The organism is Flavobacterium piscisymbiosum (assembly GCF_020905295.1).
Taxonomy (GTDB): domain Bacteria; phylum Bacteroidota; class Bacteroidia; order Flavobacteriales; family Flavobacteriaceae; genus Flavobacterium; species Flavobacterium piscisymbiosum.
This window is the reverse complement of sequence record NZ_JAJJMM010000001.1, coordinates 2,882,969-2,998,311: the sequence shown is the minus strand read 5'-3', so window position 1 is coordinate 2,998,311 and position 115,343 is coordinate 2,882,969. Positions and strand designations below refer to the sequence as shown.

102 protein-coding genes and 1 pseudogene (2 of these 103 running past the window's edge) are annotated in these 115,343 nt (G+C 33.7%); 58 read left to right on the top strand and 45 right to left on the bottom strand.

All coding sequences use genetic code 11. The features are described 5' to 3' along the window. The 4 genes from LNP81_RS13075 to LNP81_RS13060 all read right to left on the bottom strand — a co-directional run. Nucleotides 1-2,030 carry the 5' portion of an OmpA family protein gene (locus LNP81_RS13075; protein WP_230036460.1) on the bottom strand. The gene continues 142 nt to the left of window position 1, outside the view, so 2,030 of the gene's 2,172 nt are visible here — the first part of the coding sequence; the start codon lies at nucleotides 2,028-2,030; its stop codon lies off the left edge, out of view. A 10-nt stretch (nucleotides 2,031-2,040) separates the two neighbouring features. Beyond that, complete coding sequence (locus LNP81_RS13070) at nucleotides 2,041-2,970, bottom strand: PorP/SprF family type IX secretion system membrane protein (RefSeq protein ID WP_230036458.1); 930 nt, start codon at nucleotides 2,968-2,970, stop codon at nucleotides 2,041-2,043. Between the two features lie 32 nt (nucleotides 2,971-3,002). After that, the gene (locus LNP81_RS13065; RefSeq protein WP_230036456.1) at nucleotides 3,003-5,651 is read right to left on the bottom strand and encodes a T9SS type B sorting domain-containing protein; all 2,649 of its coding nucleotides are present in this window, start codon (nucleotides 5,649-5,651) and stop codon (nucleotides 3,003-3,005) included. 159 nt (nucleotides 5,652-5,810) lie between these two features. Then, nucleotides 5,811-7,136 carry a PDZ domain-containing protein gene (locus LNP81_RS13060; RefSeq protein WP_230036454.1) on the bottom strand — a complete coding sequence of 442 codons (1,326 nt, stop codon included), beginning with the start codon at nucleotides 7,134-7,136 and terminating at the stop codon, nucleotides 5,811-5,813. 122 nt (nucleotides 7,137-7,258) lie between these two features. On the opposite strand from LNP81_RS13060, the gene LNP81_RS13055 reads away from it, so the two are divergent. From LNP81_RS13055 to lgt, 6 genes are all read left to right on the top strand, one after another. After that, complete coding sequence (locus LNP81_RS13055) at nucleotides 7,259-8,455, top strand: pyridoxal phosphate-dependent aminotransferase (protein ID WP_230036452.1); 1,197 nt, start codon at nucleotides 7,259-7,261, stop codon at nucleotides 8,453-8,455. 202 nt (nucleotides 8,456-8,657) lie between these two features. Continuing rightward, a complete protein-coding gene (gene folE, locus LNP81_RS13050; protein ID WP_065448260.1) occupies nucleotides 8,658-9,329 on the top strand; it encodes a GTP cyclohydrolase I FolE in 672 nt (223 codons plus the stop codon). 34 nt (nucleotides 9,330-9,363) lie between these two features. Then, entirely contained in the window at nucleotides 9,364-9,753 is a 390-nt protein-coding gene (locus LNP81_RS13045) for a four helix bundle protein (RefSeq protein WP_230036450.1), read from the top strand. Between the two features lie 59 nt (nucleotides 9,754-9,812). Then, complete coding sequence (gene cysS, locus LNP81_RS13040) at nucleotides 9,813-11,291, top strand: cysteine--tRNA ligase (RefSeq protein WP_230036448.1); 1,479 nt, start codon at nucleotides 9,813-9,815, stop codon at nucleotides 11,289-11,291. Nucleotides 11,292-11,313: 22 nt separating this feature from the next. Next, nucleotides 11,314-11,553, top strand: coding sequence for a membrane protein insertion efficiency factor YidD (gene yidD, locus LNP81_RS13035; protein WP_230036446.1), 240 nt, complete (start codon nucleotides 11,314-11,316; stop codon nucleotides 11,551-11,553). 63 nt (nucleotides 11,554-11,616) lie between these two features. Further along, nucleotides 11,617-12,549 carry a prolipoprotein diacylglyceryl transferase gene (gene lgt, locus LNP81_RS13030; protein ID WP_230036443.1) on the top strand — a complete coding sequence of 311 codons (933 nt, stop codon included), beginning with the start codon at nucleotides 11,617-11,619 and terminating at the stop codon, nucleotides 12,547-12,549. Nucleotides 12,550-12,603: 54 nt separating this feature from the next. Here the strand turns inward: lgt and LNP81_RS13025 are convergent, their stop codons facing one another. The 12 genes from LNP81_RS13025 to LNP81_RS12970 all read right to left on the bottom strand — a co-directional run bounded on the left by LNP81_RS13025 (nucleotide 12,604) and on the right by LNP81_RS12970 (nucleotide 34,249). Beyond that, nucleotides 12,604-13,218, bottom strand: coding sequence for an acyloxyacyl hydrolase (locus tag LNP81_RS13025; protein WP_230036441.1), 615 nt, complete (start codon nucleotides 13,216-13,218; stop codon nucleotides 12,604-12,606). Nucleotides 13,219-13,301: 83 nt separating this feature from the next. Then, a complete protein-coding gene (gene secDF / locus LNP81_RS13020) occupies nucleotides 13,302-16,292 on the bottom strand; it encodes a protein translocase subunit SecDF (RefSeq protein ID WP_230036439.1) in 2,991 nt (996 codons plus the stop codon). A gap of 228 nt (nucleotides 16,293-16,520) precedes the next feature. Further along, entirely contained in the window at nucleotides 16,521-17,456 is a 936-nt protein-coding gene (mdh, locus tag LNP81_RS13015) for a malate dehydrogenase (RefSeq protein WP_194616482.1), read from the bottom strand. Between the two features lie 109 nt (nucleotides 17,457-17,565). Next, nucleotides 17,566-19,506 carry a DNA topoisomerase (ATP-hydrolyzing) subunit B gene (gene gyrB, locus LNP81_RS13010; protein WP_230036437.1) on the bottom strand — a complete coding sequence of 647 codons (1,941 nt, stop codon included), beginning with the start codon at nucleotides 19,504-19,506 and terminating at the stop codon, nucleotides 17,566-17,568. 355 nt (nucleotides 19,507-19,861) lie between these two features. Continuing rightward, nucleotides 19,862-22,600: a M16 family metallopeptidase gene (locus LNP81_RS13005; RefSeq protein ID WP_230036435.1), complete on the bottom strand. Its 2,739-nt coding sequence runs from the start codon at nucleotides 22,598-22,600 to the stop codon at nucleotides 19,862-19,864. 296 nt (nucleotides 22,601-22,896) lie between these two features. Continuing rightward, nucleotides 22,897-24,513, bottom strand: coding sequence for an asparagine synthase B (gene asnB, locus LNP81_RS13000; protein ID WP_230036433.1), 1,617 nt, complete (start codon nucleotides 24,511-24,513; stop codon nucleotides 22,897-22,899). Nucleotides 24,514-24,838: 325 nt separating this feature from the next. After that, a complete protein-coding gene (gene asnB / locus LNP81_RS12995; protein WP_055098428.1) occupies nucleotides 24,839-26,515 on the bottom strand; it encodes an asparagine synthase B in 1,677 nt (558 codons plus the stop codon). 577 nt (nucleotides 26,516-27,092) lie between these two features. Then, entirely contained in the window at nucleotides 27,093-27,542 is a 450-nt protein-coding gene (locus LNP81_RS12990; RefSeq protein WP_230036431.1) for a GreA/GreB family elongation factor, read from the bottom strand. Between the two features lie 64 nt (nucleotides 27,543-27,606). Beyond that, on the bottom strand, nucleotides 27,607-28,137 hold the full coding sequence (locus LNP81_RS12985; protein WP_230036429.1) for a GNAT family N-acetyltransferase: 531 nt from the start codon (nucleotides 28,135-28,137) through the stop codon (nucleotides 27,607-27,609). Nucleotides 28,138-28,386: 249 nt separating this feature from the next. Beyond that, the gene (locus tag LNP81_RS12980) at nucleotides 28,387-30,141 is read right to left on the bottom strand and encodes a TonB-dependent receptor (protein ID WP_230036427.1); all 1,755 of its coding nucleotides are present in this window, start codon (nucleotides 30,139-30,141) and stop codon (nucleotides 28,387-28,389) included. 133 nt (nucleotides 30,142-30,274) lie between these two features. After that, nucleotides 30,275-31,138, bottom strand: coding sequence for a PhzF family phenazine biosynthesis protein (locus LNP81_RS12975; protein WP_230036425.1), 864 nt, complete (start codon nucleotides 31,136-31,138; stop codon nucleotides 30,275-30,277). A gap of 96 nt (nucleotides 31,139-31,234) precedes the next feature. Next, the gene (locus LNP81_RS12970) at nucleotides 31,235-34,249 is read right to left on the bottom strand and encodes a tetratricopeptide repeat protein (protein WP_230036423.1); all 3,015 of its coding nucleotides are present in this window, start codon (nucleotides 34,247-34,249) and stop codon (nucleotides 31,235-31,237) included. 340 nt (nucleotides 34,250-34,589) lie between these two features. On the opposite strand from LNP81_RS12970, the gene LNP81_RS12965 reads away from it, so the two are divergent. From LNP81_RS12965 to LNP81_RS12955, 3 genes are read left to right on the top strand one after another with little or no spacing between them, the layout of a single operon-like run. Continuing rightward, on the top strand, nucleotides 34,590-35,273 hold the full coding sequence (locus tag LNP81_RS12965) for a cell division ATP-binding protein FtsE (protein ID WP_230036421.1): 684 nt from the start codon (nucleotides 34,590-34,592) through the stop codon (nucleotides 35,271-35,273). Beyond that, a complete protein-coding gene (locus tag LNP81_RS12960) occupies nucleotides 35,273-36,160 on the top strand; it encodes a glycosyltransferase family 2 protein (protein WP_230036419.1) in 888 nt (295 codons plus the stop codon). Before LNP81_RS12965 ends, LNP81_RS12960 begins: the two co-directional genes overlap by 1 nt. A 6-nt stretch (nucleotides 36,161-36,166) precedes the next feature. After that, nucleotides 36,167-37,102 (top strand): glycosyltransferase family 2 protein, encoded by a 936-nt coding sequence (locus LNP81_RS12955; RefSeq protein WP_230036417.1) that lies wholly within the window; start codon nucleotides 36,167-36,169, stop codon nucleotides 37,100-37,102. Here LNP81_RS12955 and LNP81_RS12950 read toward each other — a convergent pair. Beyond that, nucleotides 37,080-37,502, bottom strand: a complete 423-nt coding sequence (locus LNP81_RS12950; protein WP_230036415.1) for a sugar 3,4-ketoisomerase — start codon at nucleotides 37,500-37,502, stop codon at nucleotides 37,080-37,082. The genes LNP81_RS12955 and LNP81_RS12950 overlap by 23 nt on opposite strands. Beyond that, nucleotides 37,486-38,334 (bottom strand): glycosyltransferase family 2 protein, encoded by an 849-nt coding sequence (locus LNP81_RS12945; RefSeq protein ID WP_230036413.1) that lies wholly within the window; start codon nucleotides 38,332-38,334, stop codon nucleotides 37,486-37,488. Before LNP81_RS12945 ends, LNP81_RS12950 begins: the two co-directional genes overlap by 17 nt. A 152-nt stretch (nucleotides 38,335-38,486) precedes the next feature. On the opposite strand from LNP81_RS12945, the gene LNP81_RS12940 reads away from it, so the two are divergent. Then, nucleotides 38,487-39,371, top strand: coding sequence for a glycosyltransferase family 2 protein (locus LNP81_RS12940; protein ID WP_230036411.1), 885 nt, complete (start codon nucleotides 38,487-38,489; stop codon nucleotides 39,369-39,371). Between the two features lie 11 nt (nucleotides 39,372-39,382). Here LNP81_RS12940 and LNP81_RS12935 read toward each other — a convergent pair whose 3' ends face one another. The 7 genes from LNP81_RS12935 to LNP81_RS12905 all read right to left on the bottom strand — a co-directional run bounded on the left by LNP81_RS12935 (nucleotide 39,383) and on the right by LNP81_RS12905 (nucleotide 45,731). Beyond that, the gene (locus tag LNP81_RS12935) at nucleotides 39,383-40,657 is read right to left on the bottom strand and encodes an O-antigen translocase (RefSeq protein ID WP_230036409.1); all 1,275 of its coding nucleotides are present in this window, start codon (nucleotides 40,655-40,657) and stop codon (nucleotides 39,383-39,385) included. A gap of 1 nt (nucleotide 40,658) precedes the next feature. Next, nucleotides 40,659-41,810, bottom strand: coding sequence for a DegT/DnrJ/EryC1/StrS family aminotransferase (locus LNP81_RS12930; protein WP_230036407.1), 1,152 nt, complete (start codon nucleotides 41,808-41,810; stop codon nucleotides 40,659-40,661). Then, entirely contained in the window at nucleotides 41,807-42,757 is a 951-nt protein-coding gene (locus LNP81_RS12925) for a GNAT family N-acetyltransferase (protein WP_230036405.1), read from the bottom strand. The genes LNP81_RS12930 and LNP81_RS12925 overlap by 4 nt, the downstream gene beginning before the upstream one ends. Nucleotides 42,758-42,896: 139 nt before the next feature. Then, nucleotides 42,897-43,499: a trimeric intracellular cation channel family protein gene (locus LNP81_RS12920; RefSeq protein WP_230036403.1), complete on the bottom strand. Its 603-nt coding sequence runs from the start codon at nucleotides 43,497-43,499 to the stop codon at nucleotides 42,897-42,899. 72 nt (nucleotides 43,500-43,571) lie between these two features. After that, nucleotides 43,572-43,994, bottom strand: coding sequence for a PH domain-containing protein (locus LNP81_RS12915; RefSeq protein WP_230036401.1), 423 nt, complete (start codon nucleotides 43,992-43,994; stop codon nucleotides 43,572-43,574). Between the two features lie 7 nt (nucleotides 43,995-44,001). After that, the gene (locus LNP81_RS12910; RefSeq protein ID WP_230036399.1) at nucleotides 44,002-44,853 is read right to left on the bottom strand and encodes a hypothetical protein; all 852 of its coding nucleotides are present in this window, start codon (nucleotides 44,851-44,853) and stop codon (nucleotides 44,002-44,004) included. Nucleotides 44,854-44,987: 134 nt separating this feature from the next. Further along, nucleotides 44,988-45,731, bottom strand: coding sequence for an RDD family protein (locus tag LNP81_RS12905; RefSeq protein ID WP_230036397.1), 744 nt, complete (start codon nucleotides 45,729-45,731; stop codon nucleotides 44,988-44,990). 20 nt (nucleotides 45,732-45,751) lie between these two features. On the opposite strand from LNP81_RS12905, the gene LNP81_RS12900 reads away from it, so the two are divergent. From LNP81_RS12900 to LNP81_RS12805, 20 genes are all read left to right on the top strand, one after another. Continuing rightward, on the top strand, nucleotides 45,752-46,717 hold the full coding sequence (locus LNP81_RS12900; protein ID WP_230036395.1) for a stage II sporulation protein M: 966 nt from the start codon (nucleotides 45,752-45,754) through the stop codon (nucleotides 46,715-46,717). Continuing rightward, on the top strand, nucleotides 46,717-47,664 hold the full coding sequence (locus tag LNP81_RS12895) for a hypothetical protein (protein WP_230036393.1): 948 nt from the start codon (nucleotides 46,717-46,719) through the stop codon (nucleotides 47,662-47,664). Before LNP81_RS12900 ends, LNP81_RS12895 begins: the two co-directional genes overlap by 1 nt. After that, on the top strand, nucleotides 47,657-48,430 hold the full coding sequence (locus LNP81_RS12890) for a DUF4129 domain-containing protein (protein WP_230036391.1): 774 nt from the start codon (nucleotides 47,657-47,659) through the stop codon (nucleotides 48,428-48,430). Before LNP81_RS12895 ends, LNP81_RS12890 begins: the two co-directional genes overlap by 8 nt. Beyond that, entirely contained in the window at nucleotides 48,423-49,625 is a 1,203-nt protein-coding gene (locus LNP81_RS12885; RefSeq protein WP_230036389.1) for a DUF4350 domain-containing protein, read from the top strand. Before LNP81_RS12890 ends, LNP81_RS12885 begins: the two co-directional genes overlap by 8 nt. Nucleotides 49,626-49,850: 225 nt before the next feature. Then, on the top strand, nucleotides 49,851-50,864 hold the full coding sequence (locus LNP81_RS12880; protein WP_230036387.1) for an AAA family ATPase: 1,014 nt from the start codon (nucleotides 49,851-49,853) through the stop codon (nucleotides 50,862-50,864). A gap of 62 nt (nucleotides 50,865-50,926) precedes the next feature. Beyond that, nucleotides 50,927-51,541, top strand: a complete 615-nt coding sequence (locus LNP81_RS12875) for a hypothetical protein (protein WP_230036385.1) — start codon at nucleotides 50,927-50,929, stop codon at nucleotides 51,539-51,541. A 77-nt stretch (nucleotides 51,542-51,618) separates the two neighbouring features. Further along, a complete protein-coding gene (locus tag LNP81_RS12870) occupies nucleotides 51,619-52,905 on the top strand; it encodes a DUF58 domain-containing protein (RefSeq protein WP_230040912.1) in 1,287 nt (428 codons plus the stop codon). A 134-nt stretch (nucleotides 52,906-53,039) separates the two neighbouring features. After that, nucleotides 53,040-54,125, top strand: coding sequence for a phosphoglyceromutase (locus LNP81_RS12865; protein ID WP_230036383.1), 1,086 nt, complete (start codon nucleotides 53,040-53,042; stop codon nucleotides 54,123-54,125). Nucleotides 54,126-54,170: 45 nt separating this feature from the next. Further along, nucleotides 54,171-55,094: a DUF2167 domain-containing protein gene (locus LNP81_RS12860; RefSeq protein WP_230036381.1), complete on the top strand. Its 924-nt coding sequence runs from the start codon at nucleotides 54,171-54,173 to the stop codon at nucleotides 55,092-55,094. 222 nt (nucleotides 55,095-55,316) lie between these two features. Next, entirely contained in the window at nucleotides 55,317-56,108 is a 792-nt protein-coding gene (locus LNP81_RS12855; RefSeq protein ID WP_230036379.1) for a TrmH family RNA methyltransferase, read from the top strand. A 16-nt stretch (nucleotides 56,109-56,124) separates the two neighbouring features. Beyond that, nucleotides 56,125-57,663: a serine hydrolase gene (locus tag LNP81_RS12850; protein WP_230036377.1), complete on the top strand. Its 1,539-nt coding sequence runs from the start codon at nucleotides 56,125-56,127 to the stop codon at nucleotides 57,661-57,663. A 566-nt stretch (nucleotides 57,664-58,229) separates the two neighbouring features. Next, nucleotides 58,230-60,452, top strand: coding sequence for a RelA/SpoT family protein (locus LNP81_RS12845; RefSeq protein ID WP_230036375.1), 2,223 nt, complete (start codon nucleotides 58,230-58,232; stop codon nucleotides 60,450-60,452). A gap of 89 nt (nucleotides 60,453-60,541) precedes the next feature. Next, on the top strand, nucleotides 60,542-61,000 hold the full coding sequence (locus LNP81_RS12840; RefSeq protein WP_026981862.1) for a Fur family transcriptional regulator: 459 nt from the start codon (nucleotides 60,542-60,544) through the stop codon (nucleotides 60,998-61,000). A 94-nt stretch (nucleotides 61,001-61,094) separates the two neighbouring features. Further along, the gene (locus tag LNP81_RS12835; RefSeq protein ID WP_078008344.1) at nucleotides 61,095-62,366 is read left to right on the top strand and encodes an adenylosuccinate synthase; all 1,272 of its coding nucleotides are present in this window, start codon (nucleotides 61,095-61,097) and stop codon (nucleotides 62,364-62,366) included. A 55-nt stretch (nucleotides 62,367-62,421) separates the two neighbouring features. Next, nucleotides 62,422-63,003: an NUDIX domain-containing protein gene (locus LNP81_RS12830; protein WP_230036373.1), complete on the top strand. Its 582-nt coding sequence runs from the start codon at nucleotides 62,422-62,424 to the stop codon at nucleotides 63,001-63,003. A 40-nt stretch (nucleotides 63,004-63,043) separates the two neighbouring features. After that, nucleotides 63,044-64,537: a S41 family peptidase gene (locus LNP81_RS12825; RefSeq protein WP_230036371.1), complete on the top strand. Its 1,494-nt coding sequence runs from the start codon at nucleotides 63,044-63,046 to the stop codon at nucleotides 64,535-64,537. An 89-nt stretch (nucleotides 64,538-64,626) separates the two neighbouring features. Further along, entirely contained in the window at nucleotides 64,627-65,418 is a 792-nt protein-coding gene (locus LNP81_RS12820; protein ID WP_230036369.1) for a DUF4261 domain-containing protein, read from the top strand. A gap of 104 nt (nucleotides 65,419-65,522) precedes the next feature. Next, nucleotides 65,523-66,404, top strand: a complete 882-nt coding sequence (locus tag LNP81_RS12815) for a L,D-transpeptidase (protein WP_230036367.1) — start codon at nucleotides 65,523-65,525, stop codon at nucleotides 66,402-66,404. Nucleotides 66,405-66,697: 293 nt separating this feature from the next. After that, a complete protein-coding gene (locus LNP81_RS12810) occupies nucleotides 66,698-67,288 on the top strand; it encodes a TetR/AcrR family transcriptional regulator (RefSeq protein WP_230036365.1) in 591 nt (196 codons plus the stop codon). A gap of 186 nt (nucleotides 67,289-67,474) precedes the next feature. Next, a complete protein-coding gene (locus tag LNP81_RS12805) occupies nucleotides 67,475-68,620 on the top strand; it encodes an FAD-dependent oxidoreductase (protein WP_230036363.1) in 1,146 nt (381 codons plus the stop codon). 166 nt (nucleotides 68,621-68,786) lie between these two features. On the opposite strand, the gene LNP81_RS12800 is transcribed toward LNP81_RS12805, so the two are convergent. From LNP81_RS12800 to LNP81_RS12780, 5 genes are all read right to left on the bottom strand, one after another. Further along, nucleotides 68,787-69,179: a hypothetical protein gene (locus tag LNP81_RS12800; protein WP_230036361.1), complete on the bottom strand. Its 393-nt coding sequence runs from the start codon at nucleotides 69,177-69,179 to the stop codon at nucleotides 68,787-68,789. Nucleotides 69,180-69,185: 6 nt separating this feature from the next. Then, nucleotides 69,186-70,658, bottom strand: a complete 1,473-nt coding sequence (gene guaB, locus LNP81_RS12795; protein ID WP_065448215.1) for an IMP dehydrogenase — start codon at nucleotides 70,656-70,658, stop codon at nucleotides 69,186-69,188. A 700-nt stretch (nucleotides 70,659-71,358) separates the two neighbouring features. Beyond that, entirely contained in the window at nucleotides 71,359-72,759 is a 1,401-nt protein-coding gene (locus LNP81_RS12790; protein ID WP_230036359.1) for a DUF5723 family protein, read from the bottom strand. After that, entirely contained in the window at nucleotides 72,756-73,307 is a 552-nt protein-coding gene (locus LNP81_RS12785) for a hypothetical protein (protein WP_230036357.1), read from the bottom strand. Before LNP81_RS12785 ends, LNP81_RS12790 begins: the two co-directional genes overlap by 4 nt. An 81-nt stretch (nucleotides 73,308-73,388) precedes the next feature. Next, nucleotides 73,389-74,255: a hydroxymethylglutaryl-CoA lyase gene (locus LNP81_RS12780; RefSeq protein ID WP_230036355.1), complete on the bottom strand. Its 867-nt coding sequence runs from the start codon at nucleotides 74,253-74,255 to the stop codon at nucleotides 73,389-73,391. Nucleotides 74,256-74,516: 261 nt separating this feature from the next. Here LNP81_RS12780 and LNP81_RS12775 point away from each other — a divergent pair, with 261 nt between their 5' ends. Together LNP81_RS12775 and LNP81_RS12770 are read left to right on the top strand one after the other, a co-directional pair. Further along, complete coding sequence (locus LNP81_RS12775; protein ID WP_230036353.1) at nucleotides 74,517-75,131, top strand: SatD family protein; 615 nt, start codon at nucleotides 74,517-74,519, stop codon at nucleotides 75,129-75,131. Next, entirely contained in the window at nucleotides 75,128-75,844 is a 717-nt protein-coding gene (locus tag LNP81_RS12770; RefSeq protein WP_230036351.1) for a DUF3307 domain-containing protein, read from the top strand. Before LNP81_RS12775 ends, LNP81_RS12770 begins: the two co-directional genes overlap by 4 nt. On the opposite strand, the gene LNP81_RS12765 is transcribed toward LNP81_RS12770, so the two are convergent. Then, complete coding sequence (locus LNP81_RS12765; RefSeq protein WP_230036348.1) at nucleotides 75,830-76,864, bottom strand: quinone-dependent dihydroorotate dehydrogenase; 1,035 nt, start codon at nucleotides 76,862-76,864, stop codon at nucleotides 75,830-75,832. The two genes, LNP81_RS12770 and LNP81_RS12765, sit on opposite strands and share 15 nt — an antisense overlap. Nucleotides 76,865-77,196: 332 nt before the next feature. Between LNP81_RS12765 and LNP81_RS12760 the strand changes: the two genes are divergently transcribed. From LNP81_RS12760 to LNP81_RS12735, 6 genes are all read left to right on the top strand, one after another. Beyond that, a complete protein-coding gene (locus LNP81_RS12760) occupies nucleotides 77,197-77,790 on the top strand; it encodes a hypothetical protein (RefSeq protein WP_230036346.1) in 594 nt (197 codons plus the stop codon). Nucleotides 77,791-77,832: 42 nt separating this feature from the next. Further along, the gene (locus tag LNP81_RS12755; protein ID WP_230036344.1) at nucleotides 77,833-79,053 is read left to right on the top strand and encodes an OprO/OprP family phosphate-selective porin; all 1,221 of its coding nucleotides are present in this window, start codon (nucleotides 77,833-77,835) and stop codon (nucleotides 79,051-79,053) included. A 132-nt stretch (nucleotides 79,054-79,185) separates the two neighbouring features. After that, complete coding sequence (locus tag LNP81_RS12750; protein WP_230036342.1) at nucleotides 79,186-80,103, top strand: DUF6515 family protein; 918 nt, start codon at nucleotides 79,186-79,188, stop codon at nucleotides 80,101-80,103. A gap of 85 nt (nucleotides 80,104-80,188) precedes the next feature. Continuing rightward, a complete protein-coding gene (locus tag LNP81_RS12745) occupies nucleotides 80,189-81,322 on the top strand; it encodes a formylglycine-generating enzyme family protein (RefSeq protein WP_230036340.1) in 1,134 nt (377 codons plus the stop codon). A 257-nt stretch (nucleotides 81,323-81,579) separates the two neighbouring features. Continuing rightward, nucleotides 81,580-82,857, top strand: a complete 1,278-nt coding sequence (gene pepT, locus LNP81_RS12740; RefSeq protein WP_230036338.1) for a peptidase T — start codon at nucleotides 81,580-81,582, stop codon at nucleotides 82,855-82,857. Between the two features lie 2 nt (nucleotides 82,858-82,859). After that, nucleotides 82,860-83,447, top strand: a complete 588-nt coding sequence (locus LNP81_RS12735; protein ID WP_230036336.1) for a YdeI/OmpD-associated family protein — start codon at nucleotides 82,860-82,862, stop codon at nucleotides 83,445-83,447. A 240-nt stretch (nucleotides 83,448-83,687) separates the two neighbouring features. On the opposite strand, the gene yajC is transcribed toward LNP81_RS12735, so the two are convergent. The 3 genes from yajC to LNP81_RS12720 form a co-directional block, all read right to left on the bottom strand. After that, a complete protein-coding gene (yajC, locus tag LNP81_RS12730; protein WP_230036334.1) occupies nucleotides 83,688-83,960 on the bottom strand; it encodes a preprotein translocase subunit YajC in 273 nt (90 codons plus the stop codon). A 130-nt stretch (nucleotides 83,961-84,090) separates the two neighbouring features. Then, nucleotides 84,091-85,002, bottom strand: coding sequence for a transcription antitermination factor NusB (gene nusB / locus LNP81_RS12725; protein WP_056247300.1), 912 nt, complete (start codon nucleotides 85,000-85,002; stop codon nucleotides 84,091-84,093). A gap of 360 nt (nucleotides 85,003-85,362) precedes the next feature. Continuing rightward, nucleotides 85,363-86,472 carry a Glu/Leu/Phe/Val family dehydrogenase gene (locus LNP81_RS12720; protein ID WP_305070239.1) on the bottom strand — a complete coding sequence of 370 codons (1,110 nt, stop codon included), beginning with the start codon at nucleotides 86,470-86,472 and terminating at the stop codon, nucleotides 85,363-85,365. Between the two features lie 204 nt (nucleotides 86,473-86,676). Between LNP81_RS12720 and LNP81_RS12715 the strand changes: the two genes are divergently transcribed. From LNP81_RS12715 to LNP81_RS12700, 4 genes are all read left to right on the top strand, one after another. Beyond that, nucleotides 86,677-88,455, top strand: coding sequence for an ABC transporter ATP-binding protein (locus LNP81_RS12715; RefSeq protein WP_230036332.1), 1,779 nt, complete (start codon nucleotides 86,677-86,679; stop codon nucleotides 88,453-88,455). 68 nt (nucleotides 88,456-88,523) lie between these two features. After that, nucleotides 88,524-88,892: a PUR family DNA/RNA-binding protein gene (locus LNP81_RS12710; RefSeq protein ID WP_017495419.1), complete on the top strand. Its 369-nt coding sequence runs from the start codon at nucleotides 88,524-88,526 to the stop codon at nucleotides 88,890-88,892. 152 nt (nucleotides 88,893-89,044) lie between these two features. Continuing rightward, nucleotides 89,045-89,869: an alpha/beta hydrolase gene (locus tag LNP81_RS12705; protein WP_230036330.1), complete on the top strand. Its 825-nt coding sequence runs from the start codon at nucleotides 89,045-89,047 to the stop codon at nucleotides 89,867-89,869. Nucleotides 89,870-89,890: 21 nt separating this feature from the next. Further along, a complete protein-coding gene (locus tag LNP81_RS12700; protein ID WP_230036328.1) occupies nucleotides 89,891-90,436 on the top strand; it encodes an RBBP9/YdeN family alpha/beta hydrolase in 546 nt (181 codons plus the stop codon). An 84-nt stretch (nucleotides 90,437-90,520) separates the two neighbouring features. On the opposite strand, the gene LNP81_RS12695 is transcribed toward LNP81_RS12700, so the two are convergent. Next, nucleotides 90,521-90,856 carry a tRNA-binding protein gene (locus LNP81_RS12695; RefSeq protein WP_230036326.1) on the bottom strand — a complete coding sequence of 112 codons (336 nt, stop codon included), beginning with the start codon at nucleotides 90,854-90,856 and terminating at the stop codon, nucleotides 90,521-90,523. A gap of 136 nt (nucleotides 90,857-90,992) precedes the next feature. Between LNP81_RS12695 and LNP81_RS12690 the strand changes: the two genes are divergently transcribed. The 3 genes from LNP81_RS12690 (at nucleotide 90,993) to LNP81_RS12680 (ending at nucleotide 93,395) form a co-directional block, all read left to right on the top strand. Continuing rightward, nucleotides 90,993-91,886: an alpha/beta fold hydrolase gene (locus LNP81_RS12690; RefSeq protein ID WP_230036324.1), complete on the top strand. Its 894-nt coding sequence runs from the start codon at nucleotides 90,993-90,995 to the stop codon at nucleotides 91,884-91,886. Between the two features lie 127 nt (nucleotides 91,887-92,013). After that, nucleotides 92,014-92,568: a thioredoxin family protein gene (locus tag LNP81_RS12685; protein WP_230036322.1), complete on the top strand. Its 555-nt coding sequence runs from the start codon at nucleotides 92,014-92,016 to the stop codon at nucleotides 92,566-92,568. 431 nt (nucleotides 92,569-92,999) lie between these two features. After that, nucleotides 93,000-93,395 carry a GreA/GreB family elongation factor gene (locus LNP81_RS12680; protein ID WP_230036320.1) on the top strand — a complete coding sequence of 132 codons (396 nt, stop codon included), beginning with the start codon at nucleotides 93,000-93,002 and terminating at the stop codon, nucleotides 93,393-93,395. A 113-nt stretch (nucleotides 93,396-93,508) separates the two neighbouring features. On the opposite strand, the gene LNP81_RS12675 is transcribed toward LNP81_RS12680, so the two are convergent. The 10 genes and pseudogenes from LNP81_RS12675 to LNP81_RS12635 all read right to left on the bottom strand — a co-directional run bounded on the left by LNP81_RS12675 (nucleotide 93,509) and on the right by LNP81_RS12635 (nucleotide 100,321). After that, nucleotides 93,509-93,823, bottom strand: coding sequence for a cytochrome c (locus LNP81_RS12675; RefSeq protein WP_230036318.1), 315 nt, complete (start codon nucleotides 93,821-93,823; stop codon nucleotides 93,509-93,511). Between the two features lie 96 nt (nucleotides 93,824-93,919). Continuing rightward, nucleotides 93,920-94,852, bottom strand: coding sequence for a peptidylprolyl isomerase (locus tag LNP81_RS12670; protein ID WP_083694978.1), 933 nt, complete (start codon nucleotides 94,850-94,852; stop codon nucleotides 93,920-93,922). Nucleotides 94,853-94,911: 59 nt separating this feature from the next. Then, nucleotides 94,912-96,060: an MFS transporter gene (locus LNP81_RS12665; protein ID WP_230036316.1), complete on the bottom strand. Its 1,149-nt coding sequence runs from the start codon at nucleotides 96,058-96,060 to the stop codon at nucleotides 94,912-94,914. Between the two features lie 142 nt (nucleotides 96,061-96,202). Further along, nucleotides 96,203-96,553: a cupin domain-containing protein gene (locus tag LNP81_RS12660; RefSeq protein WP_230036314.1), complete on the bottom strand. Its 351-nt coding sequence runs from the start codon at nucleotides 96,551-96,553 to the stop codon at nucleotides 96,203-96,205. A gap of 49 nt (nucleotides 96,554-96,602) precedes the next feature. Continuing rightward, a complete protein-coding gene (locus LNP81_RS12655; RefSeq protein WP_230036312.1) occupies nucleotides 96,603-97,466 on the bottom strand; it encodes a sugar phosphate isomerase/epimerase family protein in 864 nt (287 codons plus the stop codon). 46 nt (nucleotides 97,467-97,512) lie between these two features. Next, nucleotides 97,513-98,049, bottom strand: coding sequence for an NADPH-dependent FMN reductase (locus tag LNP81_RS12650; RefSeq protein ID WP_230036310.1), 537 nt, complete (start codon nucleotides 98,047-98,049; stop codon nucleotides 97,513-97,515). Between the two features lie 6 nt (nucleotides 98,050-98,055). Continuing rightward, the gene (locus LNP81_RS12645) at nucleotides 98,056-98,973 is read right to left on the bottom strand and encodes an archaemetzincin (protein WP_230036308.1); all 918 of its coding nucleotides are present in this window, start codon (nucleotides 98,971-98,973) and stop codon (nucleotides 98,056-98,058) included. A 33-nt stretch (nucleotides 98,974-99,006) separates the two neighbouring features. Beyond that, nucleotides 99,007-99,194, bottom strand: a pseudogene (locus LNP81_RS27525) (IS200/IS605 family transposase); the annotation flags it as partial. Between the two features lie 227 nt (nucleotides 99,195-99,421). Beyond that, nucleotides 99,422-99,877, bottom strand: coding sequence for a nuclear transport factor 2 family protein (locus tag LNP81_RS12640; protein ID WP_230036306.1), 456 nt, complete (start codon nucleotides 99,875-99,877; stop codon nucleotides 99,422-99,424). Nucleotides 99,878-99,988: 111 nt separating this feature from the next. Further along, nucleotides 99,989-100,321 (bottom strand): hypothetical protein, encoded by a 333-nt coding sequence (locus tag LNP81_RS12635; protein ID WP_230036304.1) that lies wholly within the window; start codon nucleotides 100,319-100,321, stop codon nucleotides 99,989-99,991. A gap of 258 nt (nucleotides 100,322-100,579) precedes the next feature. Here LNP81_RS12635 and trmD point away from each other — a divergent pair, with 258 nt between their 5' ends. The 13 genes from trmD to uvrB form a co-directional block, all read left to right on the top strand. After that, complete coding sequence (trmD, locus tag LNP81_RS12630; protein WP_230036302.1) at nucleotides 100,580-101,257, top strand: tRNA (guanosine(37)-N1)-methyltransferase TrmD; 678 nt, start codon at nucleotides 100,580-100,582, stop codon at nucleotides 101,255-101,257. A gap of 223 nt (nucleotides 101,258-101,480) precedes the next feature. Continuing rightward, nucleotides 101,481-101,831 (top strand): 50S ribosomal protein L19, encoded by a 351-nt coding sequence (gene rplS, locus LNP81_RS12625; RefSeq protein WP_055098496.1) that lies wholly within the window; start codon nucleotides 101,481-101,483, stop codon nucleotides 101,829-101,831. An 852-nt stretch (nucleotides 101,832-102,683) separates the two neighbouring features. Beyond that, a complete protein-coding gene (locus LNP81_RS12620) occupies nucleotides 102,684-104,906 on the top strand; it encodes an NADP-dependent isocitrate dehydrogenase (RefSeq protein ID WP_230036300.1) in 2,223 nt (740 codons plus the stop codon). Nucleotides 104,907-105,191: 285 nt separating this feature from the next. Further along, on the top strand, nucleotides 105,192-107,573 hold the full coding sequence (locus LNP81_RS12615; protein ID WP_230036298.1) for a TonB-dependent receptor: 2,382 nt from the start codon (nucleotides 105,192-105,194) through the stop codon (nucleotides 107,571-107,573). 37 nt (nucleotides 107,574-107,610) lie between these two features. Beyond that, entirely contained in the window at nucleotides 107,611-108,432 is an 822-nt protein-coding gene (locus LNP81_RS12610; RefSeq protein ID WP_230036296.1) for a DUF4249 domain-containing protein, read from the top strand. Between the two features lie 8 nt (nucleotides 108,433-108,440). Then, nucleotides 108,441-108,923, top strand: coding sequence for a GyrI-like domain-containing protein (locus tag LNP81_RS12605; protein WP_230036294.1), 483 nt, complete (start codon nucleotides 108,441-108,443; stop codon nucleotides 108,921-108,923). A 147-nt stretch (nucleotides 108,924-109,070) separates the two neighbouring features. Then, entirely contained in the window at nucleotides 109,071-109,511 is a 441-nt protein-coding gene (locus LNP81_RS12600; RefSeq protein ID WP_230040908.1) for a DinB family protein, read from the top strand. Between the two features lie 186 nt (nucleotides 109,512-109,697). Continuing rightward, complete coding sequence (locus tag LNP81_RS12595) at nucleotides 109,698-110,156, top strand: RidA family protein (protein WP_230036292.1); 459 nt, start codon at nucleotides 109,698-109,700, stop codon at nucleotides 110,154-110,156. A gap of 651 nt (nucleotides 110,157-110,807) precedes the next feature. Next, entirely contained in the window at nucleotides 110,808-111,470 is a 663-nt protein-coding gene (locus tag LNP81_RS12590) for a thiamine diphosphokinase (RefSeq protein WP_230036290.1), read from the top strand. 383 nt (nucleotides 111,471-111,853) lie between these two features. Continuing rightward, nucleotides 111,854-112,810: a 23S rRNA (adenine(1618)-N(6))-methyltransferase RlmF gene (gene rlmF / locus LNP81_RS12585; RefSeq protein WP_230036288.1), complete on the top strand. Its 957-nt coding sequence runs from the start codon at nucleotides 111,854-111,856 to the stop codon at nucleotides 112,808-112,810. Between the two features lie 10 nt (nucleotides 112,811-112,820). After that, nucleotides 112,821-113,018: a hypothetical protein gene (locus LNP81_RS12580; RefSeq protein WP_230036285.1), complete on the top strand. Its 198-nt coding sequence runs from the start codon at nucleotides 112,821-112,823 to the stop codon at nucleotides 113,016-113,018. 82 nt (nucleotides 113,019-113,100) lie between these two features. After that, the gene (locus LNP81_RS12575; RefSeq protein ID WP_230036283.1) at nucleotides 113,101-114,039 is read left to right on the top strand and encodes an alpha/beta fold hydrolase; all 939 of its coding nucleotides are present in this window, start codon (nucleotides 113,101-113,103) and stop codon (nucleotides 114,037-114,039) included. Between the two features lie 276 nt (nucleotides 114,040-114,315). Further along, a protein-coding gene (gene uvrB, locus LNP81_RS12570) for an excinuclease ABC subunit UvrB (protein ID WP_230036281.1) crosses the window boundary here: on the top strand, nucleotides 114,316-115,343 show its 5' portion. The gene runs 964 nt beyond the window's last position; 1,028 of the gene's 1,992 nt are visible here — the first part of the coding sequence; it begins with the start codon at nucleotides 114,316-114,318; the stop codon falls past the right edge of the window.

The window sequence follows — 115,343 nt, the reverse complement described above, 5'->3', positions numbered from 1 at the left end:
TCTATGATAAAATCTCTTGTTGAATTGGCTCGTTTTTGAGATAAATTTTCATTGAACTTTTCATTTCCTCTTGAATCTGTATGAGATCCTATCTCGATAACCATGTCCGGATATTTCTTCATTAAAGCTACAACACGACTCAAAATAACTTTAGATTCTTTACGGATGTACCACAAATTATAGTCAAAATAAATAGGATCTGTTTTGATAATCAGCCTGTCTTTGTCTTTTACAACATCTTTTTCATCAATCAAAATCTGTTTTATTTTTTCCTTTTTCTTGATTTCCGTTGCTGCAATTTCCTCCGCTTTCTCTTTCTTCTTAATTTCTGCCGCTACAATTTGATCTGCTTTTGCTTTTTTCTGTGCTTCTTTTAAAGCAATAACTGCCAAAGCTTCTCTTTCTTTTTTACGGGCTGATTCGATTTCTTCTTCTTTCTTTTTCGTTTCGGCAATTTGCTGTTCTTCGAGTTTTATCGCTTCCAGAGATTTTAATGCCATCGAAGCGTCATGGCTTGCCTCTCTTGTTTTTCCGGAAGATAATGATCGTGATTCGCTGGTATATTTTTCTTTTGAAGCCAAAACCGTAAACGAACTTTCGCACGCCACCGTAAAACTGAATTTTCCGTCTGCTGCTGTAATAATCGTATTCAAAATCTTTTTATCAGAATCCTGCAAAATTACAATGGCATTTTCTAAAACCAGCTGGGTATCAATATCTGTAATGGTTCCGGCAATATACTGCTTGCAATCTTCTACAATTAGCTCTTTTGTTTCTTTAAACCAATAAATATCATCGCTTCCCTTACCGCCTTCTCTATTCGATGCAAAAAAACCTTCTTTGGTATTTGAATCTATAGTAAAGGAGAAATCATCCAGATTGGAGTTTAATGGCAAACCAACATTTACAGGTTTAGAATATTCGTTTCCGTTAATTTCTGAAACAAAAACGTCAAGAGATCCGTATCCTAAATGTCCGTCTGATGAAAAATAAAGTTTATTGTCTGATGAAACAAAAGGAAATTGCTCTCTTTTTTCAGTATTAATAACGGGTCCTAAATTTTTAGGCGTATCAAATGCTCCTTTATTAATGTTTACCGAATAAATATCAAAAGATCCTAATGTTCCCGGCATATCCGAAGCAAAATACAATACTTTTTCATCGGCACTCAACGCAGGATGTTCTACGGAATAATTGGGACTATTAAACGGAAGTGACGTTATGTTCTTCCATTTTCCATCGACCAGTTCCGCTTTAAAAATCTGAAGGTTCGAGATTTTTTTATCGTCGGTTTTTTTGCTTCCTTTTTTAGAATTATTTCTTGTAAAGTAAATTGTCTTGCCATCTTTTGTAAAAACAGCATTCGATTCATGCATTCCGGTTTTTAATTCTTTAGCAAAATAATGCGTGACAGAATCGGCCGAATTGATATTTTTTAGTGGAATTTCGACCAAATTCAAATAGGTTTCATTGTCCCATTTGAACTTTTTATCAAACAATCCCGGTTTTAATTTTACTCCGGCAAAAACTAGATTATCATTGTATTTTACCGCGCCAAATTCAGAATTTGGTGTATTTACTGCCAAGTTTTTAATCTCGAATCTTTTTCCAATTGCGGTAACATTTTCTAAGGTTTTGATCTCTTTTTCAAAATTGGCAATAGCATCTGCATTGTCAGATTTCGCATAATATTCTTTTAATGCAACATTAGCATCATCATTACTATTGCTCGCTTTTAAGGTTTGAGCGTATCTGAAATAATAATTTCGATCTAAATTATTACTGTAATTTTGAATTAGAAGTCTGTAATAACGTTGTGCTTTTATTAAATCATTGGTATAAAAATAAGAATCGGCCAAGTTTTTAATTACTTCCTGTGATGGTTTTTCCTGAGCTAATTTTTCATAGAGCACAATTGCTTCGCTGTAATAGGTTTTAGCAAAAAATCGTTTGGCTCTTGCCAATTCCAGATCCTGAGCGTTTATAAACTGTATTGAAAATACGAATACAATAACGAGTAGTTTTTTCATATTTTTCATTTTAGAAGAATCTTGGTGATTTATCATATCCTTTTCCTAATAAATCCAAATCAAACAGCAACATAATTTCGTGTGTACCGGAATTAAACTGTCCCATATTCGAAAGTGTATGATCATAAGCATAACCTACTCTAAGCGAAGGCGTAACATTAATATTCATTAAAGCACTCACGGCATCATTTACTCTGTAAGCCGCTCCAAGTTCAAATTTATTATTATACAAAACATTGGCAGTCAAGTCTACAGAAACTGGTGCTCCGGGAACAAACTTCGACATAAATGCCGGTTTTAGTTTGACCATATCATTGATCTGAAAAACATATCCTGCAGTTAAAAAAGTATGAATGGCCTCTGATCCGTAGGCATTAATTCCCGACTTTTCTTCGATATGTTTAGAACTCAGTAAATTTGGTGCTGATAAACCCACATAGAAATTATCTCTAAAATAATACGCTCCTACTCCAATGTTAGGTCTGGTGACATTTATATTTTCGGCGAAAGCCAAATCTGTTTGTGTATCAGTAAATTTGAATCCGTTAAAATTGGTTTGTAGTGAAGTAAAACCTGCTTTTAATCCTAACGAAAGTTTATTTTTTCCTCCAAGATTCAGGACATAAGCAAAATCAGCATAGAAGTTATTTTCTTTTTTCGCACCATCACCAATATCATCAGAAACTAACGAAAGACCCACTTCGACTTTATCTGTAACAGCAGTATGACCAAAAAAGGTAAATGTTTTTGGCGCTCCTACGGCTCCAACCCATTGTGTTCTGTATAATCCTCCAAGATTTAACATGGCAGGAACTCCTGTAGCATACGCAGGATTTACTACACTCATATTGTACATATAATGTGTGTATTCCGGATCTTGCTGGGCTGAGGCTGATGTTATGTAAAAGAGAAAAAGTATAAAAAGTGGTATTTTTTTCATTTGAAAATTATATTAAATAATATAAAAAGGAATTATCTATTGAGGTAAAGTCGGCCTTGCTGTGCTTTTCTACTGTCTTTATTAAAATTGACAATATAAAAATAGACTCCGTTTGGCGCTATTCCGTCTCCAAAACCTGCAGCTTCAGAATTTCTTCCGTCCCAATTGGGTTTATTTGCATTTCCTTTAAACATTACATTTCCATATCTATTGAAAATTTCAAGCGTATAATCCGGGTATAAATATTCAATATCAGGAATTCTGAACGTATCATTAACATTATCTCCATTTGGCGAAAATCCGTCAGGAATAAAAAAAGCATATTCTGCAGGATCACATTCGGTTAATGAAACGGTAACTTCTAAGACGCTATCCGAAATACAATCGGTCACGCTCGAAAGATCGTATCCGTAATAAGTAGCTTTATCAACAAGCAAAGTAGTCGAAGCCAATAAATTACCATTATTTTGAGCATCATACCACGAAACCGTCGAAGGTACATTTGTCGCCTTTGAAAGATCTGAAATTGCTGGATTTTTTAGTCCGCAAAAATTTTGTCCGTCAGGATTTAAAGTTGGTGCGGAAGTATCTTTTACTACTACCGAAATCATACTGGCTGGCGATGTACAATTTGCCGCAGAAGTTTCGGTAACATATAGGTCTTCAGATTTTAAAAGATAAGTATCTGCAAGCGGCGTGGTTAAAGCTGCAGAATTATACCATTTATATTGCGGCCCACGCGGTGTTAAATTCGCAATTGTTGCTCTGTCTACTTTGCAAAAATCAGGCGGATTAACTGCAACTGGCGCCAACGGAATAGGATTTACTAAAAAGCTATCTAATATATTGGTCAAAATACTGCCACAACCTGTAATATCATTCGTTAAATAAGTAGCCGAAATTACAGTAGAACCTGTATTTGCAAGTAAAGCTGACGGAATTACAAAACTGGCGTTCCCGTTTACAACAGTTAAATCGACAGTTTGTGCTGTCGAAGTGTTATTATCTAAAAGTACATAAGAAAGTTTCACTTTTGTTAAGGTTCCTAAGCCTGAAACACTAGCAGTAAAAACTCCGTTTAAACAATCATCATTAACCAGCACTTTTACATTTGTAACAACAGGCAAAGGATTAATTGTCAGGTTTCCTATAACATTTGCTGTATTACTACATTGCGGAGTTGGATTTGTAATATTGGTGATATTAGTAATTGTAATTACTGATAATCCACTTTTTGCGTTTAAGCTTCCCGGAATTTCAAAACTGGCTTTTCCTCCTACAGCTGTTATAGTGGCAGTTTGCGCTGTCGCTACATTATCGCCATTAATCTTGTAAACGATACGATACTTACCATCGGTTAATAAAGTGGCATTCGAAATTTGAATTGTTGCAATATCGTTCTGGCAAACTGCGCTGGCAGTTATTACAGCATTATCTAAACGCGGCAAAGGAGAAATATTTATATCATAAGAAAAAGGACTAAATATAGTGACACACTTTTTTGGGCCGACCGTTGGAATAATACTTGTTATGTTGACAGTAAACTTACCAACCTTTTGAAAATATGCAGATTTAATTGGAAAATTAACTACTCCGTTTAGGAAATTTACCGTTACCGTTTCTGATCCTCCTGTTGGACCTGCTACATTAAAAGTAATTTTATATTCTCCGTCAGGAATACCATCAGGACCTTCTGTAATTTTTGCCGAATAAGTAGCGGTAGCCATCTCACTTTCGCAAATATCTTTAAGCACAACAAGTGTTGTACCTGTAAAATCAATTCTTTTTTCGAGTGTAATGGTTACAAATGCAGTTCTGTCGGTACAGATATTTTGGTTAGGAACCGCAAGAACGGTGTACGTATAATTCAAATCACCCGCTCCATACTTATCAAACAATTCCTTAAGATTAATATTATGATCTGATCGTGAAATGATATCAGGCCCTTTCCAAACACCACCAGGATCTTCATCTTTAAGTGATTCAAACATATCATAATTGGTATAACTGTCCAAATCTGTAGTTCCGCATAATGTAAGTTCTTGTGGGTTTCCCTCTTCAGGCGTCCTTACAATGGTGACATATACAGTTGTAATTAGCGGCGTAGACGGGCAATCGGGCACGAGCGGCACCTCATACGTAAATTGACGTGTTTCTGTTGGGGTTGTAATATATCTAATATTAATGGAAGGTGACCCCAGAATCGCGCCTGCAGCATCTCGCCAGATTCCGTTTTCATGAGGTCCCATAACAGTACTATCAAATGCCGTAAAAAGATTAAAGCTGCCGGCAAGACTACATACCGTAGCTTTAGATCCAACTCCTACATAAGCACCAATAGTAAGTGTTATTGTTGCTGTATTATCTGTACATCCCGCAACATCAGGAGCAGTATAGGTGTAATGGTAAACACCACCTTCTTTAATAAGTTGTGCATTTAGATTTCCGGTGATAGAATCCAAACCTCTAAAATTATTATCGTCTGTCCATTTTCCGCCAGCAGTTGGAGAACCTCCCAGTAATGAAAATAAAGAAATATTTTGATTAGCTGAATTCTGAATGTCACAAATTATTTTTTGTGCATCATCTCCAGCACATTGTGCATAAATTTTTGAGGGTAAAACCGATAAAAAAACAAAAAACAATACAATTTGTAAGAAATTAGTGTAGTTTTTAACCATAAAGTGTTATTTTAGGATAAACATAATAAATTATTAACGTTCATTAAACAAAAAACACAATTTAATAGTTAATTTTTCACAAAACACAAACAAAACGTAAAATTAATAGCAATACTATTCAATTTTGTTTAGATTTTTAATTAATTGTTTTTTAGCTTTTTATAATTCATCTTCAAGCTTAAATCTAAATTTTAAAATAAGACTGTTTCTTTCTACTTCAAGATTAATCCAAATATCTTCTTCAGATTTTAATAGGTTATTTATTTGTTCAAGACTGTATTTATAAGGTAAATTTTTGTTTATACTTACAAGAATGTCACCTTTTTGCAATCCGCATTTTTCGGCAGCTGAGTTTTTACGGATATTGACAATTTCATAAACAGGTTTTAATGAAAATTTGTATCTAAAATTACCATCTTTTTTTTCATTACTTGTAACTTCATCTAATGTTGAAGCCACTTTTACCATCTCTAAATGAACCGTTTCCTGAACCCATTGAAGGCCGTTGTGCTGAATTGTGATTCCGCTTTTATTATAAGTAAAGGGTTCAGAAAATTTACTGTTTTTTTTAAGATACATTTTCTTATCTGCATAATCCAGAACTACGGTAAACCTTTTTAAAACTTCTCCGCCAACAGACCCTATTCGATCCGGAACCATTTTTACATTTTTAATAGAACTTGAATCGGGAAAAGAGACAATTGGTTTTTTAAAATTAAAATCATCAATAAAAAAATTATCAATTTTAGCCCTGTGTCCTTCAATATCGCCACTAAATCCTTTTCCTAAAAAGTCAGGAAAATTCTTTATGGGCAATTTAATTTTATTATTTTCAAAAATCCAAAAAGCATCACTGTTACCAATATCGATCAGTAATTTGGCCGGTACTTTGTTATCATCGACAATTGCCGTGGCATAAATATAAGGTTTGGATCTTTCTATAGTTATAGGAACTGTTTTGAATTTTTTATCTAGTTTTTGTTTGGTTTGTTCGTTGTTTAAATGCACAACTATCCTCTTTTTTTGATAATTGATTTCTACAATATTATTTTTAAAAAATTTATATCCTATGATACCGTTTACCGCAATCCCTATATGTGAAGACAAATTAAAACTCTGGTCTAAAATAATATAAACCAAATGATTACTAGATTTTAAACCATGGGATTCTAAAACATTATTTGTCGATTTCAGACCCTCTATTTCGGCTTCACTTCCTAAACCGCGTAGTTTTATTTTCTGAATATTATTAAAACTCACTTCCTGCCTTTCTTCCATACTAAACAAGATCGTTTCTTCGACACCGGAATCGAGCAGGAAATTTAATTCAATACCATTTACTTTTATTGGAATAAAAATAAGGTTATTAATCAGTTTGAAGGGAATAGTAACCTTGCTACTGTGCTTATCAATCAAAAAATCACCTTGTGCCATAAGTGACAAAGATGTCAAAAGCCCAAAAAACAACATGAAATATTTTTTCATTGATAATATTTTATGATAAAATTACTAAAAATATTGATAATTGTTACATTTTAATAAGTACCTGTAATGTTTACGTTAAATTCGAAAAAAAAATGCAAATTTGCACTTCAATAATAAAACTCATGCCAACAATTTCACACAAAGGCAGAAACATGCCCGAATCACCGATACGTAAACTTGCTCCTTTTGCAGATCTTGCAAAACAAAAAGAAAAAAAAGTGTATCACTTAAACATTGGTCAACCGGATATCAAGACACCCGAAGTGGCCATCGAGGCGGTAAAAAATATTGATTTAACTCTTATAGAATACAGTCCGTCTGCCGGATATGAAAGTTATAGAAAAAAATTAGCTCAATTTTACCAACGTCAAAACGTAAATGTTAACTCAGAAGACATCATTGTTACTACTGGTGGCTCTGAAGCCTTATTGTTTGCATTGGCCACAATTACAGATCCGGGAGATGAAATTATTATTCCGGAACCTTTTTATGCTAATTATCATGCGTTTGCATCGTCTACAAGTGCAACTGTAATTCCTGTTATTTCTACGATCGAAACTGGATTTGCATTGCCAAGTATTGAAGATGTTGAAAAATTGATTACACCAAAAACCAAAGCGATTTTAATTTGTAATCCTGGTAATCCAACGGGTTATTTATATTCTGAAGCCGAGATAAAACAATTAGCCGGCTTAATAAAAAAACACGATTTGTATTTAATTGCTGACGAGGTTTATCGTGAGTTTTTATACGATGGCGATGATGTTCATTATTCTGTGATGAATCTTGAGGATGTTCAGCAAAATGTAATCATGGTCGATTCTGTATCAAAACGTTACAGTATGTGCGGAGCAAGAATTGGATGTTTGATTACTAAAAATAAAGATGTTTTAGCCACCGTAATGAAATTTGCACAGGCGCGTTTAAGTCCGCCAACAATTGAGCAAATTGCCTGCGAAGCTGCGATAGATACGCCACAAAGTTATTTTGATGAAGTAATATCAGAATATAAGGGCCGTCGTGATACTTTGATTACAGAATTGAATAAAATTGAAGGTGTTATTGTTACCAAACCCAAAGGCGCTTTTTATTGCATTGCACAATTGCCTATAGAAAACTCTGAAGATTTTGCACAATGGCTTCTTGAAACTTACGATCTTAATGGCGAAACTGTTATGGTTGCTCCTGCCGCAGGATTTTATTCGACTCCGGGAATGGGATTGAATCAGGTAAGAATTGCTTATGTCTTAAACAAAAAAGATTTAGTGACTGCTGTAAACATTTTAAAAGAAGCACTTTTGGTTTACAACAAAAAATAAATATTAAAAAACAAAAACCTTCAAAAGACAATAACACCTTATGTTATTGTCTTTTGTGTTTTAAAAAAATACCATTTTGGTTTTAATTTAAATTATATCCAAAAAGGAACGATTAAATAGTAAAAACGATAGAAAAGGTTTCCTTTTTATTAATTATCTTTACCGCCTTAAAAAGATATACCCATCATAATAGTAGTTTTTAATGATAAATAACGAAGATTTTTTAGACGAAATAGGAGACAATCATTTTAGCAGCAACGCACAAAACCCTGTAAGACAGGATGCTTTTGATTTAAGCGATGATGAAAAAATAGAAAGAATAAAAAAAGATGTTGAAAATATCCTGCAGACTTTAGGAATGGATTTAACGGATGACAGCATAAAAGGTACTCCAAACCGAGTAGCAAAAATGTTTGTAAAGGAAATTTTTGGTGGTCTTAATCCTTCAAAACAACCAAAAGCTTCAACTTTTGATAATAATTACAAATACGGTGAAATGTTAGTCGAGAAAAACATTACCGTTTATTCTACCTGCGAACACCATTTATTACCCATTATCGGACGCGCGCATGTTGCTTACATTTCGAGCGGAAGAGTGATTGGTTTATCAAAAATGAACCGAATTGTAGAATATTATGCCAAAAGACCTCAGGTTCAGGAGCGTTTAACAATGCAAATTGTTCAGGAATTACAAAAAGCTTTAGGTACTGAAGATGTTGCTTGCGTTATCGATGCCAAACACCTTTGTGTAAACTCAAGAGGAATTAAAGATATCGAGAGCAGCACTGTAACGTCTGAATTTGGTGGAAAATTCAAAGATCCTCAAACGAAGAGAGAATTTTTAGATTATATTAAATTAGACACTCAATTTTAAGAAGTTTATTGTTTTTAGTTTATAGTTTGTTGTTATGGCGAAAATAGAAAAATTCGAAGATTTAGAAATTTGGAGATTGGCTAGAGAAATCTGCCAAAAAATAGAATTCCTAATCCAAAACACGAACTTAAAAACAAACTATTCTTTAAAAGATCAGATTGACAGAAGTTCAGGCTCTATTATGGATAATATTGCTGAAGGTTTTGAACGAAATGGCAATAGAGAATTTATCCAATTTCTTAGTATTGCAAAAGGTTCAGCTGGAGAAGTAAAATCACAGTCCTATAGAGCTTTTGATAAAAAATTGATTACCGAAGAACAACATTCTAAATTGAATGAAATAGTTGAATTAGAAAAGAACAAAATCGGTGCGATGATGAACTATCTAAACAATTGTGAAATCAAAGGATTAAAATTCAAATAGCTTTTTTTCGACCCAAAACTAAAAACAATAAACCACAAACAACAAACTATAAAGTAGATATGCCATTATACACATCACAGCCTCTAAAAATATACAATTCACTTTCGGGTGAAAAAGAAAATTTCAAACCAATCCATGAAGGAAATGTTGGAATGTATGTTTGCGGACCTACGGTTTATAGCAATGTACACTTAGGAAATGTGAGAACTTTTATGTCTTTTGATGTGATATTCAGATATTTTCTACACCTTGATTACAAGGTTCGTTACGTTCGTAATATTACTGATGTTGGACATATTGTAGACGATGTTGATGAAGGTGAAGATAAAATTGCCAAAAAAGCACGTTTAGAGCAACTGGAACCTATGGAGGTTGTACAGCGCTATACGGTAGATTTTCATGATATCCTAAAATCTTTCAACTTTTTACCGCCAAGCATCGAACCTACTGCTACGGGACATATTATTGAACAAATCGAAATTATCAAAAAAATCATTGATACCGGAATTGGTTATGAAGCCAACGGATCTGTTTATTTTGATGTTGTAAAATATAACGAAAATCATAATTACGGAGTTTTAAGCGGCCGAAATATCGAAGATATGTTAGCCAATACCCGTGATCTTGATGGTCAGTCTGATAAAAGAAATCCCCAGGATTTTGCTCTTTGGAAAAAAGCAGAACCGGAACATATCATGAGATGGCCTTCACCTTGGAGCGATGGTTTTCCTGGCTGGCACCTTGAATGTACTGCTATGAGCACCAAATATTTGGGTAATCATTTTGACATTCACGGAGGTGGAATGGATTTAAAATTCCCTCATCATGAATGTGAAATTGCTCAAAACGAAGCTTGTACAGGTCAGTCTCCGGTAAATTACTGGATGCATGCCAATATGCTGACCCTTAACGGTAAAAAAATGGCCAAATCGACTGGAAATAATATTTTACCAGGCGAGATTTTAAGTGGTGACAATACTATTTTAAGTAAAGCTTTTTCAGCTTCTGTAACACGTTTTTTTATGTTACAGGCGCATTACAGAAGTATTCTGGATTTTTCTGACGATGCTATTGTTGCAGCCGAAAAAGGATATAAAAGATTGATGGAAGCTGTTGATGCCTTACCAGGTATTTCGGCAAGTACCACTAGTTCTATAGATATTGCTTCATGGAAGCAATTGTCTTACGATGCCATGAATGACGATTTCAATACTCCTATTTTAATCGCGCAATTGTTCGAGGCTGTTCGTTATATCAATTTACTGAAAGAAGGAAAAGAAACGATTTCTGCCGAAGATCTAACTTCATTTGCAACTGCCATTAATGCTTTTGTTTTTGATGTTTTAGGTTTAAGTGATGACAAAGGTGCTGATGCTAATAATGATAAATTAGAAGGTGTTGTAAATATGCTTATTGGAATGAGAAATCAAGCCAGAGCCGATAAAAACTTTGCACTTTCTGACCAAATTCGCGATCAGTTGATTGCTTTGGGAATTCAGTTAAAAGACGGAAAAGAAGGCACAAGCTTTTCTATATAATCAAATCATTTTCTAATAAATCATGAAAGTAACTACTCCATTTGTTTTATTAGTGCGCTTTTATCAAACTGCAATTTCGCCTTTTACACCGGCAAGCTGCAGGTTCGAACCAACATGCTCGAGCTATATGATTCAGGCACTACAAACTCATGGATTATTTTATGGCGGATATCTGGGAATAAAACGAATTTTGAGTTGTAATCCCTGGGGAAGAACCGGCTACGATCCAGTTCCCGAAAAGAAATGTTCACATAAACATTAACTTTTTATAAAGACCAACTATACTTTAAATATTTATTTTTACAACACAAAAACAATTTAATATATGACACTTTCTTCAAATATCATTTGGAATCCTTCAGAAGGAATCGACTTAGGATTTTTTATGATTCGTTACTACAGTTTAATGTTCGTAATCGCTTTTGGATTAGGCTGGTTCATAATGAAAAAGATTTTTGAACGCGAAAATGAATCACTAGATAAATTAGACTCTTTATTTGTCTGGACTGTTTTAGCAACTTTGATAGGCGCACGTTTGGGACATGTTTTATTTTACGATTGGGAATATTTCAGAAATCATTTACTTGAAATCTTCCTGCCATTTAGATTTGAACCAAAATTTGAATTTACCGGTTTTCAAGGCTTAGCAAGCCATGGTGCAGCAATTGCTATTATAATTGCAATGTACTATTACAGCAAAAAAATATTAAAACGTTCTTTATTATGGATTTTAGATCGTGTAGTTATTCCTGTAGCGAGTGGTGCTATTTTTATTCGTCTTGGAAATTTCTTCAATTCTGAAATTATCGGAAAAGAAACTGATTCTGCATTCGGGATTCGTTTTTTACATGATCAGTTTAGTAAAAATGAAGCTGTAAACGCAACACAAATTGCAGATCCAAAAGCAGCTTACACTGCAATTGCAACAGATCCTAAATTCGCCGAGTTATTAGCTCAGGTTCCTGCAAAACACCCAACACAACTATATGAAGGTATTGCCTATATATTTGTTTTCGCTACTTTATATTTCTTGTACTGGAAAACAAATGCAAGACTTAAATCAGGATTATTGTTCGGATTGTTTTTGGTTCTTTTATTTGTAGTTCGTTTTATAGTAGAATTTGTAAAAGAAAGCCAGGGAGGAATCGAAGAAGAATTAGGCATTTTCTCTACAGGACAATGGTTAAGTATTCCTTTTATCATTATAGGTTTGTTTTTTATTATTAGAGCGCAAAGAAATCCTTTAGCTGCATCTTAAAATAATATTCAAAATAAAAAAAGCCCAAAATCTTAGATTTTGGGCTTTTTCTTTTTATAAACCATACGAAATACCTATTTCAATATTCTTTGTATTGTAGCCCGCATTTTCACTATTTAATCCTGCATTAGATACGTGCCGAATACTCGGTCGAATATCAAACCTAAACTGATCTACTTTAGCAGATATTCCAAAAGCTAAAACATCTGCAAAAGCAAACCCATCAGACATTCTTTCGGTTTCAGTATCTGTAATCATGGGTCCGATACTTCCTAAAACATAAATTGAGAATATTTTACCTATTGGCTTTCTTACCAGAAATCCAAAATTTAAAACGTACTCATGAACATCCTTCAATTTGGTATATTCTTCTCTTTTTTCGATATAATCAGGCGTTTCAGGCTTTACAAAATAAAAGTTAAGCAATTGATGTATAGCAAAATTAATTTCCGGCTGCACCAAAATTTCATATTGAAAGTGTTTCGTTTCTTTAATTCGATAATACAATTGGGTTTTATAAAAGTGATTGGTAAAAGTGTAGTTGCTGTTACTGAATTCACTTCCAAAACCGTAATTAAGGCCTATCGCAATTTTACCCTTTTTATCTTGTGCAAAAGCATAAAACACAACACAAAGAAACAATATAACAAACAGTAATTTTTTACTCATAAACAACTCTTTATAAGTCTAAATATAGCACAAAAAAAAGATCCAACTTTCGTTGGATCTTTTTAATTTATATAAACCTGCAATTATGCTTGTTTGTGTTTTTCTTCAATTGTGTGTTTCTCATCAGTTGAAATCGTGTCTACCAATACTGGTGTAGCGATAAATAATGAAGAGTAAGTTCCTACCACGATACCTACTAACATCGCGAAGATAAATCCTCTGATAGATTCTCCACCAAAGATAAACATCGTTAATAATACAATGATCATCATTAATGACGTATTCAATGTTCTTGATAATGTAGTATTAATAGAAGCGTTTACGATATCTTCGAAGCTACCTTTACGGTTTCCGATGATAAACTCTCTCACCCTGTCAAATACAATTACGGTATCATTCATAGAATAACCAATAACAGTAAGAATTGCAGCGATAAAGTGCTGATCCATTTCCATGTGGAAAGGCATGAATTTATAACATAAAGAGTAGATACCTAATACAAAGATAACGTCATGCGCTACAGCTGCGATCGCTCCTAATGAATATTGCCATTTACGGAAAGAAACCATTAAGTATAAGAAGATTGCTGCCATTGCACCAAGAACCGCCCAGTATGAGTTAGTTTTGATATCCTCAGAGATAGAAGCTCCAACTTTAGAAGCTTGCAATACACCGATTCTTTTACCATCAAATGAGTTGATGAATTTATCGTAAGAAGTGTTTGGGTAATACTTTTGCAATGCATTGTATAATTTCTGATTCACTTCTTCGTCGATAGCAACACCGTCTTCTTTAATCTTATATTTTGTAGTGATTTTTAATTGATCATCATCACCTAAAATTTTAGCTTCAACAGGAGTTCCAAAAGCTGCAGATAACTCATCTGAAACTGTTGTAGCATCAATTGCTTTTTCAAATTTCACCTGGAATGTTCTTCCTCCAACGAAATCAACACCTTCATCTAATCCGTTAACGAAGAAGATAGAAGTTAAACTTACTACAACTACAATAGAAGAGAAAATATAAGTGAATTTTTTGATTTTAATAAAGTCAAAGTGGAAGTTTGTAAACCAGTTTTTAGTAATGTTTGTAGAGAAAGTTAAATCACCTTTTCCAGCAATATTTCTGTCGATAAAAATTCTAGCGATAAAGATTGACGTAAACATTGAAGTTACGATACCAATAAGTAAAGTTAAAGCAAAACCTTTAATTGGTCCTGTTCCAAAAATAAACAAGATAGCTCCAGTTAAAACGTGTGTTACGTTCGCATCAATAATAGAACGCATTGCTCCGTGCCATCCGTAAGAAGCAGCAACTGCCTCAGACAGTGATTTACCTTCACGTAATTCTTCTTTTGCTCTTTCATAGATAATAATGTTCGCATCTACCGCTGTACCTAATGTAAGTACGATACCTGCAATACCTGGTAATGTAAGTACAAAACCAAAACTTGCCATAATTCCGAATAAGAAAAGTAAGTTCAATAATAACGCAAGGTTAGCATACCAACCTGCTTTACCATAATAGAAAACCATCCAGATACAAACTAATAAAAATCCTAATACAGATGAAATTGTACCTGCATCAATTGCAGCCTGACCTAAAGATGGCCCTACAACAGTTGACTGAACAATATCAGCAGAAGCTGGTAATTTACCTGCATTTAATACGTTAGCTAAATCTTTAGTTTCAGCAACATCAAAAGATCCTGTAATTTCAGATCTACCTCCGGCAATTGGCCCACTAGTAACACCAGGAGCAGAATATACGATGTTATCTAAAACAATAGCAATATATCCTTTTTGAGAGAAAGCTCTACCTGTTAATTCTTCCCAAACTTTAGCACCCTGACTGTTCATTTGCATAGAAACAGCTGGTTTTCCTAATTGGTCAAAAGTATCTTTTGCATCAGTAACAACTCCACCGCTCATCGCAGGAACGTTATCTCTGTTACCTTTTAAAGCATATAATTCAACTACTTCAAGATCTTTAGCCGTTTTTACATCTTTTGCTTGTGGGTCTTTTATAGTAGTTGGTTTACTCCATACAAATTTTGCATTGTGCTGATCAGCACCTAATAAAACTCTGATATCTGCTCTTTTGAAATAGCTGTTTACAGCAGCAGTATCTTTTGGAGCGAAGTAACCTAAAACTGGTCCACCACCCTGGCTTAACATTTTATCAAATAAAGGATTGTTTCCTTTTTTAGTACTAACTGAATCTTTAGCATCAGTCAATAAAGCATTCAATGAATCTTTAGCAACAGTTTTAGTTTCTGTTTTTTTGATTTCAGTCTTTTTTAAAGCTTCGTTAGCAGCTACTAAAAAGTTTCCAACTTCTTCAATTTTATAAGTTTCCCAAAACTCTAATTGAGCTTTTCCACCTAATAATTTTTTAATTCTATCAACATCTTTAGCACCTGGAAGCTCTACTAAGATTCTTCCTGTTTCTCCTAATTTCTGGATGTTTGGTTGTGTAACACCAAATTTATCGATACGCTCTCTTAATACTTTGTAAGCACTTTCAACAGACTCATCAACTTTTCTTTTGATTACTTTTTGAACCTGTGAATCAGACATTTGAAAATCGATTCCACCTTCTCCTTGTAAACTTCTATTTGCAAAAATATCAGGTGAAGCTAATCTTGTAGTTCCGTTTGAATTCGCTTCAAAAGCTTCAAAAAACTTATTTAAGTAAGTTTTGTTTCCTTCTAAATTTGCACTTGCATCAGCTAATGATTTATTAAATACCGGATTTTTAGAATTGTTAGCTAAACCTTTCAAAACATCTTTAATAGAAATTTGAAGAATCACGTTGATTCCTCCTTCTAAGTCAAGACCTTTATTAAGTTGTTTGTTTTTTACTTCATTATAAGTAAAATCCGAAAAACCAAGGTTCAACACTTTTTCTTTACCAATAGAATCTAAATATTTTAATTCTTTGTCAGGATTATCTCCTGCAAAGGCTTTAGCTTCACTTTTGACATTATTTGCCACAAAAGTGAAAGAAAGTTGGTAAATACTTACCAATGCAAATAGAATTGCGAAAAATTTAATAAGTCCTTTATTCTGCATTATTACTAAAAATTAATTATGTTTTATTGTTTGTTTTTGGTTTTAAATTCCCTAAAAATAAGCCCTGACATGAGTTTTTAAAACTAAAAAATCGAGATCACGAATTACAACATTTTTTTTAAACCGAGCAAATATATAATTCTCGAAATGATTAACCAATTTATTTATTAATTAATCTTAAAAAAAAGACTGCAAAAGTGCAGTCTTCTCCTTTTTTTTCGAAAATCGTTATACTAAAATCGATTTTAAAGCGTCATTCATTCCACGAACTGCATCTGCACTTTTAGCAAATAAAGCTTTCTCCTGCTCGTTTAATTTGATGTCTAAAATTTCTTCTACTCCGTTTTTACCTATTATACAAGGCACTCCTATACATATATCATTTTGACCATATTCTCCTTCAACAAAAACAGAACAGGCAATCATTTTTTTCTGATCGTTTAAAATACTATCTACAAGAAAGGCAACAGAAGCTCCTGGCGCATACCATGCTGATGTTCCCAAAAGACCTGTAAGAGTCGCTCCGCCTACCATTGTATCGGCAGCAACTTTTTGCAATACTTCTTCTGAAAGAAATTCTGTTACCGGAATTCCGTTATAAGAAGCCAAACGTGTTAAAGGAATCATAGTAGTATCACCATGACCTCCAATAACCATTGCAGAGATATCATTTGCAGGTTTATCAAGAGCCAAAGAGAGATATGTTCTGAAACGAGAACTGTCTAACGCTCCACCCATACCAATAATTCTGTTTTTTGGTAATCCTGTAGCTTTTAAAGCTAAATAAGTCATAGTATCCATTGGATTAGAAACTACAACAATTATAGTATTTGGAGAAAATTTCAATACATTCTCAGCAACTGTTTTTACAATTCCTGCGTTTATACCAATCAATTCTTCACGAGTCATTCCTGGTTTTCTTGGAATTCCTGATGTAATCACTACTACATCACTTCCGGCAGTTTTAGAATAATCATTGGTTACACCAGATACTTTGGTATTAAAACCTGTATTTGTTGCACATTGCATAATATCCAACGCTTTCCCTTCGGCAAAACCTTCTTTAATATCCAACAACACTACTTCGCTTGCAATTCCTCTATAAGAAATAACATCTGCACATGTAGCTCCAACATTTCCTGCTCCTACAATGGTAACTTTCATATTTTATACTTTATCGGTTATTAATTAATTTGTTTATTTGATAAATCGACAATTCGTTTAATCGTCTAAGTAAATTTAAACAATTAAACGAATTGATGATTAAAAATTATTATGCATCGATATTAGCGTAAACAGCATTTTTCTCGATAAACTCTCTACGTGGCGGAACCTCATCTCCCATTAACATTGAGAAAACTCTATCGGCTTCGGCTAAACTATCAATAGTTACCTGACGTAAAGTTCTAAATCCAGGATCCATTGTAGTTTCCCATAATTGCTCCGCGTTCATCTCTCCAAGACCTTTATAACGTTGAATAGCAGCACTTCCTCCCATTCTTTCGTTTGCCTGATCACGTTGAACGTCGTTCCATGCGTACTCTTTTTTGTTTCCTTTTTTAACCATATACAAAGGTGGAGCTGCAATGTAAACGTGACCTTCTTCGATTAGTTCTTTCATAAAACGGAAGAAGAACGTTAATATTAAGGTAGAAATGTGACTACCATCGACATCGGCATCACACATGATGATTACTTTATGATATCTTAGTTTTTCAAGATTTAAGGCTTTACTGTCTTCTGCAGTACCAACGGTAACTCCAAGAGCAGTAAAGATGTTACGAATCTCTTCGTTTTCGAATACTTTGTGATGCATCGCTTTCTCGACATTCAAAATCTTACCACGTAATGGTAAAATTGCCTGAAAGTTACGATCACGACCTTGTTTTGCTGTTCCACCAGCCGAATCTCCCTCGACAAGGTAAACCTCACATCTTGCAGGATCCTGCTCAGAACAATCTGAAAGTTTTCCTGGCAATCCACCGCCACCCATAACGGTTTTACGTTGTACCATTTCACGTGCTTTTTTAGCAGCGTGACGGGCTTGTGCAGCCAAAATTACTTTTTGGATAATGATTCGGGCATCATTTGGATTTTCTTCCAGATAATTTTCTAACATTTCTCCAACGGCCTGAGAAACAGGAGAAACTACTTCTCTGTTTCCAAGTTTAGTTTTGGTTTGTCCTTCGAATTGTGGCTCTTGTACTTTTACCGAAATAATAGCAGTTAATCCTTCACGGAAGTCATCTCCCGCAATTTCGAATTTCAATTTATCCAACATTCCGGATGCATCTGCGTATTTTTTAAGGGTTCTTGTTAAACCACTTCTAAAACCTTGTAAATGCGTTCCTCCTTCGTGTGTATTAATATTATTTACGTATGAGAAAATATTCTCTGTATAACTTGTATTGTAAATTAAGGCAACCTCAACCGGAATCTCCCCTTTTTCGTGATCCATGCTGATAACGTGAGAAATAATTGGCTCACGGTTACCATCTAAATAACGAATGTATTCTTTAAGACCTTCGTCTGAATGAAAAACTTCAACCTTAAATTCACCTTTTTCATCTACTTCTCTTTTATCTGTAAACGTGATTGTGATTCCTTTATTCAAGAAAGAAAGCTCACGCATACGAGCCGATAATGTATCATAAGAGAACTCTGTAGTCTGAGTAAAGATCGTATCATCAGGGTAAAAAGTCTGACGTGTACCTCTTTTATCTGTTTCTCCAATTTGTTTAACAGGATAAATTGCTTTACCTCTTTCGTACTCCTGCTCATAGATTTTACCTTCTCTAAAAACAGTAGATTTCATATGAACCGAAAGTGCATTTACAACTGAAACCCCAACACCGTGTAAACCTCCGGAAACTTTATAAGAATCCTTATCAAATTTACCTCCGGCACCAATCTTGGTCATTACTACTTCAAGTGCCGAAACACCTTCTTTTTTATGTAAATCAACTGGAATACCACGACCGTTATCTTCAACTGTTACTGAACCGTCTTCGTTAATTGCAACACCAATGGTATCACAATGTCCTCCCATCGCCTCATCAATAGAGTTATCAACAACCTCATAAACCAAATGATGTAGCCCTCGAACACCCACATCTCCAATATACATCGATGGACGCATTCTTACGTGCTCCATTCCTTCTAATGCCTGAATACTATCTGCTGAATAATTGTTCTTCTTGATTTCTTCGCTCATATAATTTATTCTAAAAAATGTAATTATTGTCTAACACGCAAATATATAAAAACGCAAATTATATATCCGTTAAAATACCATATAAAGCACTTAAGTTATTAACACAATTAGCTAAAAAACCAAAAAATAAATTCTAAATCGGAAATAAATCGCATTTTTTTGAAATTCCAAAACTTTAAATTGAAATTCCACAAAACAAATTCCAAATTCCAAACCTTTAAATCGAAATTTGAAAAACGAAAAATGACAAAAACAAAAATCCGAAATAACAATTTAATGTTACTTCGGATTTTTAATTTACCTCAATTTGAATTGGCCCCGAGGCTTCGGGATCAAAAAATTGGAATTTTACTCTTTATGATTTCTTATTAAAATCTCCCGCATAAATCGAAGTCATTTTTTCTAAGCTTAAATACTTTCTTAAAACAGCATTTACGTCTTCTACTTTCAACGCTTTAACTTTAGCTTCAAGTTCATCATAATCTTCTAAAGGAATTCCGTATTGAAGATAGCTATTGGTTAAACTAATCAACATCATATCATTTCCTAATCTTGTTTTTCTTTCGTTAAGCCAGCTTACTAAATTTGATTTCACTTCTTCAGCCGTAAATCCGTCTTTTAGTGCTTTTGCAATTTCTTCTTTTGTTGCTGCTTCAACTGCACCTTTTTTCGTTGGATTCAGGAATGCATAATATTCCCAAAATGCAACCTCGCTTACAACCGGAATACTAATAAACGAACCTGCACCGTAACTAATTCCTTCTTTTTCTCTTAATCTCATTGGAATTCTGGCGCTTAAAAATCCACCACTTCCAAGAATTTCATTCGCCATTACAAATGCAGGATAATCAGGGCTTTTCAAATTCATTTTAAAAGCAATTTTACCCGTTGCAACCGCATTTTCCTTGTCTGGAGTAATATAATCTTTATCTATCTTTTTAGTCTCTGAATACGTTGGTAAAGCAAGAGCATATTTAGACTTAGAATTCCATTTACCAAAAGTATTTTCAAGAATTTGTCCTGTTTCTTTGGCATCTAAATCTCCAACAACAGTTCCTAATCCATTATTTCCTCCAAAGATATTGGTATAAAAATCAACTATTTCAGATTGTTTTATTTTTTTATAAGCATCAATTTGCTCCTGAACTGTCGAAGTATAAAAAATACTTCCTTTTGGATAATTTGATGTTAATCTTGAAACTTCGATAAAAGCAATCGACTGAGGATCATTAAGATTTGATTCTAAATAAGTATTGTACTCATTGATCGTTTTGGTTAATTCATTTTCAGGAAAAGTAGAATTCACTAACAAATCTCCCAAAATATCCATTACCCCCTTAAAACTTTCTTTGTAAGTATTAATGTTGATTGACAAAGTCTGGCCTGAATAATCAAAGTATATACTTGATTTTAATTGATCTAACTGATCACTAATTTGTTCTTTTGTTCTGGTTTTTGTACCTGTTTTCATTAATTGAGCAAGAATAGATCCTATATCTCCTTTACCCTCTAAATCTTTTTCGTTACTCACCGGAAATTTAAAACTAGCCTGAACTTTTCCGCCTTTTATTTCTTTTTTGATTAAGCCATATTTTGCTCCGTTACTAAGTTTTCCTTCTACAAAATTTTGTTTTAAATTTTTGATCGAAGCTTCAAATGAAGCAGCTTCTTTTTCTAAAGCTTTTCCTTTATAATCTTTTGTTACCGCTACTATTTGCTCATCTGTATATTCGACAGGTTTTAATCTTTGCTCATCCTTAGACGGAATAAATATACCAACTGTTCTATTGTTGCTTCTAAAATATTTCTCAGCAACTCTTTGTATATCTTCTTTGGTTAGATTTTCGACAACATCTCTGTATAAAAACCCTAATCTGTAATCTCCTGCTCCAACAATTTCAGTAAGATTTATAGCAAACGAAATGGTATTATTTTTTATACCATCAAGTTGTTTTATAATTTTTGCTTTTGCTCTGGCTACATCTTCATCAGTATATTTAGTCGTTGCAATTTTATCCAACTCTGTTCTTACCAATTCTTTAGTCGCTTTTATATCTTTATCATTAGGAACCGCTACGCCAAAATACACATAACTTGCGTCTCTGGTGGTTGGCTGCCAATAATAAACACTAGACACTTTTTGAGTCTCTATTAATGATTTATACAAATATCCGGATGGATCCGAAGTTAAAATCTCACCCAAAGCATCAATTGCAGCATAATCCTTGTCTACATAAGCTGCTGTATGATACACAGCTCCAATATTTTTACTATCTCCAGCTCTGTTAAGTTCTACAAATTTTTCACCATCTTGCGCCGGTTCAACGGTATATGTTTTATCCAAAACTCTTTTTGGTTTTGGAATCGCTCCAAAATATTGCCCAACATATTGTAACGCTTTTTGCTCATCAAACTTACCGGCAATTATTAAAGTAGAATTGTCAGGCTGATAATACTTTTCGTAAAAAGCCCTAAGCGTAGTTGCTTTTACTCTTTCTATATCTTCTTTACTTCCTATCGTACTATTTCCGTAATTGTGCCACAAATAAGCCGTCGAAAGTATTCTTTCCTGTAATACGCGATCCGGATTATTCTCTCCTATTTCAAACTCGTTTCTTACTACTGAAAACTCTTTAGATAAATCTGCCTGCAAAATAGTCGCGTTTATCATTCGATCTGCTTCCATTTCGATACTCCATTTTAAGTTTTCATCACTTGATGGAAAAACTTCGTAGTAATTCGTTCTGTCCAGCCAAGTCGTTCCGTTGGCATTTCCTCCTTTATCTGAAAGCATTTTTTTAATGTCTCCCAAATTTTTGGTGCTTTTAAAAAGCATGTGCTCCAGCAAATGCGCCATACCTTTTTCGCCATAACCTTCATTTCTGGAACCTACATTGTAAACAATATTTACAACCATATTGCTTTGCGAAGCATCCGGAATTAAAAGAACTTTCAATCCGTTATTCAACGAATATTCTTTTACACCTTCGACATTTTTAATGTATTTTGGGGCTTCTGTCTTTTTCTGCGCATAAACAGGAGACAATGAAACAAGAGAACAGCATAAAACGCTGCTAAATAGTAAGTTTCTCATAGATTATAGTTAAAGTATTAGTTAATTTTTGGTAATCAAATATAGCTTTTTTCCTAAATACGATATTAACATTAACTTACTTTTAGTAATTTACGGCAAACCGTAAAGCTAAAATTCAGGCATAAAAAAAATCCGAAATAAGCACTTTAAATGCTCTTTCGGATTCTTTTATTTCTTTCCAAAACTGGAATTTAGAATTTATTTTTTTGAAATTTTATAATTAGAAATGTTGCTTCATATTCCTATTATTCGATTCCAAATTGGAATTTTGAATTTATTTATTAGAATTTGAAATACTAAACCGTTACTCCGGCTTTCGAAATTTCAACATCTGCTTTTACGTGAGCGGCATTTGCTCTTCCGCTTGGATCTTGGTTTTCCTGCCATTTCGGAATCCATTTTCGAACGGTTTGCGCGGCGCTAACCTGTGGATAAAATTTATGAAAAATAGATCTGTAAAGATAAGCCTCTTTTGTTGTTGGCGAATTATACGGAAATTCAGCACTTGCTCCAGCCAATTGCTCGTCTGAAACCTGTGTTGCGCAGTACTTGATCAATTCGTCGATCCAATTGTAACCTACTCCATCAGAAAACTGTTCTTTTTGTCTCCATAAAACTTCAGCAGGCAAATAGGGATTTTCAGTTGTATCGAATGCTTTTCTTAAAATATATTTCTCTATACCATCGTATGTTTTGGGCTGCTTTTCTTCGGTTTTAATTCGAATGGCAACATCTAAAAAATCTTTGTCTAAAAACGGAATTCTGGCTTCTAGTCCGTGCGCCATTGTTGTTTTATCGGCACGTAATAAATCGGCAGTAAATAACTTCTGTACCCTTTCGATAGTTTCATCCTGAAATTCTTCTGCTGATGGTGCATTTCTAAAATACAAATGACCTCCAAAAACCTCATCAGCGCCTTCACCGGAAAGAATTACTTTTATTCCCTGATCGGCTATGGCTTTCGATAATAAATACATTGGAACTCCGGATCTTACTGAAATGATATCGTAAGTCTCGATATGATAAATTACTTTTTCTAAAATAGCTACGCCTTCTTCTACCGTAAAATGTATTTCGTGATGCTCTGTTCCTAAAAATTCAGCGGCTTTTCTTGCCACAGCATTATCAGGCGAATTCGCATCTAAACCAATAGAAAACGAATGTAGTTTTTGTCCGTTATCTTTTAATATTCGGGATGCAATCGCAGATGTTAAGGATGAATCTAAACCTCCTGAAAGCAATACACCAACAGGAACTTCGCTCATTAAACGTTTACGTGTAGCATCGATTAATGATTCACGAACCAAATCAAGATCTAAAGATTTATTCGCATTCGAATGATCTTCGTACTCCGGATTATAATATTTTACGAAACCTGTTTTACCGGTATAATAATGTCCCGGAGGAAAAGTCGAAAATGACTTACACTGATCTGCAATTGATTTCATTTCTGAAGAAAAATAAATTCTTCCTCTCTCGTCCAGTCCGTAATATAAAGGTTTAACACCAACAGCATCTCTTGCTGCGATATAATTATCACCATCGATAATCACAAAAGCAAAATCACCATCAAGCATATTACAAAACTTGTATCCAAATTCTTCGTACAAATGCACGATTACTTCAGAATCTGATTTTGTTCTAAAAGTATGCTCTTTTAAAACCGTGTCTTTTAATTCCTGGTAGTTATAAATTTCTCCGTCATGCACCATCCAGGCTTTATTTGTCCCCTGAATAGGTTGTTTACCTGATTTAAGATCAATAATTGACAGGCTCTCATGGCAAATAATACTGCCATTTTCCATAATGTGCAAATCACTTTCATCAGGACCACGATGCGACATTCTTGAAGAAAGCTCTTTTACAAGTTGCGGGTCTTTTCCTTTACCAATAACAGCCAATAATCCAGACATACTATTCTATTTTTTTTATTTCTTTTAATTTTTACTCACAACTAAAAGGGGCAAGCCTAATATAAAACCTTTTTATAATTCACTAATATTCAGCTAAAACCAAATATTATTTTCAACTTTTATGTACTTATATCGCTACAATACAAGCTGCTTAATATTATTTCGGCGAATGCCAAATATAAAAAAGAAACTTAAATAATTATTGAAAAATAATTTTAAGTCACTGAAATAATAGAATTTAACATTATAAGACAAGAAAAACGCTCTCAGGATTGAGAACGTCTTTCGGAAATATAATATATACTAATTCTAAAAATTCTTGTTTTTATGCTTTCGCGTAAGCGTCATCATGCACACTTGCTACAGCTCTTCCAGATGGATCGTTCATGTTTTTGAATGCTTCATCCCACTCCAAAGCAATTTTTGTACTACAAGCCACACTTGCTTCCTGAGGCACACATAAAGCTGCTGCATCACTTGGGAAATGTTCTGCAAAGATTGAACGATAGTAATATTCTTCTTTAGAAGTTGGTGTTTGCAATGGGAATTTGTATTTCGCATTTGCCAATTGTTCATCCGAGACTTCTTTGGCTACCACTTCTTTCAAAGTATCGATCCAGCTGTATCCTACTCCATCAGAAAATTGTTCTTTTTGTCTCCATGCTACACTTTCCGGCAACATATCTTCAAAAGCTTTACGAACTACCCATTTTTCCATTGGATGTTCTTTGTTGATCATTTTATCTTGTGGGTTGATGCGCATTGCAACATCCATAAATTCTTTATCTAAAAACGGTACACGACCTTCAATTCCCCAGGCTGCTAAACTTTTGTTCGCACGCAAACAATCGTACATATGAAGTTTACCTAATTTACGAACGTTTTCTTCGTGAAATTCTCTTGCGTTTGGCGCTTTATGGAAATATAAATATCCTCCAAATAATTCATCTGCACCTTCACCAGATAATACCATTTTAATTCCCATTGATTTAATAACTCTCGCCATTAACCACATTGGAGTCGATGCTCTTACCGTAGTTACATCATAAGTTTCTAAGTTGTAAATTACATCACGAACAGCATCTAAACCTTCCTGAATTGTAAATTTAATTTCATGGTGAATCGTTCCGATATGTTTTGCTACAATTTGCGCTGCTGCTAAATCCGGAGAACCATCTAGTCCTACCGAGAAAGAGTGCAATTGTGGGTACCAGGCATCTGTTGTATCATCTGACTCAATACGTTTTTGTGCAAATTTTTTGGCTACAGCCGAAGTAATAGACGAATCTAAACCTCCTGAAAGTAAAACTCCGTAAGGAACATCACTCATTAATTGTCTGTGAACCGCTGCTTCAAGTGCTTCTTTAATCGCAGGAATACTTGTTTCATTGTCTTTTACTGCATCATAATCTGTCCAGTCTCTTTTGTACCATTGTACAAATTCACCATCTTTACTAGTCATATAATGTCCCGGAGGGAATAATTGAATTTTTGTACAATATCCTTCTAAAGCTTTCAATTCAGAAGCTACATAAAAAGTTCCGTGTTGATCCCAACCAATATATAATGGAATAATTCCCATATGGTCACGAGCAATAAAATACTCATCTTTCTCAACATCATAAATCGCAAATCCGAAGATTCCGTTCATTTCATCTACAAAGTGAGGTCCTTTTTCTTTATATAATGCTAAGATAACTTCGCAGTCACTTTCTGTTTGAAAATTATATTTCCCTTCAAATTGTTTACGCAATTCTCTGTGGTTGTAAATCTCACCATTTGCAGCCAAAACCAATTTTTTATCTTCTGTAAATAAAGGTTGTTTTCCTGAAGCTGGATCTACAATCGCCAAACGCTCGTGAGAAAGAATTGCTTTATCATTGCTGTAAATTCCGCTCCAGTCTGGTCCGCGGTGACGAATGATTTTAGACATTTCTAATACTTGAGGTCTTAATGTTTCGGCTTTTTGTTTTAGATCAAAGGCACATACTATTCCACACATAATTCTATATTTTTATTTGTAAATTTTATTTTGATAGGGCAAAGATGCATTAATGGTTACAATTGAAAAACACAAACATTCATTTAAGTTATAATTTAAAATCATAAAACTGTTTTTACATATAAAATGTAAAATTTTAACACTAAAAAAAGCCTCAAACTTAAAGATTTCAATTTTAAGCTTAATCAGAAGTAAAAAAGCAATGTTTTCAAGAAATAATTGAATTAAATTTTATAATATTTTAAAAACAATAAAAGATTCTCAAAGACAAGAATAGAAGTTGGTTTGAAATTGTGATTTTCATCGAAATTAAACAAATGCACGTATTGTTTTGTCATCCTGACGCAGGAAGGATCACGCTAGAAACTCCGCACAGTAAATCGATAATGATTGTCGGGTACCGTGTGTGATGAATGGATTAAAATCCATCCCTACAATATAAATCGAGCCTAAGGCTCTTTATGCAAAGTTCCGGAGGAACGGATTATTTTGTAGCAACGGATTTTAATCCGTTGAAGATTGCGAATAATATCCTTTTTAATCTGCTTAAATCTGTGAAATCTGCGTGAAACAACATTTACAAAACACTCTCAATAGTATAATGCGTCTTATTAATTTCAAAAGTAAACCCAACCTTATTCCCCATTAAATGAGAACCAAGCGGAGATTGCGGCGAAAGCGCAATAACATTGATACCATCAATAGCAATTTTAGGAAGTGCAACACTTACATACAAGTAGATTCCGTTTGCTTTTACCAAACTGCCTGAAATGATATTTTCAGTTGTTTTCGACGCATCAATTTTATCCAGAATCGCTTTTTGGGTTATTGCTTCTTTTAGTTTATTGGTGAGTTTTTCCTGCTCGATATGCATCATCGACAAAGCGGTTTCATGTTTGTCGCCTGCTGAACCTTTGGCATCGTTTTTAGAATCTTCGGTCAAAGCCGAAATCATGTCTCTGAAAACATCTATTCGGTCCTGAACCATTTGCAGGTAATGAGAATGTATTTTTTGTTTGAATTCCATTTAAAAAAGGTACTGAGGTTCTAAGCTACAAAGGTGCAAAGGTTTTTTATAGTTTGACGATTTTTTATTCAAAAAAAGCAGATGGATAAATCACTTTCCCTCTTACTCCTAATAATCCGTTTTCAGCTAAAATAACCACCATACAATTTTCCGCGGGAACATCAAAAGGCATTTCGATTCCATATTTACTGGTTAGTTCGTAACCAAATCTAGGATAATAATCTTCATGTCCTAGTAGTACAATTGACTTGTATCCCAATTCTTTTGCCACTTCGTGACTATGTAAAATTAATTTTGAGCCCACTCCTTTACCCTGAAATTCGGGTAGAACTGAAACCGGGGCCAATGCTAAAGATTCGATTGTATTGATATCATTTTCGATTTCAAGTTTCGATAATAAAATATGACCAACAATTTGATTATTCACCTCGGCAACAATCGATAATTCCGGAATAAAAGTATCTGATTTTCTTAATCTTTCTACTAAAAACTGTTCTTTATGATCACTGTATTCTTCATTCTCAAAAGCTTTTTCTATCAATTGAAAAACACTTTTATAATCATTTTCATTCTCTTGTCTTAATTTGATTTCCATCTTAACCTTTTTAATTATCAACTTATTTATCCGAAAGGACATAAGATCTTTGGATATTAAAGCTTTAACAATAACGCACAGAACACAAATATATAAACTTATTCTTACAATTGAAAAGTTTCAGGAATATGCCAATAGTGTCAAAAAAATTAACCACGAATTCACGAATTTATTTAAAATCATTCGTGAATTCGTGGCTTAAAATTTTGTAAAAAAATCTTAGTGTCTTAGCGCCTTCGTGGCAATAATTTAAAAATCGAATTTATAATTTGCTCCCACTAACACCTGAAATCCTTGCACAGGGTAATTCAGCCATTTTTCGTAAGCCTGATTTCCTATATTATTCAATTTCAAGAAACACGTTAAACGCTCGTTGTATTTGTATCCTAAATGCGCATTGGCATCAAAATAACTTTTTAGTGTTGTAATCACAGGATCAGTTCCTAAAGTAAGATTCGATTGCATGTCTTTACGTTCTCCTACATAAAAAACATTCAAACCAGCATACCATTGTTTGGTAATGTTTACATCAAGATTAGAGCTCAATTTCATTGACGGTAAGTTCCAGGCTTCGATACCATCGTATTTGTAACTATTAAAAGTTCCGTTGATTCCGAAAGACACATTTCTTGAAAAATCGGCTTTTAATTCTCCGTAGAAACGGAAGGTTCTTACGTCATCATACACCACTCCAAAAGAGTTTCCCAAAGCATAATTCTGATTCGAGAAATCCTCTGTATAATCGTTACCTTTGTATAATGCTTTGTCTTTTTCGTTTAGATAAGAACCTGTTACATTATAATTGATGTTGTTGGCCAATTTACCTTTTAAACCTGCAAAAACAGTATATTGATTGTTTGTAGGACGCATGTTTAATGTTGGCGATAAAAACGGATTATCATTCACAAAATCAGCATAAGAGTTTTGTTCTAAACCACCATTTACTCCAGTATAGAAAATCATTAAATCGCCTACCAATTTATAAGAAGCGTTTACTTTTGGATAAATATAAAATTTGTTTCCGCTGTTTTCAGAATCTAAACCGTAGAACAATCCAGCTCCTAATTCAAGTGTCCAGTCGTTTTCAAGAATTACAAAACTTGGTTCAATTCCAAAATTTGTTAAACTGTATTTTAAAGGACTTGTATTATCACGTGCATAATTATGTTCGAAAGATCCGCTTACGTGATCCACAATAATATTAGTATTAATTGATTGATCCATTACTTCAACCTTGAAAGAAGGCTTTACATAAAAGCGATTTTCTGAAGAAGAAAAACTATCTGAAAAGTGGGTGAATTTAGTTGAAATTTTACTAAAAATTCCTTCATTAAACTCAATATTTCCTCCTAACGAAATAGTATTATAAGAATGATTTGGATTAATTCCTCTAATTAAATCATCACGAGTTTGTCCTGCTAAAGTTGTACCAAATTCAGTCGGTAAACCGTACCAATTGTAAACCTGATTCTGATATCCTAAATCAACATTCCATGCCATATCGCGATTGTTTACGCCATAACCTACATTTAATGCTGTATCATAAAACTCATCATTTAGTTCTACACCTTTTATTCCGCCTTGCGAAGAATGATGACGGAACATTCCAGCCACATAATCATTGTTTCCCAAATCCTGATTTACGAATAATTCAGCATTTAAAGTTCCGTAATTTCCAACTCCTAAAGTCGCATAATTATTAAACAATTTTTCTCTTTTTGATTTCTCCACACCTTCCGCTTTTCCTTTTGATGGCGTAAATGTAGACGCTACAGGAACCGACAAAATACTATACTTGATCGTTTCTTTAGGCTGATTTCCGCTATCATCAAGCGAAGGAGTTTCCTTTACTTTAAAAGCATCCGAAATTGTTGGCGAATAAGGCTTTACCACGTTTACAGTTTCTGTCCCTATAGTTTCCTCTTTTTTCTTTTGAGCAAACGAAAGCTGGACAGCAAACAATACAAGTAAAATGATGATTTTATTATGGCAATTAATTTTCATATTTCTTTTATTTTAAGAGAAGAAGAAAAAAGAGCAAAGAAGAAAGACTTCTCTCTTGTTTCTAAATTTTCTCTATTTTCTATATTCTAAATCTTTGTTCTATTCTCTTTGTTCTTTCTTCTATTCTCTAAAACTAAGCTTCCCACTCTCCTTTTGCAACAAACTGAGCCTTTCCTCCTATTTGAATATCAAAATCATTCTCTTTTACACTTCCGTGAAAGTAAATCTGCGACGGACGACCGATGTAATCTCCCTGATAATTAATCAAATCAAATTCAGGTTTGTGATATTTTAATAAAAAAGCCTGTAAACAAGTACTCGCACTTCCTGTTGCTGCATCTTCTACCAACTGATTGTGCTCAATATATAACATTCGGCTAAACAATTTTGAACCTTCTAAATAATAAAAATATAAAGCTCTATGACTTGTTTTGCAATTCTTTTTGAGCCAGTCATCCGTTTTATCTTTATCTAAAACCAAATTTTCCAATGCTCTTTTGCTGCTTAATCCAACCATTACAAAAGCACTTCCGGTGGTTATTTCCTGAATAGGAAATTGATTTTCAAAATCATGATTTTCCAGATTACTAAATACTGTAATATCTTCTTTCGAAAAAATATCCCAAAATTTCGGTTGAGCCGCTTTTAGCCAAATCAAACCTTCAGACTGATGAATTGCAATAGGACCAATTGGAACGTTTAATTTTATATGCTCCGGAGAATTATCAAAAACCTTATTCATCAAAACCCATGAAGTTCCAATTATTGGATGTCCCGCAAATTGCATTTCCTGAGATGGTGTAAATATTTTTATCTCGGCTTTATTATTTTCTTTGTCAAGTTTGGTTACAAAAGTGCTTTCGGCAAAATTAATTTCGCGCGCAATTTGCTGCATTTCTGCCGAACTTAAATTTCCTGCATCCATAAAAACCGCCAATTGATTTCCGGCATATTTTTTATCAGCAAAAACATCAACTATATAAAAGGGTAAACTCATTATTTTTCTTTTTTTTCTTAGAAAAGAACAAAGAGAAAAGACTTTTCAGCAATCTTTCTTCTTTTTTCTATTTTCTGCATTCTATGCTCTTTATTCTTACTTATTAATAGACGAATTCGTTTTAGACTCTTCTGCTTTTATCGCAGCCAACTCTTTTTTAGCTTCCTCAACAACATCCGGATAATCCGTAAAATTGTTGATTACGTTATCTAAAATATAAGTTGCCTGATAACTGTCTTTTAATCCGTAGAAGTTTTTCGCCATTAAAACCAAACTCTTCGCTCCATAATATTTATAAGCCGAATAATTTTTGGCCAATTTCTGAACCGATACATTCGATGCATCAAATTTGCCTTCTTTTGTTTTAAAGTAAGCATCATAATACAACGCTTCTGCGGCTAATTCTCCTTTTGATGTTGTCGATAATTTTGCGTAAGCTGCTTTCGCTTTGTCCTCATCTCCGGTTTGAATTGCTGCACGCGCTACAATAATTTGCGCATCGGCTTTTACATTGGCATCCGCTTTAGGATTTTGCAACACTTTGTCAGCATACGTCACCGAATTATCGTAATCTTTTTTGTCGTAGTAACATTTCATCAGGTTAGCTTGCGCAAAGCTTTTGTTTTGTACCGCATCAGCTTCGTCATCTAAACGTTTCAAGACCGGAATCGATTTATCGCAATCTTTTGCTTTCAAGTAAATCTGAGCTAATTTCATCAAGGATTGCTCTGTAAATTCGCTTCTTGGCTGATCGATTACATATTGATAATTAGCAACCGATTTCGTCTCAGAGCCTTCTGCGTAATACAATTGTGCCAAATAATAATTCGCTTCTAATGAATGAAGTCCCGTTTGAAATTTATTGATATAACCCGTAAAACCAGTAATAGCCAGTTTGCTGTTATTTTGACTGTATTGTTTAAAAGCCGCATCATAAGTATCATTATCCAATTCAGCATCTGTAACAGCAACGAAGTCTAATGTACGAACCCAGGTTGCGTATTCATCCACTTTTCCTGAATCTACATAAATCAATCTCGCTGTAGAAACGGCTTCTAAAGCCTCGGGAGTTTTTGGAAATTCTGCCGCTACTTTTTTGAATTTAGTCAAAGCGAGGGCATCACGATCTGAGTTGTAATAAATCAATCCTTGCTTTAAAATTGATTTTGAAGTAAAAGCTCCGTTTTTATATTCAGAAATCAACTGATCATAGGTTTTAAGCGCCTGATCGTTCTTTTTCTCTGTAGCATACGTATTTCCTAATTCGTATAAAGCATCGTCACGATATTCTGATTTTTTATACATCAAAAGGAAATTGTTCAGCTCATCGATTTTCTTATCGTTTTTAGACATGAATCCGTAAGAAATCGCTTTTTGAAACTGAGCATAATCTGCATCAACGCCTCTTGCTTCGATTGCTTTGGCGTAAGCTTCATTTGCAGCAGTGTATTTAGAATTTACAAAACGGCAATCTCCCAAACGTAAGTACGAATCATTCAAACGAACTTTATCTTCTTTTGAATTGTCGATTTGTGCCTGAAATGAATTTCCCGCCTGATCGTATTCTTTCAGTTTAAAATAAGTATATCCAATGTTATAATTGATGTTTTTATATTCGTCAGTTCCTTTGGCAGCAGCCAATCCTGCAAACTGTTTGTAGCTTAATAAGGCATTCTGAAAATCGGCAGTAACGTACTCTGTTTCTGCTTTCCAGAAAGTAGCGCGTGCTGTAAACTCAGGCGTTTTTTGTTCGCTGATCGCACTTTTAAACATTTTTCCGGCTTCCTGATAATTCGATTCATTATACAATTCTAATCCTCTGTAAAAAAGTACTTTTTGATACGCTGCTTTATTTTCTGCCGACCTGTTTTTCTCTAATAAAGTCAACGCTTCTTTGTAGTTTTTAGTCGAAATATAAGAATCAACCAATAATTTTTCTACTTCAGATCGGCTTGAATTGTTTGGATATTTTTTCAGGAAATCAAGTAAAATTGCCGGAACAGTTTGATACGCATTTCCGATATCATAACTCACTTTAGCATAATTCAAAGCGGCATCTTCCTGAATTTGTGCATTAAAATCCATTTCAGAAGCATTTTTAAAAGCATTCAAAGCTTCTTGTTTTTTACCTGTGTTCAAATAAGCCAAACCTAAATGGTAATATGCATTTTGGGCTACGAAATCTTTTCCTTCAATGATTTTATTGAATTGAGAAATCGCCTTTTCATATTCTTTTTTCTCATAATACGCGTAACCTAACTGGTAGAAATCGGTATTATTCCATTTTCCTTTTTTACCTGCATATTGCTCTAAAAACGGAATCGCTTTGTCGTATTGTTTTAAATTGAAATAACTTTCTCCGATGATTTTATTCAGTTCCGATTTTTCAAGTTCATTCGATTTAGCCATTGCTTTTTGTCCCAAATCGATAGCTTTCTGGAAATTTCCTAACTTGAAATTCATGTCAGCCTGATAATACGAAAGCTTCTCTTTGTATTTTTCTTCGCCTGAAACTTCATCAAAATACTTAGTTGCTTCTTTATAATCATCGCCTTCATAGGCCATAAAACCTAAGTAATATTTGGCCTGAGAACCAAATTCTGGAGAGTTCACCACTTTATTAAAGTAAGTTGTAGCTTCTTTTTTCTTTTTGGCATTGAAATAAGCATATCCTTTCTGGAAATTAAATTTATCCGAATCAGATTTGCTCATGTAGCTTTCATCCACTTTATCAAACCATTGCAGCGCTTTTGGATAATTTCCCTGTTCGAAGAAAAACTGAGCAACCTCGATATAAGCCTGATTTTGTTTGGTGCTTGTTGGATAATCAGTTACGAATTTTTCCATCAAAGCATCAGCATTTGCTTTATTGGTTCTAATGGCGCAATTGGCGATATAATAAGCACAATCTGACTGCACTTCCTCAGTCGTAGCATTGTTTTTTACATGTTCGAAAATAAGTTGTGCCGAAGCATATTGTTTGTCATTATATAAAGCCAGTGCTTTGTCAAATTCCTTTAAATCGTAAGTGTAAATAGCTGATTTTTGTGCCGAAACTATGGTCGAAAAAAGGATAATTGGTAATAAAAAGAACCAGGAAAGTTTACGCATTTTAATTATATTTAGTATTCAAATGTATCATTTTATACCGTTTATAACGAAACGTTTCAGGCTTTTATTATGAACAAATATTTAAGAACGAATATTTAGAAATTAAGTTTAAACCATATAAGCGATATAAGTAATTATAAGTTAGGAGCTTTACCAACTTCTTTTTGATCTTAAATCATATAAGTTGTTACAAATAAAAAAATTCAGCGTCACTTACTAAAATGAACTTATAGCACTTATAGGATTTAAAATTCATTTAGGTATTTTATTAAGAAATGATTCAAATTTATTTTGAATCGAAGCGTTATCTTATTACTTTTACCAATCAAATCAATTTATTATGTCACAAACCGTACTATCTCTTAAAGAAGTCACTATATATCAGGAAGGAAGAAAAATTTTATCTCATATTAATCTGGATGTTAACCACGGTGAATTTATCTACATCATTGGGAAAACAGGATCCGGAAAAAGTAGTTTCTTAAAAACTTTATATGCAGATTTACCCTTATCTGAAGGTGAAGGTCACATAGTTGAGTTTGATTTGGCTACTTTAAAAGAAAAAGACATTCCGTATTTGAGACGTAAAATTGGGATCGTATTTCAAGATTTTAAACTACTTCCGGACCGTTCTGTAAAAGACAATATGCTTTTTGTTTTAAGAGCGACAGGATGGGTTGACAAGGAAGGAATGGAACGTAAAATTGATGAAGTTCTGGACAAAGTGGGTATGAAGGAATACGTTAACAAAATGCCGCATCAGCTTTCTGGTGGTGAGCAGCAACGTGTTGCGATTGCAAGAGCTTTGCTTAACGACCCTGAATTTATCCTAGCCGATGAACCAACCGGAAACTTAGATCCGCAAACAAGTTCTGAGGTTCTTGAAGTATTGAAAAAAATCAATGCTAATGGTAAAACGGTTATCATGGCGACTCACGATTATGCTCTATTACTAAAATTCCCGTCTAAAACATTAAAATGTGAAGACGAAAGAATTTTTGAAGTGGTGCAACGCAGCGTGTAATGCTTTCTATAGTAATTCCTGTTTATAATTATAATGTTTTTCCGCTTGTTTTAGAGCTTAAAAAACAAGCCGATAGTTTAGGAATTGAATATGAAATCCTTGTACAAGATGATGTTAGTCATGAATTTATTTCTGAAAATTCTCAGATCAATTCATTAGAAAATTGTCTTTTCTCTATCAATACACAAAATTTAGGCAGAGGAAAAAACATCAACCTATTATGCGCCAAATCAAGATATGATTGTGTTTTGATTATGGAAGCCGATGCTTTGCCTGAGAATGAATCTTATCTTAAAAACTATATCGAAATACTATCGAAATCGAATCACGATGTTATTTTTGGTGGTGTAAAATATCCTGAAGCTATTCCTTCTAAAGAAAAATTGCTTCGATGGAAATACGGAATAAACAGGGAAATAAAATCTTTAGAGCACAGACTGAAACACCAGTACAATTTTGTTTTTACATGGAATTTACTTTTAAAAAAAGAAATTCTTTTGCAATTTCCTTTCCCTGAATTTATTAATGAATATGGATATGAAGATTTCATTTTCATAAAAAATCTGCGTTTCAATTCAGTTCCGGTTACTCATATCGAAAATTGCTTAATTCACCACAACTCAGAAACTAGTATCGATTTTATAAAGAAATCCGAAAGAGCCGTTAAAAACTTACACGATTTAATTCACTTAAATAAAATCGATCCTAAAAAAATAAGATTGAGCAAGTTGTACGTAATTTTAGAAAAACTGTATATTACCGCAATTGTAAAGGCAATATATCTAAAAACAAAGAAACAAATCCTCACTAATTTAATTTCAGAAAACCCGAATTTATATTTACTCGATTTTTATAAATTAGGCTATTATTGTGATTTAAAAAAATAATCGATTATGGTATTTTTTTCTGTTATCATTCCGTTATACAATAAAGCCAGTCATATTGAAAACACTATAAAAAGCGTTCTCAGTCAAACTTTTACAGATTATGAAATCATTGTAATTAATGACGCATCTACTGATGAAAGTCAAGCTTTAGTTCGTAAACTAAATGACAAAAGAATTCAGATCTTTAATCAAAAAAATCAAGGTGTTTCCGTTGCGCGAAATCTTGGAATAGAAAAATCAAAAGGGAAACTGATCGCTTTTCTGGATGCTGACGATTATTGGTTTCCGAATCATCTCGAAGAATTAGCTAAGATATATCATAATTTTCCTGATTGTGGAATTTACTGTTCTCGCTATAAAATCAAAACCGCCAAAAACCACTTTCAAACTCCATATTATTTTGGTGTAGACCAATCTTTTAGAGGAGTTGTAAAAGATTATTTCGCTTCAAACATGCCTTTTAGAATTACGTGGACTTCGTCTTTGGCGATACCAAAACAAATTCTCGAAACTTTAGGAGGATTTACGCCGGGTGTAACAAATGGTCAGGATTTAGAATTATGGACTAAAATTGGCATTAAATATCCGGTTGCAATAACTAATACTGTTACGGCTATTTATAATAATGATATTCCCGAAAGTCTCGCTAAGAAGAATATCAATTCGATGAATTTAATGGATTTTGAACAATTTAAAATTGCTGAAAGAGAAAATCCTTCTCTCAAAAAATTTCTGGATTTGTACCGAATTGAATATGGTTTTAAATATTATGTTTCCGGCTATAAAGAGAAAAGTTCATTCTATTTTAAAAATGTCGACAAACAAAATATAAGTTCAAAGATTCGTTTTTTAATGAAGCTGCCGCCTTTTTGTTTGAGATTTCTTTTTGAATCAAATCAAATTTTAAAAAAATGGGGAATTAATTTTTCTGTTTACCATTAGAATATTCCAAAAATTCATCAAAATCCCTGATGTAATCTTCTTCGATATAAACTTCTGAAGCCACTACCAAACAAACAGATCCTGAAGAAAAGTTTTGAAGTTCACGCCAAATTCCCGGATTAATTAGTAAACCTTCATAAGGCTTGTTTAAGGTTACAATTTCTTGTTCTTCTCCATCTTTCAGAACCACATCAAAACTACCGCTTAAAGCAACCAAAAATTCCTTAAGCTCTTTGTGCGCATGTCCGCCACGTTCAGAACCGCTTGGCACATCGTACAAATAATACACCCGCTTAATATCAAAAGGAACAATATCATTTTCAATCACAGAAAGATTACCTCTTCGATCTTCTATCTTGGGTATCGATAAAATTTGTATTCCGTTATTTTTTATTGTCATGCTGTAATGTTTCAAATTTTTGATGTCCCTTTTTTGAACTTTTAAGTGCTGATTTAAATTCGCCAAATCTTATTTTACGCTGTTTTAAATCAAAAAACAACTTGACAAATATCCAATAAATATAATTGCTTTTAAAAATCCTGGTATATAAAGCGCCTTGAATATAATATTTTTCTTCGATGCTTTTTTTTGATGAAGATGTCAATTCAAGATGCTGCACAATTACTTCTGATTCAAAAATCAGTTGTTGTTTTTTAGACTTTAAATCAAATAAAAAAATGGCTTCTTCTCCCATTTCGAACATCCCTCCTAACCCAAATTTTTCATCAAAATGAATTCCGGTTTTATCTAAAACTGCCTTATTCAATGTCATTTCTATTGAACTTGTATTAAAAATATCAAAGGCATTCAGATTCGTTTTAGAATGCTTAGGATATTCTTTCATCAAACTTCCATCTGACTTTACAGCACAAAAATTGATTGCAGCTGCATTCGGAAATTGATTATAGGAGTTGATTATTTTGGCAACAAATCCTTGCTGATATATTACATCATCATCAGCAATTACAAGGATTTTTCCTTGAGCATTTTCAAGCGCCAGATTTCGGCTTTTGGACAAATCTTTTTCGAAAGAATTTACAACTCTGATATTAGGATATTCTGATTCTAATATTGTTTCGAATTGAGTTTGATTAATAATTAAGATTCGGAAATTAGAAAAATGAAGAAACGGAAACATCGGAACTAAAAAATCTAACGAATCCTGATTCATGGTAGAAATCAAAATTTCAACATCAGTTTCGGTAAAAAGGTTTTCTAATTTATCTTCCATCTTAAAGCAAATGTAAAAAATAGTAAACGAAAAGAATACAATTTAAAACCTGCTATTTAGTTTTGTTTTTCTATTCAGCAAATCTTAACGCAATCAGGCATAATATTTCTTATTTTTGAATGCTTCAAGAAGCGGTTTCATATTCAACTTTTATGCAAAAATCCCCTTTAGTTTCCATCATTTGTTTGTGTTACAATCACGAACAATTTGTAGTTGAATCATTGAATTCAGTTCTAAACCAAACCTATAAAAACATCGAACTCATTATTGCAGACGATTGCAGCACAGATTCTTCTGAAAAAACGATTAAAAACTGGCTCGAAAATTATCCTGATGTACCATTTATCTCCAACGAAACAAACTTAGGAAACACCAAAACGTTTAATAAAGCATTGAAGATCGCAAAAGGAGACTATGTAATTGATCTGGCGGCTGATGATGTTTTATTGCCAAATTGTGTGGAAAAACAAATCGACACTTTTTTAAATTCTAATCAGAAAAAACTAGCCATCGTTTACGGAAATGCCGAAATAATCTCTGAAAACAACAAACATCTTCGTTATTATTATGAAGTGAATCCTGAAAAAAAAGTACTAAAAAAACCTGCCACAGGAGATATTTATTCCTCAATATTAAGTCAAAACAGCATGATTTGTTCTGTTTCTTCGATGGTAAAGCGACAAGTTTTGGATGAACTAAGGGGTTATGATGAAAATCTGGCGTACGAGGATTTAGACCTTTGGATCAGAACAGCCAGAAACTATAACTTTGAATTTATTGATGCGGTTTTAATTCAGAAAAGAGAACTGGAGAACTCACTGGGAAATCAGTTTTATAAAAAATTCAATTCCCGAACCCGAAAAATAAATTATTCGACTTATCTTATTCTTAAAAAAGCAATTGCCTTAAATAAAACAAAAGCAGAAAACAAAGCAGTTCTAAAACGAGTGCATCAGGAAATGGTAAAGGCTAAAAAGACGTATGATATTGGGTTGTTTATTAAATATATTCCGTTGGAATTGAAATTAAGGTTTTGATAAAAATGCTTTTAAAATAAACTTTTTCTAAAATACACACACAGAACCAAAAGATAAACGAAATTATCAAAAGCCTGAGCCATTACAACACCTTGAATTCCGAAATACTGCATAAAAACCAAATTCGAAAAATACAATAGAGCAAGAGAAGATACTTCGGCGATAATAAACGCTTTGGTTAATTTTTTAGCAAAAAACTGATAGCCTAAAATAAGGAAAGCGACTTTAAAAACATCTCCTATAAGCTGCCAGAAGAAAAGTGAAGCAACAGGTAAAAATTCTTTGGTAAACAATAACTGAACGATAAAAAATCGGGCAAAATAAACGACTACCAAACCCACTATAAAAACCGGTAAAATAGATTTATAGTACTGCCAGAAAATACTTTTTGTTTCTTTATTTTCCTTTGCTATTGCTAATTTGGGTAAAAAATAAACCGATAGAATCGTGCTTACAAAAAGCATATAATATGTCGAAATTCGGGTCATACTTTCCCAAAAACCAGCCTGATCGATACCTAGCTTTTCAATAACACTATTTCTCATAGCCAAATAAACCATTGGTCCTAAAACCGATGAAACTATTGCCATTAAAGAAAAAGGCAATAAATTTTTTATAATTTTAAAATCATACAAATGCCACTTTATAGCGTCTAAAAAATTGATTTCTTTTTGGACGAAGTAAAAAGTAACAAAAAACAATAACGAAGGCGTAATGACAATTGCTAATAAAGCTCCCAATGTTTGAAACTGTAAAATCATAAAAAGAGAAACCAATAATCCCAAAGTATTCCCGATGATATTTACCCAAATTACCTTTTTGAACTGACTTAAACCATTAAGAACTGCCAATAAAAAAACCGATACGGCATACCACGGCAAGGCCAATGCCAGAATTTTAAAAACTAAAACATAATCAAAAGCTGAATTTAAGATCGTATTGTTCCAGAAAGAAGCAAAAAAATACAAAACACCACTTAATACAAGTGCAATAAAAACCAGACTTATAAAAACGGTCGCTATTATTTTTTGTAAAACTTCTTTGTTTTTCTGGTTTTCGGCTACATATTTTATTATTCCACTTTGAAAACCCAGAGTTGAAATACTTTCTAAAGAAGTTAAAAAATTACGCAAATTTCCAACCAAAGCCATTCCACCGGGACCAACAAATATGGCTAATATTTTAGAGGTTATTAGCCCAATTCCAATTTTAATTGCAATACTCAGACTGTTTAAAGAAGTAATCTTAAACAAAGTCGTTTGCGTTATTTTTTTCAGGAAATGCAATCTAATATCGATTTAAAACAGCAACAATAAAACTAACTTCTTCATCTGTTAAAACAGGACTCATTGGCAAACTCAAAACTTCGTTATGAATCTTTTCTGTTATCGGAAAAGACAAATTACTCCAATCTTTAAGCGCTTTTTGTTGATGCGGAGGAACCGGATAATGAATAACGGTCTGAATATTATTTTGAGTTAAATAGGCTTGTAAATCTTCTCTGTTTGATGTTCGGATCACGAATAAATGAAAAACATGATTGTCTGATAAATCCCAAAACGGCAGGATTATTTTATCGTTTTTAATTTCTGATAAATAGCGTTTCGCAATCGCGCGACGTTTATCATTATCGGAATTTAAATTAGGCAACTTTACATTTAGAAACGCCCCCTGAAGTTCATCTAATCTCGAATTTACGCCAATATATTCGTTATAATACTTTTGTTCTGAACCATAATTACGAAGCGAAAAAAGCACTTTTGCCAATTCAGAATCGTTTGTAGTTATTGCTCCTCCATCGCCCAAACAGCCTAAATTTTTACCCGGATAAAAACTGTAAGCGGTTGCTGATTTTAGATTGTTGATTTTATATTTTAGATTATTTTCCTGGACATCGGTATTTGGAATTTGGGATTTGTTTTTTTTGGAATTTCCAAAAACTCCATGTGCCTGCGCTGCATCTTCAACAATGATTAAATTATTTTCAATCGCTATTTGATTAATTTTATTCATTTCGGCTAATTGACCGTATAAATGAACTGCTAAAATCGCTTTAGTTTTTGAGTTAATTTTCTTTTGAATTAAATCAGGATCTATATTATACGTTTCCAACTTTGGTTCAACCAAAACCGGAATTAAATCTGCCTGCAAAATGGCCAGAATACTAGCGATGTAAGTATTGGCAGGAACGATAACTTCATCACCTTTTTGCAATTTCCCCAACTGAATATAACCTTTAAAAATTAGGATCAAAGCATCAAAACCATTCCCTACTCCTATACAATATTCAGTTTGGCAATATTCGGCGAAAGCCTTTTCAAATGTTTCTACTTCTTTCCCTAAAATATACCAGCCATTATCTAAAACCAATTTCAGTTTGTCCTGAAAAGCAGTTTCATAAGGTTCGTTTATTTTTTTTAGGTCCAGAAATGGTATCATTTTATCTCAATTTTATAAAAATCCTGGTTGTAAACCATAGAGCCTAATTCTTCTTTTTGTTTTAAAAGTCCGGAATGATAGCCACTTTCGTTTTCTTCATTTACAATTCCCATATCAAAAAAGCGTTTGCCTTTTCGTTTGTACTTTTCGATCAAATTAATGAATAAAAAATCAAGTGCTCTTACTTCCTCGCCTTTTTTTGATGTGGCTCCGTATTGCGATTTTACCACATTTTCGGTTTCAAAAATCGTAATTCCCGCAATAATTTCATCATTGAGATAAACAGAATATTGTCTGATATTTTCAGGAAAACTCTGTTTCAAAAGTAAAATTTCTTCTTTTGTATGAACAGGTTTTACATTGAATTTCTCCAATAATCGTGGTTCTAAAATTGTTAACCAAAAAGGATTAAAATCATCATCTTCAATTATATCCAAATCAAGATCTTCAATTCTTCTAAAGTGTTTTAGCTTACTTTTAGAAATTTGCAAAGGCAATTCGAGATTAACGGCCAGATTCATTTCTTTTCGGTTTATAACTGCTCCTCTTTTAAACAAGAAAAAATCAACTTCGTTATTGCCTTCAGGAAAATAAAAATTAGGAATGGGCTTGTAGTAAAAAATCTCAAATAAATTCTCTTTCAAAAAAGACAAAACTGCATCTAAAACAGCTTCTGCTTTTTCTGCTTTTACTTTAGTAGTATACACCAATCCGCCGTAGGTAAGTCCCTGGTGCGAATAAAGAGAATTTCCAACTTTATTGGCAGGCAAAATACTTATTAGCTTTTCGTCCTGATAAACCATGAGCGAAAAATCTTCAAAACGATCTTTATGATATTCCATAAAATCACGGTGAAATAAAAATGTAGCATTTTTAGCCTGAGCTATAAAGTCATTCCAGATTTTATAATCGTTCTGATCGTATTTTTTTACAGTGTATTTTGTCATTTATTGTTGTTGCTTCTTTTGCTGGGAAATCGCACGAATTTACACTAATTTTTCTCTGCATAAAATACAAAACAAATATGCGCATATTTTTCGCAGTCAATGATTCGTGAAAATTAGTGAAATTGGTGACAAACAAATCTTATTTGTGGTCAAATGCCGGCAAATACCATTTGAATTTCACGGCCAATAATCGAGCAGTAATAATGACAAGAGAAGTTACTAAGTATAAAACATCGTCTTCAAGATTCAGTTTTTTTAGCGCAAAAAATACAATTCCGCCAAAAATACAAATGGTCGCATAAATTTCCCTTCTAAAGATTGTTGGGATTTCGGTACACAAAATATCACGGGTTACCCCGCCAAAACAAGCCGTCATGGTGCCCAAAGCAATACAAATTACCGGATGTAAACCCGTCATGATACCTCTTTCAAGGCCTATTAAAGTAAAAACACCTAACCCAATTGTATCAAACAAAAACAGGGAAGTTCTTAATTTGTCAAACTTTTTTCTGAAGAGAATTGCCAATCCAAAACCTAAAATAATGACATAGACATATTTTAAATCCTGCATCCAGCCCACCGGAGTTCTGCCTATTAAAACATCACGAAGCGTTCCGCCTCCTACTGCCGTTACAAAAGCAATGATAAAAACACCAAACGGATCTAGTTTTTTGTGCATTGCCGTTAATGCGCCGGACATTGCAAAAGCCATTGTACCAATAAGGTCTAATAAATGAAACATTTTACTTTTTTTTAGGTGCAAAGGTACAAAGGTCAAGAGGTACAAAGACACAAAAGATTAAATTATTTTAACTCATTTGTAAATTTTTTCTTTAATTTTAATTTCGGTCTCGGGATTAATTTTTTGAATAGCTTCAATAAATCTTATTTTATCTTTTGGCGAAATCAAAACTGTATCAAATTTATTGTATAAGATCTCCAGCCTGTCAAAAGAAAGCGCCGGAGAACTTATGATATTGTAACTTTCAGAAACTTTCTTAATACCTTCAATTTCAATCGAAAGATTAAAAAAAATTCCACATTTTATCCGTAGTTTTTTGTTCTCGATTATATAAAAAGTAGTCGAAAACATATAAGTAATAAAAATCACTACCAAAAGTATAAAGGAAAAACTAATCCAATTTTGATCATAGGCTGATCTTACAAGGATTCCTCCAAAAATTAAAACCAAAAACAGTATTAACCAAAGATCAATTTTAGATTCAAATTTCTCCATTTACTTCTTATTTTTTTACGTAAATCGGACTTCTTTTCAATAAATAGGTAATAGAGTCCATCCAGCTGTCTTTTATATTTAGGAATGGTTTACGGGTTTGTGAGTAAATTTTTGTCCCGTTTTTATACATATCAAAATAAACCATGTAATTGTAATACGTTAGATTACTGGAATTTGTAGTCGATATATCACTTGTTTTTACCTTTTTATTATTGTCACTCACTTTTGCACTTCCGCTGTTATAAGTAGAAGCAGTTGAGCCTTCGGTAATGGTATACGAAACTTTTGCGGCAAGAATATTGTCGACTCCCAGAATTTTTTGAAGATCTTCTATAGGAGTTTCATCTATGTTTTTATAATCGATTCCGGCTTTATGCAGCAAACTATTTGTAACTCTTAAATCCTGAACCGTTAACGGAAAAAGATTGGCAGATTTGTCCAACAGTTTATTATAAAGGTCGTTTTGAGCAAATTTCGCCATTTCTTCAGAAGTTTCTAAGGTTCCTGAATTTATGTACGGAATTGGCAACACGGCAATTGTATTGGGCTTCATTTCGGCAGAAGCAACAGCCTGAGCCGCTGAGTCATTATTAGTGGGAGTAGTTGCAGTTACAGCAAAAGCTTGAGAACGTCCACTGGCAAAATCAATTCTGGCAATTTGAGATACATCCAATTCTATTTGCAATGTTTCTCCGGGTAAGGAATAGTCAACCGTTTTATCGGATATTTTAGCAATCGTACATTCGATAATCTGGTAATCTCTTTTGATAATTTTATCTAATTTTTTTCCGCCCTGAGCGAAAGATAAAACAGAGACAAACAACAATAGTATTGCGGTAATAACTTTTTTAGAGTTCATGGTATTTAAGATTAAATTTTCCTACTCTTGGGCTTTTCGGATTCGCCTTTAAAAAAATGCTCGCTAATTTGTACAATAAAAGCATATACAAATTTACGAAATTCCTAACAAAACATCTCACATAAACGAATTAATTACATATTCTGCGTATAAAAATTGTAATCTTTTAAAATAACGCGTAAAAAATCGTTTTCGTTACCCGATTGGTTTTTAATTCCTGTGACATTTTCGATCTTAGCGACCAATTTATAAATGACTTCATGATCATTTCTGGCTTCGGCATTCTTAAAAGTTTCTTTAATAATACGCATATCATTATCAGACAATTTAATGACCAACGGATAAGTAGGAGCATAAGCCTCGCCTATTTCTTCAAGAATGGTATGACTAATATCGATTTTATTTTTTAAGGTAATTACGGCAGTTCCCGCTACCATATCACCCAATCGTTGTGCTTTTTTACTCGAAACCACGCTTACAATTGCGACAATTCCGTACAACAGGGTAATATCTACCAGTCTAAAAAACCAGCGCATTAAGTAATCTCCAAATCCTGCCTGATAACCATCTATTTTAACCACTTTTATTTTTACCAGTTTTTTGCCGATGGTTTGGCCTTCAAAAATGCTTTCTAAAGTTAGCGAATAAATAAAAAACGGAAAATAAAGTATTAAAACGATCGAAATTTTGGACCAATTGTCTAATCTGTCGAATAATTTACCGAGATTTAACCAATAAAAAAACACAAGTGAAACCACGCTTATATAAGCCACTTTAATAGCGAGATCGATGAAATAAGAGCCTATTCGCTCGCCTGGTGAAGCGGCAATAAAATTTATTTTAACATTTTGGGTTGTATTAATAGATAATTCTGACATATTTTATATTTTAGCCTACAATGAGAGAAGTTGCCTTCATAAAACAAAATAAAGAAAAATGGCTGGAGTTTGAGCTCGCTATTTTTGGTAAAGCTAAAAAAAATCCTGATGAGTTAGCTAATTTGTACATTCAAATGATGAATGATTTGTCGTATGCGCAAACGTATTACCCAAAAAGTAAGACAGTTGTATATCTCAATCACCTCGCTTCGCAGATTTATCAAAAGATTTACAAAACTAAAAGAACCGAAAAAAACAGATTCCTTGAATTTTTTAAAACCGAGGTTCCTTTACTGCTTTACGAATACAGGAGGTATTTACTCTATGCTTTTATTTTGTTCTTTGTTACGGTGGCAATGGGCGTCGTTTCGGCAAGATACGATCAAAATTTTGTTCGCTTAATTTTGGGCGATAATTATGTCAACATGACGCTGGACAACATCAAAAAAGGAAATCCAATGGCCGTTTACGGCTCCGGAAGCAACTGGGGAAGTTTTATTGGTATTACTCTGAACAACCTTTATGTAGGCGCAAGATGTTACATTTACGGTATATTTGGCGGCTTGGGAACTTTTTATATTTTTCTTCAAAATTCATTGATGTTAGGGTCGTTTCAGTACTTTTTCTACGATCAGGGTGTTTTCTGGAAAAGTGTTCGCGGTATCTGGATTCACGGTTCTATGGAGATTTTTGCCATTGTAATCGAAAGTGCAGCCGGATTTATTCTGGGAGCTTCGATCCTTTTTCCTAAAACTTTTTCGCGATTAAATTCGCTTAAAATAGGTTTCAAAAATAGTTTCAAAATATTTCTGAGTACCTTTCCTTTTACCATAAGTGCAGGATTTCTCGAAGGTTTTATAACCCGATATTCTATCGATATGCCCAATTGGCTCAGTAGTTTTATCATCTTATTTACATTAGGAATCATCTCATTTTATTATTTGGTTTATCCTTTCATTGTTCACAAAAAAATAACTTCATTATAATGTTTGAACTTTACAAAAAACGACAACTCGGCGACTATATCGTAGATTCGTTTACTTTCTTTAAAAATTTCGGGAAACACTTTTTTAAGATTTTTTTCGCCATAAATGTTGGTATGCTGCTAATCATGGGTACATTAATGTATTTATTTTTAGAAACTAATTTTAAGTCTCTGGCCGGTAATACTTTAGAAAAAACTACTCCGGATGACCTCTTCAACTACTTTGAAAGTTATCCCCTTCTTGCAGGATTTGCGGTACTTTTTTTAGTTATAGTTATATTTTTATCTCTTTTTAATTCGTCCTATCCAATTTTATATTTAAAATTAATAGCCGAAAAAAACACTAACGATTTTACCACACAGGATATATTATCCGCCTTTAGAAAAAGCCTTTGGAAAATAATTAAGTTCGGCCTGGGCGTTGTATTCATTATATTTCCTATTTTATTTATCGTTATAATCGCTTTATTTTTTCTCTGCTTTGTCTTAGTAGGCATACCATTATTAATAGTGGCGATACCTACTTTATTTACCTGGGTAAATTTGAGTTTTTACTCCTATTTAACAGAGGATAAAAGCTTTTTTGAATCTTTAAATCATGCACATCTTTTACTAAAAGAAGATTTCTGGTCTGCAATAGGAGCCAGTCTTATCGTCATGATTATGGTTCAGATGATACAGGCATCCATCACTATGTTTTTTTATTTTGTGGGAATATTTGCGTTTCTTTTCTTTGCAATTGCCAATCCTGATTTCGAGAAGATGCCTTTTGAACCTTCGCCAGTTTTTTTAATCCTGATTACTGTAGCATTTGTTTTAATTATGGCTTTGAGTAATATTTTTAGTAACGTTTTGGTAATCAATCAGGGAATTATCTACTATAGTTTGGGAGCAGACGATAGAATTTCGGCAACTGAAATTGAATCAATTGGAAGCAATAATGAATAAACTTCTCCTCTTTTTATCTTTTCTCTTTTTCTCCGGTATTTCGCATGCCCAGGATTCTTTGGCTACAGCCGAACCTCCAAAAATAAGTACCGTAAAATATACCGAGAAAGATATTCGAATTGATACCAGTACTGTAGAAGCCAAAACCTTCTCTAAAAATTTCAAAAAAAAATATACTGATTCTGATTTCGTATACGAACAAAAAGCTCCCGAAAAAGGTTTGTGGCAAAGCTTTATTGAATGGCTTGCCCGTATTTACCGAAGCATTTTTAGCGAGTCAGATACCAAAGCCTCTCTCGATTTTGTCACTATCTTTTTAAGGGTAATAGCGGTTTTAATTATTGTTTTTGTAATCTACTTAATAGCAAAAGCAGTAATCAATAAAGAAGGTCAATGGATTTTTGGTAAAAACTCGAATAAAAGAAATGTTTATTATTCTGATATCGAAAAGAATATTCACCTTCTGGATTTCGAAAAATTAATAAAAGAAAGTCTTTTGACAGGAGAAAAAAGAATCGCGATTCGTTATTATTATTTGTGGCTGCTAAAAGTAATGGCACAAAATCATTATATCGAATGGGATATCGAAAAAACCAATTCTGATTATTTATACGAACTGCAGCGACCTGAACATAAAGAGGAATTTACCTATTTGTCGTACTTGTATAATTATATCTGGTATGGTGAATTTGCCATTGATGAAATCTCTTTTATAAAAGCCGAAAACCGATTTAAGAACGCCATAAAAACCTTTAGTAATGGATAAAAGCATCAAAATTTACATTGCTGTTCTGGTTTTTATTTTAGCCGTGATTCTACTAATAGATCGTGACCAGCCAAAACCTATTGATTGGAGGCCAACATATGCTGTCAATGACAAAATTCCTTACGGTTTATATGTTTTTGACAAGGAAATTAATGGCTTTTTTAAAAATAATAAAGTAGAAAGAATTCCAAATGTAACGCCATATGAATTTTTAGATTCAAAATATGATGAAGATACGCTGGTAGAAAATTATAAAATAAAAGGTACTTTCATTAATATATCAGAATCGAATACAATTGATGAACAATCGATTAAGGAGATTTTTTATTTTGTTTCGCACGGAAACAATGCTTTTTTAAGCATGAAAACTTTTCCTAAATATTTATTAGACACGCTGAAACTGGAAATCAATTCAGATTATTTGAACGCCAATAAAACTCAGTTATGGCTGGCGAATAAAAAGACTAAAAGATATACTTTTGACCATCAAATACAAGATTATTTTTCTAAAATTGACACGTTAAACACCACTGTTCTGGGATACCATGGCACCAAATCAAGTCAAAAAAAACATATCAATTATATAAAAGTTCCTTACAGGCAAGGGTACTTTTATTTGCATACCCAACCCGTTGCTTTTACCAACTTTAATTTATTAAAAGCAGATCATTATCAATATGCCGAAAGCGTTTTATCTTATTTGCCAAAAGGCGATATTTTCTGGTATACCAAAGGTCAGCATAATGAAAATATTTCTCAATCGCCCTTGCGTTATATTATGTCTCAGCCGGGACTAAAATGGGCATGGTATTTCTTTTTATTCGGGATGTTGATTTTTATTATTTTTAATGCTAAACGCAAACAACGCGTGGTGCCTATCCTTAAACCTTTGGCCAATTCTACTGTTGATTTTACCAAAACCATCGGGAATTTATATTATCAGGAAGGCGATCACCGCAATATCATCGATAAAAAGATTATATACTTTTTAGAAAAAATGCGAACCGAATATTTGATCGATACCACAAAACTGGACGATACTTTTATTCAAAAACTGCATCATAAAACAGGAAAAAGTGAAACAGATATTCAGGAACTTGTATTTTTGATCAACGAACATCGAAATAGTTATCACGGAAGTCTTGAAGAAGATTTAATTAGAATTAATAATGCAATAGAAAAGATTATACATTAGATAAAAAAAAATATTTGCCACAGATTAAAAGATTAAAATGATATTTAAATCTGTGATAATCATTCTAATCTGTGGCAAAAAAAACATAATTAATAGAGAATTAAATAAAAATATTTACCACAGATTAAAGAATTACACAGATTAGAAAAAATTAATAAATTTTAATAAAAATCATTTTAATCCTTTAATCTGTGGCAAAAAAAAACAACCAGAAAACAGACCAACATGGACGATATCAACACAACAGAGAACGAAATCACAAACGAAAATGTGAATTTTGAAACCAGAATAAATCTAACGCCGCTTTTAGATCACGTAAACAGTATCAAAAAAGAACTGGAAACCGTAATTGTAGGGCAGCACAAAATGATCGATCAGCTTTTGGTTGCGATTTTATCAAACGGTCACGTTTTGCTCGAAGGTGTTCCGGGGGTTGCTAAAACCATCACAGCCAAATTATTATCGAAAACGTTGAATATTGGCTTTAGCCGAATTCAGTTTACGCCGGATTTAATGCCGTCTGATATTTTAGGAACTTCAATCTTTAATTTAAAAACTTCTGAATTTGAGTTTAAAAAAGGGCCTATTTTCTCTAATTTAATTTTAATTGACGAGATCAATCGTGCGCCTGCCAAAACACAAGCAGCACTTTTTGAAGTTATGGAAGAACGCCAGATCACAATTGACGGATCTGCTTACCAACTTGAAACGCCTTTTTTGGTTATTGCAACGCAAAACCCAATTGAGCAGGAAGGAACATACCGTTTGCCGGAAGCGCAATTAGACCGTTTTCTATTTAAAATTACAATTGATTACCCAAAATTAGAAGAAGAAATCCTGATCATTCAACGAGAACATTTATTGCAGGATCAGGGAAAACTGGAAGCTATAAAAACAATACTTTCTGCCGCTGAAATAAAAGAATATCAGGCTTTAGTAAAACAAATAAGAGTAGAGCAAAACCTACTGGAATATATTGCAAGAATTGTAGTAAACACCCGCGAAAATGCGTTTTTATATCTGGGAGCTTCGCCTCGTGCTTCGATCGCGATTTTAAACGCTGCAAAAGGTTTCGCCGCCATTCGCGGACGTGATTTTGTAACTCCTGAAGATATTAAAGAAGCTACGATTCCGGTTTTGCAACATCGTGTAATTGTAGCGCCAGAACGCGAAATGGAAGGTATTACAAGCTCTGAAATTATAAAACAAATTATAGAAACTGTTGAGATTCCGAGATAGTTTTCAGTCGCAGTGGCAGTTTTCAGTTTTTCAGTCGTTATGCTAATAATAAACCTTTTTTAATGAAATTTTCTACATTATTTTTCCTGTCTTTTATTTTTACTTCGTTGGTGAGTTTTAAACCAGTAGATACGAAACAGGCGAAGCATACAAATACATCAATTTATTTTGCGACTGATAAACAGCAACTCGAAACATTGATCAGGAAAACCTATGAATGGATCGAAACCAAGAAAACAAAAGTTGATTTTGATGTTGTCGAAAATAAAAAAGGAGATAAATATGTTGCACTAAATACAAAAACACACAATAAAATATTGGCCGAACTTAAAAACTCTAATTTTTTTGCACAACAATTTATTGATAATTATAACAAAATTGCATTGAAAATTGGCGAGAATCTTAAAACCAATAAGATCGAATATTTTGTTGGAGAATTACCTCCATACGGCTCAGATAGTAACCCGTGGTGTGAGTGTCAGGACTATCCTGAATCGTACTGGAAAACATTAAAAATAAACGATTTAAAGATTCAGAATAATAAAGCTACTTTTTACTGGACCTGGACAGAATGGAAAGAAACTCCTAAATATAAAGTAACTGCTGTAAAAGAAAATGGAATCTGGAAAATTGCCGTTTTAGATGGTTTTAATTATCAAAGCTTTACTAAAATATAGTACAAAGACCTTTAACCCTAATTTTATAAAAATTGAAATTCATAAAAAGCCTTTACCTCAATAACTTCTTCTTCTATATGCTTTTGGGCATTATTGGATTATTTGTTTGCGCTTTTATTTTTCCAAACTTATACAATGCTGTTTGGTTTGTAGTTTTGGTTTTAGTCACTTTTTTGGGGCTTGATATTTTAATTTTATACATTAGCAAAACAGGAATCGAAGCCGAAAGAATAACACCAGAAAAACTTTCGAACGGTGATTTAAATCCTGTAACTGTCAGTATCAAAAACCGTTATACTTTTAAGATTTCAGTTAAGATTATAGACGAAATTCCGTTTCAGTTTCAGGTACGTGATTTCAAAATTGTAAAAACGATTAAAGCCTCTGAACATAAAGAATTTGGTTATGATCTGCGTCCAACAGAACGCGGCGAATATTTCTTTGGATATCTGAATATCTATGTTTCTTCTCCTCTAAAATTAGTTTCCAGAAGATTTTCTTTCGATAAAGATAAAATGGTGCCCACATATCCGTCTTACATTCAGTTAAGAAAATATGATTTACTGGCTTTTTCGAATAATTTATATCAATACGGAATCAAGAAAATACGCCGAATTGGTCATACAATGGAATTTGAACAAATCAAGGAATATGTTCAGGGCGACGATTTAAGAACGCTAAACTGGAAAGCCACGGCAAAGAAAAATTCGTTGATGGTGAACCAGTTTCAGGACGAAAAATCACAATCGGTTTATATGGCGATCGATAAAGGGCGTGTCATGCAAATGCCTTTTGACGGATTGAGTTTATTGGATTATGCTATTAATTCGACTTTGGTTTTAGCCAATGTAATTCTGAAAAAACAGGATAAAGCCGGAATTTTTGCCTTTTCCAAAAAAGTAGAAAATAGAGTTTTTGCCGAGAAAAGAGCTTCGCAAATGCAGAAAATCCTCGAAACTTTATACAACATCAAAACTGACTTTTTCGAAAGTGATTATAGCCGTTTGTATGTCGACATCAAGAAAAACATCAATCAGAGAAGTTTGATAATTTTGTATACAAACTTTGAAACTATGGACGGTTTAAATCGCCAGTTACCTTATTTAAAAGGAATTGCAAAAAGCCATCTATTAGTTGTTGTCTTTTTTAGCAATACAGAACTGAATTCGATCATCAATAAAAAAACCGACACTATTCAGGAAGTTTACGATAAAGTAATCGCCGAAAAATTCATGTTCGAAAAACGATTAATCGCAAACGAGCTGAAAAAATACGGAATACATTCGGTTTTAACACAACCTGAAAATCTGACTTTGGATACGATTAATAAATATTTAGAAATTAAGGCGAGAGGGATTTTGTAGAAGGATGTTTGTTAATTTATGGTTATATTTAAGATATGAACTAACAATAAATGTATCACTACAGCAATATTAGTTAGTTTTGAGATATCGATTTATAAATTCTAATTAATCCTTTTAATGTAAATTAACTAAATATGAAAAAAATAACTGCATTTATATTCGCCTTTACAAGCCTTTTATCCTACGCACAAAGAACAGAAAACATCATCATCATAACCACAGATGGTTTTAGATGGCAGGAAGTTTTTAAGGGAATGGACAAAGAAATTGCCGACAATAAAAAATTCAATCAGGGAGACAGAAAGTATATTTACAAAAAATACGGAAGTGCTGATATTGCAGAAGCCCGCCAAAAAATAATGCCTTTTTTATGGTCTGAAATTGCTTCGAAAGGACAAATTTATGGCAATCGTGATTTGGGTAATAAAGTAGATGTTACCAATAAATACTGGATTAGCTATCCCGGATATAGCGAAATGATGACCGGAAATGCAGATAATGCAGTGAATTCTAATCATTATAAAGACAATCCGAATGTAAATGTGTTGGAGTTTTTAAACCAACAGCCTAATCTAAACGCTAAAGTGAATGCTTTTGGTGCATGGAATGCCTTTGATCGAATCTTAAACGAAAAAAGAAGTGGTTTTCCTGTAATTTCTGCCTTTGACAGCATTGGAGGAAATAATCCAACCGAAACTCAGAAACTGCTCAATGCAATGCGTGATAACTCTTATAAGCCTTTTCATGAAGATGAATGTCTGGATGTTTTTACCCATTATCAGGCTATGGACGAACTTAAAACAAAGAAACCAAAAGTACTTTATATTGCTTACGGCGAAACTGATGAGTGGGCGCATTCAGGCCAATACAGATCGTATCTTGACGCTGCCAATCAGGTTGATAAATGGATTAAGGAAATCTGGGAATTTGTACAAAATGATCCGCAATACAAAAACAAAACTACTTTATTGATTACTGTCGATCACGGTCGTGGCGATAAAAAGAAAAAACAATGGACAGATCATGGATCTGATGTTGCAGGAGCATCTGAGATTTGGTTTGCTGCAATGGGTCCGGAAATCGCACCAAAAGGCGAAGTAAAAACCCAATCGCAATTGTATCAAAAACAAACTGCACAAACCATCGCCAAAGTTATGGGATACACTTTTACAACTTCGCATCCTGTGGCCGATGAAATTAAAGAAATATTTCAGGAATAATAAATTAAACCAAAAATAACAACCAACCAAAACCAATTAACCAAAATGAAAAAAACTTTAGCATTTCTTTTTTTAGTTGCTTTTTTTATCCCCAAAATTTTTGCTCAGGAACCTAAAAATAACGATGAACTTTTTGAAAAAACTTTAAATTACCAATCAGGGAAAATCGTTTTATCTGAAGGTGACGGAACACTAAATGTTCCGAAAGGATTTAAATTTCTAAATGCAGAACAAACTCAGGGCATTTTGACCAATTTATGGGGAAATCCTGAAGACAAAACAGTCTTAGGGTCTCTAGTTCCTGACGGAAAAGGCGTAACACACAGTAATAGCTGGATGTTTGTTATTAATTATCAGGGAGATGGTTTTGTAAAAGACGACGATGCAAATGACATTGATTACGATGATTTGCTAAAAACCATGAAAGAAGATTTTCTCGCAGAAAATGAAGAAAGAAAAAAAGGTGGCTATCCTGAAATAGAATTAATAGGCTGGGCATCAAAACCCTATTATGACAGTAATTTAAAAGTGTTGCATTGGGCAAAAGAATTAAAATTTGGTCAGGACCAAGCCAATACTTTAAATTATGATTTACGAATTTTAGGCAGAAAAGGAATGTACAATATTTCGGCCGTTGCTGGTATGAGCGAACTTGCAGAAGTAAAAGCAAGTATTCCTGGAATCTTAAAAAGTGTAGAATTTAATCAGGGGCATAAATATCTTGATTTTGATGCTGACACAGATACCGTTGCCGCCTGGACAATTGGAGGTTTAGTTGCCGGGAAAGTTTTAGCAAAAGTAGGCTTTTTTGCTATTTTGGCTAAATTTGGAAAAATCATCGTAATCGGAATTATTGCAGCATTTGCGGGTCTTAAGAAGTTTCTTTTTGGCAAAAAAGATCAGGTAGTATCAAGACCACAAGAAGAAGAAATTACATTATTGGAAGAAAACAATTCTAAAGAAGAATAATTTTTTTTGCCACGAATTTCACGAATTTGCGCTAATTTATTAGCCACAGATTAAAGATTAAAATGATTTAAAAAACTATAGGAATCATTTTAATCCTTAATCTGTGGCTAACTTTTTTTATTTCGCTTTAAACCTCTGAACCTTTGCACCTCCCAACCTTTGCAACTTTTAAAAAAAATCTCAGTACCTTAGCGCCTCAGAACCTAAGTACCTTTAAAAAAAATGAAACAAATCACTTCAATACAAAATCCGTTTATAAAATCGCTCGTTTTATTACAAGAAAAGGCAAAAGCCCGAAAACAAACCGGAACATTTTTGATTGAAGGATTACGTGAAATTTCACTTGCCATAAAAGGCGGTTACGAAATAGAAACTGTTTTATTTTTACCGGAATTGGTAACTGAAAATCAGATCAATAAATTGGTAAATACGCCAGTTTCATTAATCGAAATCAATAAAGAAGTTTATCAAAAACTAGCGTATCGCGATACTACCGAAGGAATTTTGGCTATAGCCAAAACCAAATCGATGTCATTATCTGATTTAAAATTATCTGATAATCCGTTGATAATTGTTGCCGAAGCACCAGAAAAACCAGGAAATATTGGCGCTCTTTTGCGTACTGCCGATGCTGCAAATCTGGATGCGGTTTTGATTGCCAACCCAAAAAGTGATTTGTACAACCCAAATATTGTTCGTTCGAGCGTTGGGTGTTTGTTTACCAACCAGATTGCCACAGGAACCACTGCTGAAATTATCGCTTTTTTGAAAGAAAAAAAGATCGATTTTTACTGCGCTACACTACAAAATTCAACCTCTTATCATACACAGGATTTTACTACTCCAACGGCTTTGGTTGTGGGTACAGAAGCCACGGGACTAACGCAGGAGTGGCGTGATGCTGCAACACAGAATATTATTATTCCGATGCAGGGCGAAATCGACAGCATGAATGTCTCAGTTGCGGCTGCTATTTTAATTTTTGAAGCCAAACGCCAAAGAGGATTTAATTAATTACAAATTCAAAATTATGAGTTATAAATTATCACTTTTAGCCTTATTATTTTCTTTTTCAGTTTCGGCTCAAATTACGAATCAGGAAGTAGATGAATTGGTCAATCGTACCATAAAAGCTTTTGATGTTCCCGGAATTGCGGTTGCAATTGTAAAAGACGGAAAAGTAGTCTTGGCAAAAGGATATGGAGTAAAATCGGTTTTGACACAACAAAAAGTCGATGCCAATACTCTTTTTGGGATTGCCTCAAATAGTAAAGCATTTACAACTGCAGCGCTTGCCATGTTGGTTGATGAAGGTAAAATAAAATGGGATGATAAAGTCCTGAAATATCTTCCGGATTTTAAAATGTACGATGATTATGTGACTCGCGAATTTACAATTCGTGATCTTTTAACGCACAGAAGCGGCCTCGGACTTGGAGCAGGAGATTTAATGATCTGGCCTGACGGAAGCGATTTTAAAGCACAGGATATCGTTCATAATTTAAGATACTTAAAACCGGTTTCGAGTTTTAGAACCAAATACGATTACGACAATTTGATGTACATCATAGCAGGAGAAATTGTACACGTTGTAAGCGGAAAAACCTGGGCCGATTTTGTTGAGGAACGCATCATGAGACCTCTGGAAATGAACAATAGTGTAGCTTCTGTAAAACGTTTAAAAGACACTACAAATGTTATTACTCCGCATGTTCCTGTTGACGGAAAACTGAAAACGATAAAACGTTATGAAAATCAGCTTTTTGACGGAGCTGCCGGAATTTATTCAAGCGTAAATGATTTGAGTAAATGGGCGATTTTACAAATCAACAATGGGAAATACGGAGACAATAAGCAATTATTTTCAGAGAAAGAACACGACGAAATGTGGCAATTGCAAACCATTATTCCGGCAAAAACAAAACTACCTTACAATACTCATTTTTCAGGATATGGTTTAGGTTGGTTTTTGAGTGATGTAAAAGGATACAAACAAGTTTCGCATACCGGCGGATTAGAAGGAAATGTGACACAAACTACTTTGATTCCGGAGATAGGTTTAGGAATTATTGTCCTGACCAATCAACAATCCGGAGCGGCATTTACAGCTATAACCAACACCATAAAAGACAGTTATCTGGGCATTAAACCCGAAGATTATGTAACCACTTACAGCAACCGTGTGAAAGCCAGCGAAGCATCGGCAGATAAAGTGACTGACGAAGTTTGGGCAGCAGTTGCCAAAAATAAAAAAGACAAACTAAAAATTGATTTCTCTAAAATAACCGGGACTTACAAGGACAATTGGTTTGGAGAAGTTACCATAACAGAGAAAAAAGGAAAGGCCTATTTTGCATCAAAACGTTCGCCACAACTTGTTGGTGAAGTTTTCTTTTATAAAGTTGGAAATTATGTCGTAAAATGGAACAACGCCTTTTTTCATGCTGATGCACATTTGCTTTTCAAATATGACGAAACCGGAAAAGTCATTAATCTAAAAATGCTTCCCATCTCTGAACTAACTGATTTTAGTTATGATTTTCAGGATTTGGATTTTTCGAAAGAATAATTTTTAGTTTTCAGTTTTCAGTCGCAGTTTTCAGTCTCAGTTATCACCTCAATCTTGTCATCCCGGAACGAGGGATCTCCGTTAGTAGCTCCGCAATCTAAATATACTTTGTGTTAGTTTCTTGTGGAGATCCCTCGTTCCTACCAATGACGTTTCTTGGAATTAAAATAAAATCCGTTTAAATCCGCGTCTTTGCAAAGCAAATCCGTGTCAACTGCGTTTCATGGCAAAGATTATAGAATTTCTTGTATCTTCTTCGACTTCGCTAACAATGACGTCATTTATAATGCTTTTTTTGAAAAAAATTAACCCTCGGGATAACAAAAAATGCACTCACTAATTTTGACAAAGCCATCTCTTAACAAATCTCATTTTTTAAGTTTTTGGCTAATGTCAGACTGAGCGGAGTCGAAGTCCTTTTTACTACAAAAGAATCTCGACTCCGCTCGATTTGACAAGCCAAAATCTACCCTCTAAAATCAGAAATCTAAAATCTAAAATCAACCCCTCATTCCCTTGCGTATATTCAAACTTATTCTTATTTTTAGTACTTGAACTATGCCGTTATGATAGAAATAGATATTGAGAAAGAAAATAAAGCAATTGCCCAAGAGTATAAAGAATTACTTCGAATCAGTTATCAGACTTTAAGTCCAACCGACAAAAAATTAATCCGAAAAGCATTTGATGTCGCAGTAGATGCACATAAAGAACAAAGACGTAAATCTGGCGAAGCGTATATCTTTCATCCTATTGCAGTTGCGAAAATTGTGGCTTCTGAAATTGGTTTAGGAGCGACCTCTATTGCGGCGGCTTTATTGCACGATGTTGTCGAAGATACTCCTATGACAGTCGAGGATATTGAGCGTTTATTTAACCCAAAAGTGGCGCAACTTGTTGAAGGTTTAACCAAAATTTCGTTAGTTCAAAAAGATCTGAATGCGTCGATGCAGGCAGAAAATTTCAGAAAAATGATCCTTACACTGAACGATGACGTTCGTGTAATTTTGATAAAACTCGCCGATCGCTTGCATAATATGCAAACCATGGATTCGATGGCAGAATACAAGCAAACTAAAATTGCTTCGGAAACGCTTTATATTTATGCGCCTCTCGCCCATCGTTTAGGACTTTATAACATAAAAACCAAATTGGAAGATTTAGGTTTAAAATATACAGAACCAGCTGTTTACAATGATATTGTAAGCAAAATAAGAGAGACAAAAGAAGAACAGGATGTTTATATCAAAGATATTTCGGATGTTCTAAAAAAATCTCTGGACAATGAAGGCATTGATTATGTCATAAAAGGACGTCCGAAATCTATTTATTCGATCCGTCGTAAAATGCGCGCTCAAAATGTGAGTTTTGATGAAGTGTATGACAAATTTGCTCTTAGAATTGTTTATAAATCAGATCAGCACGATGAGAAATTCGTGGCCTGGAAAATTTATTCGATCGTAACAGATCATTACAGACCAAGTCCGAGTCGTTTACGTGACTGGATTTCATCTCCTAAATCAACCGGTTACGAAGCTTTGCACATTACCGTAATGGGACCAAAAGGCCGTTGGGTCGAAGTGCAGGTTCGAAGCGAGCGTATGGATGAAATCGCTGAGAAAGGTTATGCAGCGCATTACAAATATAAAAACGGTGCTACAGAAGAAAGCGGTCTGGACGTTTGGCTGAATTTGCTTCGCGAAGCATTGGAAAATCAGGAAACTAACGCGGTTGATTTTGTTGAAGATTTTAAAATGAATTTATATTCGAAAGAAATCTTCGTCTTTACGCCAAAAGGAGAAATTAAGTCATTGCCAAAAGGTGCTACTTCACTTGATTTTGCGTTTAGTATTCACTCCGAAATTGGAATAAAAACCAGAGGAACGCGTGTAAACGGACGTTTGGTTCCATTAAATCACGAGTTAAAAAGTGGCGATCAAGTCGAAGTGATTACTTCTGCCAATCAAAAACCTACGGTAAACTGGTTAGAATATGTAACAACGTCAAGAGCCAAAACGAAAATAAAAAACGTTCTTAACGAGAACACTAAAAAAATTGCTGAAGAAGGAAAAGAATTACTTACCCGAAAACTAAGACATTTAAAAATAACGATCAACGAGCAGGTTATTAATGAATTAGTCAACTTTTTTAAACTAAAAACGAGTTTAGATTTATTTTACCGAGTTGGAATTGGGGCAATAGAAAATCAGCAATTAAAAGATTACGCCGCTCAAAAAAGCAATACGTTTATCAATTTCTTTAAAAATAAAATTAAAAGAAATAAAGATACAACCGCCGCCGATGATATTCATAAACAAGTCATTAGCAGTAATTATGACATGCTGGTTTTTGGTACTGAACATGATAAACTCGATTATAAACTTTCGCCATGTTGTAATCCAATTCCTGGAGATGACGTTTTTGGATTTGTAACGATAAACGAAGGTATTAAAGTGCACAAAAAAGACTGCCCGAACGCTATTGGTATGCAGTCAAACTATGCTTACAGAATTATGAGCGCCAAATGGATTGATTCATCGCAGGAAGAATTCAAGGCTATTATCAACATTACCGGAATGGATGTTTTAGGACTTACAAATCAGTTAACAAGGGTAATTTCGAACAATATGAGCGTGAATATCCAGAGCATTTCGTTGAGTACAGATGCGGGAATTTTTCATGGTCAGATTGCTGTAATTGTTCAGAACAATACCATTTTGAAGAAAATGATTAATGCGATTAAAAAAATTGATGGAGTTGATAAAGTGACCAGAGAATACAGAACCTAAACTTTTTAACCTATCTATAAGGGTTTTATAACTAAACTTTAAACCCGAAACTTTTATTCATTAAAAATAAAAATTTATCTTTGCCGGATATGACACTCATTTCAACTGACAACACTAAGAATCAAGAAATTGTAAAAAATGTATTTACAATGTATCTTGAGCAAAAAGGGCATCGCAAAACTCCTGAGCGTTATGCTATACTTCAGGAAATTTACGACAGCGAAGAGCATTTTGACATAGAAAACTTATATATCAAAATGAAAAATAAGAACTATCGTGTGAGTAGGGCTACATTATACAACACGATCGAGTTATTGTTAGACTGCGCATTGGTTAGAAAACATCAATTTGGGCAAAATCAGGCTTACTACGAAAAATCATATTTTGATAAACAGCATGATCATATTATCATGACTGATTCTGGTGAGGTAATCGAATTTTGCGATCCAAGAATTCAAACCATCAAAAAAACAATCGAAGAAATATTTGATATCGAAATCACGAATCATTCATTGTATTTCTACGGAAACAAAAAGCAAAAACAATAGTCCGGAAACGCATTATTTAAAAAATAAAAAAAAGAAAATTAACTACATTAATCAGTAGGGCAACTCAAATTGCCTCAACGCAAATTAAAACAGAATGACCGTAGATTTATTACTAGGATTACAATGGGGAGATGAAGGTAAAGGGAAAATTGTTGACGTTCTTACCTCTAATTATGATATTATTGCACGTTTTCAAGGAGGACCAAATGCAGGACATACATTAGAGTTTGACGGAATTAAACATGTACTTAGAACCATTCCTTCTGGAATTTTTCATAAAAATTCAATAAACATCATTGGTAATGGTGTTGTAATAGATCCGGTAGTTTTTCAAAAAGAAATCGAAGGTTTAGAGAAATTTAACCTTGACATCAAAAATAAATTGATCATTTCAAGAAAAGCACATTTAATTTTACCAACGCACCGTTTGCTTGATGCAGCTTCTGAAGCATCTAAAGGAAAAGCTAAAATTGGTTCTACTCTAAAAGGAATTGGACCAACTTATATGGACAAAACCGGAAGAAACGGATTGCGTGTTGGAGATATTGAATTAGAAGACTTTAAAGAACGTTACAGAGCATTGGCTGACAAACACGAAGCAATGATTGCTTTTTATGACGTAGCGATTCAATACAATTTAGCTGAACTTGAAAAAGAGTTTTTTGAAGCTATCGAAGAATTAAAAAAATTAGATTTTATCGACAGTGAAGAATATATCTACCAAGCTCAAAAAGCAGGTAAATCTATTTTATGCGAAGGAGCTCAGGGTTCTTTATTAGATGTTGATTTTGGAACTTATCCTTTCGTAACTTCATCAAATACTACTGCTGCCGGAGCTTGTACTGGTTTAGGAATTGCTCCTAACAAAATCAAAGAAGTTTACGGAATTTTTAAAGCTTACGTTACACGTGTTGGTAGCGGACCTTTCCCAACGGAACTTTTTGACGAAGTTGGTGCTACTATGGCAAAAGTAGGTAACGAATTTGGATCTGTTACAGGAAGACAAAGACGTTGCGGATGGTTAGATCTTGTTGCTTTAAAATATGCTGTTCAGGTAAACGGTGTTACTCAGTTAATGATGATGAAAGGCGATGTTCTTTCAGGATTCGAAACTTTGAAAGTTTGTACAGAATACAACTATAAAGGGCAAAACATTTCTCACTTTCCTTACAACATCGAGCCGGAAAACGTAACTCCTGTTTATAAAGAATTTAAAGGATGGAAAGCTGACTTAACAGGATTGACAACTTACGATCAACTACCAATTGAGCTAAAAGAATATATTGAGTTTATTGAAGAAGAAGTTGGAGTGCCAATTAAGATTGTATCTGTTGGACCTGACAGAAAGCAAACAATAACAAAATAATACATCTAAACGCTCTGATAACCAGAGCGTTTTTTTATACAAAAGATTTCTTATTATGAAAAATCCAGAAATTAAAGTTACCGAAACTAAGCTACTATCAGACAATTGGTACATACTAAACAAAGTAACTTTTGATTATCAAAAGAAAGATGGTAAAGTAGAATCGCATATCCGTGAAGTGTATGATCGCGGAAACGGAGCCGCTATTTTATTGTACAATTCATCTAAAAAAACAGTAATCTTAACGCGTCAGTTTCGTTTGCCCACTTATCTTAACGGAAATAAAACCGGAATGATGATTGAGGTTTGCGCTGGACTTCTTGATCAGGATAATGCTGAACAAGCTGTAATTCGTGAAACCGAAGAGGAAACAGGTTACCGTTTAAATAAAGTTCAGAAAGTGATTGAAACGTATATGTCGCCAGGATCTGTTACCGAGATTTTATATCTTTTTGTGGGTGAATATGATGAAACCATGAAAGTAAATGATGGCGGAGGATTAGACGCCGAACAAGAAAACATTGAAGTGCTGGAATATACTTTTGATGAAGCTTACAACATGATCGAATCGGGTGAGATTACTGATGCTAAAACGATTATGTTATTACAGCATGCTAAAATTAAAAATTTGATTTAATTTTTTTGAGTATTTTTAGGTTCTAAACAAAACCAAACCAATGCTCAAATTTAAAATAGCTTTTTTTCTGATTTTTCCATTTATAGTTTTCTCTCAAAATGATAAATTCACTTCAGAAAAACTCAAACAAGATCTTACTACTTTTAGAGAAATCAGAGAAAAAGCAAATTCAGGTATTTATAAGTACCGAACTAAAAAACAAATTGACAGTATATACAATTGGGCATTTCTGCAATTAAAAAATCCGGCGGAATTACTGGATTTCTACAAAATTATTTTACAAATAACTGACTTCGAAGGCAGTGTGCACAATAACACAACTCTTCCTGATGCATTTAAAAACAGATATACATCAGAAAAAGTTTTTTTCCCTTTTCCGATAAAATTGATCGCGAACAAAACAATCATCAATTTAAAAAATGATGAAATTCTGTTAGGCTCACAAATTCATAGCATTAACGGAATTGAAATAAATAAAATAATACGCGCCTTTTACAAATATTACACCACCGACGGCTTTAATATATCCGGAAAATCAATTGGAATTAACGCCGCTTTTTCAAGATATTTTGAAATGGAATATGGCCCAAAAGAAAAATTTTTAGTTGAATACTCACTTCCCAACCAAACTAAAAAACTCTCTAAAACTATTGCCGGTATTTCTAATGAAGAAAGAAAAGAGAACTTTAAAAAACGTCATTCTTTTCCTTCTGACAGCTTGTTTTACAGCAATATCAAAGATAAATATTCATTTAAGATTGTTTCTCAAAATACCGCCTTGCTTGCTGTTCATACTTTTTTAATTGGAGGAAATGCAGAGGACAAAGAACACATAGTATATAAAAAATATCTCGACAGCTGTTTTCAAATGCTTGCTGTACATCCTGAAATAAAAAATTTAATTGTAGATGTTAGAAATAATGGCGGAGGGTCAGATCCTAACGATTTGGTAACTTTTTCATACTTAACACAAAAAACGTATCGCGAAAATAAAAATGCTTATATTAATTTTCAGAAAATTCCGTTTCTTCCCTATTTTGTTTATGAAGAAACTGAGACTGAAAAAAAACTGGAAGAAAAGAATGATTTTGAAGCTGAGTTAAAAAAGGAATATCCCATTTTAAAAGGCAAAATATACCCTCAGGATCCAAAATTTAATCGTTTATTACAACCGGATAAAAACACCTTTAAAGGTCAGGTTTACTTATTAATAAGTCCAAGAGTAGCTTCGGCAGGATCGCTTTTCGCATCATTAGTTGCAGGAAAAACCAGCGCAATTGTTATTGGCGAAGAAACTATGGGCGGTTATTACGGTCATAATGGTCATACTCCTATCGAATACGAATTACCCAATACTAAAATAAAAACGCAGTTTTCTATCGTAAATTTAGAACAGGATGTTCCTAAGAAACCAAATCAGATTTTTGGACGAGGTGTAATTCCTGATTATAAAGTGAGTCAAACTTTGGATGATTTTATAGAGAATAGAGATGCTCAGATGGAATATGTTTTGAAATTAATTGAGAAAAAGTAAAAGATTAATATCTGTAAAGAATTAAACATAAAATAATACTTATAAAAAAAGAAAATATTGTATTTTAAACTAATAAAACAAAATCTCATATGGGACTATTTAATTTCTTCAAAAAAGAAAAAACTAATTTAGAAAAAACCGAAAATAGCATTTTACTTGCTATGCCAATGTTTAACAATAACGAAAGATATGATATCAATGCTGTTATTGAAAATCTAAAAACCTTTTGGAAACTAACAATTACTGATTTTACAGGAGATGATAACTCTGCTGTTTTTAAAATAGAAGGAGAAATGGTTGCATTGGCTTACATGCCTGCACCAATTCCTTGGGAAGACATTCAGGGAACTGCAGAATATGCATATAATTGGGAGACTGCTACCGAAGATTTAGAAAATCATAATGGACATGCAATAGTATCAATTATGTCCTCAAAAAAAAGCCAGAAAGAAAGATTTACAATTTTAAGTAAATTACTGTCTTCTATTTTATTAACATCAAATTCAATAGGAGTTTATCATGGAAGTCAATCATTATTGATTTCTAAATCTCAATATTTAGAAAATATTGACGAAATAAAACAACAAGGCATACCTCTGACTTTATGGATTTACATCGGAATAAGACCTTCTCAACAAGGAAACAGTATTTATACTTATGGCTTAACTGAATTTGCAAAACAAGAGATGGAAGTTATAAATTCAAAACTTACTATTGAAGAGCTTTATGCTTTTGTATCTAATATTGCTGCTTATGTTATAAATAGTAATGTCACTTTCAAAAATGGGGAAACTCTTGGATATACAGAAGATCAAAAAATTAATATAACATCTTCTAAAGGACAATTTGTAGAAGGTCAAACCTTAAAACTAGAAATGTAATTTTTCAATTCATTTTAAATGAAAATCAAACAAACAATTCAAAAAATTGTGTAAGTGCTTTTCGGGATGATTAAAATAACTTTACATAAATAAAAAACCAGTTTATGAAAAAGTTATATTACACATCCAATATCTTACTTGTATTAATCTTAGTCTTATTAGGTTCATGTAAAAAAAGTGAATCAACTGAAACTAAGGAAAAAGCAAAACCTAAAAAAACAATTGAGCATACAAAACCAAAAACTACTTCGTATCATTTTGAAAAAACAAAAGAATGGTTAAAAACAAATGGTTCCGACAGTACTAAACTTCATATTGCATATGCTTTAAACAGAACGGATAAAGCCAACTTTGCACAAATGGATTCAGTAGTACTTCCTGCAGATTTTACAGGCGATATTGTGTATTATCTTCCTTTTCCTCTACATGTAACTGCTTTAGAAGAAGTTTCGAAAGTGATCATTTTCTCTTATCCGGCTCAGGCATTTGCTGCTTACGAAAATGGAGAATTAGTATATACAGGCCCAACCAATATGGGAAGAAAAAAAGATCCTACTCCAACAGGATTATTTTTTACCAATTGGAAAGCCGAAAAAACAACCAGTACGTTTAATGACGAATGGGATTTGAAATGGAATTTTAATATCGAAAATAAATTAGGTGTTGGTTTTCACGAATATGCATTGCCTGGTTACCCTGCATCACATTCTTGTTTACGATTACAAGAAACCGACGCTAAATTCCTTTACAAATTTGCGGATGAATGGATTTTGAAAGACAAGGAAAATGTAAAAGTAAAAGGAACTCCGGTAATTGTTTTTGGAAGTTATCCTTTTGGAGAACCAAAACCATGGTTTGCATTAGTAAAAGATCCAAAATCATTGGATATTTCTGAAGCTGAAATAGAAACTCAGACAAAACCTTTTATCCAAAAGATTTTAGAAAATCAAAAAGTTAGAGAAGCAGAACAAACCGCTACTCCATAAGAATATGTTATCCAAGGAAAAACTGCTATTATAATTTTGACGAATTGTATTTAGCAGTTTTTTTTTGCCACAAAGGAAAGAAGACACAAAGTTCTTTTTAATTTACATATTGAATTTGGCTAAAGCCCTTTTCCTTCTCCAATTCTTACCTCCAGCTAAAGCTGGAGTCTATTCAAAAAGTATAGAAAAACCTTAGTACCTCAGAACCTTAGCACCTTTGAACCTTTTTTTTTTAATTAATAAGCGAACGTTCATTTATTATTAATATCTTTGTACCATAATGAATTAAAATTATGAGAACGAGAGATATAAACAAAGAAGAAATTGTAAAACAAAAAGCGATCGAAATGCTGGTTTCACAAGGTGTAGAAGGTTTTGGAATGAATCGGCTGGCGAAAGAATGCGGAGTTTCTGTGGCGACACTTTATATTTATTATTCGGATAAGGAAGATCTTATCAGAAAAATTGGAATTGAAATTGGTAAAAATTTCTTTGAAAAAATGTTAATCGGATTTTCGCCTGAAATGTCTTTTGTGGATGGTTTACGTCAACAATGGGACAACCGTTCTAAGTTTGCTATCAACTTTTCTTTGCAGACTACTTGTCTTGAACTTCTAAAACATTCTACTTATGGCGATGCTATTTTAGCAGAAATCACAACAGACTTTAAGGAACAAATGTCAAAATTTATCACAAAGGCAATTGAAAATAAAGAACTTCTTCCGATTACTTTCGAGGTTTTTTGGAGCATTGCTTATGGTTCTCTTTATTCTCTTTTAGAACTTCACAGAGAAGGTAAATCAATGTCAGGAAAAGCTTTTGTATTTACTGAGGAAATTAGGAATGAAGCTTTTAATTTGGTTATTAAAGCTTTGACTCCCTGATTAAAAAATCAAATTCAATGGCAATGGCAATGTCAATTCCAATATCAATGTCAATTCCAATATCAAAAATCAATTGTAATTTCAATTTCAAAAATTAATATCAATTGCCATGTTAATCTCAATAACGGTGTAAAATTCAAACTAAAAAAAATCAATTAATACAATATCAATTAAATAAAAAATCAAATGAATACTTCACTTATAAAAAACAAAAAAATCGCCATTATTGGCGGTGGGCCTGTTGGATTGACAACAGCGAGAATTTTACAAATTAATGGTGCCGATGTAACGGTTTATGAAAGAGATCTAAATGCTCAGGCGAGAACTTCGGGCGGAACTCTTGATATACATTCTGATTCAGGACAAAAAGCGATCATAAAAGCAGACTTAATGGAGGAGTTTTATCGTTATGCAAGGCCAACGGGAGAGAAAATGGCGGATATGCACGGGAATATTACTTCGGAAGAAATGCCTACTGAAGAGAATGCTTATTCAAGACCTGAAATCGACAGAAATGATTTGAGAAAAATCATGCTGGAAAATCTACAGGAAAACACTGTAGTTTGGGACAGTCAGTTGACTGAAATTCATAAAATTGATGAACAATATCATTTAGAATTTAAAAACGGTACTAAAACAACTGCTGATTTTGTTATTGTGGCGAATGGCGGAAGATCAAACGCCAGAAAATTTGTAACGGATAAAGAACCGCAACTTTCCGGAACTTATATTATTCAGGGGGAAATTGAAAATCCGGATCGCGATTATCCTGAATTCAAACCTAAATACGGTGACGGAAATGTGATGGCAATGGGAGAGAAAAAAATGTTTTACACCCACACTTTACGCGATGGTTCTATACATTTTGGCGTTTCTTTTAAAGCAGATGAAAATTGGGTTTTAAATAACGGAATTGACTTTGAAGACAATGCTTCTGTAATTGCTTTTCTGAATAAAAAATTCGAGAACTGGAATGAAGATTATAAAAAATTCTTTAACGCTTCTACAGATTTTTGGGGATTGCCATTACGTTTGTTCTCCTTAGAAGAATCCTGGAAAAAACATTCAAATATTACACTTGTAGGTGATGCGGCACACTTGATGCCACCATTTGCTGGCGAAGGTGTAAATATGGGTTTAATGGATGCGTATCAACTAACTGAAAATTTGACTAACGGAGAATTCTCATCTCTTCAGGATGCAATTGATGATTATGAGCAAAAAATGTTTGGTTATGCTCTCGAAGCGCAACGCACCACCTATCAAATGGAGGAATTATTACATTCTGATGTTACGACTGAGAAAATATTGAATAGCCGCGGTGGGGTATAATGTTTTTTTTACCATATAAGTGATGTAAGTTCATTTAATCTGAAAGTCGATAATTTGTGCGTGATTTTGTGATATGACAAGATTGCACCAAATCTATTAAGTAAAAAAACAAAAAAGGCATAAGAAACTAAATCTTATGCCTTTTGTTTTATAACTCTTTATCGTTTTAACAAATAACTATTTCAATTTCATCTAACTGAATTTGCTTTCTCTTTATTCCGTATAGTTTTTTTAATAAATTTAAAATACTAAAAGGATTAGAACCAATCATTGAATAAAACACTGTCAAGTCTTCATAATTATGAACCGAAATTTTATATTTTGATTTTTCAGTAACCTGAAAACTAAAAAATTTCACTCCTCTTTTTCCATTTTTATAATCCCTTACTTTTAAGCTTTTTTCTCTTAAAAGTATTGATTCATTCGTTTTTAAATCCAGAATTTCGATAAAAAAATCATCGTTTGCCTGAACATCAAAACCACCTAGTACAAAAATGTCATAAAAACCATAATACAAATCAACTTCAAGAATGTCTTTTAACTTGAACTGTAAATTCATACTTTATTATCTTGAATAATTCGGAGCTTCTTTTGTAATAGTAACGTTATGTGGATGACTTTCTGTAATTCCGCTTGAAGTGATTCTAACAAAACGTCCAGTTTCCTGTAATGTAGGAATATCTTTTGAACCACAGTATCCCATTCCTGCACGAAGACCTCCAACAAACTGAAGCATACTTTCGTTTAATTCTCCTTTATAAGGAACTCTACCAACAATTCCTTCAGGAACTAATTTCTTAACATCGTCTTCAACATCTTGGAAATAACGGTCTTTAGAACCGGTTTGCATCGCTTCAACAGAACCCATTCCGCGGTACGATTTGAATTTTCTTCCTTCGAAGATAATTGTTTCTCCCGGAGATTCTTTTGTTCCTGCTAATAAAGATCCTAACATTACACAGTCGGCACCGGCAGCGATTGCTTTAGGGATATCACCTGTATAACGAATTCCACCATCAGCAATAACCGGAACTCCGGTTCCTTTGATAGCCGCAGCTACTTCAAGTACTGCCGAGAATTGAGGAAAACCAACACCTGCAACGATACGTGTTGTACAGATAGAACCAGGTCCGATTCCTACTTTTACTCCGTCTGCTCCGTTTGCTACTAAATATTTAGCTGCTTCAGGAGTTGCAATGTTCCCTACAATTACGTCGATATTTGGGAATTTTGATTTTATTTCTTTCAATGTATTTACTACACCTTCAGTATGTCCGTGAGCGGTATCAATAATGATAGCATCTACTCCGGCAGCAACTAAAGCTTCTGCTCTTTGAACAGCATCACCAGTAACACCTATGGCAGCAGCAACTCTTAAACGACCAAAAACATCTTTGTTAGCGATTGGTTTTTGAGTCAGTTTTGTAATATCTCTAAAAGTAATTAAACCAACTAGTTCATAGTTAGCATTTACTACTGGTAATTTTTCGATTTTATGTCCTTGTAAAACTACTTCGGCTTGTTCTAGTGAAGTTCCTTCGGCTACAGTAACTAAGTTGGTACTGGTCATTACCTCAGCGATTGGTCTTGCTCCGTTTTTTTCGAAACGTAAATCACGATTGGTAACGATTCCTTTAAGGATTTTGTTTTCGTCAACGATTGGGATTCCGCCAATTCCGTATTCTTTCATGGCATTTTTTGCATCTGCAATGGTAGAATTTGTTGGCAAAGTTACCGGATCGATAATCATTCCTGATTCAGCACGTTTTACTCTTCTAACTTTCGCAGCTTGTTGCTCGATTGTCATGTTTTTATGCAAAACACCTATTCCGCCCTCTTGTGCCATAGCGATTGCCATAGAACTTTCGGTAACAGTATCCATAGCAGCTGATACTATTGGAACGTTTAGTGTTATATTTCGTGAAAATTTTGATTTGATACTCACTTCGCGAGGAAGCACATTCGAGTAGTTAGGTACTAATAATACATCGTCGTAAGTTAAACCTTCGCCGATAATCTTGGAGTTGTGTGCTATCATGTTGCAATTTCTAGTTGAATTGCGTGCAAATATAGTGAATAAATTGGAAACTTGATTACTAACTTATTCATAAATTTAACTTTACACGAAAGGTCTTACAAAACATGAGAGTCTTAGCCCTGATGGAAATGGAAAGCCACGAGGAGCGAAATAACATTTTTTTCTGGTCTTAAAAAGCGACCAGCGGAAGCTCTTTTAAGGCCTTGAAAAAAAGTTGTTTCGTCCGAGTGCTTGTAATGGACAGCAGGAATAGCTTCTAAAAACATTCACCATATTAGTTATATAAGAAATTATAAGATTTAAGGTTCTCTCCAAAGCCCAATATCATTAAGTTAAAATGTTTTAGATTGTGTTCCATCGGAACACCTCATCGGTAGAAAAAAAATGAATCGTGAGAAACATCGTCCCATTGGGACGTTTGAGAAATTGTATATGTAATCTTTTTTTGTTTTACCAATTATTATTTATAAAATCAAACGTTCCTACGGAACGTAAAAAAACGTCTTATTTATTGGGCTACCAATGAAATGTTCCGATGGAACAAAACAGGTGATAAGATATATTGTACTTAACAATTGTTCTATTTGATTTTTCTTTAACTTAATGATATTACGCGAAGCCTCGAGACGCTCGAACTGAAAATTGACTTCTTTCGACAGCACTATATAAATGAACTCATATAACTTATATGGTAAAAAAATCAGTCTTCGGGATTCTGGAAAACAAAATTAAATCCGAATTGAAATGCAATACTATTGGCCTTCGAGACATCTTTATATTCCAGAACATTATCGACGAGAAGATACATATTGAGTTTTCCTAACGTTCCCGAAAGTCCTAAACCAATGTTTTTATTGGAGTAAGGATCGAATGTATAAGTGGCTTTAAAATCTAGTTTCTCAAAAATATTGCGTTTATAAAAAGCGGTTAGTGCTACAAAAGGTTCGACTGGCATTGACATGATAAACAATTGCCCTCCGACTGCATTGGCATAACTTGTGGTTACTTTTCCTTTGCAATTACAATCGGCATTAGAGCGCGATTCGCCAAATGAATATTGAATTGAAGAGTAAAATTTAGTTGGTCGCCAAGTGGTGTACTTACTATAAAGCGTGTCTCTTGGTATGGCTTTATCGAATTCGTCAAAGATATCTTCGGGTTTGTTTACAGGATCAAAGCTAGGGTTTGCTCCCTTATAATTGTACGTTCCTTTGTAGGTTAACGTTTCGATATCTTTAGTATGATTTATAAAACCAAGATCGACAATACTTGCCGTGAACTGAAGATTATCTTTGAAATAATAGGTCAATCCGGCATCGATACCAAATCCTAAACTACCGTTAAAGAAGGTATTATGCGCAATATCTTTTGGAATACTTCCTTCGTATTCATCTTTTGTAAAAGTGGCAATACCAGAAGTCTTGAGTTCTAAATTTGAGGCTATTATCTGTTCGTACATATTTGGTGTTCCTGTACTTTGACCTGTATAAATAAATCCGGAATTTTTAGTTGAAGTTGCATTGGCACCACTGGAATACAATTTTGCACGGCCTCCTAAAACCAGTTTCTCATTTAGCTTTTTGTGAAAACCTACATGAAATACAGAAAGTACTTCGGCACGTACATTTAAGTCGGCCAGATTGAATGCTTTGCCAATATGATCCCGATTTCCGTCTAAGGCTAATACAGCAAGATCTTTAGGAACGTACATTAAGAAATCGAATTCCTGATAGGCGCCAAACGAAATGTAAGACTGACTATCTCTTCCTCCTACTCTAAATCCTCCAGAAAATATTTCGAGTTGCTGATTGACATGGGTTTTATCTTTACTGGAAGAATTATTGATGACGTTTCGAACTTTATCATTAAAATCGACTCCGTTATTGGCAAATAAATCATAGGCAGAGAAACTACTGGAACCTAAATTGGCCGAAACACCGGACAAAACCGGAATACCAAAATAGAATTTATACGAAACATCGGCTCCGGGATTTACGAGTGATGATTGCGGAATGGAGGTAAAATTGTACAACACTTCTTTGTTTTGGGCAAAACCGGAAAGTTGAAACGCGACGATTAAAATCAGGCATAATTTTCTCATTCTATTACCATATAAACGGTTGCACCAGATTTAAATTTTAAACTGCCTGTGCTATTTTGATCTAATGGAGGTCCGGGTGCCATTGTTACGAGGAAACCTAATTTAGTAGTTCTTTTAAGGAGATCTAATCTCGGGCCTTCAAATACTTCTGTTGGGAATTTAATGATATTTGAGGTTCCTGAAAATGCCGGAACGTTATATGAATCTGTTTCAAGCACCTGATTATTAGCATCCAGAAGTATAAGATCAACTCTAAAAGCTCTAATTATAGTATTTTCAATTTCAAAATTGAGTTCTGTTTTTACCAGATTATCCCTGAAGAATTTTTCTTTAAAAGCATCAAATTCAGCTACATCAGGATAAACAGCTAAACTCCCGTCATTTATAAGTTGGGTTGCAGGAACATTAAAATAAGCCAGATTGGCCACAAAAACAGGTTGTAATTTCAGGTCTTTGGTCTGATCGAAATCAAGATCGCTTGAGCATGAAAGAAACAAGGATGATAAAAATAATATCTTAGAGATGCTCTTTACAAAAGTTGCTTTCATGGGTAGGTTATGTTTCTAAATAACACACAACGTTATTCTGTTATTACTTATTATCTGCTATAAGTAAATATAGTAAATTTCTTAATGAAATTTACCAAATAATTTCGAAGCTTCGTTATAAGCACTTTCAAAGCTTAAAGAGTTTAAACCGGTAGATTTTTTATTGGATGTAAAATAAGAAATCAGTTTTTCTGTAGGCATATTTCCTGTCAGTTTATCTGTTGCCATTGGGCATCCGCCAAATCCTTGAATAGCACCATCAAAACGGGTACAGCCTGCTTTTGATGCTGCATCTATTTTTTCGAACCAACTATTGGGAGTAGTGTGCAAATGTGCCCCAAATTCTATTTGAGGATATTTAGGAATTAAGTTTGAAAAAAGATGCGTAATTACTTCGGGCGTAGAACTGCCAACGGTGTCCGAAAGTGATAAGATCTTCACGCCCATTCCTGCAAGCTTTTCTGTCCATTCGCCAACGATTTCAACATTCCACGGATCTCCGTAAGGATTCCCGAAACCCATTGAAAGATAGGTTACTACTTCTTTGTTTTTTTTATCGGCAATTTCAAGAATTTCTTCTAGTGTTACTAAAGATTCAGCAATGGTTTTATGGGTATTTCGCATCTGAAAATTCTCGGATATCGAAAAAGGAAATCCTAAATATTGAATTGGTTCATGTTCTGCCGCCGCTGCAGCACCTTGCGTATTGGCAATTATAGCCAGCAATTTGCTTGTAGTTTGCGATAAATCAAGTTGTGCCAAAACCTCAGCAGTATCCTGCATTTGCGGAATCGCTTTTGGAGATACAAAACTCCCAAAATCTATCGTATCAAATCCTACCCTAAGCAAAGCTTGTATATAAGAAACCTTGTTTTTAGTGGGTATAAAAGTTTTGATGCCTTGCATAGCATCACGTGGACATTCGATAATCTTGATTTCTTTATTCAAAGCTTATTCTTTAGTGAAGGCTAAGTTAGTTTCTTTTTTAAATAAATAAAAGCTAAACTTAGCTTTGTGTTTTTTTTACCACATAAGTTATATAAGTTCATTTAAATATACTAGATGTATTTAAATCATATAAGCTGTTTATTTTTTAAATTATTACTTAAATATGTAATTATTAAAAATATTACCAAAAAATGTAATATTTAATATTATTACGTATATTTGTAATATATAACTTAATTTATTTTTAATTATATTTGAATTATGACAAGCGTAATTACCGGAGATATTATTGGCTCAAGACAACAAACATCTAAACATTGGGTAGAAGATTTGAAAAAAATCCTGTCTCCGTTTGGAGAAACGCCAAGTCAGTGGGAAGTTTACAGAGGCGATGAATTTCAGATCGAAATCAAAAATCCCGAAGAAGCGTTAAGGTCTGCAATTTTAATAAAGTCGCATTTACGAGCTATAAAATTAGATGCCCGAATGAGTATAGGTTTTGGTGATAAAACGCATGAAGCAGAGAAAATATCCGAAAGTAATGGTGGTGCTTTTATTCATTCAGGAGAACTTTTTGAAACTTTAAAAAAACAAAAGGTAACTTTAGCCATGAGAACCGGTGATGCCGTTTTTGATGAAAAGCTAAATTTGATGCTTCAGCTGGCTTTGACCTTTATGGACAACTGGCTGGCACAACAGGCTGAATTTTTAGTAGCTGCAATTGAAAACCCTACGTTGTCGCAAGAAGAATTAGGGCAAAAATTAGGCATCAATCAAGCTGCGGTGAGCCGTAGACAAAAGCGTGCACAATTTGATTTGGTACTGCAATTAGATCGTTATTTTAGAACCCAAATAAAACAACTTATAACGCCATGATTTTATTTATAAAACTACTTTTAGCACATTTATTAGGCGATTTTATATGGCAGCCAAACTCATGGGTAGCGGACAAAGAAGCTAAAAAACATAAAAGTATTTATTTATATCTTCATATTCTCTTACACGGAATCCTGGCTGCAATTTTGGTTGGGGAAATTCAGTTTATACCATATGCTGTTTTAATTGCCGTTACGCATGGCATTATCGATTTGATCAAACTCAATTTTCAGAAGAAAAAAACAAAACGTACCTGGTTTGTCCTGGACCAAATTGCGCATGTTTTAATTTTAATTGGAGTTGTATTACTTTACAAAGGCGAACCAATACAGTTTCAATGGTTCAATAATCAGTTTTGGATTTTAATCACCGGTGTTTTATTGATTACCAAACCTACTTCTATTTTTATTAAAACCATTATTTCGATCTGGACGCCGGAAAGCCAGAATAGTCACAAAGATAATTCGCTTGCTACGGCAGGAAATTATATTGGAATACTGGAAAGACTATTTGTGTTCTGTTTCATCTTAACAGGGCATTTTGAAGCGATTGGATTTTTATTGGCTGCTAAATCTATTTTTAGATTTGGAGATCTAAAAGAGGCTAAAGACAGAAAACTCACCGAGTACGTTATGATTGGTACTTTGATGAGTTTTGGAATTTCTATTATTACAGGATTAATTGTTCAGGCGCTGCTTTTACAATTGCTCTAGAACTTTTTTATTAATCGCTTTTACCAAAGCCGGACCTTCATAAATAAATCCGGTATACAATTGTACCAGACTTGCTCCGGCATTTAGTTTTTCGATGGCATCATCTGCAGAATGTATTCCTCCTACTCCAATAATTGGGAATGCTTTATTGCTTTTTTCAGATAGAAAACGAATTACTTCTGTAGAACGTTTGGTTAATGGTTTTCCAGACAATCCTCCCATTTCCGCTTGATTTTCAGATTGTAAACCTTCTCTTGAAATTGTAGTGTTTGTTGCTATTACACCCGCAATTTGAGTGGTTTTTACAATATCAATAATATCTAATAATTGCTCGTCTGTAAGATCCGGGGCAATTTTTAAAAGTATTGGCTTTATTTTTTGAGTGCTTGTTTTTTGCTTTTCTCCATTACTGTTTTGCAGCGTTTGCAACAAAGCTGTTAAAGGTTCTTTGTCTTGTAAGGCTCTTAGGTTTGGAGTGTTTGGAGAACTCACATTTACAACAAAATAATCAACATGATCAAACAGTGCATCAAAACAAATGATATAATCGTCTACGGCATTTTCGTTTGGAGTAACTTTATTTTTACCAATGTTTCCGCCAATCAAAACTCCAGTATTCTTTTTCAAACGTTCTACGGCTTCAAGAACTCCTCCGTTATTAAAACCCATTCGGTTAATAATTGCCTGATCAGCTTTTAGTCTGAACAAACGTTTCTTAGGATTTCCTTCCTGACCTACCGGCGTTACGGTTCCTATTTCGATAAAACCAAAACCAAAATCAGATAATTCCTTGTATAGCTTGGCGTCTTTGTCGAATCCTGCCGCAAGTCCTACCGGATTTTTGAATTTAATTCCAAAAACTTCACGCTCTAAACGGGTATCTTTTACTTCGTATATTGATTTTATAATTGATGAAACTCCCGGGATTTTCGAAATGAATTTAACAAATGAAAAAGTAAAATAATGTACTTCTTCTGGATCAAAACAAAAAAGTATCGGACGAATTATCAATTTATACATAAGAGTGTTGTGTGTTTTTTTCGATTGCAAATTTAATTATAATACTTGAAAATGACTTCTTTTTTACAGAAACAAATTAGTATGTGTTTTTAACTCATTTTTCAGATTAATTAAACCCTCAAATTCCAGATAATAAAATCATAAAAGGCTTTCATTTTTATCTTTTAAAAGCTATCCCAACTTAAAAAGGAAATGGTAATAAGTCAAAAATTCATCTTTTAATGTTGCAAATTATAAAATGAAACATCTTAAAGTCTTTAAGTCAGGTTACCAGACTTTTTATTCTTTAATTTTAAACTTCTAAACTAAAGTCGGATTTAATAAACACCAAAATGCTATACGGAATTAGTAGTTATTTTAAAAAATCTTTTCTTTTTGCACTTCTCTTTAGTCTGGTTAGCATTCTTACTAATAAATCTGTAGCTCAGGAAAGTGAGGAAAAAGATTTTTTTAAACCCCATCATCAAATTGCGATTTCAATTAATCATGTTCATGTTTTTGAGGGAAGAGATGACGAAGGAAATCGTGAGGTTTTAAGCCTTCCGGCATGGGGAGTTGATTATACTTTTCAGTTTCATAAAAACTGGGCTATAGGTCTTCATACCGATTTTGTAATTGAAAAATTTAAAGTCGAAAAAGTGTATGCAAACGATGACGATAAGGAAACCGTAGAAAGAAGTTATCCTATTGCACCGGCGCTTATGGGAATCTACAAACCAAGCGAATCCTGGAGCTTTCTTTTAGGATTTGGAGGTGAATTTGCCAAAGAAGAAAACTATTTTCTGACCCGCGTTGGTGCAGAATACGGTTATGAACTTCCAAAAAACTGGGAAATCTTTGGAACATTCAGTTATGATCTTAAATGGAATGCTTATGACAGCTGGGGAATTGGTTTAGGAATTGCAAAAAACTTTGGAGGTAAATAAGTAATAATAATCAGTATCAAATTATGTAACCTAATCAGGCCTATGTACCATTCAAATAAAATAATACATCTACAAAAAGGCTTACTTTCTATTCTATTATTTTTTTTAAGTATCTCTGTTGAGGCACAGTTAGAAAAAGACACAACCAAGATTATTACTTTTAGACATGGAGACAAAGGAATCGAATTGCGTACCAAAGACAATAAATTTCTTTTTCAGTTACAAAGCCGTTTACAATTTCGATTTTCTACTCCAAACGATCAGGATCCACTGACTTATGATGATTATAGTCAGGACAAACAAACGACTTTTAAAATTAATCGTGCCCGATTAAAAGTAGGCGGACATGCTTTTGAACCGTGGTTAAAATATTATTGGGAATATGAACTGAGCCAGTCTAATTTACTGGATTTTAGAATCATGATCGAAAAATGGAAATGGATGAGTTTTAAAGTTGGTCAATGGAAAGTTGAATATACCCGTGAACGATTTATAAGTAGTGGCGAACAGCAAACTGTAGATCGCTCTTTTATCAATCGGGATTTTACTGTAGACAGACAAATGGGAGTTGAAGTATACGGACATTTAAAAGGACGCGGCATTGCTGATTTTAATTACTGGGCGGCGGCGCTAACAGGAACAGGACGCGGAAATACTGCTAATGACGATAATAATCTTATGTATTTTGGTCGCGCACAATGGAATTTTCTGGGAAGATTTTTGGATTTTGAAGGCAGTGATTTAGAATTTCATGAAAAACCAACCCCAATTATTGCCTTTTCAGCAATAACAAACCGGAGCCCTTATACGCGATTTTCACAATCCGGAGGAGGTTCTTTAGATGGTTACGAAAACGGGCTTCCAGGCCAATATCGTGTCAATCAATGGAATCTTGAAACTGCATTTATGTACCGTGGTTTTTCCTGGCAAAGCGAATGGCATACCAAAAAAATCATAGACAAATTAAACAATGATGATACAACGACATTAAAAGGATATTATGTGCAGGCAGGATATTTTTTTCATAATGTTTTTGCTTGGTGGCCGCAACACTTAGAAATGGCAGGAAGGCACGCTGCCTACAGACCTGACAATTCGATGAGACAAAACTTACAGGACGAAACGACAATCGCTTTTAATTGGTTTTTTAAAGGACACAAAAATAAACTTACATCTGAGGTTAGCTATTTTAGTTTTCAGGATAAAAGCCTGCCTCTTGAACAAGGATGGCGCTTTAGAATTCAATGGGATATATCATTATAAATTATAATTAAACAGCAGTTTTCATAGCCTCATAAAAGGCAGTAAATCATAATATTGCTTAAAAATTTTTATCCTAATTTTCGTATAGCGATTATTTTTTTTAATAACTTTAACTAATATAAAACACTGAAAATGAAAAACATAAAAAATTCACTTGGAAATACAGCAGCTCTATGCTTAGTGGGATTCTTTTTTTTGATTTCAATTGATAGTATCGCACAACGTCATGGCGGAGGAGGAGCGCACAGAGGTGGCGGAGCAGCTCACACAAGACCTGCAACGCAATCCAGGCCTGCCGTAAACCGACCTGCCAGAACAAACAGACCGGGAGCAAACGGCTCAGGAACTAAAGTTACCAGACCTGCTAACTCAAATTCTAAAATTGGCGGCAATACTGTTACTAATAATAGAAACAGAAATACCAATATTAGCGGTAACACTGTAAACAGAAACAGAAATAATGTAAACATCAATGTCAACAACAGTGTACATGTTCGCAACAATCGCAACACAGTAGTTAGACCTGGTGTACGACCTTATGCTCGTCCGCCGTACGTATATGGTGGTTATCGATATCGTGCTTATCATCCGTATTATTTTCATCCTTACACCCCTTTTTATTGGGGTCCGGTTTGGCATCCGTGGGGATTTTTTGCAGCAACTTTGGCCGTTACAGCAATTGTTGTAAGTGTCGAAAGCACTCAATATCATTATGACCAAGGTGTTTGGTATACTCCAACCAGCGGAGGTTATACCGCTGTTCCCGCGCCTGTAGGAGGAACTGTAAATAATATACCAAGTGGAGCCGAAACAGTCAATACCGGAACCGTCAATAATTACTATTATGGCGGAACATATTATGAAAAAGATGGAAGCAGTTATAAGGTAGTTCCTCCAACAGCAGGAACCGTTGTCGATAATTTACCTGAAGGAGGTGAAGAAGTCACTATAGGAGATGTAAAATATGTAAAATTTGGCGAAACTTATTATCAACCCGTTCAGGTTGACGGTAAAAATAAATATGAAGTTGTTGATGTTGAAAAAGAATAATAATTAATTCCATAGGATAACTATGGTTTAGGTTATTTTTTTAACTTTATCCCCTATTACACTGACCACCGCAAAATCAATCATAATGAAAAACAAAACCTATTGGATTTTAGCAATTCTTACCATCTCAATCATTTCAATTGCTTATGGCTACACTAAAATTATTGTTCCAAAACAAAAATTGGCTGCAATGGATTGTGCAGAAACTCCAAATACTTCTGATGCATCTTTATTCAAACCCACAATCGAAAATAAAAACAAACCTCCTTTAAATAAAGCTCCCAAAGGTATGGTCTGGATTCCAGGAGGAGAATTCTCTATGGGCAGCAATGTCGAAGATGAAAGCTTATGCAGCATAAAAGGCGTTACAAAAGATGCAGCCCCCATACATCAGGTATATGTAGACGGTTTTTATATGGATCAAACCGAAGTGACCAACGATCAATTTGAAGCTTTTGTAAAAGCTACAGGCTATGTAACTTTAGCCGAGATAAAACCCACTCACGAAGAATACCCTGATGCGCCGCTGGAAAATTTAGTGGCCGGATCTGCCGTTTTTACTCCTACTTCTGCTAAGGTAAATTTGGGTAATTATATGCAATGGTGGTCTTATGTTCAGGGAGCAGACTGGAGACATCCTGAAGGTGCCGGAAGTTCTATAAAAGGGAGAGGCAACTATCCTGTGGTTCAAATTTCGTACGATGATGCAGCCGCTTATGCAAAATGGGCCGGTAAAAGATTACCAACAGAAGCCGAATGGGAATTTGCTGCACGCGGAGGAAAATCAGGACAACTATATTCTTGGGGAAATACATTAAAACCTAAAGGAAAATTTCAGGCTAATATATACCAAGGACAGTTTCCTATAGAAAAGGGCGACACGGGCGAAGATGGCTATATTGGCATCGCTCCTACTGCTCAATTTGAACCAAATCCGTATGGCCTTTATGACATTGGAGGAAATGTATGGGAATGGACGAATGACTGGTATACCGCAGATTATTATGATGTTCTAAAACAAAGTGGTAAAGTAGCCAAAAATCCTCAAGGGCCAGAATCATCATACGATCCGGGAGAACCAAATTTACCTAAAAAAGTTCAGCGTGGAGGATCATTTTTATGTACCGATCAATATTGTACCCGTTATATGGTGGGAACAAGAGGAAAAGGTGATTATAAATCACCGGCAAACCATATTGGTTTTAGATGTGTGCAATAATTTTTTTTTCACCACGACCCGAACGAAGGGAACAGGCGAAGCAATTTCACGATTTTTCACGAATTAATTTAAATATAAATCCGATTTTACGAATTAAGATTCGTGAAATTGGATTTTTAAGTTTTAAACAAACGGTTAAAATTAGTGCTAATTCGTGAAATTCGTGTCAAACATTTTTCAACTCGTTTTTTCATTTTTCATAATTTAGAGCTTCACAACGCCTGATTATTTGCTTATATTTGCTAAAAATTAAACAAATGCAACATATTATAGATCGTTTTATCAGTTACGTAACTATTGATACTGAGTCAGACCCAAATTCAAATACCACTCCAAGTACAGAAAAACAATGGAATCTTGCCAATAAACTAGTCGAAGAACTAAAAACAATTGGTCTTGCAGATGTTACCATAGATGACAAAGCTTATATCATGGCAACTTTACCAAGTAATGTAGATCATGAAGTACCCACGATTGGTTTTGTTTCGCATTTTGATACTTCTCCTGATTTTAGCGGAGCAAATGTAAAACCTCAAATAATTGAAAATTACGACGGAAAAGATATCGTCTTAAACGCTGAGAAAAACATTGTTTTATCTCCAAATTACTTTAAAGATTTATTACAATATAAAGGACAAACGATCATTACTACTGACGGAACTACTCTATTAGGTGCCGATGATAAGGCCGGAATTACCGAGATTGTTTCGGCAATGGAATACTTAATTCAGCATCCTGAAATTAAACACGGAAAAATCAGAATTGGTTTTACGCCTGATGAAGAAATTGGTCGTGGCGCGCATCATTTTGATGTGGAGAAATTTGGCGCACAATGGGCTTACACAATGGACGGAAGCCAGATTGGTGAATTAGAATATGAAAATTTTAATGCGGCTGGAGCCAAAATTACTTTCAAAGGAAAAAGCGTTCACCCGGGTTATGCCAAAGGAAAAATGATCAATTCGATGTTGATTGCTAATGATTTCATCAACGAACTTCCTAAAGGAGAAACTCCTCAGGAAACCAAAGGTTACGAAGGATTTTTTCACGTTCACCATATAACCGGAAGCATCGAAGAAACCGTTTTAGAATTGATTATTCGTGATCATAATAAGTTAAAGTTCGAAAAACGAAAAGACTTAATTGGCAAAATTGCCAAAAAAATCAATAAAAAATTCGCTAAACAATTTGGTGAAGATATTGTAACTGCCGAAGTAAAAGATCAGTACTATAATATGAAAGAAAAAGTATTGCCGGTAAAACATATTGTTGACATTGCCGAAAAAGCAATGAGAGAATTGGGCATAAAACCGATCATTAAACCTATTCGTGGCGGAACTGATGGATCTCAATTATCATTTATGGGATTACCTTGCCCAAATATATTTGCTGGTGGTCATAACTTTCACGGAAAATACGAATATATTCCTGCCGAAAGCATCCAGAAAGCAACTGATGTAATTGTAAAAATTGCCGAATTAACCGCAATTCCAGGTACTTTTGATGTAGCTGAAAAACCTAAAAGAAAAAGATAAATTTGGAACCCACTTCCGATAAAAAACACGTTTGGGACAAAGTCAATAACTGGGAAGAAGAATTACTTTTCCTGAAATCAATTATTGACAAAACCGAACTGGTTGAAACCATAAAATGGGGTGGCCCGGTTTATGTTTTCAATAAAAAAAATGTTGTCGGAATTGGAGGTTTTAAAGAATATTTTACGATTTGGTTTTTTAATGGTGTCTTTTTAAAAGATGAGAAAAAGAAACTCATTAATGCTCAGGAAGACAAGACAAAATCTTTACGTCAGTGGCGATTTACTTCAAAAGAAGAAGTCAATGAAAAAGAAGTTTTAGAATATATCTTAGAAGCGATAGAAAACGAAAAGCAGGGAAAAATTATAAAACCTTCAAAAAAAGAAGCCATTGTTTCAGAACTTTTTGAAAAAGTAATGAGTCAGAATAAGGTTTTGGCAGAAGCATTTCAAAAATTCAGTCCGTATAAACAGTATGAGTTTTTAGAATATATAGAAAGTGCTAAACAAGAGAAAACTAAGCTTTCGAGAATAAAAAAAGTGGTTCCTATGATATTAGGGAATATTGGGTTGAATGATAAATACAGATGATTTAAATTCCAATATTTTAAAATTCCAATTGTAAACATAAACCTTTGTCAAAGTTTACTTCGCAATCTTGTCATCCTTGACGGAGGAAGGATCAAACAAGGAACTCCGCAAAGATTGTCGACAAACGTTGTCGAGCTTCTAGTGTGATCCTTCGACTTCGCTCAGGATGACAAAAAAATCCCAAACTCCAATCGTAAAATTGAAATTTGGGATTTTTTTATTGGAATTTCTAAAAAAGTATTAAGCTTTTTTCAAAGCAGCACTCATTTCCATAGAAATAGCTGAACGCTCAATTTTTAATTTTCCAGACATTGTTTCAATCACTGCGCTTGTTTCAGCAAGTTCAACAATTTTACCGTGAAAACCACTTTTTGTAATTATTTTATCACCTACTTTCAGGCTGCTTTCAAATTCTTTTTCATTTTTTGCTCTTTTTTGTTGTGGTCTGATCATAAAGAAATACAACACGACAAACATTAGTAAATAAGGGGCAAATTTTAATAAATCTTGCATAGTATTCAGTTTTTATTTTTGTTATTAATATTTATGTTTTTTGGCTTTTCTCCCGAAACCTCGGGACGCTGAGAGTGACATTTTAATTGGAATTTGGCTCTTCGTCTCCGCTCAGAGTGACATTCTAATTTTACATCAAACCACGCCCAACTTTAATCATCTTTTTATTAGCTGTAAGCTCTTTAACAAGATTATCTAAAATTCCGTTGATAAAAATACTGCTTTTTGGTGTAGAATACTCTTTTGCAATTTCTAAATATTCGTTAAGAGTTACTTTTACTGGAATCGAAGGGAATTTTAAAAACTCGCAAATTGCCATTTTCAAAATAATAGTATCAATTTCAGCGATTCTTTCACTGTCCCAGTTTGGTGTTTTATCATCGTATTCTTTTGCCAGAATTGATTCGTTTAAAACTGTTCTTCTAAACAAATCTTTAGCAAAATCCTTATCTTCAACATCTTTATACAATTTTGGCACTCTAAAATCATCAGGATCCTGAGTTTTAATTGCTTTCAATTGTTTAACGATATGTGTATTTACAACCGGAATATCATCAACCCAGGTTAATTTATCATCTTCTAAATACTCATATAATTTTTCGTTAGGAACAATTACATCAGCAAATAAATCGATTACAAATTGTCTGTCTTCCTCAAAAGTATTGGTTGTAGTGCTCATGTATTTTGCATACAAATCACTTGATTTAATATCATTTAAAAGTAAAATGATATAATCATCATTCAACGACCAGTTGTTGATTTTACGATTTTCTAAGGCAATACTCAAAGAGTTGCTTTCAGCAAGAAGTTGGAAAATTTTGTTATTGATGAACTTTTCGTTCGGATTACGTTCTGCAGCAGTTGCAAGATGTTTTTTGCTTGAAAGATGTAAAAAAACAGATTCTTTTTTGCAAATTTCAATCAATGAAGAAAGCATTATAAGATATAAATCCTGAATATTATCGATACTGTAAAAAAGAAACTTCTCTTCTTTTTCCAGATTATCAGAACCGCTTTGATGCATTGCATAAATGGATTGCATTACTTTAACGCGTATGTGTCTTCTATTTACCACCTTGTAAGAACATTTAAAAATTAGTCTGCAAAAATAAGTATTTAAGACCTGATATTAAAATTATTTCGTAAAAAAGTCACAGTTTTCAGTCGCAGTTTTCACTATTATTCAAAATGCGTATGAAAGTCGCGGTTTTCAGTCACAGTTTTAAGTCATTTAGGAACCGCATAAGAAAGTCTCAGTCTTCAGTCACGGTTTTCAGTATTGTAGAAACCTCCTGAAAAGTCGCAGTTTTTAGTCGCAGTTTTTACCTATAAAAAAAGTCTCAGTTTCCAGATAAACTGAAAACTGAGACTGAGACTGAGACTGAGACTGTATACTAAAATATTACTTTCTAGAAGCGTTTTCAATTTTTCTCAAATCGATACGATTTTGAGCAATTGTAAGTGCAGCTTTATGTGTTGTCATTCCGTTTTTCACAGCATAATCGATAATTTCTAAAGTAGTGTTGTAGATATTTTCGGTTTTAGTCATGATTTCGGCTTTACCGTAGTGCTCTAATTCAGCATAAACATTGATGATTCCACCAGCATTGATCAAGAAATCAGGTGCATATAAAATACCTCTTTCCTGTAATCTTGCTCCATGAATATTTTCATCAGCTAACTGATTGTTGGCAGCACCAGCAATAACTTTAGCTTTGATTTTGTTTACTGTATCATCATTAATAATTGCTCCCATTGCACATGGCGCATAAATATCAACATCAGCAGTATATAAATCTGCTCCAGTATAAATTGTTGCGTTGTATTTTTGAGCTACCTGAAATAATTTTTCTTCATTGATATCAGTAATCGTAACGATTGCTCCTTCTTTAGTCAAATATTCTACCAAAGCTTCGCCAACGTGACCAATTCCCTGAACCAAAACTTTTTTACCTTCTAAAACATCAGTTCCAAACTGACTTTTAGCAGCAGCTTTCATTCCTAAATAAACACCATAAGCTGTTATTGGAGAAGGATTTCCTGAACCACCTCTTTCTTCAGAGATTCCCGTAACATAAGGCGTTACATCTCTTACAGTGTCCATATCTTTAGTTTCCATTCCAACATCTTCTGCTGTAATATATCTTCCGCCTAAAGAGTGTACAAACTCTCCAAACTTGCGCATTAATTCTGGTGTTTTTTGTGTTTTAGCATCCCCAATAATTACTGCTTTACCTCCACCGATATTCAATCCTGTGATGGCAGATTTATATGTCATACCTCTTGAAAGACGCAAAACATCGTTTAATGCTTCCCATTCGGTATTATAGTTCCACATTCTGGTCCCTCCTAAAGCTGGCCCCATAACTGAATTATGAATACCAATAATTGCTTTTAAACCCGTATCTTTGTCATTGCAAAAAACAATTTGTTCGTGATCATCAAAAGATAGTTGACCAAAAACAGGATCCATTTTTTGAAGTTCCTTTCCAGTTGCGAAAGTTGCATCCATAGCGCTAGTATTTTATTAGTTAAAATTATGAATTTGTCAAAAAGACTTCTCAAATTTATATAAAAAATACACTTGTGCTAATTTTTTATCTTTAAAATAACAATATAACAATCGTTTTGTTTTGATTAAATTGTACTTTCCGTTAATTTTAATTCATAAAAATTTACAAAATCAACACAATTCAACATTGAATATCATAAAAAAATGAAAGAATTAAGCTATTTAAACAAATATTTCATAAAATATAAATATAGTTTCTCTTTAGGAATTTTAATCACCATAATCGCACAAATATTCTCTTTATTCACTCCTAAGCTTATTAGTAAGTCTTTGAATGCTATCGAAAAGTTTGATAAACTGCCAGAAGCTGATCAGACATCACAAGTAATTATTGATTCTTATCGAGATGGATTAATTCATAACGTATTGCTAATCATAGCCACTACGATTGTTGCGGGTTTCCTGACTTTTTTAATGCGCCAGACTTTAATCGTAATGTCCCGCCATATTGAGTTTGATTTAAAAAATGAAGTGTTCAGACAATATGAGAATCTTTCACAAAACTTTTACAAACAAAATCGTACGGGAGATTTAATGAACCGTATTAGCGAAGATGTTTCAAAAGTACGCATGTATGTTGGTCCGGCCGTGATGTATACCATCAATACCTTTATACGTTTTGCCATCGTTATTATATATATGTATAATGTTTCGCCATTATTGACCTTATATACTATTTTGCCATTGCCAATTCTTTCGTATTGCATTTTTAAATTAAGTTCTGAAATCAACAAACGAAGCACCACTTTTCAGCAATATTTATCGAAAGTTTCCAGTTTCTCTCAGGAAATTTTTTCCGGAATCAGAGTTATCAAAGCAAATTCCTTAGAAAACCAACATCAGAATAATATGGTGGCTCTTGCCGATGAAAGCAAAAAGAAGAGTCTGGATTTAGCCAAAGTGCAATCGTTATTTGGTCCTTTAATGATTGCCTTAATCGGGATTAGTAATTTGGTGGTGATTTATTTTGGAGGTGTTATGTACATCAACGGAACGATCCCTAACATTGGTACCATTGCAGAGTTTATCTTATATGTAAATATGTTGACCTGGCCCGTTGCTTCTTTGGGATGGGTTTCATCGATGGTTCAGGAAGCAGAAGCCTCTCAGAAACGTTTGAATGAGTTTTTGAAACTTGAACCGGAAATTAAAAACAAAAATGAAAATTCATCAGACATTCAAGGTTCGATTGCTTTTGAAAATGTAAGTTATACGTATGAAGATACGAATATCGAAGCGTTGAAAAATGTAACTTTCACAGTAAAAAAAGGAGAAACACTGGCAATTTTAGGAAAAACAGGTTCCGGAAAATCGACTATTTTATCCTTGATTTCACGTTTATATGATGTTACCGATGGAAAAATTACTATTGATCAGGAAGAAATAAGCACTTTAAACCTAAATGATTTAAGAAACAATATTGGGATAGTACCTCAGGATGCTTTTCTATTCTCTGATACTATTAAAAACAATATAAAATTTGGTAATCAAAACGCTACAGACGAAGAAGTAATAGAAGCTGCCAAAAATGCTGTAGTTCATGATAATATTGCCGCTTTCAACAAACAATACGATACTATTTTAGGAGAAAGAGGGATCACACTTTCGGGCGGACAAAAGCAGCGTGTATCTATAGCACGTGCGATTATAAAAAATCCGGCCATACTGCTTTTTGATGATTGTTTATCGGCCGTAGACACAGAAACCGAAGAAACAATTTTAAATAATTTATTCAAAATCTGTAAAGATAAAACTACAATAATTGTAAGCCACAGAGTATCCTCAGCAAAGAATGCAGATAAGATAATCATTTTAGAAGACGGAAGGATCATTCAACAAGGCTCTCATAATCAATTAATAAATCAGGAAGGATATTATGCATCGTTATATTTAAAACAACTTTCGGAAAAAGAATTACTTTAAATGTTGCGTAATAGATAATTTTTTATGATTTTTGAGTACTATTAATTCCAAAAATGATAGAACGTATTATGAGAGAAAATGACATGTTAGAAAAAGAAGAGATTTTTTCTAAAGTATTACGAGCAGGAAGAAGAACTTATTTCTTTGATGTGAGAGCTACTAAAGCTGATGATTATTATATCACTATTACCGAAAGCAAAAAATTTACCGAAGAAGACGGTTCTTTTCATTTTAAAAAACACAAAATCTACTTGTACAAAGAGGATTTTAGTGCTTTCGCCGAAATACTAGAAGAAATGACTTCATATGTCTTGAACCACAAAGGCGAAGAAGTAATTTCTGAGAGACACCAAAAAGATTTCAAAAAAGAATACGGTTCTGATAAACCTGAGGGACAAAGAACCAGTTTTACCGATATTGATTTTGACGATATTTAGTCGAAAATAACTTTTTAAAAAGCACAAGTCCAATATGTTCTGCATTTTGGACTTTTTTTATATATTAATGTATTATTTTAGACTTTAGATTTTTAGATTTTAGACTTTCAAACTGACTAAAAACTCAACAACAACAATTCAATATTTTTATAATGAAAAAAATAATTCTCTTACTAAGTTTCGTTTTCATCGGAATTTCTTCATTTGCTCAAAAATTAGAATACGAAACCAAATCAAACATTCAATATTACAACGCAGCAACCAATAAATCTGACAGTTATATAAATGAAAGATGTGTTTTGGATATTTATTATCCTAAAAACACTAAAAATTTCGCAACAATTGTCTGGTTTCACGGAGGAGGATTAACCGGCGGAAGCAAAGAACTTCCCGAAGCTTTAAAAAATAAAGGTTTTGCTATCATTGGAGTAAACTATAGATTATCACCAAAAGCAAAAGCGGCAAAAGCCATTGATGATGCGGCAGCGGCGGTTGCCTGGGCATTTAATAATATAGCCAATTATGGCGGAGATCCTTCTTTAATTTTTGTTTCAGGACATTCTGCAGGAGGTTATCTGGCTTCGATGATTGGTTTAAACAAAGAATATTTAAAGAAAGAAGGAATCGATGCCAATAAAATTGCAGGATTAATTCCGTTTAGCGGGCAATGCATTACTCATTTTGAAATTAGAAGAGAAAACGGAATTCCCGAAACCACTCCAACGATAGATGCTTATGCGCCTTTATTCTTTGTTCGTGCTGATGCTCCGCCACTTTTACTTATTACCGGAGATCGCGAATTAGAAATGTTAGGCCGATACGAAGAAAACGCTTATATGGCGAGAATGATGAAACTGGTGGGGCATAAACAAACTAAACTTTACGAGCTCGACGGTTACGGACACGGAATGACGGAACCTGCTTTTCCTTTACTTGTAAACGAAGTCAACCGAATTACAAAAGAAAAGAAAAAATAATCACTAAATAAATCCACGGCAATGGAAACACAATTATTAATATTACCCGGACTAGGAAATTCCGGCGAAAAACACTGGCAAACCTTTTGGCATAAAAAATTCGAAAATTCTATACGTTTAGTACAAGACAATTGGGACGAACCCATTCGCGAAGAATGGCTCGAAAGATTGAATGAAGAAGTTTCTAAACTCAAAAAACCAACGATTCTTGTGGCACATAGCTTAGCGGTTTCTTTAGTTTTACATTGGGCTGCCTCAAATTCAAATAAAAACATTGTTGGTGCTTTATTAGTAGCTCCTGCCGATGTTGATTCACCTCAGCACACTCCTGAAATTATTCGTAATTTTTCGCCAATGCCTATTTATAAATTACCTTTTCCCACTATTCTTGTAGCAAGTGAAAATGATCCCTACGCCTCTTTCGAAAGAAAACAATATTTCGCAACGCAATGGGGAAGTGAATTTGTAAACGTTGGACAAAAAGGACACATCAACTCCGATTCTGATTTAAAATACTGGGAAGAAGGACAATTGATATTACAGCAGTTAATTGAAATTATAGAATAGTATTCAGTGTTCAGTTTTTTAGTGTTCACCTTAAATTGAGAAAATAACTGAATACTAAAAAACTGAACACTGAATACTAATAAACTAACTAATCCTAAGACCGTTTTCTATTTTAAAATCAGGCGCTAATAAAATTACGTCTCCCTCCTCGCCTACAGCGCCAAGAACCAAACATTCACTCATAAATTTGGCTATTTGTTTTCTTGGAAAATTTACAACTGCTACAATTTGTCGATTTACTAAATCTTCTTTTTGATAGCGTTTGGTAATTTGTGCCGATGATTTTCGAATGCCGATTTCAGCACCAAAATCAATTGTGAGCTGATATGCCGGTTTTCTTGCTTCAGGAAAATCGTTTACTTCTATAATGGTTCCGACACGCATATCGGTTCTTTCAAATTCATTCCAGGTTAAATCCATTTGTGTTTTTGGGTATTGTTGAATTACAAACCTATTAATTTTGTAACTATTAGTACTAATTCTATAACCTATTTTTTTACTCTAGCGTCTAAATTTACGAATCAAATTATTACGCTAACTCTAAAAATATATAGAAATGGAAAACACTCTCTTAAATGCCGACCACTCTTTAAAAGATTTTGATTTTGATATCCACGAACTAAATACAGATAAATATATAAAAACTGCAAAAAATGTTAGCTTATATGTAAAGGATTACGGAAAAGGAAAACCAGTAATTTTAATTCATGGCTGGCCTCTTTCTAATGAAATGTGGGAGTACCAAATCGATTTTTTAGTTCAGAACAATTACAGGGTTATAGCTTATGATCGCAGAGGATTTGGTAAATCATCTCAACCTTACGATGGTTATGATTATGATACTTTGACTGATGATTTGAAAGAAATTATTGAGCAGCTTCAATTAGAAAATACAACCCTTGTGGGTTTCTCAATGGGCGGAGGTGAAGTGGTTCGTTATTTTAGCCGTTACGGCGGAAAAGGAGTTACAAAAGCAGCTTTAATTTCTTCGGTAGTTCCGTTTTTATTACAAACAAGTGATAATCCTGATGGGCATCCAAAAGAAAAAAGCGAAACTACAGCAAGTGCCATCAAAGAAGACAGAATTGGATTTGTAGATAATTTTGGCAAAACGTTCTTTGGTATCAATATTATCAATAAACCTTTAAGCACGCCATTATTAGAATATTACAGAACATTGTGTTCGTTTGCTTCTCCTCGTGCAACTCTAAAATGTGCTGAATCTTTTTCATATACTGATTTTAGAGAAGAATTGGATTTTATAAAAGTTCCAACCTTAATTATTCACGGCGACGATGACAAAATTGTTCCAATCGAACTGACATCAAAAAAAGCAGCAAAAGCCATACGCGAAAATACTTATATTGTTTACGAAGGCGCACCACACGGATTATTTTATACAGATAAAGACAAATTAAATAACGATTTACTGAACTTTTTGAATTCATAAATCAGCATTAATAGTCAGGAATATCCAAAGAACTTTTTAAAATCTTCTTTGGATATTTTTTTTGTTCTTGTCTTCTTTCTTTTACAGAATATTAAGGCTATTTTTGAATAACTAATTTTGTATAAAAATGGCACGCACTCCTTCGAATATGTTACCTCTTGGAACAATTGCTCCAGACTTTAAACTAAAAGATACTAATTCTAATAATGACTATTCATTTGAAGATTTAAAGGGATCAAAGGGAACATTAGTCATTTTTATTTGCAATCATTGTCCGTTTGTACTTCATGTTATTAACGAAATCGTGATGATTGCTAATGATTATCGTGTTCAGGGACTTGGTGTTGTTGCCATTTCTAGTAACGATGTCGAAAAATACCCGCAGGATTCGCCAGAATTAATGACTGAGTTTGCTTTTCAAAACAAAATAGATTTTCCTTATTTATATGATGAAAGCCAGGAAGTTGCCAAAGGTTTTGATGCGGCATGTACTCCTGATTTCTATTTATTTGATGATCAGGACAAATTGTTTTACCGTGGCCAGCTGGATGATTCAAGACCCGGAAACGGAATCCCTTTAAGCGGAACGGATCTTCGAAGCGCTATTGATGCTCTGATTTATAACAGAAGTTTAAAAGAGCCGCAAAAGCCAAGTATTGGATGCAATATCAAATGGAAATAAACAATTATAGCTATTTCAAAAAGTTTACCTATCTTTGCAGATCAAATTAATTATTCTCATTGTGAGCACTATAAATATATTTACGGCTTTAACATTGCTGTTTTCTCTAACGAGAAAGCCGCTTACTGCTGTATTTATTAGTCATAGTAAGGCCTTTATCAATTAGGCCTCCGTCTATTTCAAATTTCTTCTTTCAGGCGGAGGATTTATACCACGATTTAATCATTTATTTTATTTGAAAGAGTAAATACTCTCTCAAGTAATTTTTTGGTTCTTTCAATCAAAAATTTCCAAAACATACATTATTTCAAAATTTCGATTTGCATAACGCATTTTGAAATAGAAATTATGCATTTATAAGCCTGCAAAAAGAAATTAAACAAAACGTTGACATTCAAAATAAATTAATAATAATAAAATAAAACATAGTTATGAAACCAACACCCACTTTCTGTAAAACAGATTATCATTTTTTAAGAGAATTGATATCAAAAAGTAAAAACTCAACAAATGCTAAAGAAGCGAATCAGCTTTCGCAAGAATTAGACCGAGCGGTAATTAGCAAAGAAAGCGAACTGGACAACTCGATTATAAGAATCAATTCTTATGTCACGATCGAAGATGTAAAAGCAAAGAAACAAATGAAAATTCAGATCGTTTTGCCTTCATATGCAGATTTAAAACAAAGCAAAATTTCGATACTCGCACCTTTAAGTGTTGCTATTATTGGATTTAAAGAAAATGATGAAGTCGATTGGGAACTACCTGCCGGAATAAAAACACTAAAAATAGTTGCAGTTAATAATATAGCTGAAGAAAACTCTTAATTTTTTTAAACACCTCACTCGTGAAGGTGTTTTTTTATGTTCTATTTTAAATAAAAAAACTATCCAATAAATAATTTACTGAATAGTTTTATGAATCTAAGATTAAAGACTTCTTACAATTGAGAAGTGATATAATTTGAAATCGAAGCCATCTGAGTATCATCTAACTTCGCTTTTTTCTGCATCCTTGTTAAAATTGGTTTCCACTCTTCCTGAGTAAATTTCTTCGCGTCATACAATTTATGACATCTCGCACAACTGTTTTCATACAAGTTTTTACCTGCTTCTAACTCTGGAGTTAATGCTACGGTTTTTGTCGTATCGAATACTGGCACAGGTTCTGTTGTTGCAACCGAAGCCGTTTTTTGAGTTCCGCACGAAACTAAAAGTAATGTTACAGCCGCAAGGATTAAGATTTTTGATTTCATCGTTTTTCTATATTTTTGAGTAAATATAAAAAAATCCCATACGCCGGAGCCCATGGGATAATTATTTAAAACAATACTAAATTGTATGTCGTTTTCTTATTTTACTTCCATTAATTCAACGTCAAAAATCAAAGTCGCGTGTGGCGGGATAACTCCTCCTGCTCCTGCAGCTCCGTAAGCTAAGTCAGACGGGATTACGAAACGAGCTTTGTCACCTACTTGTAATAAAGCAATACCTTCGTCCCATCCTTCGATAACTTGTCCCTGACCTAATCTAAATTCGATTGGTTTTTTACGTGGATAAGATGAATCAAAAACTTTTCCGTTTTCTAAAGATCCTTCGTAATGAACTGCAACAGTTTTACCCGCTTCAGCTTTTTTACCTTCACCTTTATTAATCATTTTATAACGTAAACCGCTTTCTGTTTTATCAAAACCAGCAGCCAATTGCTCCATTTTTGCTTCAGATTCTGCTTTTAAAGCTGCATCTCTTTTTAGACGAGCACCTTTTAGACCTACAAAAGCTTCAATAGCATTAAATTTTTCAGCTTCTTCTCCAACTCTAATGATCTCAACACTTTCTAAAGCATCACCTTGAGCTACAGCATCAACGATATCCTGACCTTCGATAACATGACCAAAAACAGTGTGTTTTCCGTCTAACCAAGAAGTTGGAACGTGAGTGATATAAAATTGAGAACCGTTACTTGCAGGTCCTGAATTTGCCATTGCCAAAACTCCCGGACGATCGTGCTTTAAACTTGGGTGAAATTCATCATCAAATTTATATCCAGGATCTCCAGTTCCAGTTCCTTTTGGGCATCCACCCTGAATCATGAAATCAGGAATTACTCTGTGAAAAGTTAATCCGTCATAGAACTTTTGTCCTTGAGGTTTTACTTTATTTTCCATATTTCCTTCTGCAAGAGCTACAAAATTCCCTACAGTTCCCGGTGTTAAATCGTGAGTTAGTTTTACTAAAATCGAACCTTTACTAGTGTTGAATTTAGCGTATATTCCGTTTTCCATGTTGTTATTTTTAATTTAAATGCAAATTTACAAATTAATTTTATATCAATTTGTGCTTTCTATTTTTTATCCCGAGGCTTCGGGATTGATTTATAAGTAAGACCGTAAACTGTAAATGCTAAAGCTGATAAACCAACACAACCAATAGTTACGGCATGCCATCCGCCCAATTTCCATAATAATAATCCGTAAGCTGATCCGGCTGCTGTTCCTAAAAAGCTAAAGGACATAAATACAGTGTTTAATCTGTTTCGGGCTTCGGGAAGCAATGAATACACTCTGGTTTGGTTTGAGATATGAACTCCCTGAATTCCTATGTCGATAAAAACGATTCCAATCGCGATTCCGATGACACTTTCTATTGAAAAATAAAAAATCAAAAAGCTAATTAAAATCAATAAACAACCGTAACCAACAGCAACTCTAGAACCTCCTTTATCTCCCATTTTTCCCACTAAAGGCGCCGCTAAAGCTCCTGAAGCACCTACAATCCCAAATAAACCAATTGTGGCACTATTAAAACCAAAAGGTTCTCCCGAAAGCAATAAAACCATTGTGGTCCAGAAAGCCCCAAATTGAGCAAAGCTAAACACATTAATCATGGTGGCTTCACGCAAAACAGGCTCTGTTTTTATAAGTGTAAAAAGAGATTTAATAAGCTGGCCATACGTTCCCTGAAACTGAGGTTTATTGACTGGGAATTTATTCTGAATAACAAAAAAGATCAAAAGACAAATTCCCGATGCGATATAAAACATCGATCTCCAGCCCAAAACCTGACCAATAAATCCGCTTAAAGTTCTTGATAATAAAATCCCTACAAGTAATCCGCTCATGATGGTTCCTACAACTTTACCTCTTTGTTCAGGTGCACTTAATGATGCAGCCAAAGGCAAAATAAGCTGTGGTACAATCGAAGTGATTCCGATTAATAAAGAAGCTATTTGTAAAAGAAAGAAACTTTTTGCTGTTGCGGCAAGAATTAAAGCAATGACCGAGGCAAAAGTAGTAATCAGAATTTGCTTTTTTCGTTCCAGTTTATCACCCAACGGAACCATAAAAAACAATCCGATAGCATAACCGGCCTGAGTTAGATACGTTATTGTTCCTGCGCTGGCTTCAGGAATTTTAAATTCGTTGGCAATTAATACAATTAAAGGTTGGCAGTAATACAGATTTGCAACTATAAGTCCAGTGCAAGCTGCCATAAATAAGACATTCGTTTTGGATAAATTCATTTTGCAAAAATACCAATCTAATCTTTATCAAAACTTTAAAAAATCTATAAATTTTTCAACCCTTGAAATAAATCAGAAGATTATTCCCGAGAAAATATTGATTTTTAAAACCTTATGGCTGCATAAAATCTTCACGAATTGGGCTAAAAACATCTGTCAAAAGTCCGCTTTCTAAACAAACAACTCCATGAATTGCATGAGGCGGAATATAAAAACTATCGCCTTCTTTTAAGGTTTGCGTAACTCCGTTGATTGTTACATCAAATTTTCCGCTTGAAACATAAGTAACCTGAGTATGATAATGTTCGTGTAAAGTACCAACTCCGCCTTTTTCGAAATGAACATTTACCAGCATTACTCTGTCGTCATACGCCAGAATTTTGCGCTTGATACCTTCACCAACTACTTCCCACTCTATGTCATCTCCTTTTATAAATTCTTTGCTTGTTCCGAAACTTTGCATGTCTTTCTACTTTTATTCCTACAAAAATACATTTTTAAATTATTTCAACCTAAATCAATTGTTTTAAAATAAAATCACAGCTCGTTTTAATCGCTTCAAAAGCATTTGGATTATAATTATTCTCCTGCTCTACAAAAAAATGTTTCATCCCCGATTGTTTTACCTCTTTAAAAATAGTTTTAAAGTCAATAGATCCTGAACCTATTTCTGTATTTAAAGACGGATTTACCTTATCCATATCTTTTACATGCCACAATTTAAAACGTCCCGGATTTTCTTTGAATAATTTAACGGGATCATTTCCTGAGCGAACCACCCAATACAAATCCAATTCAAAAGAAACTAAATCCTGATCTGTTTCCTTCAATAAAATTTCATATCCCGTAATTCCGTCCTGTTTTTGAAACTCAAAATCATGATTATGATACGCTAATTTTAAACCCGCAGCTGCGCACATTTTTCCGGCTTCGTTTAAACGAGCAGCAATCTTATGAAAATCATTCCTATAAGGTTCATCAACCCAGGGAACGGTTAAATATTCGTTTTTTAAAATCTGAGCAGCTTCAATCGCAGCTTTAACTTCTTCTAAATTTCCATCATATAAAAAGCTTCCTAAATTATAATGTCCGCTTGGAGTTTTTAAATTGTTTGCATCTAAGATCTTTTTTAACTCAATTGGAGTCAATCCCCAAAACTGATCTTTTATAGAAAAACCATACGTTTCGACTGTTTTATATCCTGCTTTTGCGACTTTCTCTAAAGTTGATTTTACATCTTTTGGAAGTTCGTCACGCAAGGTGTATAATTGCAAACCTATTTCTTTTTTATCCATAGTAAAAGCTAATGATGGCAAAGCCAAAACTGTTGCTGCAGCCAGGCTTGTGTTTATTATAAAGTTTCTTCTTGTGATCATTTTTGTTTAAAAAGATGAAAAGTAAAACTAATCAATTAATTGATTGTTAAGATACTGAAAATTGATTTTCGTAATGACTGATAAAATTTTGCAGATTATCACCGGTTTCTACATTTGTAATTTCTCCCTTTTCATTAATTTTTCCACGAATACCAGATATTAATAATTGAGTATCATCTTTTAGATTAGCTTCCAGCGTTTTCATTATTAAAATCAATTGCTCATGTCCCATTTCTCCGGAAGCCGAAGCGGTAATTAAACCTGTCTTTTTACCTGAAAAAATAGTGGTAGAAACACACCATTCTAATGCATTTTTTAAACTTCCCGGCAAACTGAAAACATATTCCGGAGTACAAATGATAACTCCATCAGCTTTTTCTATTTTATTTCTAAAAGAAACAACCTCTTCAGGCAGATTTTCGGTGTCTAAATCCGGATTGAAATGAGGAAGTTTATCTATATTTTCGAATATTTCAACCTCAAATGAATCTTTAATTTCTTGTGAAATATATTTCAAAATTTTGTAATTGCTTGAGTTCTTTCGCGTGCTGCCTGTTATGGCAAATATTTTTATTTTTTTCATTTCTATTTATCGAATAATTTCAAGATCTTTTTTCATTAAACCAAATTCGTCTTTTAAGTTATTCTTTTTAAAGTATTTTTCTAAGTCAGTTAATCTCTTTTTATTATCATATGCTATGCAGGAATTCAGTTTTCTTTGACAAACAGAACATAACCTGATAGAATGCCTGTCGGTTTCTTCCATACTATTGGTGCCATTCATGACACAATTTGCATTGATACAATGATGCAAGCCAAACATATGCCCTATTTCATGCGAGCTTATTTTAAGTAATCGCGATAAACAAAGATCAAAATTTTCAGAAGTTAATTCGCCATCCTGCAATCTGTAAATTGAACTCACTCCCACTTTATCGCGATAAGAGGCCAGACCAAAAACATAATTCCATTCTGGTTTGGGATACAAATCAAGTTCTGAAAGCCCCATTAAAGCAATCCTGTTTAAAGGTTTTTCTTCTTTTAAAACATCATTCAAAAGATAACCGGCCAATAACTGTTCATGGCCATAATTCATTCTTCTGGCAGAATTTGGCACTACATCATTCGAAATTGGATCTAAAGTTTTGGTTTTTAATTGAAAGTAAATTTCTAAATATTCATTGAGAAGCTCAATTTGTTTCTTTTGTAAAGCATTAAAATTCCCGATAGGCCGAATGTAAATAATATTTGCATCGCTTGTTGGAACAATATGTTTAGACCGGAAATACTGATCAAAAGTTTGCCCTTTTTCTTTACGGGTATACAACCAATCTCCATAAACTGGTTCACCCAATTTAACGTCATTATTTTTGATTTGTTTAAAATATGACGCTTCCTCAGGAATTTCTTTTGAAGTATCATTTAAAGTCTCTTTTCGGATTTCTTTTACTTTTTCTTTGTTACAGGAACAGAATATTATCAGCAGGAAGAGGATTATTTTTTTCATTTACTTTTTTAGCTTATTTTTAAAAAACCAATTTTAAATTAATTCCTTAAAAATAAACTTTTCATCAAAATCTACCTCAAATTTTTCAAGAAAGTCAATATATTCTTCTCTAAAAGTTTTCTTTTTATCTGTACTTCCTGATTCTCTATATAATTAATTACAGCATTTAACTATGATTTGCTATATGAAAAAGTTCCATAACCTTTCTGCCACTCAAAATAAATTATACCTTAAACACAATCCCTTTGTGATCTTAGAGCAAAGCGTAATTCACAAAACTTTGCATACTTTGCGTAATTCTTTGTGAACTTTGCGGTAAAATTTTCTTTGTCGAGTTACTTATGGGCTTCTCCCGAAGCCTCGGGACGCTCAGCCTGACAAGATTGCGTTAAAAAAGCTTAACTTAATCACATTACCCGTAGGAACTATACAACATTACAATTCTAACCTACTCCTCACCTTCATCAAAATTATCGAAATAAGTAAAATCTTTGGTAATTAATCCGTTTTCAATTGTAAATATTGTACAAATAGGCAATTCGAATTTTGAATTATCCGGCGCCGTTCCTGTCGAAACAAATTCTACAATAATATGTTTTTGCCCCGATGGATAAATTTGAACTACTTTATCATGTAAATCAGGAAACAATTTATTCAATTCTGCGTATTTATTTTGTATTTCCTGGCGTGTTTGCTTTACAATTCCCTGCCCTAAAGAAGGATCTTTAAAATCAGCCGTTTCGGTATACATTTCTGCCATCTTTTTCCAGTCATGATTATTAAAATACTCAAAATATTGTTTTACTAATTGCTCGTTTTTTGAAACATCCATAGGTTTTGATTGGTTTTGATTATTGCAGGAAATAACCAGAAAGACTACAATAAGAATGATCCCTTTTTTCATAACTTCTTTTTAAATCACTATAAATCAACTTACAATGATTTAAATATATAAAAAAAATAGAGATTGCAATAACAAAATTGCAATCTCTAAGATAAATAAATTTGTAAATAATTAGTTTACAGCCAGTTCCTGAGGTGTGTGCTGCTGTTTATCCTTTTTATACGAATAAATTTTTCCTTCCTTATTTACATATATATAAGTATAGTTCCAGTAATTTGGACCCGCTATTCTTGATCCTTCGTCATTATTAACATTTGCATAAACTTGTTCTCCATAAATAAGAATTTCGCCTTGTTCAGCATTATCAATGCTCCGTATTGGCGTTCCCCAACTCTTTATTAGACTTTTTTTAGTCTGACCTACCCATTGTTCACCGGCATTTTTTGAAGACGAACAGGAATGTAAAATGAAAATTGCAAGCAACAAAAATATTTTTCTTATCATAATAATTATTTTTAAGTAAATGATTTACAATATAATATTAGACGAAAAGAGGCATTATAAAATTACATAAAAAAACTTTTGTCTTACATAATCTCAACATATTTAATTGTTTAACAAATTGTTAATTGATAAATTATTATATCTTCAATAAATATATTTTTCTTTAGCTATTTTTTAAAAATTTCATTTTTCAAATCTTTAAAATTCCCAAAAATTAACTTTGTATCTTTGCCGCTTAGAACTCTTTTAAGAAAAAAAATGCGAATTGACATTATAACGATCTTGCCTGAATTATTAAGAAGTCCGTTTGAGGCTTCGATTATGAAACGTGCTATAGACAAAGGTTTGGTCGAAGTACACTTTCATAATTTACGTGATTATACTACAAACAAACAAAAAAGTGTCGACGATTATCCTTTTGGAGGAGGCGCCGGAATGGTAATGACAGTTCAGCCAATTGATGCCTGCATTACACATTTGAAAAGCGAACGTGAATACGACGAAATCATATATATGTCACCTGACGGAGAAACGCTTAATCAGAAAATGGCCAACACAATGTCGATGTATGAAAATATTATCATCCTGTGCGGACATTATAAAGGCGTAGATCAACGTGTACGCGATCATTTTATTACCAAAGAAATTTCGATTGGAGATTACGTTTTATCCGGAGGAGAATTAGGCGCTTTGGTTTTATCTGATGCTTTAATTCGATTAATCCCGGGTGTTTTAAGCGATGAAACCTCAGCCTTGACAGATAGTTTTCAGGATAATTTACTTTCAGGACCTATATATACAAGACCGGCAGATTATAAAGGATGGAAAGTTCCGGATGTTTTAACCAGCGGTCATTTTGCCAAAATTGATAAATGGCGTGAGGATATGGCGTATGAACATACGAAAAACAGACGACCTGACTTACTTCAGGAATAGTTTTCAGTCGCAGTCTCAGTTTTCAGTGAATTTGATTACAGTTAAGTACTAAGAATGCGACTAAAAACCGCAACTAACCCTCTTTTTATCAACAACTTAAAATAATTCATAATTAACAATTTATAATTCATAATTATTTTATACATTTGCACCCGAATTAGACTAACCTCTGGCGAGATCCGTGAATGTTGCTCTATATAAAAAACCATAATTACAAGATATCATGGCAGATTTAATGAAATTCGTTCAAACCGAATTAGTTGCTAAAAAAGATTTCCCTGTTTTCGGAGCTGGAGATACTATCACAGTTTACTACGAAATTAAAGAGGGTGAAAAAACAAGAACTCAGTTTTTTAAAGGAGTTGTTATTCAAAGAAGAGGTTCTGGTAACACAGAAACTTTTACTATCCGTAAAATGTCTGGAGCTATTGGAGTTGAGCGTATCTTCCCAGTAAACTTACCAGCTTTACAGAAAATTGAAATCAACAAAAAAGGAGCTGTTCGTAGAGCTAGAATTTTCTACTTCAGAGAACTTACTGGTAAAAAAGCTAAGATTAAAGATAAAAGAAGATAATCATTTATCTATTTGTTATAAAAAAGCTCGTTTCATTTATTTGAAACGAGTTTTTTTTTGATACTGCCTAATCTTTTTCAGGAGCTAATCCCGCACCTGAGCCTGAAAGAGCGAACTGGCGAAGCAATTCATTTCAATCTTTTGTGCCTCCCGATAGCTATCGGGACCGGCACAAAAGGATTTCCACTTCTATCGGGGCTATGGCAATCATTTCTATAAAAGCTTTTAGTTTTCTGAGATTGTGCGAAATCAATGCCATTAAGTTAAGGTATTTTAGATTGTGTTTCATCGGAACATCTCATCGGTAGAAAAAAAAAAAAGCATCGTGAGAAACATCGTCCCATTGGGACATTTGAGAAATTTTACAGGCAATCTGTATCTGTTTTTACCAATATTATTTTACAAAATCAAACGTTCCTACGGAACGTAAAAAAATATCATATTTATTGGACTACCAATGAAATGTTCCGACGAAACAAAACAACAAGTAAAAAAACATATTAAACAATGTATCTTACATTTGTGATACGTTTGTTGCTTTTGAATAAAAAACACGACTTTTCATACAAAATAATCAAAGGTTAAAATGTTTTTTTACAACTTTAGTCTTTTCCTTTTTTGAAATGTTATGCTTTTACTTATGATTCATCAAAACTGTAATTTTTTAATACCAAAATCATCGATTTGATAATTTAAAGACCTCGAAATAACAATCTGATAATTTCGGCATTTCTCAGCAAAACTACACCGTTTTCGGACTGTTTTTATTATATTTGCTCCGCTCATTCTGAGCCGACTATACCTTTTACATTGCTGCATCCTGGCAATACGATTATAAAAAAAAAAAAAAAAATGACACAGAATTCAAAAATCTATTACACCTTAACTGATGAGGCGCCATTATTAGCGACTTATTCTTTTTTACCTATTGTTCAGGCATTTACTGCTACTGCTGGTATTGCAATTGAAACTAGAGACATCTCTTTGGCAGGTAGAATTTTATCAAATTTTCCTGAAGTTTTAACAGATGCTCAAAAAACTGGAGATGCATTGGCAGAATTGGGGCAATTAGCAACACAACCTGAAGCTAACATCATCAAATTACCTAACATTTCAGCATCAGTACCTCAATTAAAAGCGGCTATTGCTGAATTACAATCTCACGGTTACAAAATCCCTGATTTTCCGGAAGATCCTCAAAACGATGCTGAAAAAGAAACTAAAGCAAAATATGCTAAAGTTTTAGGTTCTGCTGTAAACCCTGTTTTACGTGAAGGTAACTCTGATCGTAGAGCGCCAAGAGCAGTTAAGAATTTTGCAAAAGCAAATCCACACTCGATGGGTGCATGGTCTGCTGATTCAAAAACTAAAGTTGCTTCTATGCCAAACGGTGATTTCTACGGAAGTGAAAAATCACTTACTGTTTCAGACGCTGATGATGTAAAAATCGAGTTTGTTGCAAAAGATGGTACAACAACTGTTCTTAAAGCAAGTACTCCGCTTAAAGCTGGTGAGATAATAGATAGTTCTGTTTTAAGTTTAAAAAAATTAAAAGCTTTTGCTGCTGATGCAATTGCAGATGCTAAAAAAGAAGGTATTTTACTTTCTGTGCACTTAAAAGCTACAATGATGAAAGTGTCAGATCCAATTATCTTTGGCGCTATCGTTGAAGTTTATTTTGCTGATCTTTTCAAAAAATACGAAGCTTTATTTGCTGAATTAAATATTGATACGAGAAATGGTTTAGGTGATATCTATGCAAAAATTGCAGGAAGACCTGAGCAGGCTGAAGTTGAAGCCGATATTACTAAAGCGATCGAAAACGGTCCAGCTTTGGCAATGGTAAATTCTGATAAAGGAATTACAAACTTGCACGTTCCATCTGATGTTATTGTTGATGCGTCTATGCCGGCAATGATTCGTACTTCTGGACAGATGTACAATAAAGAAGGAAAACAACAAGATACAATCGCTCTTATTCCGGATCGTGCTTATTCTGGAATTTATACTGCAACTATCGATTTCTGTAAAAAACACGGTGCATTTGATCCTAAAACAATGGGAAGTGTTCCTAACGTAGGTTTAATGGCTCAAAAAGCAGAAGAATACGGATCTCATGACAAAACTTTTCAAATAAAAGGAGACGGAGTTGTTCGTGTAGTTGATAATAAAGGAACAGTTTTAATGGAGCAAGACGTTGAAGCTAATGACATTTTCAGAATGTGTCAGGCAAAAGACGCTCCTATTCAGGACTGGGTTAAACTTGCCGTAAACAGAGCTCGTTTATCTGATACTCCTGCTGTTTTCTGGTTAGACGAAAACAGAGCGCATGACAGAGAATTGATTGCAAAAGTTCAAAAATATTTAAAAGACCACAATACAACAAACTTAGATATCCGTATTCTTAACCCGATTGCTGCTACTGAATTTACTTTAGACAGAATCATCAAAGGATTAGACACTATCTCTGTAACAGGAAACGTTTTACGTGATTATTTAACTGACTTATTCCCAATTTTAGAATTAGGAACTTCAGCTAAAATGTTATCGATCGTTCCGTTAATGAATGGTGGTGGATTGTTCGAAACTGGTGCCGGAGGATCTGCTCCTAAACACGTTGAGCAATTTACAGAAGAAGGATATTTACGTTGGGATTCATTAGGAGAATTTTTAGCGCTTGGTGCCTCTTTAGAGCATTTAGGACAAACTTTAGATAATTCTAAAGCAATTGTTTTATCTGAAACTCTTGACGAAGCTAACGACAAATTCTTAGCAAACGACAAATCTCCTGCACGTAAAGTGGGTCAGATTGATAACCGCGGTTCTCATTTTTACCTTGCTTATTACTGGGCACAAGCATTAGCAGCTCAAAATAAAGATGCTGAATTAAAAGCAATTTTCACTCCAATTGCAGCTAAATTTGAAGCTAACGAAGCTAAAATCGATGCTGAATTAATTGGTGCACAAGGAAAACCTCAAACTCTTGGTGGTTACTATCAGCCAACTCCAGAGTTAGTGAGCAAAGCAATGCGTCCTAGCGCAACATTCAACGCAATTATTGCTGAAATAAAATAATCGAATACCAATGAGATATACAACAGTGCATCTCTATATAAATATGAAAAAGACAACTTTAAACGGTTGTCTTTTTTTTTTGGAATAAATGAAGAAACAGATCAATATTCTCAGTTTCTATTCAGCCTTAAAGAAGAAAAAGCACTTTAAAGGATTTTTAAATTAAGAAACATTAAAGCATTGAAAACCTGTAACAAAAAGAAAATATTCTTAACTAATGTTTAACAAAAGTTCTGCAATAATATTTATTAAGAATTATTAACTATGTGCTTCAAATACAAGACAATGATTACAAAAAAAATTGGCCTTATTTTTATCCTCCTTATAACGACTTTAACTTCATTTTCTCAAGAAAAATTCACTTTAAGCGGAACAATCACTGACTTTAAAAACAATGAAACCCTGATTGGTGTAAATGTTTACATTCCCGCTTTAAAAATCGGAACGACTACCAATGAATACGGCTTCTATTCGCTAACTGTTCCCAAGGGCGAACATGAAATCGAGATTAGTTACGTTGGTTATCAAACCATTCAAAAAACAATTACCTTAAATCAAAATACTAAAAACAATTTTGCAGTTCATGAAAGTGGCGAAGAACTTCAGGAAGTTGTAATAAAAGACAACAGAGGCAAAATCAATATCAAATCGCCAGAAATGAGCGCCAACAAACTTTCTATTGCCACCATAAAAAAAATGCCCGTAGTAATGGGAGAAGTCGATGTTCTTAAATCGATTTTACTGCTTCCTGGTGTTACAAATGCCGGCGAAGGCGCTTCAGGATTTAATGTTCGGGGCGGCGGTGCAGATCAGAATTTAATTTTATTAGACGAGGCAACAATTTTTAACTCTTCTCACGTATTTGGTTTTTTCTCTGTTTTTAATCCCGATGCTATAAAAGATTTAAAATTATACAAAGGTGGAATTCCTGCACGATATGGCGGAAGAGCTTCATCTGTTTTGGATATTTATCAAAAAGACGGAAACAGCAAGGAATTTCATGTAAATGGAGGAATCGGCTTAATTTCGAGTAGAATCCTGGCAGAAGGTCCGATTGTAAAAGACAAAGGATCTTTTTTAATTGGCGGAAGAGCTTCGTATGCGCATTTATTTTTAAAACTATCAGAAGATCAAAAAGACAACTCGGCTTATTTTTATGATTTAAACACAAAATTAAGTTATAAACTAAACGATAATAACAGTCTGTATTTATCCGGTTATTTCGGTCGCGACGTTTTTAGTCTCAATAAAAATTTTACCAATACATACGGAAACGCCACCTTAAACCTGCGTTGGAATCATTTATATTCGGACAAATTGTTTGCGAATTTATCTTTGATTTATAGTGATTACTATTATGGTTTAGACCTGGATTTCGTAGGTTTCAAATGGGATTCGGGAATTAAGAACTACAATATCAAATACGATTTCAAGAATTACATCTCTGATAAATTCAAATTGAATTATGGTCTAAACGGTATTTATTATGAATTTAATCCCGGAACAATCAAACCAACAAACGAGACTTCAGGAATTAATCCGGATCAGTTAGATAAAAAATACGCTTTTGAACCCTCTGTTTATATTGAAGCAGAAAATCAGCTTTCGAAAAAAATTACAATTTCTTACGGATTACGTTACAGTTTATTTTATCGTTTAGGAGCTTCAACAATCAATTATTATGATAATAATGAACCTGTTATTTTCAATACTGATATGCAGATTTACGAAAAAGCGACACCAACATCGACTCAGTATTTTGGTAAAAACAAGAAAATCCAAAGTTATAATAATTTAGAACCGCGATTCTCAGCTTCTTATCAATTAAACGATGACGAATCGATAAAAGCGAGTTATAACAGAATGGCGCAATATCTTCAATTGATATCAAATACTTCATCACCTACTCCGCTTGATGTCTGGATGCCAAGCGACAATTACATCAAACCACAAATTGCGGATCAGGTAGCGTTGGGTTATTTTAGAAATATTAATGACGGTGCCTATTCTGTAGAAGTTGAAACCTATTACAAGAAAATTCAAAACAGATTGGATTATATTGATGGCGCAGATTTGATTGCCAACGATGCCATCGAACAAGTAATCCTTAACGGAAGAATGCGCTCTTATGGTGTAGAGTTTATGGTCAAGAAAAACGAAGGCAAACTAAACGGCTGGATCTCCTATACGTTATCAAAATCACAACAACAAACTCCTGGCAGAACTCCTGAGGAAACTGGAATTAATAATGGGCAATGGTACAATTCTGCTTACGACAAAACTCATAATTTAGCAGTTACATCGGCTTATACATTAAACGAGAAATGGTCATTTGGTGCTAACTTTGCTTTGCAATCCGGTCAGCCTGTTTCGTATCCAAACGGTCAGTACGAATATTTAGGAATCACGATTCCTAATTACGGACAAAGAAATGAAAATCGTTTACCTGCTTATCATCATTTAGATATTTCAGCAACTTTAACACCAAGAAAAAACAAAGACAGAAACTGGAAAGGCGAATGGGTTTTTAGCATTTATAATCTATACAATCGTCATAATGCTGCGTCTATCAACTTTCGCCAAAATGTTGATACCGGAGCAAATGAAGCTGTACAAACCTCTATCTTCGGGATTGTTCCTGCTGTTAGTTACAATTTTAAATTTTAAAAATAATTTTCCGTAAAAAGAAAACAAAAGATATATCATGAAAAAAGCAACCTTATTATTGGCACTTTTTATTTCGATTTTCTTCGCAAGTTGTGAGGAAGTCGTTGATGTTGATCTCGATACTGCACCTCCAAAATTAGTAATCGAAGCGGCAATAAACTGGCAAAAAGGAACGCTAGGAAAACAGCAAACTATAAAATTGTCTACCACAACCGGCTATTTCGAAAACGTAATTCCAACAGTTTCCGGCGCAACGATTTTTATAAAAAACAGCAAAAACGAACAATTTAACTTTGTAGAAGTCAATAAAACCGGACGATATGTATGCACAAACTTTATTCCTGTAATCGACGAAAATTACACCTTAACCGTAATCAGTAACGGTAATACTTATACTGCTACTGAAACAATGAAATCAGTAGCGCCAATTACCCGAATCGAACAAAATAATGAAGGAGGTATTACAGGCGACGAAATTGAAGTCAGGGCTTTTTATAACGATCCTGCCGATGCAGATAATTTTTATTTGTACAAATATGTCTATTCAAATAAAGTGACCTCAACTTACTATGTGTCTGAAGATAAGTTTTTTCAAGGAAATGAATATTTCAGTAAATCAGATGACGACGATTTAGAAATTGGCAATGAAATCGAAATCACACATTACGGAATTTCGAAACAATACTATAACTATATGAGTATTTTGGTAAGCATTGCCGGAAGCAACGTTGGTGGGCCTTTTCAGACACCACCTGCAACTGTAAAAGGAAACATAATCAATACCACCGATAAAGCCAATTATCCGTTAGGTTATTTTTCGCTTAGTGAAATTGACACAAAAAAATTCAAAATACAATAATCAGAATTATGGAAGCCAGAATTGAAATTTTATCCGAGAAAAAACTAATTGGTAAACACATTGATATGTCGTTTATCGAAAATAAAACGTTTCAATTATGGAGTTCCTTCATGCCAAAACGAAAAGAAATCAAAAACTCAATTGATTCGAATTTATATTCGCTTGAAGTTTTTCCTAACGGCCATTTTGATAATTTCGATCCCAACAACAGCTTTCAAAAATGGGCAGCGGTCGAAGTTTCTGATTTCGAAAAAATTCCTGCAGAAATGGAAACCTTAATAATTCCAACCGGATTATATGCTGTTTTTGTACATAAAGGTCCGCAAAGCGAAGGACATAAAACCTATCATTCTATTTTTGTAGAGTGGCTGCCAAACTCAGCATATACAGTAGACGAAAGGCCGCATTTTGCTGTAATGGGCGACCAATACAAAAAAGAAGATCCGGATTCTGAAGAAGAAATCTGGATTCCGATAATTAATAAAGCTTAATTTTTGCCACAGATTTCACTGATTAAAAAGATTATCTGATCATTCTAAACAATTACGCAACATTGACTAAAATTTGAATTTCCCTATAATTTTTAATTAAAAAAAACAGATTAATCTTTAAAATCTGTGGCAAAAAAAAAAAACATTATGCTAATTGAAACGCTAAGATCACTTTTCAACCGTGATCTCAACAAATTAAAAGTTGAAATCGAATCTTATCAAAATGAAAATCAGATTTGGGTAATTGACAAGAACATTTCCAATTCGTCAGGAAATCTATGTTTACATCTTATCGGTAACATCAATACTTATATTGGAGCAGAAATTGGGAAAACAGCTTATGTTAGAAATCGTCCTCTGGAGTTTTCCTTAAAAGATATTCCAAAATCAGAGCTAATAACCAAAATAGAAGACACTATTATAGTAGTAAATAATGCCTTCGATACTTTAACTGAAGAAGATCTCGAAGCCATTTATCCGCAAATTGTATTCGAAAAAGAAATGACAACAGGTTTCTTTTTGGTTCATCTCTCCACACATCTGGCCTATCATTTAGGGCAAATAAATTACCACAGAAGGTTGCTTTAGTCGCAGTATTTAGTATTCAGTCTCAGTTTACAGTCGCAGTCGTAGTTTACAGTTTGCGCTGAATACTGAGACTGAATACTGAGACTGAGACTGAGACTGAAAACTAAAAAAACCTCAACATATGTAAAGGTTTAGGAATTAGAATTAAGCAAACTTTGCAAACAATTAATTCAAAATTTCCAAAACATGAAACATTTATTGTTTACACTATTTTCCCTTTGTGCCTTTACCACAAAAGCACAAACTTTCAAAAATCCGGAATCCTTATTCGACCCAACTCCTTACGGCTTTAGCCACTCATCATCGGTTTCCACGCCGGGAGAATTCGTTTATATTTCCGGGCAAAGCGGAGGTTTAGGAAAAGAACATACCTTAAGCAACGACTTTAGAGAACAAACTCAGGTTGCCTTAAAGAATATCGTAACCGTTTTAGACAGCTATATTCTAAAACCCGAGAACATCATGAAAATTACCATTCTTATCGTAGATCATTCACCCGAAAAATTAAAAATATGGAACGAAGAAATCCGTAAAGTCTGGAAAAACAAACCCTTCCCTGCCAGCACCTTAATTCCCGTTCCTAAATTAGCCATCGACGGAATGCAAATCGAAGTTGATGCTATCGCTTTTAAATCTGCAAAATAGTTGTTTACTATTAAGACAATTAAGCTAAATATCTTAAATGCAAAAAAAAAGAATTAAACCATTAAGGTATTAAGTTAAATTAAGCAAGAAACTTAACTTTCTTAATATCTTAATGGTAAAAGAACATTTAGAATCTTTTTAATCTTAATAATCTGTGGCAAAAAAAATTAACCATTAAGACATTAAGTTTCATTAAGTGAGAAAGCTTAACTTTCTTAATATCTTAATGGTAAAGAAATATTTAAAATCTTTTTAATCTTAATAATCTGTGGCAAAAAAAATTAACCATTAAGACATTAAGTTTCATTAAGTGAGAAAGCTTAACTTTCTTAATATCTTAATGGTAAAGAAATATTTAAAATCTTTTTAATCTTAATAATCTGTGGCAAAAAAAATTAACCATTAAGACATTAAGTTTCATTAAGTGAGAAAGCTTAACTTTCTTAATATCTTAATGGTAAAGAAATATTTAAAATCTGTGGCAAAAAAAAAAAATCAGCTATTAAGATATTCAGCCCGCCAACTTAACTTTCTTAATATCTTAATGGTAAAACAAAACATCACAACGATAAAAAAATCTAAAATCTAAAATCTAACCTCTAAAATCCTTTCCTTTCGTACATTTGCAGCACATTTCAAATCAGAAACTAAATGTCTTCACACCATATCGTACGCGACGACCAGGAACCCGCTTTAATTATTGCCAACGGAGCAGCATGCAATCCTGAATTATTAGGACAATTGCTCGAATGGTCGCCATTGGTTATTGTGCTCGATTCTGCCATAGAAAGAGTGATTGATTTAGGAATAAAAGTCGACGTGCTTTTGGGTGATTTCGATCGTGGTTTTGATCCCGAAATCTACAAAACATCCCAATATCCTATCGAAATCGTGCATACTCCCGATCAGGATAAAACCGATTTAGAAAAAGCATTTGATTACCTGATCGCCAGAAAAATTCCTGCCGTAAACGTAGTTTGGGCCACCGGAAAACGTGCCGATCACACCATTACAAACCTTACCAATATCGTTCGTTACCGCAATTTGCTTAAAATTGTTATTCTCGACGATCATTCAAAAATATTCTTGTTACCCAATAAATTCGAGAAATGGTATACCGCAAAAACGCCTATTTCATTGATTCCAATTGGCGTTGTTAACGGAATTAATTCTACCAATTTATTATATCCATTAAAAAACGACACCTTAACAATTGGTTATCGAACCGGCAGCAGCAATGCTGTTCTTCAGGATGGTTTGGTCAGCATCACCCATACCGATGGTGATTTATTGTTAATGGAATGTATGGATTAATCATTTCATTCGAATAAAAGGCTCAAAAATTTCATTTAAACACATAGAAACATAGTTTAAAATCTATAAAAAAGTCGTTTCACTCTAACTTTAAATCACAATAGCAAGCTATGTGAAAAAGCGAGCTTTTTTTTGTATCCTAAAAATAACAACAGAAAATCTATGTCTCTATGTGTTTAAATTCACATTTGGAATTGGGATTTTTAGTATTGAAATTTTAAACTTTAGTATTATTTTCAGAAGCTATTCCTGCTGTCCACTTTATCTTTTGTGCCGAACAACGGCACAAAAGGATGCCGCTTCCATCAGGGCTAGGGCAATCGTTTTCATAATTATCATTTGCCGCAAAAAGAATGACTATCTTTGCACGGAAATTCAGAAAAATGAAAGAAATAGACAATTCCGAAAAAAACAATTTACATCCTCGAAATCTTCACCGTTCCCGTTATGATTTCGAACTTCTTATCGCGAATTGTCCAGAACTAAAAGCATACGTTGCGATCAACATCCACGGAATTGAAACAATCGATTTCAGTAATCCATTGGCTGTAAAAGCGCTTAACAAAGCATTACTGCAAACTTATTACGACATACAAAACTGGGATATTCCTAAAAATTATCTTTGCCCACCCATTCCGGGAAGAACCGACTATATTCATTACTTAGCTGATTTACTGGCCGAAACCAACAACGGAATCATTCCGCAAGGATCTTCAGTTTTAGGTTTAGACATAGGAACCGGAGCCAATTGCATCTACCCTATTTTAGGAAATGCTATTTACGACTGGAGTTTCGTAGGAACTGATATCGACGAAAAAGCAATCGAAAATTGCAGTAAAATCATCGAGGCAAATCCAAAATTGATTGACGCTATAAGTTTACAGCAACAAACCGAATCACGCTTTATTTTCAAAAACATCATCACACCCGAAGATCGTTTTACCTTCACGATGTGTAATCCGCCTTTTCATTCTTCTGCCGAAGATGCGAATCAAAGCACCGTTCGTAAAGTTTCGAATTTAACCAAAGAAAGAAAAAAAACAAATCCGGTTTTAAATTTCGGAGGCCACAATGCCGAATTATGGTGCGATGGCGGAGAAATTGGTTTTGTAACCCAAATGATTTACGAAAGTGCAAAATTTGCCATGCAAACTCTGTGGTTCACTACTTTGGTTTCAAAAAGAGAAAATCTTTCGAGCATTTACAAAACACTAAATAAAGTAAATGCCTCTTCAATCAAAACTATTGATATGGCTCAAGGCCAAAAAACAAGCCGTATTGTAGCCTGGACTTTTTTAAGTGAAAGCCAGCAAAAGGCGTGGAAATTTGAAATTGAGTAATATTTATAATATGAATTCTCTTAAATCAAAAAAACTTTTGAACTATGAAATTTCAAAAATTGATGATAATTTATCTACATCCGTAAGTAATTCAGACATATACAATAACGACATTATGATTTCAGAAAATGAAATTCAAAATGACGAATTTTATTCTCATAATGAAATGAAGAATAAAATTGAAAACTGGAAAAGAAAAACATTATAATTATAATACTTTAAAATAAAATTCTGATACTTTTTCGATACGCAATTTCCGTACCTTTAAGAGTAAATTGAATTTTATTACTATGCCAAAAATATACTTTAGAATACTGATATTACTTGTAATTACCGGTTGTTCTTCAACAAAAAATGCAAAATTTGACGATTACATTTTCAAAACCAAAAGCGAAAAACAAGCTTATATCAGTTCTTACGACAAAGCCTTAAAACTTTGGGATATTCCCTATTCCGAAGAAAATATAAAAACCACTTACGGAACTGCCCACGTTATAATGGCGGGTCCTAAAAACGGAAAAGATCTGGTTTTACTTCACGGAATGGACGCCAGTTCTACAATGTGGTATCCCAATATAAAACCGTTAGCCAAAAATCATCGCATATACGCGATCGATTTTATGATGGAACCCGGAAAATCCACATTAACTTCAAAATCACTTTCCTCAGACGAAATCGTGATTTTATACAACGAAATTTTCGATCATTATAAATTAAAGAAATTCGATATCGTCGCTGCTTCCCGCGGCGGCTGGATTGCTACTTTATTAGCCACTCAAAAAGGAAATTCAATCGATAAAATAGTATTGTTAAGTCCGGCGCAAACCTTTAAATTTATAGATAAAGTAGGTAAAACAACTTCTGCTTTAATGCTTAAATTATTCCCAAGTGAAAAGAAATTCGGAAAAACATTAAATACGTTTTCTACTCATCCTGAAAAAATTAGCGCGGTTTATAAACGACAATTTTATCTGGCCAATAAATATGCAAAATCAAATTCCAGTATGCTCAAAATGCATCCTTTTTCTGATGATGAATTAAAATCGATCACCAATCCAATTTTGGTTTTAATTGGTGATCACGATGTCATTAATTCCGAAGAAAGTCTGGAAAGAGCAGATAAATATTTAATCAAAAGCAAAACGCAAATCATAAAAGACGCAGGCCATTTTTTATCCATCGATCAGTCAAAAATTGTAAATGATGCGATGATTAATTTTTTAGAATAATTTGATAAAGTGCATTCTAATCAATATAATTAGATGAAGAGTTTTTCACGCAGATTTAAAAATATTTAAGCGGATCTGCGCAGATATAATCAAAATAAATCTGCTCAAATCTTTTTAAATCTGCGTGAAACAAAATAAATAATAACAAAAATTCATGCAATTCTTTTAATTGCTTCGCTTGTTCGATATCGTTCGGGTCGTGGCAACATTTTTTTAGCTTTTATATAGAATTCAAACTTTGTATCTTTACAAAACTAATTTTTTCATCCTTCAAAAATGAATTTCCAAGTATCCTCAGAGTATAGTCCAAAAGGTGATCAGCCACAAGCAATCGAAAAACTTTCGCAAGGCGTAATCGATGGCGAAAAGTATCAGACATTATTAGGCGTTACCGGATCCGGAAAAACATTTACTGTTGCGAATGTTATTCAGGAAGTACAAAGACCTACATTGGTTTTGGCCCACAATAAAACTTTGGCAGCCCAATTATATTCTGAGTTCAAACAATTTTTCCCGAATAATGCGGTAGAATATTTCGTTTCTTACTATGATTATTACCAACCCGAAGCTTTTATGCCTGTAACAGGGGTTTTTATCGAAAAAGATTTATCTATCAACGAAGAGCTCGAAAAGATGCGTTTAAGCACGACTTCTTCGCTCCTTTCAGGACGTCGGGACGTTTTAGTTGTCGCTTCTGTTTCGTGTTTATATGGTATTGGGAATCCGGTTGAATTTAAAAAAAATGTAATTGAAATAACCAGAGATCAGGTTATTTCGAGAACGAAATTACTTCATAGTCTGGTTCAAAGTTTATACGCAAGAACTGAGGCCGATTTTAATCCGGGAACTTTCAGGATTAAAGGCGATACAGTTGAAGTATATCCAAGTTATGCCGATGACGCTTACAGAATTCACTTTTTTGGAGATGAAATCGAAGAAATAGAATCCTTTGATGTGAAGACCTCACAAGTCATAGAAAAATTTAAAAGACTTACTATTTATCCCGCTAATATGTTTGTGACTTCTCCGGATGTACTGCAAGGTGCCATTTGGGAAATTCAGCAGGATTTGGTAAAACAAGTCGATTATTTTAAAGAAATAGGAAAACACTTAGAAGCAAAACGTTTAGAAGAACGTACCAATTTCGACTTAGAAATGATTCGCGAATTAGGTTATTGCTCCGGAATCGAAAATTATTCAAGATACCTTGACGGAAGACAAGCCGGAACAAGACCGTTCTGTTTATTAGATTATTTCCCGAGTGATTATTTGATGATTGTAGATGAAAGTCACGTAACCGTTTC

Excerpts from the sequence above, each read along its gene's own strand:
- LNP81_RS13070 (WP_230036458.1), bottom strand. The coding sequence starts at position 2,970 with ATGAAAAAAATACCACTTTTTATACTTTTTCTCTTTTACATAACATCA.
- LNP81_RS13065 (WP_230036456.1), bottom strand. The coding sequence starts at position 5,651 with ATGGTTAAAAACTACACTAATTTCTTACAAATTGTATTGTTTTTTGTT.
- LNP81_RS13060 (WP_230036454.1), bottom strand. The coding sequence starts at position 7,136 with ATGAAAAAATATTTCATGTTGTTTTTTGGGCTTTTGACATCTTTGTCA.
- LNP81_RS13055 (WP_230036452.1), top strand. The coding sequence starts at position 7,259 with ATGCCAACAATTTCACACAAAGGCAGAAACATGCCCGAATCACCGATA.
- folE (WP_065448260.1), top strand. The coding sequence starts at position 8,658 with ATGATAAATAACGAAGATTTTTTAGACGAAATAGGAGACAATCATTTT.
- LNP81_RS13045 (WP_230036450.1), top strand. The coding sequence starts at position 9,364 with ATGGCGAAAATAGAAAAATTCGAAGATTTAGAAATTTGGAGATTGGCT.
- cysS (WP_230036448.1), top strand. The coding sequence starts at position 9,813 with ATGCCATTATACACATCACAGCCTCTAAAAATATACAATTCACTTTCG.
- yidD (WP_230036446.1), top strand. The coding sequence starts at position 11,314 with ATGAAAGTAACTACTCCATTTGTTTTATTAGTGCGCTTTTATCAAACT.
- lgt (WP_230036443.1), top strand. The coding sequence starts at position 11,617 with ATGACACTTTCTTCAAATATCATTTGGAATCCTTCAGAAGGAATCGAC.
- LNP81_RS13025 (WP_230036441.1), bottom strand. The coding sequence starts at position 13,218 with ATGAGTAAAAAATTACTGTTTGTTATATTGTTTCTTTGTGTTGTGTTT.
- secDF (WP_230036439.1), bottom strand. The coding sequence starts at position 16,292 with ATGCAGAATAAAGGACTTATTAAATTTTTCGCAATTCTATTTGCATTG.
- mdh (WP_194616482.1), bottom strand. The coding sequence starts at position 17,456 with ATGAAAGTTACCATTGTAGGAGCAGGAAATGTTGGAGCTACATGTGCA.
- gyrB (WP_230036437.1), bottom strand. The coding sequence starts at position 19,506 with ATGAGCGAAGAAATCAAGAAGAACAATTATTCAGCAGATAGTATTCAG.
- LNP81_RS13005 (WP_230036435.1), bottom strand. The coding sequence starts at position 22,600 with ATGAGAAACTTACTATTTAGCAGCGTTTTATGCTGTTCTCTTGTTTCA.
- asnB (WP_230036433.1), bottom strand. The coding sequence starts at position 24,513 with ATGTCTGGATTATTGGCTGTTATTGGTAAAGGAAAAGACCCGCAACTT.
- asnB (WP_055098428.1), bottom strand. The coding sequence starts at position 26,515 with ATGTGTGGAATAGTATGTGCCTTTGATCTAAAACAAAAAGCCGAAACA.
- LNP81_RS12990 (WP_230036431.1), bottom strand. The coding sequence starts at position 27,542 with ATGGAATTCAAACAAAAAATACATTCTCATTACCTGCAAATGGTTCAG.
- LNP81_RS12985 (WP_230036429.1), bottom strand. The coding sequence starts at position 28,137 with ATGGAAATCAAATTAAGACAAGAGAATGAAAATGATTATAAAAGTGTT.
- LNP81_RS12980 (WP_230036427.1), bottom strand. The coding sequence starts at position 30,141 with ATGAAAATTAATTGCCATAATAAAATCATCATTTTACTTGTATTGTTT.
- LNP81_RS12975 (WP_230036425.1), bottom strand. The coding sequence starts at position 31,138 with ATGAGTTTACCCTTTTATATAGTTGATGTTTTTGCTGATAAAAAATAT.
- LNP81_RS12970 (WP_230036423.1), bottom strand. The coding sequence starts at position 34,249 with ATGCGTAAACTTTCCTGGTTCTTTTTATTACCAATTATCCTTTTTTCG.
- LNP81_RS12965 (WP_230036421.1), top strand. The coding sequence starts at position 34,590 with ATGTCACAAACCGTACTATCTCTTAAAGAAGTCACTATATATCAGGAA.
- LNP81_RS12960 (WP_230036419.1), top strand. The coding sequence starts at position 35,273 with ATGCTTTCTATAGTAATTCCTGTTTATAATTATAATGTTTTTCCGCTT.
- LNP81_RS12955 (WP_230036417.1), top strand. The coding sequence starts at position 36,167 with ATGGTATTTTTTTCTGTTATCATTCCGTTATACAATAAAGCCAGTCAT.
- LNP81_RS12950 (WP_230036415.1), bottom strand. The coding sequence starts at position 37,502 with ATGACAATAAAAAATAACGGAATACAAATTTTATCGATACCCAAGATA.
- LNP81_RS12945 (WP_230036413.1), bottom strand. The coding sequence starts at position 38,334 with ATGGAAGATAAATTAGAAAACCTTTTTACCGAAACTGATGTTGAAATT.
- LNP81_RS12940 (WP_230036411.1), top strand. The coding sequence starts at position 38,487 with ATGCAAAAATCCCCTTTAGTTTCCATCATTTGTTTGTGTTACAATCAC.
- LNP81_RS12930 (WP_230036407.1), bottom strand. The coding sequence starts at position 41,810 with ATGATACCATTTCTGGACCTAAAAAAAATAAACGAACCTTATGAAACT.
- LNP81_RS12925 (WP_230036405.1), bottom strand. The coding sequence starts at position 42,757 with ATGACAAAATACACTGTAAAAAAATACGATCAGAACGATTATAAAATC.
- LNP81_RS12920 (WP_230036403.1), bottom strand. The coding sequence starts at position 43,499 with ATGTTTCATTTATTAGACCTTATTGGTACAATGGCTTTTGCAATGTCC.
- LNP81_RS12915 (WP_230036401.1), bottom strand. The coding sequence starts at position 43,994 with ATGGAGAAATTTGAATCTAAAATTGATCTTTGGTTAATACTGTTTTTG.
- LNP81_RS12910 (WP_230036399.1), bottom strand. The coding sequence starts at position 44,853 with ATGAACTCTAAAAAAGTTATTACCGCAATACTATTGTTGTTTGTCTCT.
- LNP81_RS12905 (WP_230036397.1), bottom strand. The coding sequence starts at position 45,731 with ATGTCAGAATTATCTATTAATACAACCCAAAATGTTAAAATAAATTTT.
- LNP81_RS12900 (WP_230036395.1), top strand. The coding sequence starts at position 45,752 with ATGAGAGAAGTTGCCTTCATAAAACAAAATAAAGAAAAATGGCTGGAG.
- LNP81_RS12895 (WP_230036393.1), top strand. The coding sequence starts at position 46,717 with ATGTTTGAACTTTACAAAAAACGACAACTCGGCGACTATATCGTAGAT.
- LNP81_RS12890 (WP_230036391.1), top strand. The coding sequence starts at position 47,657 with ATGAATAAACTTCTCCTCTTTTTATCTTTTCTCTTTTTCTCCGGTATT.
- LNP81_RS12885 (WP_230036389.1), top strand. The coding sequence starts at position 48,423 with ATGGATAAAAGCATCAAAATTTACATTGCTGTTCTGGTTTTTATTTTA.
- LNP81_RS12880 (WP_230036387.1), top strand. The coding sequence starts at position 49,851 with ATGGACGATATCAACACAACAGAGAACGAAATCACAAACGAAAATGTG.
- LNP81_RS12875 (WP_230036385.1), top strand. The coding sequence starts at position 50,927 with ATGAAATTTTCTACATTATTTTTCCTGTCTTTTATTTTTACTTCGTTG.
- LNP81_RS12870 (WP_230040912.1), top strand. The coding sequence starts at position 51,619 with ATGCTTTTGGGCATTATTGGATTATTTGTTTGCGCTTTTATTTTTCCA.
- LNP81_RS12865 (WP_230036383.1), top strand. The coding sequence starts at position 53,040 with ATGAAAAAAATAACTGCATTTATATTCGCCTTTACAAGCCTTTTATCC.
- LNP81_RS12860 (WP_230036381.1), top strand. The coding sequence starts at position 54,171 with ATGAAAAAAACTTTAGCATTTCTTTTTTTAGTTGCTTTTTTTATCCCC.
- LNP81_RS12855 (WP_230036379.1), top strand. The coding sequence starts at position 55,317 with ATGAAACAAATCACTTCAATACAAAATCCGTTTATAAAATCGCTCGTT.
- LNP81_RS12850 (WP_230036377.1), top strand. The coding sequence starts at position 56,125 with ATGAGTTATAAATTATCACTTTTAGCCTTATTATTTTCTTTTTCAGTT.
- LNP81_RS12845 (WP_230036375.1), top strand. The coding sequence starts at position 58,230 with ATGATAGAAATAGATATTGAGAAAGAAAATAAAGCAATTGCCCAAGAG.
- LNP81_RS12840 (WP_026981862.1), top strand. The coding sequence starts at position 60,542 with ATGACACTCATTTCAACTGACAACACTAAGAATCAAGAAATTGTAAAA.
- LNP81_RS12835 (WP_078008344.1), top strand. The coding sequence starts at position 61,095 with ATGACCGTAGATTTATTACTAGGATTACAATGGGGAGATGAAGGTAAA.
- LNP81_RS12830 (WP_230036373.1), top strand. The coding sequence starts at position 62,422 with ATGAAAAATCCAGAAATTAAAGTTACCGAAACTAAGCTACTATCAGAC.
- LNP81_RS12825 (WP_230036371.1), top strand. The coding sequence starts at position 63,044 with ATGCTCAAATTTAAAATAGCTTTTTTTCTGATTTTTCCATTTATAGTT.
- LNP81_RS12820 (WP_230036369.1), top strand. The coding sequence starts at position 64,627 with ATGGGACTATTTAATTTCTTCAAAAAAGAAAAAACTAATTTAGAAAAA.
- LNP81_RS12815 (WP_230036367.1), top strand. The coding sequence starts at position 65,523 with ATGAAAAAGTTATATTACACATCCAATATCTTACTTGTATTAATCTTA.
- LNP81_RS12810 (WP_230036365.1), top strand. The coding sequence starts at position 66,698 with ATGAGAACGAGAGATATAAACAAAGAAGAAATTGTAAAACAAAAAGCG.
- LNP81_RS12805 (WP_230036363.1), top strand. The coding sequence starts at position 67,475 with ATGAATACTTCACTTATAAAAAACAAAAAAATCGCCATTATTGGCGGT.
- LNP81_RS12800 (WP_230036361.1), bottom strand. The coding sequence starts at position 69,179 with ATGAATTTACAGTTCAAGTTAAAAGACATTCTTGAAGTTGATTTGTAT.
- guaB (WP_065448215.1), bottom strand. The coding sequence starts at position 70,658 with ATGATAGCACACAACTCCAAGATTATCGGCGAAGGTTTAACTTACGAC.
- LNP81_RS12790 (WP_230036359.1), bottom strand. The coding sequence starts at position 72,759 with ATGAGAAAATTATGCCTGATTTTAATCGTCGCGTTTCAACTTTCCGGT.
- LNP81_RS12785 (WP_230036357.1), bottom strand. The coding sequence starts at position 73,307 with ATGAAAGCAACTTTTGTAAAGAGCATCTCTAAGATATTATTTTTATCA.
- LNP81_RS12775 (WP_230036353.1), top strand. The coding sequence starts at position 74,517 with ATGACAAGCGTAATTACCGGAGATATTATTGGCTCAAGACAACAAACA.
- LNP81_RS12770 (WP_230036351.1), top strand. The coding sequence starts at position 75,128 with ATGATTTTATTTATAAAACTACTTTTAGCACATTTATTAGGCGATTTT.
- LNP81_RS12765 (WP_230036348.1), bottom strand. The coding sequence starts at position 76,864 with ATGTATAAATTGATAATTCGTCCGATACTTTTTTGTTTTGATCCAGAA.
- LNP81_RS12760 (WP_230036346.1), top strand. The coding sequence starts at position 77,197 with ATGCTATACGGAATTAGTAGTTATTTTAAAAAATCTTTTCTTTTTGCA.
- LNP81_RS12755 (WP_230036344.1), top strand. The coding sequence starts at position 77,833 with ATGTACCATTCAAATAAAATAATACATCTACAAAAAGGCTTACTTTCT.
- LNP81_RS12750 (WP_230036342.1), top strand. The coding sequence starts at position 79,186 with ATGAAAAACATAAAAAATTCACTTGGAAATACAGCAGCTCTATGCTTA.
- LNP81_RS12745 (WP_230036340.1), top strand. The coding sequence starts at position 80,189 with ATGAAAAACAAAACCTATTGGATTTTAGCAATTCTTACCATCTCAATC.
- pepT (WP_230036338.1), top strand. The coding sequence starts at position 81,580 with ATGCAACATATTATAGATCGTTTTATCAGTTACGTAACTATTGATACT.
- yajC (WP_230036334.1), bottom strand. The coding sequence starts at position 83,960 with ATGCAAGATTTATTAAAATTTGCCCCTTATTTACTAATGTTTGTCGTG.
- nusB (WP_056247300.1), bottom strand. The coding sequence starts at position 85,002 with ATGCAATCCATTTATGCAATGCATCAAAGCGGTTCTGATAATCTGGAA.
- LNP81_RS12720 (WP_305070239.1), bottom strand. The coding sequence starts at position 86,472 with ATGGATGCAACTTTCGCAACTGGAAAGGAACTTCAAAAAATGGATCCT.
- LNP81_RS12715 (WP_230036332.1), top strand. The coding sequence starts at position 86,677 with ATGAAAGAATTAAGCTATTTAAACAAATATTTCATAAAATATAAATAT.
- LNP81_RS12710 (WP_017495419.1), top strand. The coding sequence starts at position 88,524 with ATGAGAGAAAATGACATGTTAGAAAAAGAAGAGATTTTTTCTAAAGTA.
- LNP81_RS12705 (WP_230036330.1), top strand. The coding sequence starts at position 89,045 with ATGAAAAAAATAATTCTCTTACTAAGTTTCGTTTTCATCGGAATTTCT.
- LNP81_RS12700 (WP_230036328.1), top strand. The coding sequence starts at position 89,891 with ATGGAAACACAATTATTAATATTACCCGGACTAGGAAATTCCGGCGAA.
- LNP81_RS12695 (WP_230036326.1), bottom strand. The coding sequence starts at position 90,856 with ATGGATTTAACCTGGAATGAATTTGAAAGAACCGATATGCGTGTCGGA.
- LNP81_RS12690 (WP_230036324.1), top strand. The coding sequence starts at position 90,993 with ATGGAAAACACTCTCTTAAATGCCGACCACTCTTTAAAAGATTTTGAT.
- LNP81_RS12685 (WP_230036322.1), top strand. The coding sequence starts at position 92,014 with ATGGCACGCACTCCTTCGAATATGTTACCTCTTGGAACAATTGCTCCA.
- LNP81_RS12680 (WP_230036320.1), top strand. The coding sequence starts at position 93,000 with ATGAAACCAACACCCACTTTCTGTAAAACAGATTATCATTTTTTAAGA.
- LNP81_RS12675 (WP_230036318.1), bottom strand. The coding sequence starts at position 93,823 with ATGAAATCAAAAATCTTAATCCTTGCGGCTGTAACATTACTTTTAGTT.
- LNP81_RS12670 (WP_083694978.1), bottom strand. The coding sequence starts at position 94,852 with ATGGAAAACGGAATATACGCTAAATTCAACACTAGTAAAGGTTCGATT.
- LNP81_RS12665 (WP_230036316.1), bottom strand. The coding sequence starts at position 96,060 with ATGGCAGCTTGCACTGGACTTATAGTTGCAAATCTGTATTACTGCCAA.
- LNP81_RS12660 (WP_230036314.1), bottom strand. The coding sequence starts at position 96,553 with ATGCAAAGTTTCGGAACAAGCAAAGAATTTATAAAAGGAGATGACATA.
- LNP81_RS12655 (WP_230036312.1), bottom strand. The coding sequence starts at position 97,466 with ATGATCACAAGAAGAAACTTTATAATAAACACAAGCCTGGCTGCAGCA.
- LNP81_RS12650 (WP_230036310.1), bottom strand. The coding sequence starts at position 98,049 with ATGAAAAAAATAAAAATATTTGCCATAACAGGCAGCACGCGAAAGAAC.
- LNP81_RS12645 (WP_230036308.1), bottom strand. The coding sequence starts at position 98,973 with ATGAAAAAAATAATCCTCTTCCTGCTGATAATATTCTGTTCCTGTAAC.
- LNP81_RS12640 (WP_230036306.1), bottom strand. The coding sequence starts at position 99,877 with ATGAAAAAAGGGATCATTCTTATTGTAGTCTTTCTGGTTATTTCCTGC.
- LNP81_RS12635 (WP_230036304.1), bottom strand. The coding sequence starts at position 100,321 with ATGATAAGAAAAATATTTTTGTTGCTTGCAATTTTCATTTTACATTCC.
- trmD (WP_230036302.1), top strand. The coding sequence starts at position 100,580 with ATGCGAATTGACATTATAACGATCTTGCCTGAATTATTAAGAAGTCCG.
- rplS (WP_055098496.1), top strand. The coding sequence starts at position 101,481 with ATGGCAGATTTAATGAAATTCGTTCAAACCGAATTAGTTGCTAAAAAA.
- LNP81_RS12620 (WP_230036300.1), top strand. The coding sequence starts at position 102,684 with ATGACACAGAATTCAAAAATCTATTACACCTTAACTGATGAGGCGCCA.
- LNP81_RS12615 (WP_230036298.1), top strand. The coding sequence starts at position 105,192 with ATGATTACAAAAAAAATTGGCCTTATTTTTATCCTCCTTATAACGACT.
- LNP81_RS12610 (WP_230036296.1), top strand. The coding sequence starts at position 107,611 with ATGAAAAAAGCAACCTTATTATTGGCACTTTTTATTTCGATTTTCTTC.
- LNP81_RS12605 (WP_230036294.1), top strand. The coding sequence starts at position 108,441 with ATGGAAGCCAGAATTGAAATTTTATCCGAGAAAAAACTAATTGGTAAA.
- LNP81_RS12600 (WP_230040908.1), top strand. The coding sequence starts at position 109,071 with ATGCTAATTGAAACGCTAAGATCACTTTTCAACCGTGATCTCAACAAA.
- LNP81_RS12595 (WP_230036292.1), top strand. The coding sequence starts at position 109,698 with ATGAAACATTTATTGTTTACACTATTTTCCCTTTGTGCCTTTACCACA.
- LNP81_RS12590 (WP_230036290.1), top strand. The coding sequence starts at position 110,808 with ATGTCTTCACACCATATCGTACGCGACGACCAGGAACCCGCTTTAATT.
- rlmF (WP_230036288.1), top strand. The coding sequence starts at position 111,854 with ATGAAAGAAATAGACAATTCCGAAAAAAACAATTTACATCCTCGAAAT.
- LNP81_RS12580 (WP_230036285.1), top strand. The coding sequence starts at position 112,821 with ATGAATTCTCTTAAATCAAAAAAACTTTTGAACTATGAAATTTCAAAA.
- LNP81_RS12575 (WP_230036283.1), top strand. The coding sequence starts at position 113,101 with ATGCCAAAAATATACTTTAGAATACTGATATTACTTGTAATTACCGGT.